The sequence below is a fragment of the Bradyrhizobium viridifuturi genome (assembly GCF_001238275.1).
Classification (GTDB): domain Bacteria; phylum Pseudomonadota; class Alphaproteobacteria; order Rhizobiales; family Xanthobacteraceae; genus Bradyrhizobium; species Bradyrhizobium viridifuturi.
The window spans coordinates 1-112,681 of sequence record NZ_LGTB01000008.1 but is presented as its reverse complement, the minus strand read 5'-3'; the positions used below and the strand labels follow the sequence as shown (position 1 = coordinate 112,681).

102 protein-coding genes, 1 tRNA gene and 7 pseudogenes (1 of these 110 cut by a window edge) are annotated in these 112,681 nt (G+C 65.3%); 59 read left to right on the top strand and 51 right to left on the bottom strand.

Annotation, left to right across the window (positions count from 1 at the left end; all coding sequences use genetic code 11):
• The 7 genes from ALC15_RS09450 to ALC15_RS09420 all read left to right on the top strand — a co-directional run.
• A protein-coding gene (locus ALC15_RS09450) for a class I adenylate-forming enzyme family protein (protein WP_050627003.1) crosses the window boundary here: on the top strand, positions 1-723 show its 3' portion. 816 nt of this gene lie to the left of the window's left edge; 723 of the gene's 1,539 nt are visible here — the last part of the coding sequence; the start codon falls outside the window, past its left edge; its stop codon occupies positions 721-723.
• 144 nt (positions 724-867) lie between these two features.
• Positions 868-1,071: a hypothetical protein gene (locus ALC15_RS09445; RefSeq protein WP_050627002.1), complete on the top strand. Its 204-nt coding sequence runs from the start codon at positions 868-870 to the stop codon at positions 1,069-1,071.
• Between the two features lie 184 nt (positions 1,072-1,255).
• Positions 1,256-2,455, top strand: a complete 1,200-nt coding sequence (locus tag ALC15_RS09440) for a CaiB/BaiF CoA transferase family protein (protein ID WP_050627001.1) — start codon at positions 1,256-1,258, stop codon at positions 2,453-2,455.
• An 11-nt stretch (positions 2,456-2,466) separates the two neighbouring features.
• Positions 2,467-3,633, top strand: coding sequence for an acyl-CoA dehydrogenase family protein (locus ALC15_RS09435; RefSeq protein ID WP_050627000.1), 1,167 nt, complete (start codon positions 2,467-2,469; stop codon positions 3,631-3,633).
• A gap of 87 nt (positions 3,634-3,720) precedes the next feature.
• Positions 3,721-4,857 (top strand): thiolase family protein, encoded by a 1,137-nt coding sequence (locus tag ALC15_RS09430; protein WP_050626999.1) that lies wholly within the window; start codon positions 3,721-3,723, stop codon positions 4,855-4,857.
• Entirely contained in the window at positions 4,854-5,213 is a 360-nt protein-coding gene (locus ALC15_RS09425; RefSeq protein WP_050626998.1) for a Zn-ribbon domain-containing OB-fold protein, read from the top strand. The genes ALC15_RS09430 and ALC15_RS09425 overlap by 4 nt, the downstream gene beginning before the upstream one ends.
• Before the next feature lie 472 nt (positions 5,214-5,685).
• On the top strand, positions 5,686-6,213 hold the full coding sequence (locus tag ALC15_RS09420; RefSeq protein ID WP_050626997.1) for a carboxymuconolactone decarboxylase family protein: 528 nt from the start codon (positions 5,686-5,688) through the stop codon (positions 6,211-6,213).
• Positions 6,214-6,262: 49 nt separating this feature from the next.
• On the opposite strand, the pseudogene glsA reads toward ALC15_RS09420, so the two are convergent.
• The 4 genes and pseudogenes from glsA to ALC15_RS09400 form a co-directional block, all read right to left on the bottom strand.
• Positions 6,263-8,121 (bottom strand): annotated as a pseudogene (gene glsA / locus ALC15_RS09415) (glutaminase A).
• 22 nt (positions 8,122-8,143) lie between these two features.
• Positions 8,144-10,207, bottom strand: a complete 2,064-nt coding sequence (locus ALC15_RS09410) for a TRAP transporter permease (protein ID WP_050626996.1) — start codon at positions 10,205-10,207, stop codon at positions 8,144-8,146.
• A gap of 47 nt (positions 10,208-10,254) precedes the next feature.
• A pseudogene (locus ALC15_RS09405) lies at positions 10,255-11,417 on the bottom strand (TAXI family TRAP transporter solute-binding subunit).
• Between the two features lie 154 nt (positions 11,418-11,571).
• A complete protein-coding gene (locus ALC15_RS09400) occupies positions 11,572-11,793 on the bottom strand; it encodes an acyl-CoA carboxylase biotin carboxyl carrier protein subunit (protein WP_050626995.1) in 222 nt (73 codons plus the stop codon).
• A gap of 130 nt (positions 11,794-11,923) precedes the next feature.
• On the opposite strand from ALC15_RS09400, the gene ALC15_RS09395 reads away from it, so the two are divergent.
• Complete coding sequence (locus ALC15_RS09395; protein WP_050627082.1) at positions 11,924-12,898, top strand: IclR family transcriptional regulator; 975 nt, start codon at positions 11,924-11,926, stop codon at positions 12,896-12,898.
• Positions 12,828-14,387 (top strand): acyl-CoA carboxylase subunit beta, encoded by a 1,560-nt coding sequence (locus ALC15_RS09390; protein ID WP_050626994.1) that lies wholly within the window; start codon positions 12,828-12,830, stop codon positions 14,385-14,387. The genes ALC15_RS09395 and ALC15_RS09390 overlap by 71 nt, the downstream gene beginning before the upstream one ends.
• Before the next feature lie 113 nt (positions 14,388-14,500).
• Here the strand turns inward: ALC15_RS09390 and ALC15_RS09385 are convergent.
• Positions 14,501-15,663 (bottom strand): annotated as a pseudogene (locus ALC15_RS09385) (patatin-like phospholipase family protein).
• A gap of 220 nt (positions 15,664-15,883) precedes the next feature.
• Between ALC15_RS09385 and ALC15_RS09380 the strand changes: the two are divergent.
• Positions 15,884-16,669 carry an acetoacetate decarboxylase gene (locus ALC15_RS09380; RefSeq protein ID WP_050626993.1) on the top strand — a complete coding sequence of 262 codons (786 nt, stop codon included), beginning with the start codon at positions 15,884-15,886 and terminating at the stop codon, positions 16,667-16,669.
• Between the two features lie 43 nt (positions 16,670-16,712).
• Here ALC15_RS09380 and ALC15_RS09375 read toward each other — a convergent pair whose 3' ends face one another.
• The 4 genes from ALC15_RS09375 to ALC15_RS44770 all read right to left on the bottom strand — a co-directional run bounded on the left by ALC15_RS09375 (position 16,713) and on the right by ALC15_RS44770 (position 20,858).
• Positions 16,713-18,017 carry an MFS transporter gene (locus ALC15_RS09375; protein ID WP_050626992.1) on the bottom strand — a complete coding sequence of 435 codons (1,305 nt, stop codon included), beginning with the start codon at positions 18,015-18,017 and terminating at the stop codon, positions 16,713-16,715.
• A gap of 221 nt (positions 18,018-18,238) precedes the next feature.
• Complete coding sequence (locus ALC15_RS09370) at positions 18,239-19,435, bottom strand: acetyl-CoA C-acyltransferase (protein WP_050626991.1); 1,197 nt, start codon at positions 19,433-19,435, stop codon at positions 18,239-18,241.
• A gap of 632 nt (positions 19,436-20,067) precedes the next feature.
• Positions 20,068-20,580 (bottom strand): ParB N-terminal domain-containing protein, encoded by a 513-nt coding sequence (locus ALC15_RS09365; protein WP_050626990.1) that lies wholly within the window; start codon positions 20,578-20,580, stop codon positions 20,068-20,070.
• 110 nt (positions 20,581-20,690) lie between these two features.
• Positions 20,691-20,858 carry a hypothetical protein gene (locus ALC15_RS44770; RefSeq protein WP_167350138.1) on the bottom strand — a complete coding sequence of 56 codons (168 nt, stop codon included), beginning with the start codon at positions 20,856-20,858 and terminating at the stop codon, positions 20,691-20,693.
• A gap of 265 nt (positions 20,859-21,123) precedes the next feature.
• Here ALC15_RS44770 and ALC15_RS09360 point away from each other — a divergent pair, with 265 nt between their 5' ends.
• Together ALC15_RS09360 and ALC15_RS09355 are read left to right on the top strand one after the other, a co-directional pair.
• Positions 21,124-22,383: an MFS transporter gene (locus ALC15_RS09360; RefSeq protein WP_050626989.1), complete on the top strand. Its 1,260-nt coding sequence runs from the start codon at positions 21,124-21,126 to the stop codon at positions 22,381-22,383.
• Between the two features lie 84 nt (positions 22,384-22,467).
• Positions 22,468-22,872 (top strand): hypothetical protein, encoded by a 405-nt coding sequence (locus tag ALC15_RS09355; RefSeq protein ID WP_050626988.1) that lies wholly within the window; start codon positions 22,468-22,470, stop codon positions 22,870-22,872.
• A 274-nt stretch (positions 22,873-23,146) separates the two neighbouring features.
• Here the strand turns inward: ALC15_RS09355 and ALC15_RS09350 are convergent, their stop codons facing one another.
• The 3 genes and pseudogenes from ALC15_RS09350 to ALC15_RS09340 all read right to left on the bottom strand — a co-directional run bounded on the left by ALC15_RS09350 (position 23,147) and on the right by ALC15_RS09340 (position 26,809).
• Positions 23,147-23,428: a hypothetical protein gene (locus ALC15_RS09350; RefSeq protein WP_128089482.1), complete on the bottom strand. Its 282-nt coding sequence runs from the start codon at positions 23,426-23,428 to the stop codon at positions 23,147-23,149.
• 142 nt (positions 23,429-23,570) lie between these two features.
• A pseudogene (locus tag ALC15_RS09345) lies at positions 23,571-25,847 on the bottom strand (FdhF/YdeP family oxidoreductase).
• 191 nt (positions 25,848-26,038) lie between these two features.
• Entirely contained in the window at positions 26,039-26,809 is a 771-nt protein-coding gene (locus ALC15_RS09340) for an enoyl-CoA hydratase (RefSeq protein WP_050626986.1), read from the bottom strand.
• A gap of 133 nt (positions 26,810-26,942) precedes the next feature.
• Here ALC15_RS09340 and ALC15_RS09335 point away from each other — a divergent pair, with 133 nt between their 5' ends.
• Together ALC15_RS09335 and ALC15_RS09330 are read left to right on the top strand one after the other, a co-directional pair.
• Positions 26,943-27,494 carry a PaaI family thioesterase gene (locus ALC15_RS09335; protein WP_050626985.1) on the top strand — a complete coding sequence of 184 codons (552 nt, stop codon included), beginning with the start codon at positions 26,943-26,945 and terminating at the stop codon, positions 27,492-27,494.
• Between the two features lie 60 nt (positions 27,495-27,554).
• A complete protein-coding gene (locus tag ALC15_RS09330; protein ID WP_050626984.1) occupies positions 27,555-28,169 on the top strand; it encodes a TetR/AcrR family transcriptional regulator in 615 nt (204 codons plus the stop codon).
• Between the two features lie 167 nt (positions 28,170-28,336).
• Here ALC15_RS09330 and ALC15_RS09325 read toward each other — a convergent pair whose 3' ends face one another.
• On the bottom strand, positions 28,337-29,908 hold the full coding sequence (locus ALC15_RS09325) for a winged helix-turn-helix domain-containing tetratricopeptide repeat protein (RefSeq protein ID WP_050626983.1): 1,572 nt from the start codon (positions 29,906-29,908) through the stop codon (positions 28,337-28,339).
• A gap of 166 nt (positions 29,909-30,074) precedes the next feature.
• On the opposite strand from ALC15_RS09325, the gene ALC15_RS09320 reads away from it, so the two are divergent.
• Positions 30,075-30,317: a DUF1127 domain-containing protein gene (locus ALC15_RS09320; RefSeq protein WP_063781800.1), complete on the top strand. Its 243-nt coding sequence runs from the start codon at positions 30,075-30,077 to the stop codon at positions 30,315-30,317.
• A 12-nt stretch (positions 30,318-30,329) separates the two neighbouring features.
• On the opposite strand, the gene ALC15_RS09315 is transcribed toward ALC15_RS09320, so the two are convergent.
• Positions 30,330-31,244, bottom strand: coding sequence for a LysR family transcriptional regulator (locus ALC15_RS09315; protein ID WP_050626982.1), 915 nt, complete (start codon positions 31,242-31,244; stop codon positions 30,330-30,332).
• Between the two features lie 120 nt (positions 31,245-31,364).
• On the opposite strand from ALC15_RS09315, the gene ALC15_RS09310 reads away from it, so the two are divergent.
• The 9 genes from ALC15_RS09310 (at position 31,365) to ALC15_RS09270 (ending at position 41,055) form a co-directional block, all read left to right on the top strand.
• Positions 31,365-32,861, top strand: coding sequence for a CoA-acylating methylmalonate-semialdehyde dehydrogenase (locus ALC15_RS09310; protein WP_050626981.1), 1,497 nt, complete (start codon positions 31,365-31,367; stop codon positions 32,859-32,861).
• A gap of 22 nt (positions 32,862-32,883) precedes the next feature.
• The gene (locus ALC15_RS09305) at positions 32,884-34,029 is read left to right on the top strand and encodes an isobutyryl-CoA dehydrogenase (protein WP_050627080.1); all 1,146 of its coding nucleotides are present in this window, start codon (positions 32,884-32,886) and stop codon (positions 34,027-34,029) included.
• A complete protein-coding gene (locus ALC15_RS09300; RefSeq protein WP_050626980.1) occupies positions 34,026-35,105 on the top strand; it encodes an enoyl-CoA hydratase/isomerase family protein in 1,080 nt (359 codons plus the stop codon). The genes ALC15_RS09305 and ALC15_RS09300 overlap by 4 nt, the downstream gene beginning before the upstream one ends.
• The gene (mmsB, locus tag ALC15_RS09295; RefSeq protein ID WP_283806262.1) at positions 35,102-36,019 is read left to right on the top strand and encodes a 3-hydroxyisobutyrate dehydrogenase; all 918 of its coding nucleotides are present in this window, start codon (positions 35,102-35,104) and stop codon (positions 36,017-36,019) included. Before ALC15_RS09300 ends, mmsB begins: the two co-directional genes overlap by 4 nt.
• 100 nt (positions 36,020-36,119) lie before the next feature.
• Positions 36,120-37,844, top strand: a complete 1,725-nt coding sequence (locus ALC15_RS09290; RefSeq protein ID WP_050626978.1) for an AMP-binding protein — start codon at positions 36,120-36,122, stop codon at positions 37,842-37,844.
• An 11-nt stretch (positions 37,845-37,855) separates the two neighbouring features.
• Positions 37,856-38,335 carry a MaoC family dehydratase gene (locus tag ALC15_RS09285; RefSeq protein WP_024582135.1) on the top strand — a complete coding sequence of 160 codons (480 nt, stop codon included), beginning with the start codon at positions 37,856-37,858 and terminating at the stop codon, positions 38,333-38,335.
• Between the two features lie 235 nt (positions 38,336-38,570).
• Positions 38,571-38,717 (top strand): hypothetical protein, encoded by a 147-nt coding sequence (locus ALC15_RS09280; RefSeq protein WP_244486004.1) that lies wholly within the window; start codon positions 38,571-38,573, stop codon positions 38,715-38,717.
• A 194-nt stretch (positions 38,718-38,911) separates the two neighbouring features.
• The gene (locus tag ALC15_RS09275; RefSeq protein WP_050626977.1) at positions 38,912-39,829 is read left to right on the top strand and encodes an SDR family NAD(P)-dependent oxidoreductase; all 918 of its coding nucleotides are present in this window, start codon (positions 38,912-38,914) and stop codon (positions 39,827-39,829) included.
• A 2-nt stretch (positions 39,830-39,831) separates the two neighbouring features.
• Positions 39,832-41,055, top strand: coding sequence for a BaiN/RdsA family NAD(P)/FAD-dependent oxidoreductase (locus ALC15_RS09270; protein WP_094193783.1), 1,224 nt, complete (start codon positions 39,832-39,834; stop codon positions 41,053-41,055).
• A gap of 6 nt (positions 41,056-41,061) precedes the next feature.
• Here ALC15_RS09270 and ALC15_RS09265 read toward each other — a convergent pair whose 3' ends face one another.
• Entirely contained in the window at positions 41,062-42,279 is a 1,218-nt protein-coding gene (locus tag ALC15_RS09265) for an MFS transporter (protein WP_050626976.1), read from the bottom strand.
• 93 nt (positions 42,280-42,372) lie between these two features.
• Between ALC15_RS09265 and ALC15_RS09260 the strand changes: the two genes are divergently transcribed.
• A complete protein-coding gene (locus tag ALC15_RS09260) occupies positions 42,373-43,275 on the top strand; it encodes a LysR family transcriptional regulator (protein WP_050626975.1) in 903 nt (300 codons plus the stop codon).
• Here ALC15_RS09260 and ALC15_RS09255 read toward each other — a convergent pair.
• From ALC15_RS09255 to ALC15_RS09245, 3 genes are all read right to left on the bottom strand, one after another.
• A complete protein-coding gene (locus ALC15_RS09255) occupies positions 43,272-44,351 on the bottom strand; it encodes a D-TA family PLP-dependent enzyme (RefSeq protein ID WP_050627077.1) in 1,080 nt (359 codons plus the stop codon). The two genes, ALC15_RS09260 and ALC15_RS09255, sit on opposite strands and share 4 nt — an antisense overlap.
• 117 nt (positions 44,352-44,468) lie before the next feature.
• Positions 44,469-46,286, bottom strand: coding sequence for an ABC-F family ATP-binding cassette domain-containing protein (locus ALC15_RS09250; protein WP_050626974.1), 1,818 nt, complete (start codon positions 46,284-46,286; stop codon positions 44,469-44,471).
• 4 nt (positions 46,287-46,290) lie between these two features.
• Positions 46,291-46,788, bottom strand: a complete 498-nt coding sequence (locus ALC15_RS09245; protein ID WP_050627076.1) for a YaiI/YqxD family protein — start codon at positions 46,786-46,788, stop codon at positions 46,291-46,293.
• 134 nt (positions 46,789-46,922) lie between these two features.
• Here ALC15_RS09245 and ALC15_RS09240 point away from each other — a divergent pair, with 134 nt between their 5' ends.
• Together ALC15_RS09240 and ALC15_RS09235 are read left to right on the top strand one after the other, a co-directional pair.
• Complete coding sequence (locus ALC15_RS09240; protein WP_050626973.1) at positions 46,923-47,726, top strand: hotdog family protein; 804 nt, start codon at positions 46,923-46,925, stop codon at positions 47,724-47,726.
• Complete coding sequence (locus tag ALC15_RS09235; RefSeq protein ID WP_050626972.1) at positions 47,727-48,335, top strand: 2-hydroxychromene-2-carboxylate isomerase; 609 nt, start codon at positions 47,727-47,729, stop codon at positions 48,333-48,335.
• Positions 48,336-48,522: 187 nt separating this feature from the next.
• Here the strand turns inward: ALC15_RS09235 and ALC15_RS09230 are convergent, their stop codons facing one another.
• Positions 48,523-50,895, bottom strand: a complete 2,373-nt coding sequence (locus tag ALC15_RS09230; protein WP_050626971.1) for a xanthine dehydrogenase family protein molybdopterin-binding subunit — start codon at positions 50,893-50,895, stop codon at positions 48,523-48,525.
• 209 nt (positions 50,896-51,104) lie between these two features.
• Between ALC15_RS09230 and ALC15_RS09225 the strand changes: the two genes are divergently transcribed.
• From ALC15_RS09225 to ALC15_RS09205, 5 genes are all read left to right on the top strand, one after another.
• Positions 51,105-52,148 carry a Ppx/GppA phosphatase family protein gene (locus ALC15_RS09225; RefSeq protein WP_094193782.1) on the top strand — a complete coding sequence of 348 codons (1,044 nt, stop codon included), beginning with the start codon at positions 51,105-51,107 and terminating at the stop codon, positions 52,146-52,148.
• A gap of 33 nt (positions 52,149-52,181) precedes the next feature.
• On the top strand, positions 52,182-52,874 hold the full coding sequence (locus ALC15_RS09220) for an RlmE family RNA methyltransferase (RefSeq protein WP_050626969.1): 693 nt from the start codon (positions 52,182-52,184) through the stop codon (positions 52,872-52,874).
• 67 nt (positions 52,875-52,941) lie between these two features.
• A complete protein-coding gene (locus ALC15_RS09215; protein WP_050626968.1) occupies positions 52,942-53,568 on the top strand; it encodes a LysR family transcriptional regulator in 627 nt (208 codons plus the stop codon).
• Entirely contained in the window at positions 53,565-53,840 is a 276-nt protein-coding gene (locus ALC15_RS09210; protein ID WP_050626967.1) for a hypothetical protein, read from the top strand. The genes ALC15_RS09215 and ALC15_RS09210 overlap by 4 nt, the downstream gene beginning before the upstream one ends.
• Before the next feature lie 123 nt (positions 53,841-53,963).
• Positions 53,964-54,287, top strand: a complete 324-nt coding sequence (locus ALC15_RS09205) for an antibiotic biosynthesis monooxygenase family protein (RefSeq protein ID WP_050626966.1) — start codon at positions 53,964-53,966, stop codon at positions 54,285-54,287.
• Here ALC15_RS09205 and ALC15_RS09200 read toward each other — a convergent pair.
• Positions 54,288-55,773 (bottom strand): annotated as a pseudogene (locus ALC15_RS09200) (DHA2 family efflux MFS transporter permease subunit).
• Positions 55,774-55,914: 141 nt separating this feature from the next.
• On the opposite strand from ALC15_RS09200, the gene ALC15_RS09195 reads away from it, so the two are divergent.
• The 4 genes from ALC15_RS09195 to ALC15_RS09180 all read left to right on the top strand — a co-directional run bounded on the left by ALC15_RS09195 (position 55,915) and on the right by ALC15_RS09180 (position 59,463).
• Positions 55,915-56,166: a hypothetical protein gene (locus ALC15_RS09195; RefSeq protein WP_021081377.1), complete on the top strand. Its 252-nt coding sequence runs from the start codon at positions 55,915-55,917 to the stop codon at positions 56,164-56,166.
• Between the two features lie 182 nt (positions 56,167-56,348).
• A complete protein-coding gene (guaB, locus tag ALC15_RS09190) occupies positions 56,349-57,839 on the top strand; it encodes an IMP dehydrogenase (RefSeq protein ID WP_050626965.1) in 1,491 nt (496 codons plus the stop codon).
• Between the two features lie 213 nt (positions 57,840-58,052).
• Positions 58,053-59,075, top strand: coding sequence for an NADP-dependent oxidoreductase (locus ALC15_RS09185; RefSeq protein ID WP_050626964.1), 1,023 nt, complete (start codon positions 58,053-58,055; stop codon positions 59,073-59,075).
• 109 nt (positions 59,076-59,184) lie between these two features.
• Complete coding sequence (locus tag ALC15_RS09180) at positions 59,185-59,463, top strand: hypothetical protein (RefSeq protein WP_430649149.1); 279 nt, start codon at positions 59,185-59,187, stop codon at positions 59,461-59,463.
• Positions 59,464-59,473: 10 nt separating this feature from the next.
• Here ALC15_RS09180 and ALC15_RS09175 read toward each other — a convergent pair whose 3' ends face one another.
• Positions 59,474-60,313, bottom strand: coding sequence for a metallophosphoesterase family protein (locus tag ALC15_RS09175; protein ID WP_050626962.1), 840 nt, complete (start codon positions 60,311-60,313; stop codon positions 59,474-59,476).
• A gap of 138 nt (positions 60,314-60,451) precedes the next feature.
• Positions 60,452-60,886, bottom strand: a complete 435-nt coding sequence (locus ALC15_RS09170; RefSeq protein ID WP_050626961.1) for a hypothetical protein — start codon at positions 60,884-60,886, stop codon at positions 60,452-60,454.
• Positions 60,887-61,044: 158 nt separating this feature from the next.
• On the opposite strand from ALC15_RS09170, the gene ALC15_RS09165 reads away from it, so the two are divergent.
• Positions 61,045-61,467, top strand: coding sequence for an MAPEG family protein (locus ALC15_RS09165; RefSeq protein WP_050626960.1), 423 nt, complete (start codon positions 61,045-61,047; stop codon positions 61,465-61,467).
• 33 nt (positions 61,468-61,500) lie between these two features.
• Positions 61,501-62,798 (top strand): annotated as a pseudogene (locus tag ALC15_RS09160) (RsmB/NOP family class I SAM-dependent RNA methyltransferase).
• A gap of 101 nt (positions 62,799-62,899) precedes the next feature.
• Here the strand turns inward: ALC15_RS09160 and ALC15_RS09155 are convergent.
• Complete coding sequence (locus tag ALC15_RS09155) at positions 62,900-64,171, bottom strand: MFS transporter (protein ID WP_063781802.1); 1,272 nt, start codon at positions 64,169-64,171, stop codon at positions 62,900-62,902.
• A gap of 109 nt (positions 64,172-64,280) precedes the next feature.
• Here ALC15_RS09155 and ALC15_RS09150 point away from each other — a divergent pair, with 109 nt between their 5' ends.
• On the top strand, positions 64,281-64,733 hold the full coding sequence (locus ALC15_RS09150; protein ID WP_050626959.1) for a winged helix-turn-helix transcriptional regulator: 453 nt from the start codon (positions 64,281-64,283) through the stop codon (positions 64,731-64,733).
• Between the two features lie 24 nt (positions 64,734-64,757).
• On the opposite strand, the gene ALC15_RS09145 is transcribed toward ALC15_RS09150, so the two are convergent.
• Both ALC15_RS09145 and ALC15_RS09140 read right to left on the bottom strand, forming a co-directional pair.
• Positions 64,758-65,090 carry a DHCW motif cupin fold protein gene (locus ALC15_RS09145; protein ID WP_050627074.1) on the bottom strand — a complete coding sequence of 111 codons (333 nt, stop codon included), beginning with the start codon at positions 65,088-65,090 and terminating at the stop codon, positions 64,758-64,760.
• Positions 65,091-65,204: 114 nt separating this feature from the next.
• A complete protein-coding gene (locus ALC15_RS09140) occupies positions 65,205-65,576 on the bottom strand; it encodes a nuclear transport factor 2 family protein (protein WP_050626958.1) in 372 nt (123 codons plus the stop codon).
• 137 nt (positions 65,577-65,713) lie between these two features.
• Between ALC15_RS09140 and guaA the strand changes: the two are divergent.
• The 4 genes and pseudogenes from guaA to ALC15_RS09125 all read left to right on the top strand — a co-directional run bounded on the left by guaA (position 65,714) and on the right by ALC15_RS09125 (position 71,620).
• Positions 65,714-67,311, top strand: a pseudogene (gene guaA / locus ALC15_RS09135) (glutamine-hydrolyzing GMP synthase).
• 328 nt (positions 67,312-67,639) lie between these two features.
• Positions 67,640-68,638: an AAA family ATPase gene (locus ALC15_RS46025; RefSeq protein ID WP_244486003.1), complete on the top strand. Its 999-nt coding sequence runs from the start codon at positions 67,640-67,642 to the stop codon at positions 68,636-68,638.
• Positions 68,620-70,485 carry a helix-turn-helix transcriptional regulator gene (locus tag ALC15_RS09130; protein WP_244486002.1) on the top strand — a complete coding sequence of 622 codons (1,866 nt, stop codon included), beginning with the start codon at positions 68,620-68,622 and terminating at the stop codon, positions 70,483-70,485. The genes ALC15_RS46025 and ALC15_RS09130 overlap by 19 nt, the downstream gene beginning before the upstream one ends.
• A 148-nt stretch (positions 70,486-70,633) precedes the next feature.
• Entirely contained in the window at positions 70,634-71,620 is a 987-nt protein-coding gene (locus tag ALC15_RS09125) for an alpha/beta hydrolase (protein WP_244486001.1), read from the top strand.
• Between the two features lie 713 nt (positions 71,621-72,333).
• On the opposite strand, the gene ALC15_RS09120 is transcribed toward ALC15_RS09125, so the two are convergent.
• Positions 72,334-72,897 carry a TetR/AcrR family transcriptional regulator gene (locus ALC15_RS09120; RefSeq protein ID WP_050626956.1) on the bottom strand — a complete coding sequence of 188 codons (564 nt, stop codon included), beginning with the start codon at positions 72,895-72,897 and terminating at the stop codon, positions 72,334-72,336.
• A gap of 114 nt (positions 72,898-73,011) precedes the next feature.
• Here ALC15_RS09120 and ALC15_RS09115 point away from each other — a divergent pair, with 114 nt between their 5' ends.
• Positions 73,012-73,668 carry a glutathione S-transferase gene (locus ALC15_RS09115; RefSeq protein WP_050627073.1) on the top strand — a complete coding sequence of 219 codons (657 nt, stop codon included), beginning with the start codon at positions 73,012-73,014 and terminating at the stop codon, positions 73,666-73,668.
• A 160-nt stretch (positions 73,669-73,828) separates the two neighbouring features.
• On the opposite strand, the gene ALC15_RS09110 is transcribed toward ALC15_RS09115, so the two are convergent.
• The 5 genes from ALC15_RS09110 to ALC15_RS09090 form a co-directional block, all read right to left on the bottom strand.
• Entirely contained in the window at positions 73,829-74,608 is a 780-nt protein-coding gene (locus tag ALC15_RS09110) for an SDR family oxidoreductase (RefSeq protein ID WP_050626955.1), read from the bottom strand.
• 48 nt (positions 74,609-74,656) lie between these two features.
• The gene (locus tag ALC15_RS09105) at positions 74,657-75,724 is read right to left on the bottom strand and encodes an MBL fold metallo-hydrolase (RefSeq protein ID WP_200914654.1); all 1,068 of its coding nucleotides are present in this window, start codon (positions 75,722-75,724) and stop codon (positions 74,657-74,659) included.
• 611 nt (positions 75,725-76,335) lie between these two features.
• Positions 76,336-76,572 (bottom strand): hypothetical protein, encoded by a 237-nt coding sequence (locus ALC15_RS09100; RefSeq protein ID WP_050626954.1) that lies wholly within the window; start codon positions 76,570-76,572, stop codon positions 76,336-76,338.
• 238 nt (positions 76,573-76,810) lie between these two features.
• Positions 76,811-77,410, bottom strand: coding sequence for an NADPH-dependent F420 reductase (locus ALC15_RS09095; RefSeq protein ID WP_050626953.1), 600 nt, complete (start codon positions 77,408-77,410; stop codon positions 76,811-76,813).
• A gap of 39 nt (positions 77,411-77,449) precedes the next feature.
• Positions 77,450-78,184, bottom strand: coding sequence for an SDR family NAD(P)-dependent oxidoreductase (locus tag ALC15_RS09090; protein WP_050626952.1), 735 nt, complete (start codon positions 78,182-78,184; stop codon positions 77,450-77,452).
• Positions 78,185-78,455: 271 nt separating this feature from the next.
• On the opposite strand from ALC15_RS09090, the gene ALC15_RS09085 reads away from it, so the two are divergent.
• From ALC15_RS09085 to ALC15_RS09075, 3 genes are all read left to right on the top strand, one after another.
• A complete protein-coding gene (locus ALC15_RS09085; RefSeq protein WP_050626951.1) occupies positions 78,456-79,352 on the top strand; it encodes a LysR family transcriptional regulator in 897 nt (298 codons plus the stop codon).
• Between the two features lie 286 nt (positions 79,353-79,638).
• Positions 79,639-80,112, top strand: a complete 474-nt coding sequence (locus ALC15_RS09080; protein ID WP_050626950.1) for a VOC family protein — start codon at positions 79,639-79,641, stop codon at positions 80,110-80,112.
• A 126-nt stretch (positions 80,113-80,238) separates the two neighbouring features.
• A complete protein-coding gene (locus ALC15_RS09075; protein ID WP_050626949.1) occupies positions 80,239-81,498 on the top strand; it encodes a serine hydrolase domain-containing protein in 1,260 nt (419 codons plus the stop codon).
• A 7-nt stretch (positions 81,499-81,505) separates the two neighbouring features.
• Here ALC15_RS09075 and ALC15_RS09070 read toward each other — a convergent pair whose 3' ends face one another.
• The 3 genes from ALC15_RS09070 to ALC15_RS41730 form a co-directional block, all read right to left on the bottom strand.
• The gene (locus tag ALC15_RS09070; protein ID WP_050626948.1) at positions 81,506-82,003 is read right to left on the bottom strand and encodes a peptide deformylase; all 498 of its coding nucleotides are present in this window, start codon (positions 82,001-82,003) and stop codon (positions 81,506-81,508) included.
• A 69-nt stretch (positions 82,004-82,072) separates the two neighbouring features.
• Complete coding sequence (locus tag ALC15_RS09065) at positions 82,073-82,945, bottom strand: bifunctional helix-turn-helix transcriptional regulator/GNAT family N-acetyltransferase (RefSeq protein WP_050626947.1); 873 nt, start codon at positions 82,943-82,945, stop codon at positions 82,073-82,075.
• A 73-nt stretch (positions 82,946-83,018) separates the two neighbouring features.
• Positions 83,019-83,186 carry a hypothetical protein gene (locus ALC15_RS41730; protein WP_198961019.1) on the bottom strand — a complete coding sequence of 56 codons (168 nt, stop codon included), beginning with the start codon at positions 83,184-83,186 and terminating at the stop codon, positions 83,019-83,021.
• A gap of 139 nt (positions 83,187-83,325) precedes the next feature.
• Here ALC15_RS41730 and ALC15_RS09060 point away from each other — a divergent pair, with 139 nt between their 5' ends.
• Entirely contained in the window at positions 83,326-84,123 is a 798-nt protein-coding gene (locus ALC15_RS09060) for a DUF899 domain-containing protein (protein ID WP_050627071.1), read from the top strand.
• 32 nt (positions 84,124-84,155) lie between these two features.
• Here the strand turns inward: ALC15_RS09060 and ALC15_RS09055 are convergent, their stop codons facing one another.
• Positions 84,156-85,058 carry a LysR family transcriptional regulator gene (locus ALC15_RS09055; RefSeq protein ID WP_050626946.1) on the bottom strand — a complete coding sequence of 301 codons (903 nt, stop codon included), beginning with the start codon at positions 85,056-85,058 and terminating at the stop codon, positions 84,156-84,158.
• Between ALC15_RS09055 and ALC15_RS47540 the strand changes: the two genes are divergently transcribed.
• Genes ALC15_RS47540 through ALC15_RS09040 form a run of 3 tightly spaced genes read left to right on the top strand, consistent with a single transcriptional unit; the run spans position 85,045 to position 88,633 of the window.
• Complete coding sequence (locus ALC15_RS47540) at positions 85,045-85,947, top strand: GNAT family N-acetyltransferase (RefSeq protein ID WP_347336280.1); 903 nt, start codon at positions 85,045-85,047, stop codon at positions 85,945-85,947. The two genes, ALC15_RS09055 and ALC15_RS47540, sit on opposite strands and share 14 nt — an antisense overlap.
• A complete protein-coding gene (locus ALC15_RS09045) occupies positions 85,944-87,122 on the top strand; it encodes an MFS transporter (protein WP_050626945.1) in 1,179 nt (392 codons plus the stop codon). The genes ALC15_RS47540 and ALC15_RS09045 overlap by 4 nt, the downstream gene beginning before the upstream one ends.
• Positions 87,123-87,169: 47 nt before the next feature.
• Positions 87,170-88,633 carry a M20/M25/M40 family metallo-hydrolase gene (locus tag ALC15_RS09040; protein WP_050626944.1) on the top strand — a complete coding sequence of 488 codons (1,464 nt, stop codon included), beginning with the start codon at positions 87,170-87,172 and terminating at the stop codon, positions 88,631-88,633.
• 3 nt (positions 88,634-88,636) lie between these two features.
• Here ALC15_RS09040 and ALC15_RS09035 read toward each other — a convergent pair whose 3' ends face one another.
• From ALC15_RS09035 to ALC15_RS09025, 3 genes are all read right to left on the bottom strand, one after another.
• Positions 88,637-89,146 (bottom strand): DUF1993 domain-containing protein, encoded by a 510-nt coding sequence (locus tag ALC15_RS09035; RefSeq protein WP_050626943.1) that lies wholly within the window; start codon positions 89,144-89,146, stop codon positions 88,637-88,639.
• A 169-nt stretch (positions 89,147-89,315) separates the two neighbouring features.
• On the bottom strand, positions 89,316-90,128 hold the full coding sequence (locus ALC15_RS09030) for a glutathione S-transferase C-terminal domain-containing protein (RefSeq protein ID WP_157860892.1): 813 nt from the start codon (positions 90,126-90,128) through the stop codon (positions 89,316-89,318).
• Positions 90,129-90,154: 26 nt separating this feature from the next.
• Positions 90,155-91,594, bottom strand: coding sequence for an MFS transporter (locus ALC15_RS09025; RefSeq protein WP_244486000.1), 1,440 nt, complete (start codon positions 91,592-91,594; stop codon positions 90,155-90,157).
• A 105-nt stretch (positions 91,595-91,699) separates the two neighbouring features.
• Between ALC15_RS09025 and ALC15_RS09020 the strand changes: the two genes are divergently transcribed.
• Complete coding sequence (locus ALC15_RS09020; RefSeq protein WP_050626940.1) at positions 91,700-92,611, top strand: LysR family transcriptional regulator; 912 nt, start codon at positions 91,700-91,702, stop codon at positions 92,609-92,611.
• A 30-nt stretch (positions 92,612-92,641) separates the two neighbouring features.
• Here the strand turns inward: ALC15_RS09020 and ALC15_RS09015 are convergent, their stop codons facing one another.
• Complete coding sequence (locus tag ALC15_RS09015; protein WP_050626939.1) at positions 92,642-93,553, bottom strand: LysR family transcriptional regulator; 912 nt, start codon at positions 93,551-93,553, stop codon at positions 92,642-92,644.
• 214 nt (positions 93,554-93,767) lie between these two features.
• On the opposite strand from ALC15_RS09015, the gene ALC15_RS09010 reads away from it, so the two are divergent.
• The gene (locus tag ALC15_RS09010; protein ID WP_050626938.1) at positions 93,768-95,285 is read left to right on the top strand and encodes an MFS transporter; all 1,518 of its coding nucleotides are present in this window, start codon (positions 93,768-93,770) and stop codon (positions 95,283-95,285) included.
• A 61-nt stretch (positions 95,286-95,346) separates the two neighbouring features.
• Here the strand turns inward: ALC15_RS09010 and ALC15_RS09005 are convergent, their stop codons facing one another.
• Together ALC15_RS09005 and ALC15_RS09000 are read right to left on the bottom strand one after the other, a co-directional pair.
• Positions 95,347-95,766, bottom strand: a complete 420-nt coding sequence (locus ALC15_RS09005; protein WP_050626937.1) for a cupin domain-containing protein — start codon at positions 95,764-95,766, stop codon at positions 95,347-95,349.
• A gap of 86 nt (positions 95,767-95,852) precedes the next feature.
• Positions 95,853-96,254, bottom strand: a complete 402-nt coding sequence (locus ALC15_RS09000) for an Ohr family peroxiredoxin (RefSeq protein ID WP_050626936.1) — start codon at positions 96,252-96,254, stop codon at positions 95,853-95,855.
• Positions 96,255-96,402: 148 nt separating this feature from the next.
• Here ALC15_RS09000 and ALC15_RS08995 point away from each other — a divergent pair, with 148 nt between their 5' ends.
• On the top strand, positions 96,403-96,870 hold the full coding sequence (locus tag ALC15_RS08995) for a MarR family winged helix-turn-helix transcriptional regulator (protein ID WP_050626935.1): 468 nt from the start codon (positions 96,403-96,405) through the stop codon (positions 96,868-96,870).
• Between the two features lie 57 nt (positions 96,871-96,927).
• On the opposite strand, the gene ALC15_RS08990 is transcribed toward ALC15_RS08995, so the two are convergent.
• The gene (locus ALC15_RS08990) at positions 96,928-98,232 is read right to left on the bottom strand and encodes an ATP-binding protein (protein WP_050626934.1); all 1,305 of its coding nucleotides are present in this window, start codon (positions 98,230-98,232) and stop codon (positions 96,928-96,930) included.
• Positions 98,229-98,951, bottom strand: coding sequence for a response regulator (locus ALC15_RS08985; protein WP_050627069.1), 723 nt, complete (start codon positions 98,949-98,951; stop codon positions 98,229-98,231). The genes ALC15_RS08990 and ALC15_RS08985 overlap by 4 nt, the downstream gene beginning before the upstream one ends.
• A 326-nt stretch (positions 98,952-99,277) precedes the next feature.
• On the opposite strand from ALC15_RS08985, the gene bamA reads away from it, so the two are divergent.
• A complete protein-coding gene (gene bamA / locus ALC15_RS08980; RefSeq protein ID WP_430649150.1) occupies positions 99,278-101,749 on the top strand; it encodes an outer membrane protein assembly factor BamA in 2,472 nt (823 codons plus the stop codon).
• A gap of 21 nt (positions 101,750-101,770) precedes the next feature.
• Here the strand turns inward: bamA and ALC15_RS08975 are convergent, their stop codons facing one another.
• The 3 genes from ALC15_RS08975 to ALC15_RS08965 all read right to left on the bottom strand — a co-directional run bounded on the left by ALC15_RS08975 (position 101,771) and on the right by ALC15_RS08965 (position 103,965).
• Positions 101,771-102,322 (bottom strand): AAA family ATPase, encoded by a 552-nt coding sequence (locus ALC15_RS08975; protein WP_050626932.1) that lies wholly within the window; start codon positions 102,320-102,322, stop codon positions 101,771-101,773.
• Positions 102,323-102,525: 203 nt separating this feature from the next.
• A tRNA-Cys gene (locus ALC15_RS08970) sits at positions 102,526-102,600 on the bottom strand.
• 24 nt (positions 102,601-102,624) lie between these two features.
• Positions 102,625-103,965, bottom strand: a complete 1,341-nt coding sequence (locus tag ALC15_RS08965) for an RtcB family protein (protein WP_050626931.1) — start codon at positions 103,963-103,965, stop codon at positions 102,625-102,627.
• 467 nt (positions 103,966-104,432) lie between these two features.
• Between ALC15_RS08965 and ALC15_RS08960 the strand changes: the two genes are divergently transcribed.
• A complete protein-coding gene (locus ALC15_RS08960; protein WP_157860890.1) occupies positions 104,433-105,590 on the top strand; it encodes a substrate-binding protein in 1,158 nt (385 codons plus the stop codon).
• A gap of 118 nt (positions 105,591-105,708) precedes the next feature.
• Here ALC15_RS08960 and ALC15_RS08955 read toward each other — a convergent pair whose 3' ends face one another.
• Entirely contained in the window at positions 105,709-106,683 is a 975-nt protein-coding gene (locus ALC15_RS08955) for an aminoglycoside phosphotransferase family protein (RefSeq protein WP_244485999.1), read from the bottom strand.
• 12 nt (positions 106,684-106,695) lie between these two features.
• On the opposite strand from ALC15_RS08955, the gene ALC15_RS08950 reads away from it, so the two are divergent.
• Positions 106,696-107,913 (top strand): MFS transporter, encoded by a 1,218-nt coding sequence (locus ALC15_RS08950; RefSeq protein ID WP_050626928.1) that lies wholly within the window; start codon positions 106,696-106,698, stop codon positions 107,911-107,913.
• 31 nt (positions 107,914-107,944) lie between these two features.
• Here ALC15_RS08950 and ALC15_RS08945 read toward each other — a convergent pair whose 3' ends face one another.
• Entirely contained in the window at positions 107,945-108,589 is a 645-nt protein-coding gene (locus ALC15_RS08945) for a Vgb family protein (RefSeq protein ID WP_050626927.1), read from the bottom strand.
• A gap of 33 nt (positions 108,590-108,622) precedes the next feature.
• The gene (locus tag ALC15_RS08940; RefSeq protein ID WP_050626926.1) at positions 108,623-109,843 is read right to left on the bottom strand and encodes a helix-turn-helix domain-containing protein; all 1,221 of its coding nucleotides are present in this window, start codon (positions 109,841-109,843) and stop codon (positions 108,623-108,625) included.
• A gap of 92 nt (positions 109,844-109,935) precedes the next feature.
• Here ALC15_RS08940 and ALC15_RS08935 point away from each other — a divergent pair, with 92 nt between their 5' ends.
• Positions 109,936-110,184, top strand: coding sequence for a hypothetical protein (locus ALC15_RS08935; RefSeq protein ID WP_244485998.1), 249 nt, complete (start codon positions 109,936-109,938; stop codon positions 110,182-110,184).
• A 5-nt stretch (positions 110,185-110,189) separates the two neighbouring features.
• On the opposite strand, the gene ALC15_RS08930 is transcribed toward ALC15_RS08935, so the two are convergent.
• Positions 110,190-111,281, bottom strand: a complete 1,092-nt coding sequence (locus tag ALC15_RS08930) for an adenylate/guanylate cyclase domain-containing protein (RefSeq protein ID WP_050626925.1) — start codon at positions 111,279-111,281, stop codon at positions 110,190-110,192.
• 73 nt (positions 111,282-111,354) lie between these two features.
• Here ALC15_RS08930 and ALC15_RS08925 point away from each other — a divergent pair, with 73 nt between their 5' ends.
• Positions 111,355-111,804: an SRPBCC family protein gene (locus tag ALC15_RS08925; protein ID WP_050627067.1), complete on the top strand. Its 450-nt coding sequence runs from the start codon at positions 111,355-111,357 to the stop codon at positions 111,802-111,804.
• A gap of 7 nt (positions 111,805-111,811) precedes the next feature.
• Here the strand turns inward: ALC15_RS08925 and ALC15_RS08920 are convergent, their stop codons facing one another.
• The gene (locus ALC15_RS08920) at positions 111,812-112,453 is read right to left on the bottom strand and encodes an HD domain-containing protein (RefSeq protein WP_050626924.1); all 642 of its coding nucleotides are present in this window, start codon (positions 112,451-112,453) and stop codon (positions 111,812-111,814) included.
• Between the last annotated feature and the right edge of the window lie 228 nt (positions 112,454-112,681).

Sequence of the window (112,681 nt, the reverse complement as noted above, 5' to 3'; positions counted from 1 at the left end):
ACCATTATCTATGGCGGCGGGCCGATGTACACGGTCGACATCAGAGATGCGATGGCGACGATGGGCCTGCGCTTCGTGCAGATCTACGGCCAGGGCGAGTCGCCGATGACCATCACGGCGCTGTCGCGCGAATGGCATGGGCAGAGCGATCACCCGCGCTATCTCGAACGGCTGGCCTCGGTCGGCACCGCGCAGAGCGTCGTCACCGTGCGCATCACCGGCAAGGACGGCAAGCCGCTGCCCGCCGGCGAGACCGGCGAGATCGAGGTCAAGGGCTTAACCGTGATGCTCGGCTACTGGAACAATCCGAAGGCCAATGCGGAGACGCTGAAGGACGGCTGGCTACGCACCGGCGATGTCGGCCGGCTCGACGCCGACGGCTTCCTGACGCTGTCAGACCGCTCCAAGGATGTGATCATCTCCGGCGGCACCAATATCTATCCGCGCGAGGTCGAGGAAGCCCTGCTGACGCATCCAGACGTCCGCGAGGTCTCGGCGATCGGTGTGCCGGATCCGGAATGGGGCGAGATCGTGGTCGCCTGCGTCGTGCTGGAGGATGGCGCCATCGCCGACAACGGCAGGCTCGATGCGCATTGCCTTGCCTCGATTGCCCGCTTCAAGCGGCCGAAACGCTACGTCTATCTCGATGCCTTGCCGAAGAACAATTACGGCAAGGTGCTGAAGACCGCGCTGCGGGAGATGATGGCCAAAGGCATGGGCTAGGGCGCGGTGAGGCCGGGTTGAATCGAAAATATCGAAAACAACCCCATGCACAGTAGGGATTGGGGTCGCTGGAGCCGTTAAGGGATAGGCCGCCGCCTCCCGTCGCGCTAAGCTGCCTGCGCCCAGTCACCGGGAGAACGGACCATGGGAATCGAGACGTCTCTGTCGCTGTCGGAAGTGAACGATCGCATCGCGATCCTCCGGGACAATATCAGGCAGCTGATCGAGCAGGCCGCAGGCGCTGCCGGCGCCGAAGTCGAGGAGCGCATCGCCGAGCGGCTCGAGCAGCAGAACGCGGAACTGGAGAAGCTCCTGAAGGCGCGCGAGGTGATGACTGGTGGCCGGTAGGATGGGCAAGGGCGCGTGCGCCGTGCCCACCCTCCGCCGGCTCTGATGGAATGCACGCGTTCCGTTTCGCGGAAACCGCCGGCCGCCACCGCGCATACGCCCATACGCCCGGCGCAGCTTGATCTCCGAGAAAACCTCCCGTTACTAGGCTTCAATCCAGAACAGCCGGGGAGCGAGCAGCACGATGGGACCATTGCAGGGTATCAAGGTCGTCGACATGACGACCGTGCTGATGGGACCCTACGCCACGCAGATGCTCGGCGATTACGGCGCCGACGTCATCAAGGTGGAATCGCCCGACGGCGACGTGACGCGGCAGATCGGTCCGACCCGGCATCCCGGCATGGGCCCGGTGTTCCTCAACACCAACCGCAGCAAGCGTTCGATCTGCCTCGACCTGAAGAAGCCGGCGGGGCGCGAGGCCGTGCTGCGGCTGATCGCGAAGGCCGACGTGCTGGTCTACAATGTGCGGCCGCAGGCGATGGCGCGGCTGCAGCTCGGCTACGACGTCGTCGCCAAGGTAAATCCGCGGCTGATCTATGCCGGCGTGTTCGGCTTCGGCCAGGACGGGCCCTATGCGGCGAAGCCCGCCTATGACGATCTGATCCAGGGCGCCACCGCGCTGCCGGCGCTGATGGCGCAGACCTCGGACGGCGTGCCGCGCTACGTGCCGAACGCGCTGGTCGATCGCATCGTCGGCCTCACCGCGGTCGGCGCGATCTGCGCGAGCCTCGTGCATCGCGACCGCACCGGGCAGGGCCAGCGCGTCGACATCCCGATGTTCGAGACCATGGCCGGCTTCGTCATGGGCGATCACATGGGCGGGCTCACTTACGATCCTCCGCTCGACAAGGGCGGCTATGCGCGCCACCTCTCGCCGGACCGGCGGCCGTACAAGACGCTGGACGGCTATATCTGCGTGATCGTCTACAACGACAAGCAGTGGGAGAATTTCTTCAAGGCGACCGGGCGCGACGATCTGCGCAGCGATCCGAAATTCGCCACCTTCGCCGGCCGCGCCACCAACATCGATGTCGTCTATGCCGAGCTCGCGCGCATTCTTGAGACCAAGACCACGGCCGAATGGAACGCAATCCTCGAGAAGGCCGACGTGCCCGTGATGCCGATGCACGATCTCGAGAGCCTGCTCGAGGACCCGCATATGGTTGCGACCGGTGTCTTCCCCGTGATCGATCATCCGACCGAGGGCCGCATCCGCAGCATGACGCCGTCGGCGCGCTGGTCGGAGACCAAGGTCGAGCCGAGCCGGCTGGCACCGCGGCTCGGCGAACACAGCGTGGAAATTCTGCGGGAAGCGGGTTTCTCCGCCGAGGAGATCGCGGCGATGCTGCGCGACGGCGTGGCCAAAGCAGTGCAGGCATAGGAGCACGACAGATGGATTTCACACTCTCCGCCAACCAGGAATCGATCCGCGACGCGGTGGCAAAAATCTGCTCGCGCTTTGACGAAGCCTACTGGCTGAAGAAGGACAAGGAGGGCGGCTATCCGGCCGACTTCCACCGCGCGCTCGCGGATGCCGGCTGGCTCGGCATCTGTATCCCCGAGGAATATGGCGGCTCCGGGCTCGGCATCACCGATGCCGCGATCATGATGCGAACGATCTCGGAATCCGGCGCCGGCATGTCCGGCGCCTCGGCCGTGCACATGAACGTGTTCGGACTCAATCCGGTGGTGGTGTTCGGCACCAAGGAACAGTGCCAGCGCATGCTGCCGCCGATCATCGACGGCCGCGACAAGTCCTGTTTCGCTGTGACCGAACCCAACACGGGCCTCAACACCACGCAGCTCAAGACGCGCGCCGTGCGGCAGGGCGACAAGTACATCGTCAACGGCCAGAAGGTGTGGATCTCGACCGCGCAGGTCGCCAACAAGATCCTGCTGCTCGCCCGCACCACGCCGCTGGAGGAGGTGCGCAGCCCGACCCATGGGCTGAGCCTGTTCTATACCGATTTCGACCGCAAGCGCGTCACCGTGCATGAGATCGAGAAGATGGGCCGCAAGCCGGTCGACTCCAACGAGCTGTTCTTCGAGAATTTCGAGATCCCGGTCGAAGACCGCATCGGCGAAGAGGGCCGCGGCTTCGAATACATCCTGCACGGCATGAACCCCGAGCGCATCCTGATCGCGGCCGAAGCGGTCGGCCTCGGCCAGATCGCGCTGAAGCGGGCGTCGGAATATGCAAAGGGCCGCATCGTGTTCAATCGCCCGATCGGCATGAACCAGGCGATCCAGCATCCGTTGGCGAAGTGCTGGATGGAGCTCGAGGCGGCCTGGCTGATGGTGCTGCGCGCCGGTTGGCAGTATGACCAGAACCTGCCGTGCGGCCCCGCGGCGAACTCGGCGAAATATCTCGCGGCGGAAGCCGGCTTCCACGCCTGCGAGCAGGCGGTGATGACCCATGGTGGCTTCGGCTATGCCAAGGAGTACCACGTCGAGCGCTACCTGCGGGAGTCGCTGATCCCGCGCATCGCGCCAATCAGCCCGCAACTCATCCTCAGCTTCATCGGTGAGAAGGTGCTCGGCCTTCCGAAGTCGTATTGATGATCAGCGCGAGATATCTCCGCTCGTCATTCCGGGATGCGCCGCAAGGCGCAGGCCCGGAATGACGGGGGAGAGGGTAGGGACACCATGAGCTTCGTCACCGGCGTTGGCCTCACATCCTACGGCAAGCATGAGGGCTCATCCTCGCTCGACCTGATGAGCAAGGCGGCCGAGCTTGCGATCACGGATGCCGGGCTGAAGCGATCCGACATCGACGGCATTCTGTGCGGCTACTCTACGGTGTCGCCGCACATCATGCTGGCCACCGTGTTCGCCGAGCATTTCGGCATTCGGCCGTCCTACGCCCATGCCGTGCAGGTCGGCGGCGCCACCGGGCTTGCCATGACCATGCTGGCGCATCAGCTCGTCGATGCCGGCGTGGCCAAGCACGTGCTGGTGGTCGGCGGCGAGAACCGGCTGACCGGACAGAGCCGCGACGCCTCGATCCAGGCGCTGGCCCAGGTCGGGCATCCCGACTATGAGGTGACGCTGGGGCCGACGATCCCGGCCTATTACGGCCTGGTCGCGACCCGCTACATGCATGAATATGGCCTCACGCAGGAGGACCTGGCCGAGTTCGCCGTCTTGATGCGCAAGCATGCGCTGACGCATCCCGGCGCCCAGTTCCACGAGCCGATCACGGTTGCCGACGTGATGGCTTCGAAGCCGGTGGCGATGCCGCTCAAGCTGCTCGACTGCTGTCCGGTGTCGGACGGCGGCGCCGCCTGCGTGGTGAGCCGCGAGCCGACCGGGGACCGGCGGATCCGCGTCCGCGGCTGCGCCCAGGCGCACACCCATCAGCACGTCACGGCCGCGCCCGCATTGAGCGAGCTCGGTGCGGAGATTTCGATCTCGAAAGCGAAGCAGGCGGCTGGCATTGCGATCTCGGACGTGCGTTACGCCGCGGTCTACGACAGCTTCACGATCACGCTGGCGATGCTGCTGGAGGATCTCGGCCTCGCCGGACGCGGCGAGGCGGCGGCGCGGGTGCGCGCCGGCTATTTCAACGGGGATGGCGAGATGCCGCTCAACACCCATGGCGGATTGCTCAGCTATGGCCATTGCGGCGTCGGCGGCGCGATGGCGCATCTGGTCGAAACCCAGCTGCAGATGACCGGCCGCGCGGAAAACCGTCAGGTGCGCGACGCCTCGGTCGCGCTGCTGCACGGCGACGGCGGCGTGCTGTCCTCGCATGTCAGCATGTTCCTGGAGCGCGTGCGATGAGCGGACCGATCGCTGACTGGACCAAGGGCGCGGAAGCCATCGTCTATCAGACCTGCAACGCCTGCGGCGCGCGGCAATATTTCCGCCGCAGCTTCTGCGCCGCCTGCGGCGCGACCGATCTCGCCGAACATCGCGCGAGCGGGGCAGGGAAGGTGTATGCGACCTCGCTGGTCTGCCGTGCCGCAACGCCGGAGACGCGGGCGCATGTGCCTTACAACATCGTGCTGGTCGATGCCGACGAGGGCTTTCGCATGATGGCCCATGGCGACAACGACCTTGCCATCGGCGACAAGGTCTTGGCGCGCTTCACGCAATTTGCCGGACGGCTGGTTCCATACTTTGCAAAGACGAAATGAGGGGCTGAACGATCCAGTCAGAACGCCAAACCAGGCTGAATTGGGTCGCTCTCGCCCCTCCAGTTGCGGATCATTTTGGGCATGATCTTTTCCGAAAACCGCTACACACTTTTCGGGATCATGCTTCAGTGCCAGTAAAAGACAAAGCTGGCGATGACGAGCATCGCCGTCACCGCCAGCATTTGCGCAAGCGCTTCCGAGGCCGCCCTCTTGGTGGCTTCCTTCATGCGTTTCCCCTAGACTTGGGCGTGACTCATCGTTGCGCCGAGAACGCGCAAGACGGCCAGATTTTTGTACTCGGAACACCCCGCGTCGAGCATTCGCTTTGATGAGTCCCCACTCAGCGAATATCGACTTTCGCAGGGTTGTCTTTGAATGCGGCGGCAATTTGACTCGGGCGTGTTGCTCCTGCGACGGCCGGCAGATACTGTTTCGAACCCGACAGAAACGACAGCAAGATCAAGGTTAGGAAATGGCCCGTATCGACTACTCCGATCCCGCGAAGGCAAGCCCGCGCACCCGCGAGATCCTCGACAAGAACCGCAACGCCAACATCTTCCGCATGATGGCGCATTCGCCGAGTTACTTTGAACAGTACTGCCGGCTCGGCGGCGCGATCCGTCACAAGGGTGAGCTCGATCCGGTCGTGCGTGAGCTTGCGATCACGCGCACCGGCATTCTCTGCGAGGCGCCTTACGAAATCGTCGCGCATAAGCGCATCGGCAAGAATGTCGGCGTTACCGATGAGCAGAACGCAGCGCTCGACGACTGGCAGTCCGCGAGCTGCTTCAACGAGGTGCAGCGCGCCGCGCTCACCTTCACCGACGAGATCGTCAAGCTGAAGAAGCCGACGGACGCGACCTTCAAGGCGATCGCGGCGTTGCTGACGCCGGCCGCCTTGATCGAGCTGCAGCTCTCGGTCGGCTTCTACATCATGACGTCGAAGTTTCTCGAGACTTTCGAGATCGACATGCAGCCGGTGACGGAAGTGGTGAGTTGACCCTTTCTTCGCCTCGCCCGGCAAGGGCGGGGCGAGCGAGCAGAAAGACCTACCCCGACGTCAGCAGATCCACCTTCGCGTTCGCCACGATCAGCCGCTCGGCGAGAATCTGGGCGAGGTTGCGCATGATCCGCTCGCCGGCACGCGGATGCTGCTCCCGGAAGCGCTCGAAATCTGCAATCGATACCTCATAGGCGGTGGCCGACATGTCGGCCACCACATCCGCCGAGCGCTTCGGCTCCAGCAGCGCCATCTCGCCGAACGCCATGCCGGCGGTCAGCGTCGCGAGCCGGATGCCGTCGGGCAAGGTGACGTGGACCACGCCGCTGCGCAGGAAGAACAACGAGCTCGCGTCGCTGCCTGCGGTGATGATCTTTTCGTTCGGCTGGTAGGCCCTGACCGCGCAGAGCGAGGCGAGATCGGCGATCTCGTCGGCGCTCAGTCCGGCAAGCAGCGGTTGCTCGGCAAGCTCCGTGGTCTCGAGGAAGTCGATCGAGCCGCCATAGCGGTAGACGATCTGGTCCTCGGCCCATTCGATCGCGGTGTCGAGCAGGTAGAAATCCCTGATATTGCCCAGCCGGTTGGTCCACTCGCTGATCGTGGTCCATTCGCGCGAGGTCCGCTTGATGCCGGACAGGATCACGGTGACGCGAGCTCGGCCAGCTCCTGGAAGGCCTCCGCCACCAGTCGGGCGCCGGCGCGCGTCGTCGCGGTGACGCGGCGCAGGTCGAAGATCACGAATTCCGGTCGCGGGCTGCCGGCGAGGCGGCGCGAGACATAGTCGACATTGGAGAGCGACAGCGTGCCGACCAGTTCGATCACGCGCACCTCCTGGAAGTGCTTGGCCAGGATCTCCTGCTCCTGTGGCCGCCGCACCCGACGCGACGGGTTCTTGCCGATGTTGTAGTCGGCGATGATGCTGTGGCGGGCGTCGTCGCTGCGGTTCAGCATGTGCAGGTCGTAGTGCGCCGACAGCGTCTCGCAGACCTTGATGCCGCGCACGCTGTTGCCGTGCTTGTCGAGCTTCGGCGAGTAGCTGCCGAGCCCGAGCCGCGCCGGCAGCGCCGCCAGGATGCCGCCGCCGACGCCGCTCTTGGCGGGAATGCCGACGCGGTAGATCCATTCGCCGGCGAAGTCGTACATGCCCGACGAGGTCATCACCGACAGCGTGCGCGCGATCGCGTAGGGCGTCACCACCTGCTCGCCGGTCAGCGGGTTGATGCCGCGGTTGGCGAGCGTCGCCGCCATCACGGCGGTGTCGCGCGCGGTGACGAGGATGGCGCATTGCCGGAAATAGACGTCGAGCACCGCCGGCACGTTCTCGGTGATCACGCTGTTGGTGCGCAAGAGATAGCCGATCGCCCGGTTGCGGTCGCCGGTGGCGCTCTCGGAGGCGTAGACCGCCTCGTCGACGTCGAGCTCGCGGCCGGCGAAGCGGCCGAGCGCGTGACGAATATAATCGAACGCACCGTCGCCCTTGTCGACATGGAGCAGGCCCGAGCAGGCGATCGCGCCGGCATTGACCATCGCATTGAACGGATGGTTGTCGGCATTGAGCCGGATCGAATTGAAGGGGTCGCCAGACGGCTCGACGCCGATCACGCTCTCCACCCGCTCGGCGCCCAGGGTGTCGAGCGCAAGCGCGAACACGAACGGCTTGGACATCGACTGGATGGTGAAGGGAACGCGGGTGTCGCCGACCTCGTAGACGTGGCCGTCAAGCGTCGCGAGGCTGATGCCAAAATGGGCAGGATCGGCCTTGCCCAGCTCGGGGATGTAATCGGCCACTGCGCCGGCGGCCTCGGTGACGAAGTTTGCGTAACAAGTGTGCAGAAACCGCAGCAGCGGCGGCTGCGAGCGGGTCCAGTTGACGGTGCTGGCGGTGACGGGAGGAGGCGATCGTTTCATCGCCTCCTGTTGTGCAACGCAATCAGGGCGCGCGCAACTGGTTCGGGACCAGCGCCTGGCGGCGGACCAGCATCAGCGCGATCAGGATCGTCGGGGCGAGGATCGCCAGCCCCAGCAGCGTCACTTGCAACTGCGACAGCGGGTTGATGCCGCCGCCGGGCGTCGCCAGCACGAAGCCGCCGATCACAAGCAGCACCCGCAGCGGCCACTCCAGCGCGCCGGCGCCGCGGAGGTCGCCGACGAACGCCTGATAGCCCTGGATGCCGCCGCAGATGAACAGCGTGCCGCACGCTGCCAGCGCCATCAGGCCGAGGCCGGCGAGATAGGGGCTTGGGCCCTGCATCACCAGCGCCGGGTTGAGTACGAAGAAGAACGGGATGAAATAGATGATGCTGCCGACCCACATCGATTCCCATCCGGTCTTCATCGCGGGCGATCCGGCGATGCCGGCCGCGGCAAAGGAGGCGATCGCGACCGGCGGCGTGATCGACGACAGCATGCCCCAGTAGAAGATGAACATGTGCACTGCCATCCGGTTGAGTCCGAGCTTCTCCAGCGCTGGCGCGACCAGGATGGCGAGGAAGATGTAGCAGGCCGTTGTGGTCAGCCCGAGGCCGAGGATCAGGCTGGTGAAGGCGCACATCACGAGCAGCAGGAACGCGTTGTCGCCGGCGAGCGTCAGCAGGTCGTTGGCGAGGCTCGAAACCACGCCGGTCATCGAGAACGCGCCGATCAAGAGGCCGCAGCCGGCGAGGATACCGACCAGTTCGACGAAGGTGCGGCCGTTGACTTCGAGGAATTTTCCGATCGTCGCGAAGCTCCAGCGAGTGTCCTTGGAGAAGATCTGGTTGAGCACCAGCAACAGCGCGGTCGCGTAGAACGGCGCGTGGCTCTCGCGCTTGAAATACAGCAGCATCACGATCAGCAGCGCGATCACGAAGACGTAGTACCAGCCGTCCTTGATCGTATCCATCACCCGCGGCAGCTCGGCGCGCGGGATGCCCTTCAGCCCATGGCGCGCGGCGTAGGAATCGACCTGCATGAAGAGGCCGATATAGTACAGCGTCGCCGGGACGATCGCGGCGACCGCGACCTCGGCGTAGCTGATGTTGAGGAATTGGGCGATCACGAACGCGGTCGCGCCCATCACCGGCGGCGCCAGCACCGCGCCGGTCGAAGCGCAGGCCTCGATCGCGCCGGCATAGGAGGCGCGGAAGCCGCTCCTTTTCATGACCGGGATCGTCATGGTGCCTGCTGTCAGCACGTTGGAGACGATCGAGCCGGACATCATGCCGAGCAGGCCGGAGGCGAAAATGCACACCTTGGCGGCACCGCCGCGGAACGTGCCGCACAGCGCGAAGGCGAGGTTGATGAAGAACTTTCCGGCGCCGGTCATCATCAGCGCGGTGCCGAACACCAGGAAGCCGATCACGGTGTCGGCGAAGGCCTGGATCGGGATGCCGAGCAGGCTCTCGCCCGACAGCACGTGATAGGCGGTGGTCTGGTCGAGCGTGAGCTGCGAGCCTCGGAAGGGGCCGAGCCAGCCCGCTTCGGCAAACAGCGGATAGACGGTGAAGGGGAGCACGCTGAGCAGCAGGCTCCAGCCGCCGGTCCGGCGCAGCGCCTCCATCAGCATCGCCCACATTACGAGGCCGGCGATGATGACGTTGCGCGGTGCGCCGTCGGATTCCCAGCCATATTGCGCCGCCTTGCGCACGTTCAGCATCAGCCAGATCGAGGCGGCGAAGGTCGCGACCGCGAGCGCGAGGTCATACCAGGGAATGCGCGTCAGCGAAGCGCGCTCCGTTCCCGGAAAGATCAGGAACGTGAACGGCAGCATCAGCGCGATCAGAAGATAGAAATACTCGGTGTTGAGCTGGGTGTAGTCGATGAAGAAGCGCAGCGAGAATTGCTGGTTGATGCAGAGCAGGATGGTCGCGGCGGTCGCAACCACCAGCGCCCAGCGCCACGGCCCGTGCAAGGAGCGCACGCGCGTGACCTCGGCCTCCTGCAGATTGTCGAGGCCGGCGTGCGGATCCTCGAACTCGATTCGCTTCGCAGGCGCGGCCGCGGCGTTATCGGGCATCACGCATCCCCCAATGCTGTTGGTTTTGGCCGCAGGCCCGGCGGGCGTTACTCAAAGCCGTTCGGCATGCTGGCTTTCGCCAGCGCCGTGGCACGCGCCTTCATCCAGCCGTCGAGAAAGGCCTTGTCGTCCGCCGGCGGGTTCGACTTGCCGTAGTCGGTCCAGGCGGCGGCAAGCACCTCCTGCCGCTTGTAAAGCGCGGAGTTGTGCGCCTCCTGCGCGTCGCTCCAGTGGCCGGTCTCCTTGAGCGCCTTGACCGCGCCGGGATGCACGGGAACGACCCAGTTCTTGGTCTGCCGGTCGGCGCCGAGGCCGGCGGCCCCGGGCGCCGAATCCTTGTAGGCGTCGTAGTTGACGATCATCGCCTTGGTGATCGCATAGATCTGGTCGGCCGGCTGCGCGGCATAGGCGACGAAGATCGGGTAGGGATAATTGCCAAGCTGGATCGGCTTGTCGGGCGTGATGCCGGCGCCGCAGGTCGCGGTTTGCGGGAAGAAGAACGAGCCGACCTTCTTCACCCGCGCCCAGCCGTCCTTGTCGTCGGCGGGCAGCGGTGGCCACATCAATCCGCGCGGCGAGGTCTCGGCTTCCTTGGCGGGGCCGGTGATGGTGGTGCCGAAGGCGCGTCAGCGTCGTTGTTGATCAGGCCCTTCCACATCGCGCCGTAGCTTGCGAACTCGACGATCTTGACGTCCTTCTCGGTCAGACCGCCGAAGGCGAGCATGGCAAGCGAGTTCTGGTTCAGCGCCGGCGAGCCGACCACGAAGCCGACGCGCTTGCCGCGCAGATCCTTCATCTCCTTGACGCCGGCATCGGCCGCAACGCCGAGCGCGCCGCAATTGCAGTCGACCGACGACAGCAGCAGCTGCAGCGACTGCGGGCCCCATTCCCTGGCGCCGAACTCGAACACGCCTTCCTGCGCGAAATACGTACCCGACCCCATCGCCGAGGAGATCGCGCGCTTGGCGCGCAGCGGCGCTAGCCGCGCGACGTCGTTGCCGGCCGGCAGCACGCGGACGTCGGTGCCATATTTGTCCTTCATCATCTTGCCGACGCCGACCGCGATGTTGAAGCCGGCGGTGCCGGTGTCATAGGCGGTCACCGCCATGGTCGGCGGCAGCTTGATGTCCTCGGCCGAGGCGGGCAGGGCAGCGACGATCAAAAGGCCGGCAAGAGCGACAGGCGCACGCGCCATCAGCCGAAGAAGCATAATTCCTCCCAGTGTTTCGCCGTGCGAAACTTTTCTGAAGAGAAATGATTGCATCACGAACTTGCGATGGCAACGCCACCACCCGCGCAAGCCGGCGATTAATGCCCGTGCATCACCAGACAGATTGTCGCGGGTGAGATTTGAGCGGTCGCCGTCAGGTCTCGACGATCGCGATCGCCTGGCCTTCGGCGATGACATCGTCAATCCGCACCAGAATCGACTTGATTTTGCCTGCTGCCGTCGATGTGACCGGGATCTCCATCTTCATCGCCTCGACGAACGCAATCTCGTCGCCGCTGCCGATGCTGCTGCCGGTTTCAACAGAAAGCGCGCAAACGCGCCCGGCAACCTCGGTCACAACCTTGATCTCTGGCATTCCACTCTCCGATACCGTCTTGCGGAAATTTCATCCGGCGAACGGCTTTTTGTTGTGGCGGCAGATTGCCTGAGGTAGCTTCATCTGCAAGTGGAATTTTATTCCGCAAGACGGAATGGAGCCAAACAAGATGGGACGGCGCTCGGAACGGCTTAGCCGGCAGGGAATGCTCGCCAGCGAGACTGGCGATGGCGATGTCATCCAGGTGGTGTCGCGCGCGTTTGATGTATTGCGGTGCTTCGAGGGACATGAAGCGCGGCTCGGCAATCTCGAGATCTCGAACCGCTGCGGCCTGCCGCGATCGACAGTGTCGCGCTTGACGCACACGCTGACGCGGATGGGACAGCTCGTCTATCTGCCGCGCGATCAGAAATATCGCATCGGCCCGAGCGCGGTTGCGATGAGCACCTCGATGATGAAGGGGCTGCAGCTCCGCAATCTGATCCGGCTGCGTTTGCAGGATGTCGCCGATCAATTGCCCGGCACGGTGGGCTTCGTCATCCCGGACCGCTTTCATCTGGTCTATCTGGAGTTCGCCCGCGCGGCGAATGCGCTCGGCCTGCATGAGGCCACCGGCAGCCGCATCTCGATGGCGACCACCGCCGCCGGCCACGCCTATACCGCGGCGCTCGATCCTGCGATCGGCGATGCGCTGATCGCGGAGATGGAAGGCGAACTGCCCGAGAGCGCCAAGATGCTGACGCCGCGCATCGCGGCCAATCGCCGGCATCTGCAGGAGCACGGCTACGTCGTTGCCTGCGGCCTGTGGAGCCCGCACATCAACGGCGTCGCGGTGCCGCTGTGGTCGCCGCAATATCAGACCTATGTGGTCACCACGATCGGCCTGCTGTCGGCGATGTATGACGAGCAGCGGCTGCACCGCGAGGTCGCACCGCAGATGGTCGACCTCGCCGCCGCACTCGGCAGCTTGCTCGAAGGCGCCGACGGCGACATCTTCAGCAATCGGATCGAGCGCAAGTCGCTTCCCGTGACCACCCATAACAACAACAAAATCATCAAGACGGAGGCAATGAATGAACTGGAAGCCGGAACTCGACGACCTCGCCCGGCGCGAAGCGTTCGCGCGGGAGATGGGAGGCGTTGACAAGGTCAAGCGGCAACGCGACCAGGGCCGGCTCACGGTTCGTGAGCGCATCGACAAGCTCGTCGACCAGAACAGCTTTCACGAGGTCGGCGCCATCTCCGGCATCGCCGAATACGACGAGAGCAACGAACTCAAGCATCTGACGCCGGCGAACTGCGTGTTCGGCCGTGCCAGGGTCGACGGCCGCACCGTGGTGGTGGTCGGCGACGATTTCACCGTGCGCGGCGGCTCGGCCGATGCATCGATCTCCGCCAAGCCGTTGATGGCCGAGGAGATGGCCCACGACTTCCGCCTGCCGATCGTCCGCGTGATCGAAGGCTCCGGCGGCGGCGGCTCGGTGAAGACGATCGAGACCAGGGGCGCCGCCAATCTGCCCGGCGGCGTCGGTGGCACGCGCTGGTACTGGTACACGACCGCCAATCTCGCGCGGGTGCCGGTGGTCGGCCTCGGGCTCGGCTCGGTCGCGGGCCTTGGCGCCGCGCGGCTGGCAGCGACGCACTACTCTGTCATGACCAAGAATTCCGCGATGTTCGTCGCCGGCCCGCCGGTGGTGAAGCGGCTCGGCCAGGATCTGACCAAGCAGGAGCTCGGCGGCGCCGACATCCAGACCCGCGCCGGCGCGATCGACCAGGCCGTCGAGACCGAGGAGGAGGCGTTCGACTATGCGCGGCGCTTCCTGTCCTATCTGCCGGCGTCGGTCTACGATCTGCCGCCGACCATTCCCTGCACCGATGATCCGGAACGTGCCGAGGAATCGCTGCTCAAGGCCGTGCCGCGCAACCGCCGCCAGGTCTACAAGATGCGGCCGATCATCGAGGCGGTGGTCGACAAGGGCTCGTTCTTCGAGGTCGCCGCCAATTTCGGCCGCCCGGTCATCACCGGCCTGGCGCGGATCGAGGGCAGGGCAGTGCTGCTGCTCGCCAGCGACCCGTTCCACTACGGCGGCTCGTGGACCGCGGATGCCTGCGCCAAGGTGGTGCGCTGGGTCGACTTCGCCGAGACCTTCCATCTGCCGGTGGTCTATCTGATGGATTGCCCCGGCTTCATGATCGGGCTCGAGGCGGAGAAGTCGGCGACCATCCGCCACGGCGTGCGGGCGATGGCCGCGGTCAACCAGAGCACGGTGCCGTGGTGCACCATCATCATCCGCAACGCCTTCGGCGTCGCCGGCGTGGTGCATCAGCCGGCCAACCGCTTCTCGATGCGCTATGCCTGGCCATCGGCCTACTGGGGTTCGCTGCCGCTCGAGGGCGGCATCGAGGCGGCCTATCGTGCCGAGATCGACGCGGCCGCCGATCCCGCCGCCAAGCTGCGCGAGATCGAGGACCGCCTCAACAAGCTGCGCTCGCCGTTCCGCTCGGCCGAGAAGTTCTGGGTCGAGGAGGTGATCGATCCGCGCAAGACGCGTTCGCTGCTCTGCGAATTCGCGCGCCTTGCCGAGCCGATCCGCAAGGCCGGCCCGCCGAGCAACATGTCGACGCGGCCGTAACGGCTCCCATCGTCATTGCGAGGAGCGTAGCGACGAAGCAATTCATATGGCCGCAAGTGGTGACATGGATTGCTTCGCTTCGCTCGCAATGACGGCGAAGGTGCTATTGCTTCCTACTCGCTCTCGCGATGCACGTCGTGGATCACGATGCCCATGCCGTTCTCGGGCATCTTGATCCAGTCGCGCCGCTTCAGCGAGCGCTTGGTATCCTCGTGTCCGCTCGCCCAGTGCTCGCGCATCGAGGTGCCGGAGAACTCGTGGTCCTTGGCGTCGCTTCATAGGCTTTCTGCTGATAGATCAGCTGCAGCAGCGTGATGCCCGGCAGCCGGCTGTTGGCCTTCTTGAGCTGGCGCTCCTCGTCCGAGAGCTGGTCGTCCGGAATCTTTCCCAGCGCGTTGTGCAGGGCGGTGCGCAGATTGTAGGTCTTGCGGTAGACGTCGGTGTTGTAGCGGGTGCGCGACGAATACATGATGTCCTTGTGGCGGGCCATCACGTCCTGGATGTCGCGCGGCAGCACGCCGCGGGCCGAGAACAGGTCGACCTGGAACACCAGCGAATTGGCATTGTCCTCCTGGTCGAGCAAATGCTGCAGCGGCGTGTTGGAGACGATGCCGCCGTCCCAGAAATGATCCGTGCCGACCTTCACCATCGGCAGCGCCGGCGGCAACGCGCCGCTCGCCATGATGTGTTCGGGGATGATTTCGTCATGGGCATTGTCGAAATAGATGAAGTTGCCGGACAGCACGTTCACGGCGCCGACCGCAAAGCGCATCTTCTTGGAATTGATGCGGTCGAAATCGACGAGCTCGAGCAGCGATTCACGCAAGGGCGTGGTGTCGTAATAGCTCGTCGCGGTACGCGCGCCGGCCGGGCTGAGCCACGGATTGCTCTGATGCGGGGTGAAGAAGCCGGGCTGCCCCAGCGTCGTCGTCAGCCATGAGCTGGTGAGATTGCGCGCCCTGCGGAAGATGTCGCCGTCCGGCGTGTAGTGCCAGATCTTGCGGCTGGTGATGCGATCCCAGAAAGTGTGCAGCCGCTCCAGCCGCTTGTCGGGCGGATTGCCGGCGATGATCGCCGAGTTGATCGCGCCGATCGAGACGCCGCAGACCCAGTCGGGCTCGATGTTGCACTCATGCAGCGCCTGGTAGACGCCGGCCTGATAGGCGCCGAGCGCGCCGCCGCCCTGCAGCACCAGCGCCACGCGATCACAGCCTTCGGGACGCCAGCCGGGCGTCGCGTGCTCGATATCGTCGACATGAGGGGTACGCGCGTCCATGTCAGGCACTCCAACAATTCGCGGCGAGAATTCAGGGCGCCGATGACGCCGTGATGACAAGTGTGGCCCCGCGCTTGGCGCGTTCGGCATGGCTGCCTGCATGGTTAGCATTGGGCTCATCGGCCGAACCGAGGTCATGGCCCTGACGGAAATCCCTCATATCGCTGTCAATCTCGGCCGATAGCTTCCGCGCTACATTTGCCAACAGGGGGTTATTGCGATGCGCAGGGAAGATCTGCTCAAGCTTCCGTCCATGCCGGCCGCCGGTCCGAGCTATCCCGCCGGTCCTTACCGCTTCATCGATCGCGAATTCCTCGTCATCACCTATGAGACCGATCCGGAATTGATCCGCGCCGGGCTGCCTGAACCGCTGGAGCCGATCGAGCAGGCGATCGTACATTACGAATGGATCAAGATGCCCGACAGCTCCGGGTTCGGCAGCTACACCGAGTCCGGCCTCGTGATCCCCGCGCGGCTGCGTGGCGAAGAGGTCAACTTCGTCTGCCAGATGTATCTCGACGATGATCCGCCGATCGCGGCCGGCCGCGAGATCTGGGGCTTCCCGAAGAAATACGCCCATCCCAAGCTCGAGATCGTCAAGGACACCCTGACCGGCACGCTGGAATATGCCGGCCAGCTCGTTGCGATGGGCACGATGGGCTACAAGCACGAGAGCATGGCGGGCAATGGCGACGCGACCCGCGCCACGCTGTCGAAGACGCAAGTCAATCTGAAGATGATCCCCGGCGTCGACGGCCGTCTCGAGGTCTGCCAGCTGGTCGCGATCAACCTGACCGACATCGTCGTCAAGGGTTCGTGGATCGGGCCGGGCCGGCTGCATCTCGTGCCGCACGTCAACGCACCGGTCGCGGATTTCCCGGTCAAGCGCGTGGTCGGCGCGCATCACTACATCGCCGACCTGACGCTGCCGTTCGGCCGCGTCGTGCACGACTACAACAAGGAAGCCGCCGAGGCCGCAGCGCCGACCGGCCTCGCTGCGGAGTAGGCGCCGGCCGCGGTAGGCATAGGGCCGGAACCGGCGCGGCCGCTCAAGCCGCGGCCGGTTTTGGCTCGGCCACCGGCTTCGGTTGCGGCCGCGCGATCGCCAGTGTCATCAGCGCAGCGCAGACACATAGTGCGCCGGCGATGAAGAACGCCGGCAGATAGCTGGAATAGACCGTGCGCGATACGCCGGCGCCGAACGCGGCCGCGCCGGCGCCGAGCTGGTGGCCGGCGAAGATCCAGCCGAACACCAGATTGGCGCGCTCGGCGCCGAAGCGCTGCGCGGTGAGGCGCACCGTCGGCGGCACGGTTGCGATCCAGTCGAGCCCGTAGAACATCGCGAACAGCGACAGGCCGTAGAAGGTGAAATCGGAGTAGGGCAGGTACAGCAGCGACAGCCCGCGCAGGCCGTAATACCAGAACAGCAGATAGCGGTTGTCGTAGCGGTCGGACAGCCAGCCCGAGATGATGGTGCCGAAGAAATCGAAGATTCCCATCGCGGCGAGCAGGCTCGCGGCCTGCACTTGCGGGATGCCGAAGTCGAGACACATCGGGATCAGATGGACCTGGACCAGGCCGTTGGTCGAGGCGCCGCAGACGAAGAACGTTGCGAACAGGATCCAGAACACCGACGATTTCGAGGAGTCGCGCAGCGTGCCGAGCGCCGCGGCCATGATCGGCGCATTGGACGGCGGCGGCGCGGGGAGGGGTGCGGTGCCCGCATCGCCGAACGGGCGCAGGTCGACGTCGCTCGGCCGGTCGCGCATCAGCATCAGCACTGCAAGGGCGGCGACGCCGAGCATGACGCAGACGAATCCAAGCGCGACGCGCCAGCCGTAGCGCTCCGTGATCGTGGCGAGCAGCGGCAGGAAGGCGAGCTGCCCGGTCGCGACGCTCGCGGTGAGCATGCCGATCACGAGGCCGCGTCGCGCCACGAACCAGCGCGTGGCGATGGTTGCGCCGAGCACCAGCGCGGTCATGCCGGTGCCGATCCCGATCACGACGCCCCACAGCAGGATGAGCTGCCAGACCTGGGTCATCGCCAGCGACGCGACAAGGCCGGAGACCACGATCAGCTGCGCCGCCAGCGTCACGTTGCGCAGGCCGTAGCGGTTCATCAGCGCGGCGGCGAACGGCGCCATCAGCCCGAACAGGATGAAGCGGATCGACAGCGCCGAGGAGATCTCGGCGGTGGACCAGCCGAATTCCTTCTGAAGCGGCACGATGAAGACGCCGGGTGCGCCGACGGTGCCGGCCGAGATCAGCGCGGCGAGGAAGGTCACGGCGACCATCACCCAGCCATAGTGGACGTTGCGGCGGGCGAGGGCTGAAGCAAGCCAATTCGAGATCATTGTGGTCCAGATCAAATGCAATGAGGTTCTATTCGTGATGCGCAATATGGCACGGCGCGTCCATGTCTAAAATGGCGAAGTTCCCTCGTTTTCGGACATCGGGTAATGGTTTTCCGCAGCGGTGTCATTGCAAGGAGCAAAGCGATGAAGCAATCCATGGCTCCGCATATGCGGGACGATGGATTGCTTCGCTTCGCTCGCAATGACGGGAACGCTATCGCTTAATGCGCCACCCGCTCGACCGCGATCGCGGTGGCTTCGCCGCCGCCGATGCACAGCGCAGCAACGCCGCGCTTCAGGTTCTGCGCCTCGAGCGCGTGCAGCAGGGTCACGATCAGCCGCGCGCCGGTAGCGCCGATCGGATGGCCGAGCGCGCAGGCGCCGCCATTGATGTTGAGCCGGTCACGGGGAATGCCGAGATCGCGCTGCGCCGCCATCGCGACCACCGCAAACGCCTCGTTGATCTCGAACAGGTCGACATCGCCGACGCTCCAGCCGACCTTGTCGAGCAGCTTTCTGATCGCAGGGATCGGCGCTGTCGTGAACCACTGCGGCTCCTGGCTGTGGGTGGCGTGGCCCTTGATTTCGGCGAGCACCGGCAGTCCGTCGCGATCGGCGAGCGAGCGCTTCGCCAGGATCAGCGCCGCGGCGCCGTCGGCATTGGCCGAGGAGGCGGCCGGCGTGATGGTGCCGTTGGCGCGGAACGCCGGCTTAAGGCCGGGGATCTTTGCCGGATCCACCTTCAGCGGGTGCTCGTCATTGGCGATGATGCGTGGCCCTGCCTTCTCGGTGAGCGTGATCGGCGCGATCTCGGCCTTGAAGGCGCCGCCCTCGACCGCCCTGCGGGCGCGGCTCAGCGTTTCCATCGCATAAGTGTCCTGGTCGGCGCGGGTGAACTGATAGGCCTCCGCGGTGGCCTCGCCGAAATCGCCCATCGAGCGGCCGGTCTCATAGGCGTCCTCGAGCCCGTCCATCATCATGTGGTCGATGATGCGATCGTGGCCGGCGCGATAGCCGCCGCGTGCCTTCTGCAACAGATACGGTGCATTGCTCATGCTCTCCATGCCGCCGGACAGCACGATCTCGGCCGAGCCCGCCCTGATGATGTCGTGAGCCAGCATGGTCGCCTTCATGCCGGAGCCGCAGACCTTGTTGACGGTGGTGGCGCCGGTCGCATCCGGCAGCCCGGCGCCGCGCGCGGCCTGGCGGGCGGGGGCCTGGCCCTGGCCGGCGGGCAGCACGTTGCCCATGAACACCTCGTCGATGCGCTCGGGCGCGAGTTTGGCGCGTTCGAGCGCCGCGCCGATCACATGCGAGCCGAGCTTGTGGGCGGCGAGCGGTGTGAGCTCGCCCATGAAACGGCCGAGCGGGGTGCGGGCGGCGGAGAGGATGACGACGGGATCGGCGCTGGATGCCATGGCGGAACTCCGTTCCATGCGGGAATCTAATTGGATTATATGCATCATATGATGCGATGCAAAAAATGCAACTGTGGCTCCCATGACAAAATGTCGTGTTCGCATGAGTTGGTGGGGGACATGCTTCACCCCGATCTCCGCTGTCGTCCTGGCTTTCGCCAGGACGACGCTGTGGATGGTTCTCGATTCAGGATATCAAGCACGCGGTGTCATCACCCGCGAAGGCGAAGGCGGTGATCCAGCATTCCAGAGGTAGTCGTTGTTGAACCGATGGGTCGCAGTGTGCTGGATCGCCCGGTCAAGCCGGGCGACGACAGGTGTTGGTGGGGACAAGATTCCCGTCACGTGTCCCTGCGAAAGCAGGGACCCATACTCCGCGGCGGATGAAAGGGACTCGTCGCACCGACATCGTGCACAATAGCCATTCGTGATTATGGGTCCCTGCTTTCGCAGGGACGACACCGAAGGTGTTGCATGCTTTGTGAAAGGCTGACAGCTTTTTACCGCATGTATTGCTTCCAGCCCGAATACATCTTGAAGATGATGAGGGGCGCTGCGGCGGGCTGGGCTGCCTGAATCAGCGCGGGGGCGCTAGACGCAGGAGCACATGGCCGGCACATACGGTCCGACCATTAGTAGCGGCCGCCATCGCGCTTTTGCTGCGTGAGCCATTCCGACAGGGTTTTCGTTTTCGATCCTGCATCGCGGGACGGGCCTCGTCCAATGTTCTTGCCGGAACGCGTTGACCGGAGCTCGGTCGATTCAGGTTTCATGGTTGCAGCCGCGGATGCGGTCGATCTATCCGCAGCTTCCTTTTCGAGGCGCAGCTTTTTCAATCGCGCCATCTTGTCCCGCTCAGCCTCGGTTTCAGCAGTGTCGGATAGCAACGCCTTGTGGTGCGCAGTCTCTGCCGAACCCAGCACTCCGATAATCGTGGTCTCGCCCAGTGCCTTGCAGGCCTCGAGCCGATGCAATCCCTCGAGCAAGACGAGCCGGCCCTCGTCAGGCCGAACGAGAATCGGGAGTTGCTGTCCAACCTCCAGAATGCTCGCGGCGATCTCTTGAACGACCTCGGGCCTGAGGGTCTTCCTCTTCTTCAGGGGAACGTAGATCTGGTCGATTGGAAGGCTTTCCGGGCCAGGCACGGTATTACTCCCTCCTCAGGGCGATCCAAACACGGGTCAAGGACGAAGCGCTACGCCGTGGCCGTAGTCTTGTAAACCAGAGCGGGGCCTCAAGCGCTCGACTTCATGCCCTAATCCGACCGCCAGGCGCCGAGCAGAAATCGCCGCTTCGGTGCGGAGCCCGCCTGCTTCTGCACGTCGGGCAGATCGACGGCGTAACGCTTCATCAGCAACTTGATTGCGATCCCGATGATCACAAAGGGCGTCACGTAGATCGCGAAAACTTCGAAGGCTGTCATGTGGTCCTCCGCGGTTTCGGATCGGCATTGTAGCACATCATCTCACGGGGCGGACCAGACGGATGGCCCGACAACACGCGTTGGTGGGCAGTGCAGCACGCCGCTACCGCCGCGCATGGCCGCATGCGGCGGCTTCGATTGACACGGACACCGTCAGCGCTACGTTCCGGAACAGGGAATTTTCGCAAGAGAATCAACACCCGGATTCAAGACCCAGAAGAACCAAGAAAAGGGCAGGACACGCCGTGACACGCGTCATCGCGTCGTGAGCGGGACCACGCGGACCTCCGCGCTCGCACCGTTTCGCATCCGCAGCTATCGCTTCCAATGGCCGTCCGACCTGCTCACCTCCTGGGCGTTCGAGGTCGAGACGCTGGTGCTCGGCTGGTACATCATGGTCGAGACTGGCTCGGTGCTGCTGCTGACCGTGCTCGCCTCACTACAATATGTCGGCACCCTGGTCGCGCCCGTGGTCGGCATGATCGGCGACCGCATGGGGCACCGGGATCTCCTCGCCGTGATGCGCTTTGCCTATACGGCGCTGGCCGGCACCATCATGACGCTGGCGCTGACGGGACATCTCGCACCGCTCAACGTCATGATCATCGTCGCGATCATGGGGCTGATCCGCCCATCGGATCTCGGCGTGCGTGGCGCGCTGCTCGCCGACATCATGCCGCCGGAGCAGCTGGTCGGCGCCATCAGCCTGGCGCGCACCACGCAGGACTCCGCGCGCATCGCCGGTGCGCTGACCGGGGCGGGATTGTTCGCGGCGCTCGGCATCGGTTATGTCTATGTCGGGATCGCCAGCTTCTATTTCGTCGCCGCCATCCTGATGCTCTGCATGGGCCGGCCGAAGTCCCACGGCGCAGCCGCTCAGTCTGACGTCGACCTGCCGGGCTCAAAATTGCTGCGCGATCTCAAGGAGGGCATCGTCTATGCCTGGAGCGGCCCGGGCATGCGCGCCGCGCTGTGTGTCGCCTTCCTCGCCAACCTCACCGCGTTTCCGCTCACCAACGGGCTGTTGCCCTATGTCGCACGCGACATCTTCCACACCGACCAGACCGGCCTCGGCTATCTCTCCGCAAGCTTTGCGGTCGGCTCGTTGATCGGCTCGATCACGCTCAGCATGGCCGGCGGCGTGCGCATCGCGCGGCTTCTGATCGGCGCGACGCTCGCCTGGTATGCGATGCTCTTGGTGTTCGTCGAGCTCCGCACCATGCCGGTGGCGATGGCCTGCCTGGTGCTGGCAGGCATCGCGCAGAGCATGTCGATGATCTCGGCGGCCGTGATGCTGATGCGCAACGCCAGCGCGCATCTGCGCGGCCGCGTGATGGGCGTGCGCATGATGGTGATCTACGGCCTGCCGCTCGGCCTGCTCGCGGCCGGCAGCCTGATCGACCTGATCGGCTACACCGCAACCGGCACGCTGCTCGCGGCGGCGGGCTTCATGGCGATGCTGGCGATCGCCGTGCACTGGCGGGCTGATCTCTGGCCGGTGCACGCGCCGGCCAATGCAAGGTGAGTGGCGCGCGTAGCCCGGATTCCGCTGCGCCTCATCCGGGCTACAAGACTGGCCATAGAGCTGAACTACAGATCGAGATGTGGAATGGATGAGCAGCACAGAATTCGGCTGATCGGCGGTCACGACGAGGAAACGGCTCTCTTCACATTATTCGATGACGGGGATGTCTGTAGGCTTCGGTGCGAATACCGACACAAGACCGTTGAGCGCACTGCGAGCGACTTCTTCCAGGCTCTCTGCGATATTCGCAGTCTCTTAGCCGAGGATGGTGTCATTCCATTCTGTTATGGAGCAAGCCTGAACGTATACCCTTCGGGGATGGCAAGAGATATGGGCCAAGGTCTCAAGGCTTACAAGATGACCGTCGGCCAACACGCGAAGATGAGCGATCTCGTCGAGACATTTGCCAGCGGCCCCGACGTGATTCCCGCCTCAGTTGCCGCGCAGGAGCGGTTTTTCCGTGATTGGCTCGCGTCACCGCGCTCGTAAACGCTGGTTCCGCAAGGGTCCAGCGCAACCGTAGTCAAGATGAATCGATGATCACGGGCAAGGACTTCATCAAGTACATCATCTGGGTGTGTTTTGTTCTGACCGTTCTCGCGCTTTGCGCGACATTCCTTCGGCCGCGTGCGGGTCACTCCCAAATGGGAACGCTCCAGCCATTGTCCGGATGAGCGAAGCGATGTCCGGGACGATCGGTCCCGCATGTCGCTGCGCTCATGCGGGCCACAGGGGTCGACCAAGACCGCTTGCTGCGTGATGCCTACGTTGAACTCGCAGTCGGGTAGAACTGTCTCATGAATTCGTCAATCTGGCGGTCTGTCGCCTGCCAGTGTGGACCTTGCTCACTCCGCAACAAACAGAGGCCCAGTAATTCCAGTGGGCAATCGGCGACAAGATGGAGCGTCTCCTTCTTCGCGATCCAGTGCTCCTGATCGCCCTTGCCAGCACGATCAACTGTGTATCCGAGCTTGAGTAGCGTGAGGTATGCTGGGACAGCCGTGTTGCCCGCCGCCGCAATTACTTCATTCACCATTGCAGCCACCGTCTCAATGCGCCGTGGTCAACTAGATCGTCAACAGCTAGCGTAGCCTAGATGGAACGTAGCGCAATCCGGGCATGCGCAGATGCCGCGTCCCCGGATTTCGCTGCGCTTCACCCGGGCTACGAGCCGGGCTTTGTGTCGGTCACGCCGCCTTCGTAGCCCGGCGGATGTGCACCGGCACCGATTTGTACGACGGCGTGCCGCTTTCCTTGTCCTGATAGTCGAGCGGCACCAGGCCGTTGGCTTCGGGATAATAGGCGGCGACCGAGCCGCGGGCGATGTCGTAGGCGATCGCGGTGAGGGTGAGGCGGCGCGGCGTGCCCCCGGGCAGCGCGGTCTCGATCTCGACGAGGTCGCCATGGGCAAGTCCGCGTTCGGCGAGATCGGCTGCACTGGTGAACAGCACATCGCGCCGTCCGAACACGCCGCGATAGCGGTCATTCAACCCATAGATCGTGGTGTTGTACTGGTCGTGGCTGCGGATGGTGGCGAGCTTGAGGACTGACTTGTCCGACAGCACCGGGTCCTCTTCCAGGCCCTTGAAGATCAGGAATTCGGCCTTCCTGACGGCGTGGTCCATTTGCGCTCGGTCGGCGGCAGCGGCAGGCGGAAGCCGCCGGGAGTCCGGATGCGGGCGTGTAATCCTTGAAGTCGGGGAAGACGCCCTCGATGGCGTCGCGGATGCGGTCGTAGTCGGCTATCAGCTCGATCCACGGCACCTTGCTCGCCGGCAGGGTCGCCATCGCCATACCGGCGACGATGGCCGATTCCGAGAGCAGATTTTCCGAGGCCGGGGTGAGCTTGCCGCGCGAGGCGTGCACCATCGACATCGAATCCTCGACGGTGACGACCTGCGGCCCCGAGGCCTGGATATCGCGTTCGGTGCGGCCCAGCACCGGCAGGATGATCGACTGCTTGCCGACCAGAAGATGCGAGCGGTTCAGCTTGGTGCCGAGATGCACGGCAAGCTCGAGCTTGCGCATGGCGGCGGTGCAACGTTCAGGGTCGGGCAGTGCGATGGCAAAGTTGCCGCCGAGGCAGATCAGCACCTTCGATCGGCCGTCGTCGATTGCCTCCATCGCCGCGACCGCGTCATGGCCGTGATGGCGCGGCGGCTTGAAGCCGAAGGTGCGCTCGATGCCCTCGAACATCGGGATATTGGGTTTCTCGGTGATGCCGACGGTGCGATTGCCCTGCACGTTGGAGTGACCGCGCAGCGGGCAGATGCCGGCGCCGGGCTTGCCGTAATTGCCCTTCAAGAGCAGCAGGTTTGCGATCTGCTGCACATTGTCGGTGCCGCGCATGTGCTGGGTGATGCCCATGCCGTAGGTGACGATGGTGGCGTTGGACTTGGCGTAGGCGGCGGCGACCTCGCCGAGCTGGGCGCGGCTGAAGCCGGAGACGGTCTCGATCGATTCCCATGGCGTCGCGCGCAGATCGGCCGCGAAAGCTCGAAGCCGTTGGTGTGCTCGGCGATGAAGGCATGATCGAGCACGTCGTGGCTCGCGTCATCCTTCTCGATCAGCGCCTTCATGACGCCCTTCAGCACCGCGGCGTCGGCGCCGACCTTGGGCTGATAATAGGTCGAGGCGATCCGGGTCGAGCCGAGCGTTGCCATCTCGATCGGGTCCTGCGGATCGGCAAAACGCTCCAGCGCGCGCTCGCGCAGCGGATTGAACACGATGATCGGCACGCCGCGGCGCGAGACCTCCCACAGCGTGCCCATCATGCGCGGATGGTTGGTGCCGGGGTTGTGGCCCATCGCGATGATCAGCTCGCAATGGTCGAAATCATCCAGCGACACCGTACCCTTGCCGATGCCGATCGATTGCGGCAGCCCGACGCTGGTCGCCTCGTGGCACATGTTCGAGCAGTCGGGGAAATTGTTGCTGCCGTATTCGCGCGCGAAGATCTGGAACAGGAAGGCGGCCTCGTTCGAGGCGCGGCCGGAGGTGTAGAACTCGGCCATGTTGGGATCCGGCAGCGCGCGCAGGCTCTCGCCGATCCGCGCAAAGGCGGCATCCCACGCGATCGGCTGGTAGGTGTCGCTTGCGGAATCATAGGCGAGCGGCTCGGTCAGCCGGCCCTCGTTCTCCAGATGGAAATCGGTCCAGCCGAGCAGTTCGGTCACGGTGTGCGCGGCGAAGAATTCCGGTGTGACGCGCTTGCTGGTCGCCTCCCAGGTCACGGCCTTGGCGCCGTTCTCGCAGAACTGGAAGGTGGAGGTGTGCTCCTTGTCGGGCCAGGCGCAGCCCGGACAATCGAAGCCGTCGGGCTTGTTGGTCCGCAGCAGCGTGATCGGCGCCTCGACCAGATCCATCTGGGTGCGAACCGCCTCGGCGGTGGCCTTGAGGGCGCCCCAGCCGCCGGCCGGAGCATCATAGGGGCGGATACCGGGAACGTCGCGCTTTTGGACCATATGTCCTCCTGCTGCCTTTGAGTGGTGCCCCCGTGCGTTTGTCCCGAAAATGATTGTCTTCTTGGCCCGCGGGCGTCGGCGAGACGGCCGTTGCGATCGACGTTCTCGATCGGACGCGCCTGTCTCGTCGTTCAGGTTAGCCTAGTCGGCTGTCGTCGGCGGTCAACAGTCCGTCAAATGCGTTGTTGCTATTACCGTTTGCGATCCAAAAACCCCTGCAGCAGCCGCTGCGGCTCGCCGGTCTGGAACGATTTTCCGAACACGCCGACGCTGAGGTTGACCGACTCGGTCAGCGGCAGCTCCTCCCATTGCCGCAGCAGGTCCTTCTGGATGCGCAGCGCCTCGGGGCCGCATTCCAGCAGCGCTTTGACGGTGTGCTCGACGACCTCATCGAGACCGCCGGGTTTTGCCACTGTGTCGACCAGGCCCCAGGACAGCGCGGTCGGGGCGTCGATGTTCTCGGCGGTCATCATCAGCCAGCGGGCGCGGCCCCAGCCGATCAGGCGCGGCAACAGCGCGGCGTGGATCACCGAGGGGATGCCGACCCGGACCTCGGGCATGCCGAACATTGCGTCATGCGCGGCGATGCGGACGTCGCAGGCGGCCGCGACCTCGAGGCCGCCGCCGAGGCACCAGCCGGGCAGGCGGGCGATGACGGGCGCGGGGAATTTGCGCACGGCCTCGCAGAGGTCGCGCAGGCGGCTGATGAAGGCCTCGGCCGATGTCTGGTCGAGCGTCGCCATCTCCTTGATGTCGGCGCCGCCGATCATGCTGCGTTCGCTTTCGCCGGCCAGGATCACCGCGCGGATGGTCGGATCGGCGGCCAGATGCTCAAAGCCTTCGCGCACGCCGTTGGTCACGGCCGAGCTGACGATGTTCAGCTTGCCGGCGTTGCAGATGGTGAGGCGGACGACGCCTCTGTGGTCGCGGTCGATGCCGCAATGGGGATTGAGCATGTCCATGGAAAAAGTCCCGGCGCAGGAATTGATCGCGCCATGTCCCGGACAAACCCGGTCCCTGTCAAGCATCGGCGCCGCGGTTGCGCCGGCGAACGCGGATATATAGAATTATGCTCATCATATAAATGGAGCGATCATGACCGCCGCTGAGACAGCAGATCTTCATTCGCCCGAGCTGACGCGCACGCGCGTGGTGGAATGGCAGGCGCCCGGGCCGGTGGCGAAGGCGGCGCTGCCGATGTCCGGCATCGAGGCGATGCGCGGGATCCGCGACGGCCGCTTGCCGCCGCCGCCGATGGCCAGGTTGATCGGCTTCCGCGTCGCCGTGGTCGACGAGGGGCGGATCGTGATGGAACTCGAGCCGCATGAAAGCCTGGAAAACACCATCGGCCTGCTGCACGGCGCGACCGCCGCGGCGCTGCTCGACACCGCGATGGGTTGCGCGATCTCGACCATGCTGCCGGCGGGGCAGACCTCGGTCACGCTCGACCTCAAAGTGACCTATCTGCGCCCGCTTTCGGCGCGCTCGGGAACCATCTCGGCCGAGGGCAAGGTGATCAAGCTCGGCCGCCAGACCAGCTACACCGAGGGCTTCGTCCGCGACGGCAGGGGCAATCTTGCGGTGCACGCGACTGCGACATTCTCGATGCTCGGCGGGGAACCTAAAGCGGCAGGTAGCGCGAAATAACTGCAGCATTCCCGGCGCAACTCTGCTATTATATGATTAGAAACATTCCATGAGATCGGCATGCGCTATTCGAAAGAACACAAGCAGGAGACCCACGCGCGAATCGTGAAGAAGGCCGCGACGCGGCTGCGCGAGAAGGGCGCCCATGGCATCGGCGTCGCCGACCTGATGAAGGACGCCGGGCTGACCCATGGCGGCTTCTACGCGCATTTCGACTCGCGCGAGGCGCTGGTGATCGAGGCGTTCAACTATGCGATGGACCGCGCCACCGAGCGCTGGCGCAAGGTCACCGCGGAGGTGGCGCCGGAGAAGCGGCTTTCGACCATCGTCGACGGCTACCTGTCGGCGACCCATCGCGACGACCCCGGCCAGGGTTGCGCGGTGCCGGCGCTCGGCGCCGAGATCGCCCGCGAAAGCCTCAAGACCCGCAAGGCCTTTGCGCTCAAGCTGGACCAGATGATCGACATGATCACCGACCAGATCCAGGACGTGCCGCGCAAGACCGCGCGCAAGCAGGCCATGGGTGTGCTCGCGACCATGCTGGGCACCATCGTGATGTCGCGGATCGCCGGCAATGGCGAGATGTCCGACGAAATCCTGAGCGCGGGCCGCGAGGCGGCGCTGGGACGTGCGACGACAGTGAAGGCGTCGGCGAAGAAAGCCAAGGTAAACTAGCCGATTTGCGTCCCCGCGTCGTCCCGGCGAAAGCTCGGACGACGACATCATGGCCCGCTAAGCGGCGTGCGCCCGGTTTCCATCGTCTTGTAGTGTAGGATGTAGTCGGCCACCGACGCGGTTCGCCGGTTCGATTCTGCTGCTGAGGGTGCGCCGCGAACCCACATTCATTCAGGGAGCCCGGCTGCGCGAAGGGCCTTGGTAAAGACCGCAAGATCCTCCGCTCGCCGAAATGGTGCGAGCTCTCCCAGATTGGAGATGCGCAAATCGGGATCGCGCTCGCGGATGCGTGCGATGCCCTTTTGTGCCGCCTCGAGGCGTCCGGTGAGTGCGTTGCTGGCTGCGGACATGCAGATGGCCAGCAGGAAATCCGGATTGTCGCGCAATGCTCTTTCGGCCCATGACGACGCCATTTCGTAGCGGCCCGAGAGAAAATGCGCATACGACATCGCTCCGTGTATGCCGTACATGGATGGATCGAGAGGGCTGAGGCGCATGGCGTGCATCGCGTAGTCAAGCGCGAGATCGGGTTCGCCCCTGAAGGCTCTCACCCAGGCACCGAGATGCCACGCTTGCGCCAGGTTCGGATTGACCGCCAGCCCGCGATCCACGAATGCGGCGGCATCATCGAATTCATGGGCGATGAAGGCGAGGACATAGGCACCCATGCAGATCGCTGCAGGGTCGTCTGCTCCGAGATGCACCGCCTTCCAGCCTAGCCGCGTAGCTTCGGCACTTTCCTGCACACGATCCATCATCCAGTGGCGCGCTTTGCGTTGGATGTAGCACCACCCGGCCATGCCATAGGCGCAGGCGAGACCGGGGTCGAGCTGGATCGCCTTGCTGAAGAGCTGGAGCGCTTCGCCGTTGGCTTCCCTGGTCCACTGGCGAACGATCGCCAATCCACGCAGGTAATAGTCGTATGCATCCAGATTCTCGGTTGGCTTGCGCCTGGCTCGCTTGATTTCCTCGCGCTGCAGCATGGGTGCGATGGCGCCCACGACGGTGGAGGTCACCTGGTCCTGCAGATCGAAGATATCTTCGAGCGCCCCGTCAAAGCGGTCCGCCCAGAGATGTGCGCCGGTTTCGGTATCGATCAGCTGACCGGCGATGCGAATGCGGTTTCCGGCCTTGCGCACGCTGCCTTCGAGCACATAGCGCACCGCAAGCTCGCGGCCGACCTGCTTGATGTCCACGGGCCGGCCCTTGTAGGTGAAACTCGAATTGCGCGCGATCACGAGCAGCCAGCGAAACCGCGACAGCGCCATCGTGATCTCTTCCACGACGCCATCGGCGAAATACTCTTGTTCAGGGTCGGCGCTGAGGTTCTGAAACGGCAGCACGGCGATCGAAGGCTTGTCGGTGAGCTTGCGGGGTGGCTGCTGCGGTTCGACCGGAGGGTCGGCTGTTGCCGCGCTCGCCGGCACCGGCTCTTCCCGGACCATGCCGACGAACCGGAAGCCCTTGCGCGGCAGGGTCTTGATGAGGCGCTGCGCCTGGCCGGAATCGCCGATCGCACTCCGCGCAGCGTTGAAGCGTGTGGTCAGGGCCGCATCGGACACGCAACGCCCGTTCCAGATCGCCTCGATGAGATCGTCCTTGCTGACGACGCGCTCCCTGTTGCGGATCAGAAAGTCGAGCAGGTCGAATACCTGTGGCGCGACAGAGACCACGTCCGTCCCGCGATGCAGCTCGCGCCGGTCCGTGTCGAGTGCGTACTCCTCGAAGAGATAGCGCAAGCCGCGAATCCCTTGGGTGTGCGTCCGATGGTCGCGATGAGGCACTGTGGCCGGGCCTCACGGGCGAAGAATAAGCCGCCGGTGAGGAAAATGTAAGCCGGCTGTCAAGTGCGTTCGAGCACGCCCCGGTACCTTGCCCTGTCGGAACGAACCTGGAGGTGCTGCAATGAGCACGACCTACGGTCCATTGAATTCGGCCCAAGCGACCGCATCGACGCCGCGGATCTCCGGCGCCTTCAGGAGCTTTTGGGACGCAATTCAGGAATGGCGCAAATGGGAGCGGCTGCGCGCCGACCTCGGCAGCCTGAGCGATCGGGAGCTCATGGATATCGGGATATCGCGCGGCGAGGTCGACTACGTCGCATCGAACCGGGATGTCGACCCGCGCGGCATCCGATCCGCCGGATGACGTCGCCGAGCCCTACGGCCCACTAAATAGCGCGCGCTCGGCTTCCACGGTCTCGTAGATATAATCCGCCACCGCCCGGATGCGCGCGAGGTCCTTGCTGTCGGCGTGCATCAGGAGCCAGAAGGTGCGCGAGATGCGCACCTCGTCGCGCAGCACCGGCTGCAACTCGGGATGGGCTGATGCCATGAAGTGCGGCAGCACGGCGATGCCGAAGCCGGCAATGGTGGCATTGAGCTGCGCGATCAGATTGGCGCTGCGGAATTTCGCGGAGATCTTCGGAGAGACCTGCGGGAGATAGTCCAGTTCCGGTGTGAACAGCAGCTCCTCGATGTAACCGACGAAGCGGTGCCGCGGCAGGTCGGTACGCGCGGCGATGGCAGGCGCCTGCGCCAGATAGGCGGGCGCGGCATAAAGCCCGAGCGTGTAGTCCAGGAGCTTGCGGCCAACGATGCGGCCTTCCTTCGGCATGGTCAGGCTGATCGCAATGTCGGCCTCGCGCTTGGAGAGCGAGAACAGCCGCGCGGTGGCGACGAGCTGCAGATCGAGATCGGGATACCGCTCGGTGAACTTGACCAGCCGCGAGGCCAAAAAGTGGCTGCCGAAGCCGTCGGGCGCGCCGATCCGCACCGTGCCGGTCAAGTGGGCGCGCGAGCCGCCGACCGCCTCCTGGTTGGCGACGATGGTGGATTCCATCGCCTCGGCGCTGTCGGCGACGCGCTGGCCGGCCTCGGTGAGCAGGTAGCCGGTCTTGCGGCGATCAAACAGTTTTGCGGAGAGGTGGCCTTCCAGCCGGTCGACACGCCGGATCACTGTGGCATGATCGACGCCAAGCTGCTTGGCGGCAGCCGAAACCGACCCGCCGCGCACGATGGCAAGCACGAAACGGAAGTCGTCCCAGTCGATCGTGTCGCCGCCTTGATCCTGCATTTCCGCACATCTATGGTGCAATTTATCGGACTTGAATCCCATAAAATGCAGGGTCATTAGGGTTTGTAAAGTGATCCCGCCGGCCGGCTGGCGATTCAGGTCCTTCAGGGAGGTTTATCCATGCGTTCAATCGGACATTTCATCGGTGGCAAGGAGGTCAAGGGCACCTCGGGCCGTACGGCAGACGTTTTCGAGCCGATGACCGGCGAGGTCCAGGCCAAGGTCGCGCTGGCCTCCAAGGCCGAAGTCCGCGCCGCGGTCGAGAACGCCAGGGCGGCACAGGGCGAATGGGCGGCGACCAACCCGCAGCGCCGCGCCCGCGTCATGATGAAGTTCGTCGAACTGGTGCAGCGCGACTACGACAAGCTCGCCGAATTGCTCGCGCGCGAGCACGGCAAGACCGTTCCCGACGCCAAGGGCGACATCCAGCGCGGCCTCGAGGTCGCCGAGTTCGCCTGCGGCATCCCGCATCTGATGAAGGGCGAGTACACCGAAGGCGCCGGTCCCGGCATCGACATCTATTCGATGCGCCAGCCGCTCGGCGTCGTCGCCGGCATCACGCCGTTCAACTTCCCGGCGATGATCCCGATGTGGAAGTTCGCCCCTGCGATCGCCTGCGGCAACGCGTTCATCCTGAAGCCCTCGGAGCGCGATCCCGGCGTGCCGATGAAGCTCGCCGAACTGATGATCGAAGCCGGGCTGCCGGCCGGCATCCTCAATGTCGTCAACGGCGACAAGGAAGCGGTCGACGCCATCCTGGACGATCCCGACGTCAAGGCGATCGGCTTCGTCGGCTCCACGCCCATTGCCCAGTATATTTATGAGCGCGCCGCGCAGACCGGCAAGCGCTGCCAGTGCTTCGGCGGCGCCAAGAACCACGCCATCATCATGCCCGACGCCGACATGGACCAGGCGGTCGACGCGCTGATCGGCGCCGGCTACGGCTCGGCCGGCGAGCGCTGCATGGCGGTGTCGGTTGCGGTGCCCGTCGGCAAGACCACCGCTGACCGGCTGATGGAAAAGCTGATCCCGCGTGTCGAGTCGCTCAAGATCGGCACCTCGGTCGATCCGTCGGCCGACTATGGCCCGCTGGTGACCCGCGAGGCGGTCGAGAAGGTCAAGAGCTACATCGACATCGGCGTCAAGGAAGGCGCCACGCTCGCGGTCGACGGCCGCGGCTTCAAGATGCAGGGCTACGAGAACGGCTTCTATCTCGGCGGTTCGCTGTTCGACAACGTCACCAAGGACATGCGGATCTACAAGGAAGAGATTTTTGGCCCGGTGCTGTCGGTGGTGCGCGCCAAGGACTATCACGAGGCGCTGGCGCTGCCGTCCGACCATGACTACGGCAACGGCGTCGCGATCTTCACCCGCGACGGCGACGCCGCGCGCGACTTCGCGGCCAAAGTCAATGTCGGCATGGTCGGCGTCAACGTGCCGATCCCGGTGCCGATCGCCTATTACACTTTCGGCGGCTGGAAGAAGTCCGGCTTCGGCGATCTCAACCAGCACGGCCCGGACTCGGTCCGCTTCTACACCAAGACCAAGACGGTGACCTCGCGCTGGCCGTCCGGCGTCAAGGACGGTGCGGAGTTCTCGATCCCGACGATGAAGTAAGTCCGTTCAGGGCGAGGCAATGATGCAGTTCGCTCTCAACGAGGACCAGATCGCGGTTCGCGACATGGCGCGGGCGTTTGCGGCGGAAAAGATCGCGCCGCACGCGCTCGAATGGGACGAGAAGAAGCACTTTCCGGTCGACGTGATGCGCGAGGCCGCAGGCCTCGGCATCGGCGGCATCTATATCAAGGACGAAGTCGGCGGCTCGGCGATGACGCGGTTCGATGCCGCGCTGATCTTCGAGGCGCTGGCGACGGGCTGTCCGACCACGTCCGCCTTCATCTCGATCCACAACATGGCGTCCTGGATGATCGATGCTTACGGCAACGACACCCAGCGCCACCAATGGCTGCCGAAGCTGTGCACCATGGAGCTGATCGCCAGCTACTGCCTGACGGAGCCGGGTGCCGGCTCCGACGCCGCCGCCTTGCGGACCCGCGCGGTGCGCGACGGCGATCATTACGTGCTCAACGGCCAGAAGCAGTTCATCTCGGGCGCCGGCAGCACCGACCTCTTGGTGGCGATGGTACGCACCGGCGGCGATGGCCCCGGCGGCGTTTCGACCATCGTGATCGACGGCAAGACGCCGGGTGTGTCGTTCGGTAACAACGAGCGCAAGATGGGCTGGAACGCGCAGCCGACCCGCGCGGTCGTTTTCGAGAATGCCCGCGTGCCGGTCGCGAACCGGCTCGGCGAGGAGGGCATCGGCTTCAAGATCGCGATGGCCGGCCTCGACGGCGGCCGTCTCAACATCGCGGCGTGCTCGCTCGGCGGCGCGCAGGCGGCGCTCGACAAGGCGCTGGCCTACATGAAGGACCGCAAGGCCTTTGGAAAGCGCCTCGACGAATTCCAGGCCCTGCAATTCAAGATCGCCGACATGGCGACCGAGCTGGAAGCCGCGCGCACCTTCCTGTGGCGCGCCGCGGCGGCGCTCGATCGCAAGGACCCCGACGCCTCGATGCTGTGCGCGATGGCGAAGCGCTTCGGCACCGATGTCGGCTTCGAGGTTGCCAACCAGGCGCTGCAACTGCACGGCGGCTACGGTTATCTCAGCGAGTACGGCGTCGAGAAGATCGTGCGCGATTTGCGCGTGCACCAGATCCTCGAAGGCACCAATGAAATCATGCGGCTGATCGTGTCGCGCAAATTGATCGAGGGCGCGCGATGAACGATGTTGCCGCGGAAGGCGATCTGATCGCACGCAAGGAAGGGGCGGCCGGCATCATCCGGCTCAACCGGCCGAAGGCGATCAATGCCGTCACGCTGGAGATGTTCCACGACATCGACAGGGCGCTCGATGCGTTCGAGGCCGATCCCGAGGTCGCCGTGATCGTGCTGGAAGGTGCCGGCGAGCGCGGCCTGTGTGCCGGCGGCGATATCCGCGCGCTCTGGGAAAGCTCCAAGGTCAAGGGTGATCTCGGCAAGATCCTGTGGCGTGACGAGTACATCCTCAACGCGCGGATCAAGCAGTTCCCAAAGCCCTATGTCGCGTTCATGGACGGCATCGTGATGGGCGGCGGAGTTGGCCTGTCGGCGCACAGCCGCCACCGCGTGGTGACCGAACGGACGAAACTCGCGATGCCTGAAGTCGGGCTTGGTTTCTTCCCCGACGTCGGCGGCACCTATCTGCTGTCGCGCTCGCCGGGCGAGATCGGCACCTATTTTGGTCTCACCGGCACCACCATGAATGGTCCGGATGCGATCTACGCCAAATTCGCCGACGCCGTGGTGCCGAGCGCAAAGCTCCCCGCGCTTCGCGAGGCGCTGACCAAGGTCGCACCACGCACCAGTTCGGCGGAGATAGACCGGCTGATCGCGGGCTTTGCGACCGGCGAAAAATCCGGCCCTGTTGCCGCGATGCAGGCCAAGATCGACGGCTGGTTCGCGCGCGGCCGGATGGAAGACATCGTCGCCGCACTGACGGCCGACGGATCGGACCTGGCGCTGGCCACGCTGAAGACGCTCAATGAGAAGTCGCCGCGCGGCATGGCGGTGACGCTGAAACTGCTGCGGCTGGCGCGGGCGACCGAGACGCTGGAAGAGTGCCTGGTGCGCGAATATCGCGCCGCACTTGAAGTGTTCGCCAGCGACGATTTCCGCGAGGGCGTGCGCGCCGCCGTGATCGACAAGGACCGCAGTCCGAAATGGTCGCCGCCTGGGATCGAGGACGTGACGGCGGAGATGCTGGCGCCTTACTTCGCCGAGATCGGCGCCGATGAACTGAGATTCCCTGACAGCAAATAGAAACGTCGCAAGCGGAGGAACTTCCCATGGCAAACGTCGCATTCATCGGGCTCGGCAATATGGGCGGGCCGATGGCGGCCAATCTGGTCAAGGCCGGCCACAAGGTGACCGCGTTCGATCTGGTCGCCGCGTCCCGCGATCAGGCGAAGAGCGACGGTGCCGCGATCGCCGAGAGCGGCGTCGGCGCGGTGAAGGGCGCCGATGTTGTCATCACCATGCTGCCGGCCGGCAAGCATGTGCTCGGCGTCTGGAACGAAGTGCTTCCTGCGATGGCCAAGGGCGCGCTGATCATCGACTGCTCGACCATCGACGTCGAGAGCGCCAAGCAGGCGCATGCGCTGGCCGCCAAGCACGGCATGGCCTCGGTCGATGCGCCGGTCTCCGGCGGCACCGGCGGCGCCAAGGGTGCGACGCTGACCTTCATGTGCGGCGGCGAGGCCAAGGCCTTCGCGGCGGCCCAGCCGATGCTGGCCAACATGGGCAAGAAGATCGTGCATTGCGGCGCCGGCGGCGCGGGGCAGGCGGCGAAGATCTGCAACAACATGATCCTCGGCATCTCCATGATCGCGGTCGGCGAGGCTTTCGTGTTGGCTGAAAAGCTCGGCCTGTCGCACCAGGCGCTGTTCGACGTCGCCTCGACCTCGTCGGGGCAGTGCTGGTCGCTGACGACCTACTGCCCGGTTCCCGGTCCGGTGCCGACCTCGCCGGCCAACAACGACTACAAGCCGGGCTTCGCTTCGAACCTGATGGTGAAGGACCTGACGTTGGCACAGGACGCCGCCAATGCCGCCGGCGCGGTGACGCCGCTCGGCAAGCATGCGCAGGAGCTCTATAAGACCTTCGACGCGTCGGGCCACGGCGGGGTCGACTTTTCCGGAATTATCCAGCACGTTCGCAGCCTCGCTGGGAAGTAATTCTATTGCGTCATCCTTTGGACGCCGCACATAGCGCGGCTCCTCGAGCGACAACGCAAAGCGTTGCGCGGGGATGAGACAGCGGATGTGGAGAAGCCGGATGACCACATTTCAGAACGCACGCGCCTTTCTGCTCAAGCACCGAACCGACTACGACGCGGCGGTGAAGGGCTTCCGCTGGCCGGATGCCGTGCCGTTCAACTGGGCGCTCGACTGGTTCGACGCCGAGCTCGCGCGCAATGCCGACAGCCGCGACCGTGCGGCGCTGTGGATCGTCGATGCCGCCAGCGGTAATGAAACCAAGCTCAGCTTCGCCGAGCTGTCGCACCGCTCAAATCAGGTCGCCAATTTCCTGCGGGCGCAGGGGTTGAAGCGCGGCGATCATCTGTTGCTGCTGCTCGGCAATGTCGTGCCGCTGTGGGAGACCATGCTGGCCGCCATGAAGCTCGGCGTGGTCGTGATCCCCGCGACCACGCTGCTCACCGCCGACGAATTGCGCGACCGGCTCGATCGCGGCAAGGCGAGGGCGGTGGTCGCAACTCAGGATCAGGTCGCAAAGTTCGCAGGCCTCGGCAGCGACAAGCTCGTGCGCATCGTCGTCGGCGCGACGCAGGCGCAGGACGGCTGGCTGCCGTTCGAGGAGGCGACCAAGGCGTCAGACGGCTTCACGGCCGACGGCCCGACCCAAGCCGACGATCCGATGCTGCTCTATTTCACCTCGGGCACCACGGCAAAGCCGAAGCTGGTGCGGCACAGCCAGCGTAGCTATCCGGTCGGCCATCTCTCGACCATGTACTGGATCGGCCTGCAGCCCGGCGACATCCATCTCAACATCTCGTCGCCCGGCTGGGCCAAGCATGCCTGGAGCTGCTTCTTCGCGCCGTGGAACGCCGGCGCAACGATCTTCATCGCCAACCAGCCGCGCTTCGAGGCGAAAGGACTGCTCGCGATCATCGGCCGCTGCGGCGTCACCACGCTGTGCGCGCCGCCGACGGTGTGGCGGATGTTCATCCAGGAAGATCTCGCAAGCTTCAAGGTCTCGCTGCGCGAGGTCTGCGGCGCCGGCGAGCCGCTCAATCCTGAGATCATCGACCAGGTCAAATCGGCCTGGGGCCTGACCATCCGCGACGGCTACGGCCAGACCGAGACCACCGCGCTGGCGGGCAATTCGCCGGGGCAAAAGGTGAAGGTCGGCTCGATGGGCCGGCCGCTGCCGGGCTATCGCGTCCAGGTGACCGACAATGACGGCCACGCCGCCAAGGAAGGCGAGGTGACCTTGCTGCTCGGCGCCGACAGGCCGGCCGGTCTGATGCAGGGCTATCAGGGCGACGACGGCAAGCTCATTGGTACGGACGGCGAGATCTATCGCAGCGGCGACGTCGTGTTCACCGACGACGAGGGCTATCTCACTTTCGTCGGCCGCACTGACGACGTGTTCAAATCCTCCGACTACCGCATCTCGCCGTTCGAATTGGAGAGCGTGCTGCTGGAGCATGACGCGGTGGCGGAGGCCGCCGTGGTGCCGAGCCCGGACCCGATCCGGCTCGCGATCCCCAAGGCCTATGTGTTGCTGGTCTCCGGTGTCGAGCGCAGCCCCGAGACGGCGCTGTCGATCTTCCAGCACCTGCACACGAGGCTCGCGCCGTTCAAGCGCATCCGCAAGATCGAGCTCGTGACCGAACTGCCGAAGACGATCTCCGGAAAAATCCGCCGGGTGCAGTTGCGCCGGCTCGAACATGACGATAATCGCACAGATGCGTTGCGCGGAGCCGAGTTCCGCGAGGAAGAATTTCCGGAGCTGCAGAAGGTGCGGACCTCCGGTTAGGAGGTCAGCCAATGAATGAAGTCTGGAAGAAGCCGCCGGTGTCGCTGGAAACCTACCAGGGCATGGTCGGCAAAGAGATCGGCGTGTCCTCGTGGCACGTGCTCGATCAGGGCCGCATTAATACCTACGCTGACGTGATCGAGGATCACCAGTTCATCCATGTCGATCCCGAGCGGGCCAAGAAGGAGACCGCGTTCGGCACCACGATCGCCCACGGCTTCCTCACGATGTCGCTGCTCAGCATCATGTCCTACGAGGTGATGCCGGTGCTCGAAGGCACCGCGATGGGCGTCAATTACGGCTTTGACAAGCTGCGCTTCATCTCGCCGGTGCGCTCGGGCAAGCGCGTTCGTGGCCGTTTCGTGCTGGCGGAGGCAACGCTGCGCAAGCCGAAGGAATTGCTGTCGCGCACCAACGTCACCGTCGAGATCGAGGGCGAGGAGAAGCCCGCGCTGGTCGCCGACTGGCTCGGCCTGATCTATTTCAGCTAGAGCGTTTTCCAGCGACGCCGGTTCGCGCGAAGAAAACGCGTCCGGGCAAGAATCCAGAGCTCCGCCCGATTCAATCGGGACGGAAACGGCTCTGGCAGATGGTTGAGTAGCTCCACCTTTCCTGCAAGCAGGAGAGGTGGAGCGAGCCCGCCTCGTCCAAGTAGTGCATTGACGGCCTTGAATCCTGGTGTCCATCATGTCGCCTCTAGGCGGTGCGGTCCCGGGAGTGGCAGCCATGGTGCAGAACATCGTCGCCGGACTTGTCGTGGTCGGTTTGCTTCTGATCGGCTCGATGAGCTACGCCCAGGAGCATCACGAGTGCTGGAGCGGGCACCTGCTCAAAAGCCTGAAGCCCTGCGGATCGATGACCCCTTCGGTCTAACGCGCCCCCCTTGGCCCGGTCAGTGCCGCACTTGACCCGGCCATCCATCGCTGCTCAAAAGCTGCCAATCGCGGGTGGGTGAGGGGTCTGTCTCCACGCAAAGACTCTCACATGCGCTCGCGGAGACCCCTCATCCGGCGCGCTGCGCGCCATCTTCTCCCGCAAGGGGGAAGGGAAGAACAGGAATCAACGGCATGGCAATCAGGTTTGACGGACGCGTCGCTATCGTCACCGGCGCGGGCAATGGTCTTGGGCGGGCGCATGCGCTGGGGCTCGCCAGCCGCGGCGCCAAGGTCGTGGTCAATGATTTCGGCGGCGCGCGCGACGGCACCGGCGGTTCGCTGTCGCCGGCCGAGACTGTGGTCGAGGAGATCCGCAAAGCCGGCGGCACCGCGATGGCCGACGGCGCCGACGTCTCGAACTTCGAGCAGGTCACCGCAATGGTCGAGCGCGCCACCAAGGAGTGGGGCAGCGTCGATCTGCTCTGTGCCAATGCCGGCATCCTGCGCGACAAGTCGTTCGCCAAGATGGAGGTTGCCGACTGGGCCAAGGTGCTCGACGTGCATCTGACCGGCACGTTCTACTGCTGCAAGGCGGTGTGGGCCGGCATGCGTGAGCGCAATTACGGCCGCATCGTGCTGACGACCTCGTCGTCCGGCCTGTTCGGCAATTTCGGCCAGGCCAATTACGGTGCGGCGAAGGCCGGCATGGTCGGCCTGATGAATGTGCTCGCCGAAGAGGGCCGCAAGAACAACATCAAGGTCAACACCATCTCGCCGACGGCTGCGACCCGCATGACCGAGGAACTGCTGCCGCCGCAGGCGCTTCAGCTGATGAAGCCGGAGGCGATCACGCCGGCGGTCGAATTCCTGCTCAGCGAGGATGCGCCGACCCGCACCATCATGGGCGCCGGTGCCGGCTCGTTCGCGGTCATCCGCGTGCTGGAGACCGAAGGCGTCAACCTGCCGCAGGCGGAGTGGACGCCGGACGGTGTCGCCGCGCACTTCAACGCGATCAGTGACATGTCGACCGCGAAGGCGCTGCAGGGTGCATTCGAGCAGACGCAGAAATACGTCGCCCAGGCCGCTGCGCGGGCCGGGATTAAGCTCTGAGCATGAAGGTCGCCGTCATCGGAGCCGGACCTGCCGGCCTGATGGCGGCGGAAATTCTTGCGGCTGGCGGCGCACAGGTCACCGTCTACGACGCGATGCCGTCGGCCGGCCGCAAGTTCCTGATGGCCGGCCGCGGCGGGCTCAATCTCACCCACTCCGAGCCGCTGCCGGATTTCCTTGCGCGCTATCGCGAGGCGATGCCGCACCTCAAATCCGCGATCGAGGCATTCCCGCCCGACGCCTTGCGCGCCTGGAGCGAGGCTCTGGGGCAGCCGACGTTTGTCGGTAGCAGCGGCCGGGTATTCCCAAAAGCCTTCAAGGCATCGCCGCTGCTGCGCGCCTGGCTCCGCCGGCTCGATGCCGCGGGCGTCGCGTTCGCATTCCGGCATCGCTGGGTCGGATGGGATGCGCAAGGTGCGTTGCTATTCGAGACACCCGACGGAAAGCGCGCGTTCAGGGCTGACGCGACCGTGCTCGCGCTCGGCGGCGCCAGCTGGCCGCGGCTCGGCTCGGACGCTGCCTGGGCGGAGCTCCTTGGCGCGAAGGGCGTTGCCGTCACGCCGATGCGACCGGCCAATTCCGGCTTCACCGTCGCGTGGTCAAATATCTTCCGCGACCGGTTTGAAGGGCAGCCGCTCAAGGGCGTCGCCCTCACGATAGGGCCGCATACCGTGCGCGGCGAGGCCGTCGTCACCCGCACGGGCATCGAAGGCGGCGCGATCTACGCGCTGTCGGCGGAATTGCGCGAGGCGGTGCTGGGCATCGGGCAGGCGACGCTGACGATCGCGCTGCGGCCGGACCTCGACGCCTCCGCGCTGACCACCCGGCTGTCCGGGACGCGCGGCAAGCAGTCGCTCGCGAATTTCCTGCGCAAGGCGGCGCAACTCTCTCCTGTCGGCATCGGGCTGATGCAGGAGGCGGCGATTGCCTCCGGCCGGCCATTGACATCGTTCTCGCCGGCAGAGCTCGCGCGGTTGATCAACGCTATTCCGGTTCAGCTCACGGGCGTCGCGCCGATCGCACGCGCGATCTCGAGCGCCGGCGGCATCAGGTTCGACGAGCTCGACGCGCATTTCATGCTGCGGCGGCTGCCCGGCGTCTTCGCCGCCGGCGAGATGCTCGACTGGGAGGCGCCGACCGGCGGCTATCTGTTGCAGGCATCGTTCGCGACCGGCGTTGCCGCCGGGAAGGGCGCGTTGAGCTGGCTCGCGCAACGCGCCTTGTGAGGCGGCTTATTCCGTACCCGTCTTCGTTGCAAGATCGGTGATCAGGCCGAGCACGCCGAACGTGGCGGCGACCGCGCAGACCGCCGTCCAGCCGCCATAGCTCCACGCCGTGGATGCTGCTGCCGCGCCGACCGCGCCGCCGATGAAGAACAGCGCCACGAACAGGCCGTTGATCCGGCCGCGCGCCTCGGGTTGCAGCAGGTTGACGGCGCGGCGGCCGAGCGTCTGGTCGGTGGTGATGCCGAAATCGAGCAGCACGGCGCCGACACCAAGCAGTGAAAGGGCAGCGACCTGCGACTCGATCATGCCGGCCCAGGCGCAGAGCGCGAGCGCACCGGCAATGAGAAGGTGCGAGACGATCAGCAGCGGCCGCGCAAGACCGCGATCGCCCCAGCGGCCGGCGAGCGGCGTCGCTGCGGCACCGGCAACGCCGATCAGCGCGAACAGCGCTATTCCCCTGGCATCGAGCTTGAACGGCGCCTCCGGCAGGCGCAGCGCGACAGCGGCCCAGAACGCGGTGAATGATGCCATCACCAGCGCGGCCGTCCAGGAACGCACGCGCAGCACCGGCTCCTCGCGCAAAAGTTTGGGGAACGAACGCAGCAGCGCGCCGTAGCTGACTTTTGCCGCCGGCTGCAAGGTCGGCAGATAGCGCGCCAGCGCGCCGGCGAGCACCGTCATCAGTACGGCCGAGATGACATAGTAGCCGCGCCAGTTCCAGCTGTCCGCGATCAGGCTTGCCAGCGGCCGCGACAGCAGGATGCCGATCATCAAGCCGCTCATGACGTCGCCGATCGCCTGTCCACGACGTTCCGGCGGGACCATCGACGCCACCAGCGGCACCACCATCTGGATCGCGGCGCAGGACGCGCCGAGGATGAAGGTGGCGGCGAGCAGGATCACCGGCGTCGGGGCCATCGCAGTGCCGATCGCGGTGATGATGGCGCAGGCCAGCGTGCGCAGGATCAGCCGTTTGTTCTCGACGAGGTCGACCAGTGGCACCAGCAGCAACAGCCCGAGCGCGTAGCCGAGCAGGGTCAGCGTCGAGATCAAGCCTGATTGGAACGCTGTCATGCCGAGCGAGCGGCCGATCAGGCCAACCAGGATTTGCGGGGCAAACAGATTGGTGACGACGGTGCCGGTCGTGATGGCGCCGATCCAGATCAGCGGACGCACCGAGGCGGTGCGGCCAGGGGAGAGTTTGGTGGCTTCGGAAATGGTCATGGGACCTCGGGAGGAAGTGGCGAGGCCCCCTTTAGGGGATCAGACTAATATGCTACAATTCAAATAAGATGATGAAGAATATGCGAGATTGTTATGAACACGCATGACCTCGTGGCGTTCGTCGCCGTGGTGGAGACCGGATCCATCGTCGCGGCGTCGGCGCGGCTGAACTTGACCCAGCCCGGTGTGACGCGGCGGATCCAGAATCTCGAGGAGATGCTCGGCGCGCAGCTGCTCGACCGCCTGTCGAAGCCGCTGAGGCCGACGGCTGCGGGGATCGAGGCCTATGAGCAGGGACGCCGCGTGCTGCGCATGCTTGACGACCTCAAGTCGGGCGTCGCCAATGACGGCGTGGTGCGCGGCGAGTTCAGGCTCGGCCTGACGCCGTATTTGTCGGAGGCGGGGCTGGCCGGTCCGCTCGATGCGGTGCGCGCGGAGTTTCCCGCCCTCGCAGTGCGCGTCGTTGCGGGTCTCTCGCCGCACCAGGTCGACGCGGTCTCCCGCAACGAACTGGACGCGGCGGCGATCTGCATTCCGGACGGTGCCGTGCCGCCGGCGGACCTAGCCGCCGACGATCTCGGTGCGCAGCCGGTCATCTTCGTCGTCGCGCGCGACATCAAGCTGCCGAAATCCGCCGACCTCGAATGGCTGTCGCGCATGGGATGGGTGATGAACCAGGACGGTTGCGGCTTCCGCCAAACATTGAAGCGCCAGTTCGAAGCCGCGCATCTGCCGTTCAACGTCGCGGTCGAGGCGCTCGACAGTGAGCTGCGGCTGTCGCTGGTCGCGCGCGGGCTCGGCATCGGCGTCGTGACGCCGGTCGCGCTGAAGCGAAGCGCGCTCCGTAACCGGCTTAAGGTGGTCAGGATCGAAGGGTTCAAGGCCGCGGTGCGCGCCTGGATCGTGCACCGTCCGCCCGCCGGCCGCCTGGCGCGGCCGATCGAGGTGTTTCGTTCGGCGCTGGATCAGGAGCTGCAGGCGCTGATCCGCGCCTAGCGCAGCTTGCCGCGCGCCGTCACCGGCAACGCGCCGATGATCTCGTCGCCGCGCACCATCACGACCTCGTCCATCATGTTGACGACAACGCAGACGTGATTGGGCACGATCCGCACGACGTCGCCGACATTCGGCCGCGTGTTGCTGCGGGATAGGTCGAGGAAGCCGTGCTCCTCGGCAAAGCGCGCGATCTTGGCCTCGGGATGTTCGAGGATCAGGCCATGGCCTTCGAGCCCGCCGGTGTCCGAGGTCAGCGTCTTGGAGCCGGCATCGAGGATGCCGCGCTCGGGGCCGGCGCGGCTGACCACGGTGGAATAGATATGCAGCGCGCAATCGTCCCAGGTCGCGACGCCGGCCGCGACCTGCATGCGGTCGTTGTAGATGTAGGTGCCGAAACGGTGCTCGGTGCCGCCCTTCAATCTGCCGAGATTGACGAGGTTCGGCGTGCCGCCGGTCGAGACGATCGCCGCATCGAGGCCGTGGGCGCGCACGCCGGCCAGCGCCTCGTCGTAGAATTTCTGCGCATCCGCCCAGCCGGTTTCGGTCGGGTACAGCATGAAGCCCGCGAAGCTCAGGCCCTTTGAGCCGGCGATCTCGCGCGCCAGCGCGATCGCCTCGGCCGGGGTCTCGACGCCGGCGCGCTTGCGCCCGGTATCGCATTCGACAACGACCGAGAGCGGACGGCCCGAAGCGGCCGCCGCCTTCGGCAGATCGCCGATAACGACGGAATTATCCGCCGCGACGGTGACGTTAGCCTTGCCTTGCAGCGCGCCGAGCCGCGCCATCTTCTCGTCGCCGAGCAGATTGTAGCTGATCAGGATGTCGTCGATGCCGCTGTCGGCCATGATCTCGGCTTCGCCGAGCTTCTGGCAGGTGATGCCCCTGGCGCCGGCCTTGATCTGAAGCTGCGCCAGCATCGGATTCTTGTGGGTCTTGATGTGCGGCCGGTTGGCGATTCCGGCCTCGTCGCAGGCCTTCTGGATGCGCGCGATGTTGCGCTCGACCCGGTCCATGTCGATCACGGCGCAGGGCGTGCCGTATTCCCTGGCGATCTTGGCGGCGAGGGGCGTGGTCATTGTCTGTCCTTCTTCTCCGGCCTCGTAGGATGGGTAGAGCGAAGCGAAACCCATCGATATTGGTCGTCTTGCCGTGATGGGTTTCGCTTCGCTCTACCCATCCGACGGCTCTACGAACTATGCCTGCTCAATCTCTTCGCGCAGCACTTCGAGTTCGAGCCAACGGTCCTCGGCGGCGGCGAGCTCGTCCTGCGCCTTGGCGATCGCCGCGGAAGCGGCGTCGAATTTCTTGCGATCCTTCGCATAGAGATCGGGATCGTCGAGCAGCTTCTGCTGCTTGGCGATCTCGGCGTGCAGCTTGTCGATCGTCTTCGGCAGCGTCTCCAGCGCGTGCTTCTCGTTGAAGCTCAGCCGTCGCCTCGGTGCGGCTTCGGGCGCCGCGGCCCTGGCTTCCTTCTTCTCTTCAGTTGGGGCTTCTGCCTTCACCGTCTCGCGCTTCACATCGGTGCCGCGCTGCGCCAGCATGTCGGAATAGCCGCCGGCATATTCGATCCAGCGGCCCTGGCCCTCGGGCACGATCACCGACGTCACGACGCGGTCGAGGAAGTCGCGGTCGTGGCTGATCAGGATCACGGTGCCCTCGTAGTCGCCGAGCATGTCCTCGAGCACGTCGAGGGTTTCGAGATCGAGGTCGTTGGTCGGCTCGTCCAGGATCAGGAGGTTCGACGGTTTTGCCAATGCGCGGGCCAGCATCAGCCGGCCGCGTTCGCCGCCAGATAGCGCTTCGAGCGGCGTGCCGCGCTGCTCCTGCGCGAATAGGAAATCCTTCATGTAGCCGATCACGTGCTTCGACTTGTCGCCGACCATGACGTGATCGCCGCGGCCGCCGGTGAGCGCCTCGGCGAGCGTCAGCTTCGGATCGAGGCTCTCGCGGTGCTGATCGAGCGTCGCCATCTCGATATTGGCGCCCAGCCGCACCGAGCCGGAATCGGGCGGATCGTTGCCGATCAGAAGATGCACCAGCGTGGTCTTGCCGGCGCCGTTGGGGCCGACGATGCCGAGCCGGTCGCCGCGCTGGATCCTAGTCGAAAAGCCGTCGACGATCTTGCGCTCGCCAAAGGCCTTGGCGATGTTCTTGGCCTCGATCACCAGGCGGCCGGATTTCTCGGCCTCGGCGGCGGCGAGCGTGGCATTGCCGGTGGCGCCGCGATAGTTGCGGCGCTGGTCGCGCAGCGCATGCAGATTGCCGAGCCGCTTGACGTTGCGCTTGCGGCGGCCGGAGACGCCGTAGCGCAGCCAGTGTTCCTCGTTGACGATCTTGCGGTCGAGCTTGTGCTGCTCGCGCTCTTCTTCGGCCAGCACCTCGTCGCGCCATTCCTCGAAGGCGCCGAAGCCGCGCTCGATCTGCCGGATCTGGCCGCGGTCAAGCCAGGCGGTGGTGCGCGACAAATTGGTGAGGAAGCGGCGGTCATGGCTGATCAGCACCAGCGCGCAGCGCCGGCGTTCCAGTTCGCCTTCGAGCCATTCGATGGTCGGTAGGTCGAGATGGTTGGTCGGCTCGTCCAGCAGCAGGATGTCGGGCAAGGGCGCCAGCACGCGGGCGAGCGCCGCGCGGCGCGCCTCGCCGCCGGAGACGTGCGCCGGGTCTTCCTCGCCTGTCAGGCCGAGTTGCTCGAGCAGGTAGCGCGCCTGGTAGTGATCGTCGCCGGGGCCAAGGCCGGCCTCGACGTAGGCGAGCGTCGTCTTGTGCTCGCCGAAATCAGGCTCCTGTGGCAGATAGCGAATGGTGGCGCCGGGCTGCACGAAACGGCTGCCGGCGTCCGGCTCGACCAGGCCGGCCGCGATCCGCAGCAAGGTCGACTTGCCGGAGCCATTGCGGCCGATCAGGCAGACACGTTCGCCGGCGGAGACCGACAGCTCGACGCCTGACAGCAGCGGCGTGCCGCCAAAGGTCAGGCTGATGTCCTTGAGCTGGATCAGAGGAGGCGGAGCCATCGCGCTAACTCCCGTTCGCCGGTGCCTGCTCGGCGCGGCGGCGCTGGATGCGGCGGATGGTCTGGTCGAGCGTCGACAGGAAGGTCGAGCGGTCGCGCGGCGAGTATGATTTCGGCCCGCCGGTGATCTCGCCGGACGAACGCAGGTCAGTCATCAGGTTGCGCACCGCGAGCGTCATGCCGATCGATTGCTCGGTGAAGGGCTTGCCGTTCGGCGCGATTACGTCGGCGCCGGCCTTCACGCAGCGGCTCGCCAGCGGAATGTCGGCGGTGATCACGACGTCGCCCGCATGGGCGCGTTCGGCGATCCAGTCGTCGGCGGCATCCATGCCGGAACCGGCGGCGATGCGCTCGATCAGCGGATCCTGCGGTACACGGATGAAATTGCCCGCGACCACGCTGACCGGCACGCCGAGCCGGATCGCGACGCGATAGATTTCGTCCTTCACCGGACAGGCGTCGGCGTCGACATAGATGCGGGTCAGGGCGGGGGTTTCAGTCATCGATTCAGGGTTCGCAGGCACGGCCTGCGTGTACTCCATGGTGCGGAAAATTGCGAGCAAAACGAGAGGCTTGTCACGCTGCCCGGTTCGACTACGATTGCCTGCGAAAAACAACCGAAATAAGGGGAAACCCGATGTCTTCGACGACCGCCGCGCAGACCTATCGCGTCTCGGCTTACAACACCTCCAAGCTCTCGGAAAACAAGATCCACGACGACACGGTGGCGCGGAAGTTCGGCTTTTCCGGCGGTCTGGTACCCGGCGTCGACGTGATGGCCTACATGATGCACCTGCCGGTCGAGAAATGGGGCCGCGATTTCCTCGAACGCGGCCTGATCGAGGCGCGGTTCGTCAAGCCGGTCTATGACGGCGAGATCGCGGAACTGACCGGCCGGGAGACCGGCAATGGACTGTCGATCGAACTCCATAGCCGCGGCGAGCTCTGTGCCACCGGCACTGCGTCGCTGCCGGCGTCTGCGCCGGCATTCACGCTCGACGATTACAAGCAGGTCGCCGCGGTTGCCGAACGCAAGCCGGTCAGCGCGTCGTCCTATGAGGAGGGCAAGTGGCTCGGCGTCATCCCGCGCGACTGGTCGGGCGATGCGGCGAAGGAGTATCTCGCCGATATCAGGGAGACCGACCCGATCTATCTGCGTGAAGGTCTCGGCCATCCCGGCCTGCTACCACGGGTGATGAACAAGGTCTTGGTCGACAATGCGATCCTCGGGCCCTGGATCCATGTCGGCACCCGCATGCAGCTGCTGTCGGCGGGCAAGATCGGTGACGAGCTGACGGCACGAGCCAAGGTGACCGGCAATTACGACAAGAAGGGCCACCGCTTCGTCGAACTCGATGCGCTGGTGCTCGGCAACGGCAAGCCACTCGCGCATTGCTGGCACATCGCGATCACCCAGCCGCGCGAACAGGCGGCGGCGTAGATGTCGGTCATCATCGACTATTACCTGTCGCTCAACTCGCCCTGGACGTTTATGGGCAGCGCGCCGTTTGCCGAGATCGCGCGGCGCCATGGCGCGACCGTCAACGCCAAGCCCTGCAAGTTCGGTCCGATCTTCGAGCAGACCGGTGGCTTGCCGCTGCCAAAGCGCTCGCCGCAACGGCAGGCCTACCGCCTGGTCGAGCTGAAGCGCTGGCGTGAGGTGAGGGGCATTCCGCTCAACATCGAGCCCAAGCATTTTCCGAGCGACGACCTCGCGGCGGTGCGTCTCGTCATTGCTGCCGCCCTGCAGGGCAAGGATGCCCACCGGCTGTCGCTGGAATTCGGCCGCGCCATCTGGGAGCGCGAGGAGGCGCTCTCCGACGCGGATGTCATGTCGGCCGCCGCGCAACGTGCCGGCCTCGACGCTGCGGCCGTGCGCGCAGGCGCTCCGTCGGATGCCGAGCTTGACCGGCTCTACGAGGCGAACACGCAGGACGCGCTGAAGGCCGGCGTTTTCGGCGCGCCGAGCTACGTGCTGCCGTCCGGCGAGATTTTCTGGGGGCAGGACCGCCTGGAGTTTCTGGAACGCGCGCTGAAGAAATCGGCTTGATCGGACCCGAGCGGGCGCCGGCGTAGGGAAGAGGCAAAAACCATCCACACGCACAAACTGTCATACCCCGCGCATGCGGGGTATCCAGTACGCTGCGGCTTCTCGGTTCTATCGCTGACGTCTCTGGAATACTGGATCACCCGCTTTCGCGGGTGATGACAGCGATGGGTGAGGCGAAGCGGCGCCCTTATGCCGCGTTCGCCTTGGCGTCCTGGATCGCGCGCCAGACACGTTCGGGCGTCAGCGGCATGTTGATATGCTTGACGCCGTATTCCGACAGTGCGTCCACCACGGCGTTGACGATGCAGACGAGGCTGCCGGCGCAGCCGGCTTCGCCGCAGCCCTTGGTACCGAGCGGGTTGGACTTCGCCGGCGAGGGGTGATCGCCGACCTGCATCGCGGGCACGTCGCCGGCGCGCGGCAGGGCGTAGTCCATGAACGAGCCGGTGATCGGCTGGCCGGAGGCGTCGTAGCTGACTTCCTCCATCAGCGCCTGGCCGATGCCCTGCGCCACGCCGCCATGCAACTGGCCCGCGACGATCATCGGATTGACCACGACGCCGAAATCGTTGACCGCCGAGTAGCGCACGATCCGTGTCACGCCGGTGTCGGGATCGATCTCGACCTCGGCGACGTGGCAGCCGTTCGGGAAGGTCGACGCGGTTTCCTTGGTGGCGTGGTCGACGTCGAGCGTCTCAGGTGTGCCCTCCGGCATCTTGCCGGCGCGCATCCGCTCGGCGAGCTCCATGATGCCGATCGAGCGGTCGGTGCCGGCAATGGTGAAGCGGCCCTGGCCGAACTCGATATCGGCCTCGGAGGCCTCCAGCATGTGTGCGGCGGCCTTCTTGCCCTTCTCGACGACGAGCGCGGAAGCCTCGACGATCGCCTGTCCCGTCGCAGTGATCGAGCGCGAGCCGCCGGTGCCGTTGCCGAACCGCACGAGATCGCTGTCGCCCTGTTCGAGCGTGATCTTCTCGAAGGGCACCCCGAGTTGCTCGGACAGCACTTGGGCGAACGGCGTGGCGTGGCCCTGGCCGTAATCCAGCGTGCCGGTGGTGAGCTTCACCGAGCCGTCGGGCTCGAAGGTGATCTTGCCGAGCTCGCCAGAGGGCGGCGCGGTGACCTCGAGATAGGAGCCGACGGCGATGCCACGCAGCTTGCCGCTCTTCCTGCTCTCCTTCTTGCGCTTGGCGAAATTGTCGTAGTCGGAAATTTCCAGCGCCTTCTGGAACACGCCGGCGAAATCGCCGCTGTCGTAGGTGACGCCGGAAGCCGCCGGGAATGGCAGCTGCGACGGCTTGATGAAGTTGCGCTTGCGCAAGGTGAAGCGGTTGATGCCCATCTCGTCGGCGGCGGCGTCGATCAGCCGCTCCATGTAGTAATTGGCCTCGGGCCGGCCGGCGCCGCGATAGGCGCCCATCAGCGTGGTGTTGGTCAGGACCGTCTTGATGTCGACGCCAAGCAGCGGCGTGCGATAGACGCTGGCGAGGTTCTTGCCAGTGTTGAGCGACAGCGGGCCCGGCGCAACGCCGGTGATGTAGGCGCCGAGATTGCCATAACCGGAGAGGCGCACCGCGAGGAACTTGCCGTCGGCGTCGAGCGCGAGCTCGGCATGGATCAGTTGTGCGCGGCCCTGGCTGTCGGACAGGAAGCTGGTCGAGCGTTCGTCGAGCCACTTCACGGGACGGCCGAGCTCGCGCGCCGCATGCGCGATGCAGGTGTATTCGGGATAGTTGAGGTTCTTCATCCCGAACGAGCCGCCGACATTGCCGGTGAGGATGCGGACCTTGTCGGCGGGCACGTTGAGCAGGCGCGCCAGGATTGCCTTGTTGCCGGAGACGCCCTGGGTCGGCACCTGCAGCGTGAAGCGCTCGGTTGCCTTGTCGTAGTGGGCGAGCGCGACGCGCGGCTCCATCGAGACCACGGCGACGCGGGTGTTGACGATGTCGAGCTTGGTGACGTGTGCGGCGGCGGCGAACGCCGCCTCGATCTTCGCGGTGTCGCCATAGTGATAATCGAGCGCGACGTTGTTGGGGATGTTGTCGTAGAGCTGCGGCGCGCCGGGCTTGGCCGCTTCCGCCGCATCCGTCACCGCCGGCAGCGGCTCGATGTCGACCCCGACCGCCTCGGCGGCATCGCGCGCTTGAGCTGCGGTCTCCGCGACCACGAAAGCGACGGGATCGCCGACGAAGCGCACCTTGTCGGTGACGAGCGCCGGGCGGTTGGTCTGCAGCAGCGGCGAGCCGTCGCGATTCTTCAGCGGCAGGCCGCAGGTGAACGGCTTGTAGCCGGCGGCCGCGAGGTCGGCGCCGGTCCATACCCCGAGCACGCCCGGCATCGCCTTGGCGGCTTCGGTGTCGATCCCCTTGATCAGCCCGTGGGCATGGGAGGAGCGCACCATCCAGCAGATGGCCTGGCCGGGCAGGGAGAAATCGTCGGTGTATCGGCCCTTGCCGCGCACCAGGGTGTCGTCCTCCTTTCGTCGAACGGGCTGTCCGACACCGTATTTTTGCAGTGCGATAGCGTTATCGAGGGAGGCGGACGGCGTATGATCTTGCATCGAAAATGACCTGAAATGCCCGGATTTGCTGGAGTTTGGGGGCGTTGAGGAGATAACGCACGCCCCCCTTAACGACAACGCCCGATTGGGCATGGACCCAATGTGAACGGAGTTTGCGCAGGGCTTTGACGCTGCTAAAGTTTCCGTGAACGACAATTATTCGGCGGGCCCAGGGATCGCCCTTGGGGGCCTGCGGAAAGACAGTTTTGATGAACGACCATGTGCGGCTTTGCGACGGCCCTCCGGCCGGCGAAGCCCCGTCGGGGTTGGTTGCGGCGGCCGCGGAAAGCGGCGTCTACGCCGCGCTCGACCTTGGCACCAACAATTGCCGGCTCTTGATTGCCTGTCCCACTGGCGACGGGTTCCGCGTGGTCGACTCCTTCTCGCGGATCATCCGGCTCGGCGAGGGCATCGCAGCCACCGGCTCGATCAGCGAGGCGGCAATCGAGCGCGCGATCGCCGCGCTCGCCATTTGCAGCGACAAGATCCGCTATCGCAAGGCCCGCCGGCTGCGGCTGATCGCCACCGAGGCCTGCCGCGCTGCCGGCAACGCCGAGAGCTTTCGCGCGCGCGTCGCGGCCGAGACCGGCATCGAGCTCGAGGTGATCGATCGCGAGACCGAGGCGACGCTTGCCGTGATCGGCTGCTCGCCGCTGCTCGATCCGAAGGGGCGTGGCGCCATCCTGTTCGACATCGGCGGCGGCTCGACCGAGCTGGTGCGGATCGAGCGTGATCCGGCTGCGCCCGATCTGCCGCCGCGCATCAAGGCGTGGATGTCGATCCCGCTTGGCGTCGTGACCCTCGCCGAACATTTCGGCGGCAGGAACGTGACCCGCGATTTGTACGCGCAGATGATCGAGGAGGTCGCGCGCCACGTCGCGCCGTTCGCGGCCGAGCATGGCCGGGACCTGCGCGACATGCACATGCTCGGCACCTCGGGCACCGTGACCACGCTCGCCGGCGTCTTCCTCAATCTGTCGCGCTACGACCGCCGCCGCATCGACGGCATCTGGATGAACGATGGCGACGTGTCAGCGACGATCCAGAGGCTGCTTGGCATGAGCTATGAGGCGCGCGTCAACAACAGCTGCATCAGCGTCGAGCGAGCCGATTTGGTGCTCGCCGGCTGCGCGATCCTCGATGCGATCCGCAACGCGTTCCCGATGCCGCGGCTCCGCGTCGCCGATCGCGGCCTGCGCGAGGGCATGCTGGTCGAGATGATGCGCGAGGACGGCGCGCTGCGGGCGTGCTAGAACACGCCCAATCACACCAATCCAAGAAAGATCATGGCGAAAGACACCACCGGGCGGCTGCACGTCACGGTCAAGAGCGGCGGCAAGCGTAAACTGTCGTCAAAGCTCTGGCTCGAGCGCCAGCTCAACGATCCCTATGTCGCCAAGGCCAAGGCGATGGGCTACCGCTCACGCGCGGCCTTCAAGCTGCTCGAGATCGATGACAAATACCGCCTGCTCAAACCGGGCGTGACGGTCGTCGATCTTGGCGCCGCGCCCGGCGGCTGGAGCCAGATCGCGGCCAAGCGCACCGGCGCTGCCGACGGCAAGGGCAAGGTGGTCGCGATCGATCTGCTGGAGATGGGCGAGATCCCCGGCGTCACCTTCGCGCAGCTCGATTTCCTCGATCATGACGCGCCGGAAAAACTGATCGCGATGATGGGCGGCCGCGCCGATTTCGTGATGTCCGACATGGCCGCCAACACGACCGGCCATCGCAAGACCGACCAACTGCGCATCATCGGCCTGGTCGAGACCGCCGCGCATTTCGCCGGCGAGGTGCTCAATCCCGGCGGCACGTTCCTGGCAAAGGTGTTCCAGAGCGGCGCCGACGCCGAGCTGGTGGCGCAGCTGAAGCGCGATTTCGCCACCGTCCGTCACGTCAAGCCGTCCGCGAGCCGGCAGGACTCGTCCGAGCGCTACGTGCTGGCGACTGGGTTTCGTGCTGCCCAAAAGCCCGCGTCGTGAGCAATCCGCCGCGGCTCCCAGACTTTCTACTTCCTGCATAATAAAAATCTGATTATGCTTCCTGCTTATGAATTTGCAGGATATCCAAGCCTTTGTCGCAGTCGCGGAAACAGGGTCGGTGAACCGCGCGGCCGCACGCCTCAACCTGACGCAGCCGGCCGCGACGCGGCGGATCCAGAACTTTGAGGCCGCGATCGGCGATGCGCCGCTATTCAATCGTGCGGTAAAGCCGGCGGTTCTCACTGCGCTCGGGAACCATGTCCTGGAGCATTGCAGGAGAGTATTGACCGCGGTCGCGGAGCTGGAGGCCTGCACGACGGGCGCAGCCGATCCGGCCGGCGATCTCAAGGCCGGGATTGCCCACGGCCTCGGCGAGATGGTCCTGACCACGCCACTCGATGCCCTGCACCGCACGTTCCCTCGGATCAAGCTGCAGATCAGCTCAAACTGGAGCGCCGGTCTCATCGAGGATGTGCGCAACGGATCGCTCGATTGCGCGGTGGGCCTCCTGACCGAGGCCCACACCCTTCCGCCCGGGCTGACTAGCATTGCGCTCGGCGCCGAACGGGTCGTCATCGTCGGCCCGGCCAAATTACCAGCGAAGCGCGGCGCTCATCGTTATCGGCTGCGCGACCTTTCCGGGCAGGGTTGGTTCCTGAACCCGCGGGGTGCGGATGCCGTGCGGCACTCATGAAAACGTTTGACCGGCTGCAACTGCCGATCCGCATCGCTGCGGAGGTGTTTGGTGAGGACCTCCAGCTATCGCTGCTCGCCCATAGTGGCGGGTTGGGTCTGGTGCCGCATCGTCAGTTCGAGCAAAGCCCACACCGGAATGCGCTGCGCGTGTTGGACGTTCTGGACTTCACCTTGCCCGCCGTGGTGACCTTGATCCGCAATGCCGCTCCAGGCCGTTTTGATCCGGCGATCGCGTTGCTGGCCGGCGAAATGAAGGCTAAGCTCGCTTAGATTCTCTGCATAATCATAATCTGATGTATGCATTTGATTTATGTCATTCCTGGTCGCAAGGTCACCGGGCACTGGGGGCGACGCCTCCGATGACCTCAAACGATCCTGCACAGGAAGGCGCCCATGATCGTCACCATATTTCGCTCGCGATTGAACCCCGGCGTTCAGGATGAATACGGCCCAATGGCAAAGCAGATGAGCGAACTGGCGCGGACTGTGCCGGGCTATGTCGGCCACAAGGGCTTCGTTGCCGAAGACGGTGAGCGCGTGACGATCGTCGAGTTCGAGACCGAACAGGCCCTGGAGCAATGGCGCCGTCACCCCGAGCACGCGAAGGCCAAGAGGCGCGGCGTTGCGGACTTCTTCAGCGACTACAAATTCCAAATCTGTAGCGTGATCCGGGACCGGGCATGGACAGCCCAATCCAAGCACGCAGGCCCGACTTGATTACCCCAGCCGCTGATCCCGCGCGTCTGGGTGTCCTCGGTCGCGACCTTGACGGCTTCGGTGGCGCGGCGCTTCTCGGCGCCCTTGCGGCTGGAAATATCGATCGCCTTGCGGCCGGAGATTTCGTTGCCGGCGTCGGCCGGCATCTGCCAGAAGAACCAGGCCGAGGCCGCCGAGATCAGTGACACCACGATGAAAGCCGGCCCGAACACGTCGGCGGAAAGCTCGGTCTGGTGATGCATTGCCAGCACGGTTTCGACCGAGAACGCGCCGACCGCGACGCCGGCAGACACCGCGAGCTGCTGGTTGACGCTGACGAGGGTGGTGGCGCGGCTCATCTGCGGCGCCTCGACCTCTGCGTAAGCCACCGTGTTGATCGCGGTGAATTGCAACGAGCGGAAGAAGCCGCCGACCACCAGGATGGTGAAGATCAGCATCAGTGGCGTCGAGATCGTGAACAGCGCGCAGGCGGCGAGGAAGGCCGAGCTGACCACGGCGTTGACCGTCATCATGTTGCGGAATCCGAACGCCTTGATGATGCGCGCGGCCAGGGTCTTCATGCCCATGGCGCCGACCGCGGAGGCAAACGTCACGAGGCCGGACTGGAACGGCGACAGGCCGAAGCCGACCTGCATCAACAGCGGCAGCAGGAACGGCAGCGCGCCGATGCCGAGCCGGAACATGAAGCCGCCGACGATCGAGGCGCGCATGGTCGGCAGCCGCAGCAGCGAAAAATCCAGCACCGGCGATCCGGTCCGCCGCGCATGCAGCACGTAGAGCGTCATCGAGATGGAGCCGACCCCGACGAGGGCCGCGACGATCGGCCAGGGCAGGAGATTGAGGCCTGCGACCGACAGCCCGAAGGCGATGCCGGCGAGGCCGATGCGGCCAGCACGAGTCCCATCAGATCGAAACGCTCGGGGTCTTCGCTCTTGATCGGGTCGATATATTTCAGCGCCAGGAAGATGCCGAGCAGCCCGATCGGGATGTTGATCAGGAAGATCCAGTGCCAGGAGAAATAGGTGGTGATGAAGCCGCCGAGCGGCGGCCCGATCACCGGGCCTATCAGCGCCGGCACCGTCACCCAGGCCATCGCGTTGACCAGCGCGCTCTTGTCGACCGAGCGCAGCAGCACCAGCCGCCCGACCGGCGTCATCATCGCCCCGCCGAGGCCTTGCAGGATGCGCGCGAACACGAAATCGGTCACCGAGGACGACAGCGCGCAGCCGATCGAGCCCAGCATGAACACGGCAACGGCGCCGGCAAACACGATGCGGGCGCCGAAGCGGTCCGCGGTCCAGCCGCTCGCCGGGATGAACACCGCCAACGACAGCAGATAGGACGTGATCGCGAGCTTGAGCGTCAGGGGGCTTGTGCCGATATCGGCGGCGATTGCCGGCAGCGAGGTCGCAATCACCGTGGAGTCCATGTTTTCCATGAACAAGGCGGTGGCCACGATGAGCGGGATCAGGCGTTGTTTGTTCATCAAAATAGGACAGCTATGCTGAAAAAGGCGGGCGAGGGGGCCATATCATCCTGCCTTCGGCCACGCTATTGCGGAACCGGCCAAACGCCCTAAATCCTGCGTGACGCTGCTATGCATCCGCCAGCGTTCGAGGTGTGCGCCGTGATCTACGTCCTTGCCGCTCTCTTGCCGCCGATCGGGCTGCTCCTGAACGGACAGCCGTTTTCGGCCATCTTCAATCTGGTCCTGATCGTGTTTTGCGCGATTTTCGGGCTGTTTTTCCATGTCTTGCTGCTGGTGCCGTCGGCCCATGCGGTGATCGCGGTCCACATGAAGCGGGAGGACCGGCGCCACCGCGAGATGGTCGAGGCGATCCGCCGGCACGGCCCGCCACCCGGCTACAGGGTGCCCTGACCAGGCCCGTAAAAAGCCTGTGCATGGCTGGCAAACACTTTGATTCGTCATGCCGCCATGCTATCGACCAGCGTCAACCCCACCGATGGGCACCGATTCGACGGTGACGCAGCGAGCGTCGCCGCAGGCGGCGTTCATCCGTAAGACCCATCGCGGCTGCGTCCGCAGATAAGGAGTTGGCAATGGCCACGGGATTTCCGGCTATCCGAGAAGCCTTCACGTTCGACGATGTGCTTCTGAAGCCCGGTCTGTCCGACGTCCTTCCCTCGGAAGTCGATATCCGCTCGCGCGTCACCCGCGCGATCTCGCTCAACATCCCAATCATGGCGTCCGCGATGGATACCGTCACCGAAGCGCGGATGGCGATTGCGATGGCGCAGGCCGGCGGCCTCGGCGTCATCCACCGCAACTTCGATCCGGACGGCCAGGCCGCCCAGGTGCGGCAGGTGAAGAAGTTCGAATCCGGCATGGTGGTCAATCCGCTGACCATCGGTCCCGATGCCACGCTGGCCGACGCGCTGGCGCTGATGAAGGAGAACGGCATTTCCGGCATTCCGGTGGTCACCGGTAGCGCCAAGAACGTGCCGGGCAAGCTGGTCGGTATCCTGACCAACCGCGACGTGCGCTTCGCCAGCGATCCCCGCCAGAAGGTCTCGGAACTGATGACGCACGAGAACCTCGTTACGGTGCGCGAGGGTGTCGGCCAGGACGAGGCGAAGCGGATGCTGCACAAGCATCGCATCGAGAAACTGCTGGTCGTCGACGACCAATATCGCTGCGTCGGCCTGATTACCGTGAAGGACATCGAAAAGGCGGTCGCCCATCCGCTCGCCTGCAAGGATGCGCAGGGCCGTCTTCGCGTTGCCGCCGCCACCACGGTCGGCGAGACCGGCTATGAGCGCACCGAGCGCCTGATCGACGCCGGCGTCGACGTCGTCGTGGTCGACACTGCGCATGGTCATTCGCGTCATGTGCTCAACGCCGTCAATCGCATCAAGCGGCTTTCCAACGCGGTGCAGGTCGTGGCCGGCAACGTCGCCACCGAAGGCGGCGCGCAGGCCCTGATCGATGCCGGCGCCGATTGCATCAAGGTCGGCATCGGCCCGGGCTCGATCTGCACCACCCGGATCGTCGCCGGCGTCGGCGTGCCGCAGCTCACCGCGATCATGGATGCGGTCGCGGCGGCGAAGAAGGCCGACGTGCCTGTCATCGCCGACGGCGGCATCAAATATTCCGGCGACCTCGCCAAGGCGCTTGCCGCCGGCGCCGACATCGCGATGGTCGGCTCGCTGCTCGCCGGCACCGACGAGACGCCCGGCGAAGTCTTCCTGTGGCAGGGCCGCTCCTACAAGGCCTATCGCGGCATGGGCTCGGTCGGCGCGATGGCGCGCGGCTCGGCCGACCGTTACTTCCAGCAGGACATCAAGGACACGCTGAAGCTCGTGCCGGAAGGCATCGAGGGCCAGGTGCCCTACAAGGGCCCGGTCGGCAACGTGATGCACCAGCTCGCCGGCGGCCTCCGCGCGGCGATGGGCTATGTCGGTGCCAAGGACATCAAGGATTTCCACGAGAAAGCCGAGTTCGTCCGCATCACCGGCGCCGGTCTGCGCGAGAGCCACGTCCACGACGTCACCATCACGCGCGAAGCCCCGAACTATCCGGGCGGGGTGTAAGCCACTTCGCCCACGTCATTCCCCGATGCGCAATTGCGCATCGGGGAATGACGACCTTGAGAGTCGGCGCCACTGCCTGTCCGAAATGACGGTCGTCATTTCAAACAACGTTTCAAACAGCTCGACGCGAAAGAACAAAATCCATCTCCCTTGCGGGGAGACGGATTGCATGACTACGTGTGCGCCACGAACCAATCATCCAAGAGGAAAATCATGTCCCAAGGAAAGCGCATCGTTCTGGCTTCGCGCCCGCATGGCGAGCCCACGCCGGCCAATTTCAGGCTCGAGGACTACACGCCGCCGACGCCGGGTGCGGGCGAGGTGCTGCTCCGCACCATCTGGCTGTCGCTCGATCCCTATATGCGCGGGCGCATGAACGACGGCCCATCCTACGCCGCGCCGGTGCCGGTCGACGGCGTGATGGAAGGCGGCACGGTGAGCGAGGTGATCGCGTCCAACAATCCCGGCTTTGCCAAGGGCGATATCGTGCTGTCGCGCGCGGGCTGGCAGACCCATGCGCTGTCCGACGGCAAGGGCCTCGCCAAGATCGATCCGAAGATCGCGCCGATCTCGACCGCCGTCGGCGTGCTCGGCATGCCCGGCATGACCGCCTATACCGGCCTGCTCGAGATCGGCAAGCCGAAGCCGGGCGAGACGGTGGTGGTTGCCGGCGCCTCCGGCGCGGTCGGGTCGGCTGTCGGCCAGATCGCAAAGATCAAGGGGGCGCGCGCTGTCGGCATCGCCGGCGGCAAGGACAAGTGCGACTACGTGACCAAAGAGCTCGGCTTCGATGCCTGCCTCGACCATCGCGACCCGGACTTGGCCGCCAAGCTGAAGGAGGCCTGCCCGAAGGGCATCGATGTCTATTTCGAGAATGTCGGCGGGCCCGTATTCGAGGCGGTCTACCCGCAGCTCAACGCGTTTGCGCGCGTCCCGGTGTGCGGCCTGATCGCGCACTATAACGATCGCGAAGCGCGGGCGCCGAAATGGGCTTCGTCGATCATGTTCGCGATCCTGACCAAGCGGCTGACGTTCCGCGGCTTCATCGTCAGCGACTTCGCCGCCATGCATGGCGACTTCCTGCGCGACATGTCGCAGTGGGTGCGCGAGGGCAAGGTCAAGTACAAGGAGTTCGTGACCGAGGGGCTGGACAGCGCGCCGGAGGCGTTCATGGGCCTGCTCAAGGGCGCCAATTTCGGCAAGCAGCTAGTCCGGGTCGGGCCGGACAAGGCCTGACGCAGGGGCTCCTCAGCTCCCATTCCGGGCAACAAAGTATCAAAAACGCCACATTGGCGGGCTTTTGGGGGCTTTCGGCCCCCATTTGCTTGACGGGGACCGGGAGCAGTTGATTCAATATGGCTATATTTCAGGTGTAGCCATGGTTTTTGAAGCTATTGTTTTTGGGGTCATTCTCCTCGCCGTCGGCTATTGGGCGACGATGTTCATCATGGGGCGCCGCGACGACGTCTTGCATGGAAAATTCGTCGAGGAGGAGCCGGCGGCCGAGCCGCCGCGCCTGATGCGGCACGTGCCTCGCGTGCGGACCGCGCCGCGACCGAACAAGGATTCGCTGCAGGCGCTGCTCACCGTCATCAAGCGGGACCTGCACGACGCCGCGCGATAGCCGCGGCAGCTCAGGCTGCCGGCTGCTTGCCTAACAGGCTGTCGAGGTCGACATCGACCTGACCCTTGGCCCTGACATGGCGCACCTCGAAGCTGTCGGACTGGAAGCGGTACTCGACGAGCCCAACCTCCTTGATGCCGATCACTTCCTGCCGCGCATCGGAAATGATGAAGCCGGCCGAGGGCGCCCAGACGTGCCTGACATGCTCGAACGTGTAGTCGCGGCGCTGGTGCACATGGCCGCTGCCGACCAGACGCCAATCGACCTTGCCGAACATCTCGATCAGGCGGCGGCGCGCCGGCTGCGGCACGTAACGGATCGCGGTCTCGACGCGCTCGGCATCGTAGGGCACGTCGAGATAGAGCGGCTTGTGCACGAACAGCGCGACCGGCCGGCCGACGGCCTTGTCGAGCGTGGCCGCGAGCCAGTCGAACTGCTCGGCCTCGCTGTCGAGGCCGGTGTTCATGATCAGCGAATTCAGCCCGATGAAGCACCAGCCGGCGGCGTCGAAATGCCAGCGGTCCTCGCCGAGCACCGAGGTGAAGGCGCCGCGCGTTTGTTCGGTCGGCAGTTGCGCCGGCACCGGGCCGACCGCGGTCGGATTGTCGCCGATGTCGTGATTGCCCGGCAGATAGAGGCAGTCGACCGGCAGCGCATTGTGCAACTGCTTGGCGAACATCATGTCGTCGCGGCTGGTCGGCCCGTCGAACGAGACGTCGCCGGAGTTGAGCAGGAGATCGGGACGCGTCGCATCGATGTGCTCGCTGACGCGGTGAAAGTTGTCGACGAGCGGCTTGAAGCGGCGCGCGAGGTGGGTGTCGGAGATCTGGGTCAGGCGAAACTGGGGCATGCATCGCTCCTTTCGGCCGGAGCATAGGTCGGCGCGAAGTCGGAACGATGACGATTTCGTCGTGTTATTCGCTGCCCTGTTTGATGCGCTGTTTGATGTCTTGTTTGAAGAGTTTTGTTCGAAGCGTTGGTGTCGAGCCTAGATCGCGAGCTGCATGATCGAGGGCGTCGGGAGGGCAGGCGGCCGGGCGCGGTTTCCGAGCAGTCCGGTGTTGGAATTTGTTCCCGTCACGGCCGGCTGTCCGTCGAGCCCAAGATAGGCCAGCGCATCGTGGCCCATGTCGTAGGCCGCAAAGCCGAGCAGGGCGAGCAGCAGCGCCGCGGCAAGGCTGTGCCTGACGATGTCGCGCGTCGAGCGATAGCCGCTGCGGAAATAGACCGAGAACAGGATCGCGACCAGGAGCGCCGCGGCGACGCCGGCGAGCCCCGACATCACCATGCCGAGCCCGCCATCCGCCGAATCATCGAACCAGCCGATGCCGAGGTCGATCGCCTTCAAGAGGGAGGTGAGGAGATCGCCGAGGGTCGCCGCCGCCTGGGCCGCGCCGTCGAGGATCGGGGTGATGAAGCGCATCGCGTCATCCCTGAGGAACTGAAACCGCCATTGGTCCCGGGAGTTGGTCACCCGGGCTCGGATCATGGTTCAACGGGTTACCGCTTACGCTTCATTGTCAGGGGCGCGTGCGGCGGCTAAGAGGGCGGCCGGGTGCCCGCGGCTGAGGGAGGTTTTTCGTGTCGGTTCAAATGGTTCTATTGCCGGTCTTCATCCAGATTGGGCTCACCTTCGCGCTCCTGTTCGGGATGGCGACGCTGCGCACGCGGACGCTGGCGAGCGGCGAGACCAAGATGGCGGACATCGCGCTGCGCGAGCCGAACTGGCCGGCCCGCGCCACCCAGTTCGCCAACAGCTTTGCCAATCAGTTCGAGCTGCCGGTGCTGTTCTATGTCCTGATCGCCATTGCGCTGCCGCTGCGCCGTGCCGATCTGTTCATCGTGCTGATGTCCTGGGTGTTCGTGGTGACGCGGTTTGCCCATGCCGGGGTGTTCGTCACCTCCAACGACGTGCGGCCGCGCTCGCTCGCCTGGTTCGCCGGCGTGCTGGTGCTGGCGGCGATGTGGCTGTATTTCGCGCTCAGACTGCTGCTGCTGATTTGACGCGCCCAACCAAAAGAGACCCGAAAGAAACCCATGACTCCCGCTGCCCGGCTTTCCGCCGCGATCGAACTAATCGCCACCATCGACGCACAGCGCATTCCGGCGGCGAAGGCGCTGAAGGAATGGGGCACCGCGCACCGTTATGCCGGCTCCGGCGATCGCGCCGCGATCTCCGGCCTGATCTGGGACGTGCTGCGCCGGCAATCCTCCGCGGCCTGGCTGATGCAGGACGACAGCGCCCGCGCGCGCGTGCTCGGCATGCTCAAGCTCGAGCGCGGCATGGATGTCCCGACGATCTCGGCGCTGTGCGACGGCGGCCGCTTCGCGCCGGATCCGCTGACCGCGACCGAAGAGGCCGCACTGGCCTCGCGCACGCTCAAGGACGCGCCGGCCCATGTCGCAGGCGATTATCCGGACTGGCTCGATCCGCATCTGGCAAAGGTGTTCGGCGACGACCGCGCGGCGGAAGCCACCGCGATGGCGAGCCGCGCGCCGCTCGATCTGCGCGTCAACACCCTCAAGGCCAAGCGCGAGAAGGTGCTGCCGCGGCTGTCGCATCTCGGCGCCAGGGAAACGCCGTGGTCGCCGCTCGGCCTGCGCATCGAGCTCGGCGCCGACGCGCGCAATCCCGGCATCCATGCTGAGGAGGATTTCATCAAGGGCGCCATCGAGGTGCAGGACGAGGGTTCGCAGCTTGCTGCGCTGTTCTCGGCGGCCAAGCCCGGCGAGCAGGTGATCGATCTCTGTGCCGCGCCGGCGGCAAGACGCTGGCGATCGCAGCGATGATGCAAGGCAAGGGCCGGCTGATCGCGACCGACAGCGACAAGCGCCAGCTCGCGCCGATCCATGAGCGGCTATCGCGCGCCGGCGTGCACAATTGCGACGTGCGCACGCCGCGCGGCGAGGAGGAGGTGCTGGCCGACATCAAGGCCTCCGCCGACCTTGTCTTGATCGACGCTCCCTGCACCGGCACCGGCACCTGGCGCCGCAATCCCGACGCCAAATGGCGGATGCGTCCCGGCGCGCTCGAGGTGTGGCTGAAGGACCAGGCCGAGGTGCTGGAGCGCGCGGTGCCGCTGGTGAAGGCCGGCGGCCGCATCGCCTACATCACCTGCTCGGTGCTGGCGGAGGAGAACGGCGAGCAGGTTAGGACGTTCATCGCGCGGCATCCTGAGTTCTCGGTGCAGCCGCCGGAGCAGACCGCATCGGTGCTGTGGGACAAGGCCGAGGCGTTTGCCGAGGCTGCGCTGGTATCGGCCGAGGGCCTGCTGATGACGCCGCGCCGCACCGGCACGGACGGATTTTATGTCGCGGTGTTGAAGAAGGCGTGAGCCGCTAGCGTCATTGCGAGGACCGTAGCGACGAAGCATCCATCGTCCCGCGCATGCGGACAGGTGGATTGCTTCGCTTCACGCGCAATGACGGATGACCCCTACGCTTCGGAGCATGCGCCCACCGGCGTCGGCGTCCGGCTCACCACGATCACCCAGAACAGCAGCGCGGCGGCGCTGATCGCAGCACCCAGCACGCAAACGCCGAGCCAGCCGGCCGCCGCATAGGCCATCGTCGAAGAGATCGCGCCGAACCCGGTGCCGATCGAATAGAACACCATGTAGCCGCCGACGAGGCGGCTCGCGGCGTCGGGGCGCGCGGCGACGATCAGGCTTTGATTGGTGACGTGGATCGCCTGCACCGCGAAGTCGATCATCAGCACGCCGGCCAACACCAGCCACAGCGACGTGTGCAGGCAGGCGATCGGCACCCAGCCGGCGAGCATCAACAGCAGCGACAATCCGGTGGTGCGCTGACCCCGGCCGCGATCGGCGAGCTGGCCGGAATTGCGCGCGGCGAGCGCGCCGGCAAGGCCCGCGATCCCCAGCATGCCGATCGTGGTGTGCGACAGCGACAGCGGAGGCGCTGCGAGCGGCAGCACGACCGAGCTCCAGAACACGCTGAAGCTTGCGAAGATCAGCAGCGCGAACACCGCGCGCTCGCGCAGCACCGGCTCCTCGACGAACAGCGCGACCGTCGAGCGCAGCAGCCTTGCATAGGACGATCCGGCCATCGGCTGCGGCGCGTGCCGCGGCAGCGCGCGCGCCAAGAGCGCCGCAAGCACCAGTGTCAGCGCAGCGGAGGTGAGGTAGACCACGCGCCAGCCGCCGAGATCGGCCAGCGCGCCGGCGGCAAAACGTGCCAGCAGGATGCCCGACACCACGCCGCTGGTGACGGTGCCGATGGTGCGGCCGCGGTCGGCGGGGGCGGCCATTGTCGCGGCGTAGGCAACCAGCACCTGGATCACGACCGCGAGGAGCCCGACCAGCACCATGCCGGCGAGCAGCACGGCGGCGTTCGGTGCGGTGCCGACGATGGCAAGCGCAAGCGCCGACAATACGGTCTGGCCGACGATCAACCTGCGGCGGTCCCAGAGATCGCCGAGCGGCACGATCAGCATCAGCCCGAACGCGTAGCCGATCTGCGTCAGGGTCACGACGCCGCCGATGGCGGCCGGCGTGATGGCGAGATCCTGCGCCATGGTGTCGAGCAGCGGCTGCGCGAAATAGATGTTGGCGACGCTGAGCCCGCAGGCGACCGCGAACAGCAGCACCACGGCGGGTGACAGCGCGGCCGCCGTCGCACCGGCGGGCTTTTTGGCCGCCTCATGATCCCGCCCGGCCGGCCTGTCTGCCACAGTCTGGTTTGTCATCATCGGTCTCCACTGCAATCTAGTCTTATAATGAGACCAGTTGCGTTGAATGCTGTCTAGTCCTATTTTAATACCAGTTCGGAATCGTGATCGACGGAGGTGGTGCGGGATGAAGCGGACCGGATTCGCCAAGGCGGACTGCCCGGTGGCGCGCGCGCTGGATGCGATCGGCGACTGGTGGTCGCTCTTGATCGTGCGCGACGCGTTCGACGGCCTGCGCCGGTTCGGCGACTTCCAGAAGAACCTCGGCATCGCCAAGGGCATGCTGACGACGCGGCTGCGCACGCTGGTTGCAACAGGCGTGCTCGAGCAGGTCGCAGCGTCAGACGGCAGCGCCTATCAGGAATACGCGCTGACCAAGCGCGGCCACGACCTGTTCCCGGTCGTGGTGGGCCTGCGGCAATGGGGCGAGGCGCATCTCTACGCGCGCGGCGAGCCGCATTCGGTGCTGCTGGACCAGGCGGGGCAGGCGGTCGGACAACTGGTGCTGCCGTCGAAGAGCGGCAAGCCGCTGGGCTGGGCGGACACCAAGGTGAGGAAGGTTGCGGCGCGGAAGCGGTGAGCCGTGGGCTCGTACGACCTCAGCTCAATCCACAATAAACAGCGTTGCGCCGGTCGCCGTCGACGAACGGTGCGCGGCGTCGCCGAAATCGGAGACCTGGTAGCTCATGCCGGGCTTCAGCGTGAATTTGCGGCCGTCGCGCAGCTCGGTGTCGAGCTCGCCCGCGACGACATAGAGCACGTGGCCGCGGTCGCACCAGTGATCGGCGAGATAATCAGGCGAATATTCCACCATCCGCACCCGCAAATCGCCGATGTTGAGCGTGCGCCACAGCGCCTGCCCGGTCTCGCCGGGATGCACTGAAGGTTCGACGTTGCTCCAGTCCGTGACGGTGAAGGGCAGGGTCGGGATTTTCATGATGCGTAGGTCCTGGTCTTTACTTGCCTTCGGGTTTGCATCCTCAAACGTCGGCGTCATCCCCGCGCAACGGCGAAGCCTTTGCGCGGGGGTGACGGTAACTACGCAGCAACCTCAATGCACCGGATGGTTCGCCGAACCCTGCCTGATCTTGCCCTGATCATCGAGCCGCAGATACTCGCAGATCTTCTTGCCGCGTTCGTTCTGGTAGAACACCACGACGCTGTCGGGCGAGACATAGAGATCGATCAGCTCGAAATGCAGCTCGGGCAGTTTGGCGAGCGCAGCGCTCCAATAGGCCCGCAGCTGCGCCTTGCCGCGCACCGTGCCTGACGGGCCGAAGCCGAACGCCGGAATCCGGTCCGAGGTCATCTCGGTATCATCGGAATACATCGCCAGCACGCGCTCGAGGTCGCGCGCGTTCCAGGCGGCGATCCAGTCGCGGCCGAGGGCTAAGAGGCGGGACGGGTCGTGAAAATCCGGCATTGGTTTCCTCCTTGTTGCGTATGGCCAAATTAGGTCAATAATACTGACCTATATCGATTTGTCCATGCCCAAAGAAGAATGTGGGCGCAACGCTGGCCGCGGTTGCGGGGGCGGGCGCTGTCGCGTATCTGCTTGCCATGACAGCCCAGCACACAGACCGTGAATCGTCGGCGCCCTCGGTGGCCTCGGCGCATGACAAGATTCTGATTGTCGATTTCGGCAGCCAGGTGACGCAACTGATCGCCCGCCGCGTTCGCGAGATGGGCGTCTATTCCGAGATCGTCCCGTTCCAGAAGGCGGAGGCCGCCTTCAAGGAGATGAAGCCGAAGGCGGTGATCCTCTCCGGCGGTCCGGAATCGGTGCACGAGACCGGCTCGCCGCGCGCCCCGCAGCTGATCTTCGAGTCAGGCGTTCCCGTGCTCGGCATCTGCTACGGCCAGATGACCCTGGCGGCCCAGCTCGGCGGCGAGGTCGAGGGCGGGCATCACCGCGAATTCGGCCGCGCCGACGTGGAGGTCAAGACCGATAGCTGCCTGTTCGACGGCCTCTGGAACCACGGCGAGAAGCACCAGGTGTGGATGAGCCATGGCGACCGCATCACCAAAATGCCGCCCGGCTTCTCCGTCGCCGGCACCTCGCCGAACGCGCCGTTCGCGATCATCCAGGACGAGAAGCGGAAGTATTACGGCCTGATGTTCCACCCCGAGGTGGTGCACACGCCCGACGGCGCAAAACTGCTGCGCAATTTCGTGCGCAAGGTGGCGGGGCTGACCGGCGACTGGACCATGCGCGCCTTCCGCGAGGAAGCGATCGAGAAGATCCGCGCCCAGGTGGGCACCGGCAAGGTGATCTGCGGCCTCTCCGGCGGCGTCGATTCCGCCGTCGCGGCAGTGCTGATCCACGAGGCGATCGGCGACCAGCTCACCTGCGTGTTCGTCGATCACGGCCTGCTGCGGCTCGACGAGGCCAGGACCGTCGTCGACCTGTTCCGCAACCACTACAACATCCCGCTGGTCCATGTGGATGCGTCGAAAGAATTTCTCGGCGAGCTCGCGGGGGTCACCGACCCCGAGGTGAAGCGCAAGACCATCGGGCGCCTGTTCATCGACGTGTTCGAGGCGGAAGCAAGAAGATCGGCGGCGCGGCGTTCTTGGCGCAGGGCACGCTCTATCCCGACGTGATCGAGAGCGTCTCCTTCACCGGCGGACCTTCCGTCACCATCAAGTCGCACCACAATGTCGGCGGCCTTCCGGCACGCATGAACATGAAGCTGGTCGAGCCCTTGCGCGAGCTGTTCAAGGACGAGGTGCGCGTGCTCGGCCGCGAGCTCGGCCTGCCCGAAGTGTTCGTCGGCCGCCACCCGTTCCCGGGCCCGGGCCTTGCGATCCGCTGCCCCGGCGACATCACCAGGGAAAAGCTCGACATCCTGCGCAACGCGGATGCGGTTTATATCGACCAGATCCGCAAGCACGGCCTCTATGACGCGATCTGGCAGGCCTTCGCCGTGCTGCTGCCGGTCAAGACCGTCGGCGTGATGGGCGACGGCCGCACCTACGAATACGTCGTCGGCCTGCGCGCCGTCACCTCGACCGACGGCATGACCGCCGACTTCTACCAGTTCGACATGAAGTTTTTGGCCGAGACCGCGACACGCATCATCAACGAGGTGAAGGGCGTTAACCGGGTGGTGTACGACGTGACGTCGAAGCCGCCGGGGACGATTGAGTGGGAGTAGGGGCCGGCTAGCGTCGCGCAGCTTAGCGAAGTTTTCTCGAGTTGCTCTCGCTTCCTTCGCGTTGAGCATTCTGACTGAATAGTGAGCTTGGCTTATCCCAGTAGACGTCCGAGATCTATAGCGCCTCCACCGATGAAGTATCGCAGCGTGCTCGATCGTGCAGAAGGGGTGAGCGCTCAAAGCCTGGTTTGCAGCACCGGTAGCTCTAGGCGCTAAGCAGAATTGCTTGCCTTGTATCGATTGTCCTATGGCGGTACCAGTCGGGGCCGGGTTAATGGCGATTGAGCCGAATGCGCTCCTGCCCTTGGTTTCCAGTCCATGGTAACGTGTGGCTTCGGTCGATCTCAAGGGGTGCCGTCTCACCGACGACTATGTCATGGCCACGCCGGCGAAAAAGGCAAATTTGCTGCGAAAAGGCCACGCGGGTGCTATCCCTGCGTCCCTCGTCTTGCGCGGCCGAAAGCAAGACATTGCCCTGATCAATCGATTGATCGAACGGATCGACCAAGGTGGATCCACACTCGTGATCAGCGGCGAGCCCGGGATCGGGAAATCTACGCTCCTCGATGTGGCCAAGCATAGAGCCAGTGAACTCGGTTTCTCCGTCCTGAGCATGACCGGCGTGCTGGCAGAAGTCCACCTGCCATTTGCAGCACTCGAGCAAGCCCTGCGTCCACTCATGAAACGGGCCGTGCGCTTGGTCCCTCGCCAGCGATCGGCCTTGCTGGCCGCCTTTGGCATGCACGATGACACGGCGGCGCCCGATATCTTCCTGGTAGCACTAGCGACGCTGTCTCTCCTGACCGAGAGGACGACGCGCGGGCCTCTGCTTCTTGTTGCCGATGACGCCCAATGGCTCGATCAAGCGACCTTTGACGTGCTGGCCTTCATCTCGCGCAGATTGAGTTCAGACCCCGTTGTTCTCCTGGTGGCTATGCGCGATGATTTCAACAATTCGCTCGGCGACACCTCCACGCTAAGGCTGCGACTTTCAGGACTTGACCACGTTGATGCCGAGAACCTGCTCGATGCCAATGCGCCCGGTCTTCCGGCAGAGCTGCGCAGCCGCTTCCTCAAAGAGGCTTCGGGCAATCCTCTGGCCCTCGAGGAGCTGCCCCGCGGAGAGCGAGCCACGGAGGCCGGCGATGGACCTTGGCTTCCTTTGACAGGCCGCCTGGAGCGTGCCTTCTCAAGTCGCCTGTCCGACCTTCCGCACAGCGCGCAACTGCTGTTATTCGTGGCAGCGGAGAACGACGGGACATCGCTTCACGAAATCCTCTCCGCCGGCGAAGCGTGTTGGGCGAGCGAGTGGGAATCGATATCCTGATGCCGGCAGTCGCCGCCAAGCTGATTGAGATTAACGGAACGGAGGTGCGGTTTCGGCACCCGCTCGTTCGCTCCGCCATGCATCAGGCGGCTGATCTGGCGACGCGCCAGAGGATCCACGCTGCGCTCGCGGCCACCATTCAGGATCAACTCGATCGCCGATTATGGCATCGTGCCGCCGCCACCATCGGGCCCGACGACGAGCTCGCGCGCGAATATGACCGAATGGCGGCGCGGGCGCTGCGGCGAGGGGCCGTGGCCATGGCGATCGAGATTCTGGAAAATGCGGCGCGGCTGAGTAGCACAGCAAGAGCCAAGAGCGACCGGCTCCTGCGTGCGGCCGAGCTCGCCGCTGATCTGGGCCAGCCGGAGCTCATGGAGCGGCTGCTGCGTCAGGCCGACACCGACGAATCCGATCGGCTCGCGCCAGCCCGGATCGCCTGGTGTCGCGAGATCAGCCAGCCTCCGGCGGTCCATGATCCCGCGAAGATACTCGCCTTGATCGGGTTCGCAATCGATGCTCATGCCGCCGGCGCGACCGATTTGGCTGCCAATCTCCTCTGGCGCGCCGCGCAGCGCTTTTGGTGGGGCGACGCAAGCGATGAACTCTGCGCAAAGCTTCTTGCCGCGGCAGATCGGCTGGAGCTGCCTGAGGCTGATCCTCGCCTGATCGCGATATTCGCTTACCTCGAACCGCTGCGGCGGGGGGGCGATTTATACTTCAAGCTCCAGACGCTTGCCGGAACGGGGCATGCTGACCCCAGCGTCGCGAGGATCCTCGGCAGCACCTCCAACGTCATCGGGACTTTCGACATCAGCGCCAACTTTCTCGCTGAGTCGAGCGCCGCATTGCGTGCGCAGGGACGCCTCAGCGATCTGGCGCGTGTGCTCTTCGCGCAAGGCTGGGCAGAGACGGAAGTCGGCGACTGGACGGCAGCCTTGAGGGAAGCGGAGGAATCCGCTCGCCTTGCCGAAGAAACGGGCGGGCTTCCCTGGGTTGCCGCAGCCACGATCCTCAAAGCCAAGCTTGCAGGAATGCGGGGCGAGCCAGAGCAGTCCGAAGCGTATGCGGCGCAGGCGGAAGCCCTGGCCCTGTCCGTTGGCGCCAGTTTCTTGCTCGCGATGTTGCAACTCGCGCGAGGCATTTCGGCAATCGGCGCGGGTCGACATTGGGAGGCTTTCGAGCATCTACGGCGGCTTTTTGCTCCCGCCGATCCAGCCTTCAATGCCGGTCTTCAGTTCTTCGGCGTCGCCGATTTCGTGGAAGCGGCGGTTTTCTCCGGGCACCCGGAGGCGGCCGCCGGCGTCATCGACGAGATGGAGCGTGTCTCGGCTCCGATGCCGGTGCCATGGGTCGGGACGATGCTCCAATATGGCAAGGCGCTGCTCGCGGCGCCAGACAAAGCCGAACAGTACTTCCTGCAAGGTCTTGGGCCGGCCGCGAAGAAGTGGCCGTTCCTGCGTGGTCGTCTTCTCCTGGCTTATGGCGGGTGGCTGCGCCGCCAGCGCAGATCGGCGAACGCAAGGGCCCCTTTGCGTGAGGCACGTGACATCTTCGATGCGCTCGGCGCTTCCCCGTGGGGCGACCGTGCCCGGGAGGAATTGCGGGCTTCGGGCGAAACCAGCCGTCGGCGAACCGAGCAGGCGTGGGAAAAGCTGACCCCGCAGGAGCTGCACATCGCGCAACTCGCCGTCGAAGGCCTTTCGAACAAGGAAATTGGCGCCAAGCTCTATTTGTCGCACCGAACCGTCGGCTACCACCTGCACCGGATCTTCTCGAAAGCCGGAATCACGTCGCGAGCCGGACTACGTCCGCTTCTCACCAGCATCAGCCCTCCCGCAAGCTGACCGCGGATCTGTCATCGGACTGGTCATTTGACAGAAGCGGCAGCCCGTCCTCACGGGCTACCTGTGCGGCTGTGTGCAACACCCCCAAGCAAAGCTGACCATGAAACTCATCCTCTCACTCGCAACTCTCAGTCTTGGAGCAATTATCATGACCCAAGCCGCCCATGCGGCGCCGGACGCCGGCACCGACCCTCGGATTGATCCGCAGGTGCGCGCCTTCCTGCGCGAGATCAACAAAGATACGAGCCCGTTCTGGGAGCTCCCCCAGCCGAAGCCGCAGGAGATCCTGACAGGGCTTCAGAGCAAGACCTCGGTCGACATGTCGGGCGTGACCACGAGCGAGCAAACCATCACCCAGGATGGTCAGGCCGTGAAGATTTACATCATGAAGCCCGCGCAGGTTGCCGGTAAGCCGGGCGTCCTGCTATTCATTCACGGCGGCGTCTGGATTGTCGGGAATTTCCAGAACCATCAGCGTCTGCTGCGGGACCTGGTGGTCAATTCCGGCCAGATCGGCGTATTCGTCGAGTACACCTCCTTGCCAGAGGCGCGCTTCCCCACGCAGCTCGATCAATCCTATGCCGTTCTGAAATGGGCGGCGAGCCACGCCGAAGAGTTCGGAGCGGACGGTAGCCGGATCGCAGTGGCTGGCAACTCGGTTGGCGGCAACATGAGCGCGGCGCTGACGCTGATGGCCAAAGATCGCGGCGGCCCGAGGATCAGCTACCAGGTCTTGATGATCCCGGCCACAGACGCCAGCGTGGACACCGCGTCCTATCATGAGTATGGCACGGGACGATTCCTGGCGCGCGCGTTCATGAAGTACGGCTGGGATCTGTACGCACCGAATGCCGCGGCACGCAACAACCCCTATGTCTCGCCGCTGCGCGCCAGCCTTCAGCAATTGCAAGGACTTCCGCCGGCGCTGGTCATTACCGCCGAGAACGACCCGTTGCGCGACGAAGGCGAGGCCTACGCCCGCAAGCTCAAGGAGGCCGGAGTTTCCGTGATCGCGACCCGCTACAACGGGATGATCCACGACTTCGTCCTGCTCAACGGCATCCAGAACGATCCCGAGCCCCCGGCCGCGATTCGTCAGATGGCGGCGGAGATCAAGGCGCACCTTGCGCCTTGATCCAGAGTTCTTGAACAGAAGGTGGCGACACGATCGCCGCCTTCGACCATTCGCGGGAGTGCTCGAGGTGAAGGCATCGTGATCGGTCGTGCCTCGACGCAAATCAATTCCACCTCCACCACCTGCGACAAATCACCCCGACGGGCAACTCACCAAAACCCGTCAATCCGCAATTAAGAAAATATCCCGCTTGGCGTTTGACCCAACTCAGCTGTTCAATATGCGCGTCTCACCCGACACGAGGGGCGCTTCGCGATCGTCACGAACGCGGGTCGAGATGCGGTGGACGCTGAATGCGCGACTGACGAGTGCGCGTGAGGCGGACGGCGAAGTCGTGTGGTCCTGACGCCCTCATGGCAGGTGTCTCTTCACATTGCGCGGTGCGCGTGGCGAAGACGGTGACAAGCGAGCCTGGTCTCGCCGGGGAGAGCACGAAGTAAGCCGTAGCCCATCGTGCAGGGAAAGCCGGGTTGTTTCCGGTTACACCTGTGGTCCTACCCCCCGAGCTTCCTACCCATTGCTCGGGGCCCATGGGTGCGATCGGCACCCGGCTTTCCCTGCGCCCTCTGTTCTCAACGAGGGTGAAAACCAAGTGCAAAGCTCGGACGGTTCAGTCGCGAGAATGCGGTTTCATGCCCGCGCCGCTGAAGCGGGCAGGGCGGATCGGCCGGGGAGGCGTGATGCACCACATCGATCATCGAGCCATGGATGAGCTACGCCGGCAGCAGACCGGCGGCGCGATAGCTGTCGATCAAGGCGTCGTAGAGCGAAATATTCGAGCGGCTTCGGGCCATCAGCTGCGCGCCGGCGACGGCGGCGAAGATGGCGCGCGCACGCTGTTCGCTCTTTCTTGCACTGGCAAGGCGCGCCGCCACCAGCAGCTTGCTCAGCCACGCCACGTTGACGTCGGCAAAGGTCTGCACCTCCTGCTTCACCGCGTCCGGCAGGTCGTCGACCTCAGCGGACATGAAGCTGCACAGGCACATGCGATTGTCGTTCTCGAGCGCCTTGCGAAACACCTCGGGATATCGACGCAGGCAGCGGACCGGATCCGCGGTTTCCGCCAGCATCGCCTCGAGCTGGGCGGCGGTGTCCTCCCAGTAGCGCCGCGCGACGGCTGCGCCGAGTTCGGCCTTGCTCGGGAAATGGTGGTAGATGCTGGCGGCCTTGATCCCGACCTCGGCGGCGAGATCGCGGAAATTCAAGCCGCCATAACCGCGCGCCTGCGCGGTCCGCTTTCCTGCCGCCAAGATGGCCTCCCGAGCGCTTGAACTCACGTCGTCCTCTCACTGCTTCGTTATCTACCAAGTGACAGGTAGGGCTTGACCCGCCGGATGTGAAGTATTCATATCGGACCTACCAAGTGACAGGTAGGTAATATTGGAGTTATGATGAAGATCTACGATTGGCCCACCGGCCCATATCCGGCCCGCGTTCGCATCGCCCTGGCCGAGAAGAACTTGCGATCGCAGGTGCAGTTCGTCCTGGTCGATCTCTACAAGGGCGAGCACAAGAAGCCCGAATTCCTGGCCAAGAACTACTCGGGCACGCTGCCGGTGCTCGAACTCGACGACGGCACCTTCATTGGCGAATGCACTGCCATTACCGAGTACCTTGATGCGCTCGATGGCGCGCCGACGCTGACCGGCAGGACGCCGCGCGAAAAGGGCGTGATCCACATGATGAGCAAGCGCGCCGAACTGGAGCTGCTCGATCCCATCAGTGTCTATTTCCACCACGCCACGCCGGGTCTTGGGCCGCATGTCGAGATCTATCAGAACCCCGAGTGGGGCTTCCGTCAGCGGGACAAGGCCCTCAGGGGGATGCACTACTTCGACGGCATTCTGAAAAGCCAGCCGTTCGTCACCGGCGAGGCGTTCACGATGGCTGATATCACCGTCATCGGCGGCCTGATCTTCGCGGGACTCCTGAAGGTGCCGGTGCCTGAGGAGTGCGAGGCACTTTCGGCGTGGTACGCGAGGATGCAGGAGCGTCCCAGCGTCAAGAACCGGATCACGATGTCTGAACCGGCCAAGGCTTCTGGTTGAGCGGCGACTGGGCACGTCCGCTCTCGCGAGTCCCGAGCGAGGGCGGATCGGCACCTGTCGCAAGCGTAAGCCCGGATGCGTGCAGCGACATCCGGGGCTGTTTCATTCGTGTCGTGGTCTCGCGCACATCGCTGCGCTCATGCGGGCCGCGCGGCTCGCTCTACAAAATCCCGTGGTAGGCGCCGCCATCGATCAAGAGGCTCTGCCCGGTGATGTAGCCTGCCTGGGCCGAGCACAGGAAGGCGCAGGCGGCACCGAATTCGGAGGCGTCACCGTAGCGCCCGGCGGGAATCTCGGCCTGGCTCTCCTGCCGCACGGTCTCGATCGCAACGCCGCGGCGTTCGGCTGTAGTCCGCTCGTTGGTGCGGCGCCGGCGGGTTTCGAACGCGCCGGGCAGCAGGAAGTTGATGGTGACGTTGGCATGCGCCACCGACCGCGCCACGCCGGCAAGGAAGCCGGTCAGCCCGGCCCGCGCGCCGCTCGACAAATCGAGCCTCGCGATCGGCATCTTCACCGTGGCCGAGGTGATGTTGACGATGCGGCCGAAGCGCCGCTCGACCATGCCGTCGATCACCCGCTGCACCAACTCGATCGGAGCTGCCATGTTGCCGACCACGCCGGTCAGCAGTGCCTCGCGATCGATCTCGCGGAAGTCACGCAGCGGCGGGCCGCCATTGTTGTTGACCAGGATGTCGACCCGGGGCACGGCCTGCATCAGCGCGTCCTGGCAAGCGCGGGTGGTGACGTCGCCGGCGATGGCGATCACCTCCGCGCCGGTCTCGGTCCGGATCTCGTCGGCGGTTAGCTCCAGTGTCGCCTGGTCGCGGCCGTTGACCACCACACTGCAACCGGCCCGCGCCAGTTCCAGCGCACAGGCCCGCCCGAGCCCCTGGCTCGATGCGCAGACCACTGCCTGCCGTCCCTTCAACCCGATGTCCATGTCATCCTCCTTTTCCAACGCCCGGTCGGCGGGCGATATAACGAGCGTTCAGTCGATCCGAAGGCTCTGCTGCATGGCGAAGCACTGAGACCAGATGAAAACGTCGTACGCCGCCAGGCGCGACTGCCATTTCGGCGTCACCGCGTTGACGCAACTGACCACCACGCGGTCGATGTAGTTGTCAGCCACTGCCCAGGCGTTGACCTTGTCTGCAGCAGCCATCCCGACGAACGGGGCGGTGGCCGCAAGCGCCGTCCTCGTGGCCGACTTCACGTCGTTCATGAATTCGAGCTGTTCGCGCACGTCGGCATGGGTCCCGACGCGGTCCACGTGCCCTCCGACCAAGGTCTCGAACGGAAGCTTGTCGATCTCGGCGACCTGCGCGAAATAGCCCGGGATATCCTGCGCGTCGGCGAAGCCCGACCAGGCCATCCAACCCGGGAAGACGATATCGACCACCATCAGCACCTTCTGTGCCGGCGCCCAGATGAAGATGTTGCCGGGCTCGTGGGCGACACCGTGGTAGCTGAGCTCAAGGACCTGACCGCCGACCTTCAGCGTGTATCGGTCCTTGAACGTGATCGTGGGCAGGTGCCGCTTCGGATCGTTTGCTCGTTCGAGCAGACGTCGTGTTTCCTCCTGGGCGATGATGATGGGGTGCCCGCCCAGATCTGCCGCGCCGCCGATATGGTCGATATGGGCATGGCTGTAGATCAAATAGGTGATCGGCCGATCCGTCACTTCCGCGATCGCCTGCTTCAGATGTGCTGAATAGCTTGGCGGCGCATCCATCACCACGACACCCTTGTCGTAGACCAGGAACATCGACTGGTATGCATTGTCGGTCACCATGTAGAGACCATCGCCCAGCTGCTGGAGGCGGTAGCCTTTGGCGGGATCCACCGGCGGCACTGCAGTGGCGTTCGGGAGCGGCAGATACCGGTCCACGCGGACGCCGATCGGGGCGATCGCCGGCATATTCTGGTAGGCTGCACCGGCTTCTCCGGGCGCCGCCGCTGATTGCGCCCACGCACTATTCGCGGACGCCAGCCCGAGACCAAGCACAATCGCCAGCACGCTTGAAATCGAGCAATTCATTGGAACCTGCCAGGCCATTGTTTCTCCTGTGTTGGCATGGGCACGTTGACCATCTAGCCAGCCTGGTGCCACGGTGCCCCAGCGCTGTTGCGGATATTGCAGAGCGATTGCTGCTAACGGGTGCGGCGGCGCCGATCGGTCGGAAGCAGTCTGGAGACGTGGCCAAGCGCAGCGGCGATCGTCACGGCCGACGTTTCCGTCGCGCAGCATCTGGACGCGGAATGCGCAGTCGACGAATGCGCATGAAACGGACGGTGAAGTCGTGTGGTCTGACGCCCTAGCGGTAGGTGTGTCTTCTCACATTGCGTGATGCGCGTTGCGAAGGCGGTGACAAAAAACCTGGTCTCGCCGGGGAGAGCAAGAAGTAAGTCGCACAACCATCGCGCAGGGAAGGCCGGGTTGTTTCCGGTTACACCTGTGGTCCTACCCCCGAGCTTTCTACCTATTTCTAGGGGCCCATGAGTGCGATCGGCACTCGGCCTTCCCTGCGCCCTCTGTTCAAGAGAGGGCGGAACGATGGACAAAGCTCGGACAGATCATGTCGCGAGATGGCGGACGTTCACGCCATTTGAATCGTAAATGCTGCAGTCTGGTGGCGGGGGATCGCGTCAGCTCAGCTGCAAGCGCGATCAATACGCACCTGGTTCGCACGGAACATTGTCGCCGGTCCAAGGCGCGGTGGCGAACGAACCGACGCGCGGTGCTGGAATGCACGCGCGCCCGTCGACGTAGACGGGCTCGGCCGGCGCGGCGGCGGTGGCCTCCGCGACATGGCGGGACGCGGCGTGGGTCTCACGCGCCATTGCCGGCGACGCGATCATGGCAACCGCGATCAAGGCAGCCGACAGAAGTTTGACGTTCGTCATCGAGTTTCTCCGTTTTTATGGAGCCAAGGAGTCTGGCCTCGCCAAATAGATGTGCGCGGCAATGGCGGATTTGAATGCAATCCTCGCTCACGCCGGCTCAACGTCGCGTGAGCAGGCGTGACCCGCAATCAAGCACAGCGGTGGCGCACTTCTGTCATCGTGTCGCGCGGTGTCCCGCATGTGGCTGTGCTCATGCGGGCTACTCGCTTCTCGGATCGATCACGCGATCGTGGATCGATCACTGCTCCTTCTTGAACAAATCCTGGAAGATGAGCGGGCCCCAGACGCGGCCGCGTGCGTGCACCAGCGCGCCACCCTCGTTGAACTTTCCGAGCTTGACGGGTGCGAACCCGAGTTGCTTCGCCAGGGCCGTCACGGGTGCGATCGCGTCCTCGTCGTCACCAGACAGAAAGACCACCCGGTGGCCGCCTTCGACGATCGGATCGGCAGCCAGTTTGGCAGCGATCAGGTGATTGAAGCCTTTCACGTACCTGGCGCCGGCGAACGCCTTCGCGGCGAAGGCGGAGGACGGAAGACCGTCCAGCTCCTCGGGGGGAAGCAACGCGTTCATTGCGTCGATCACCGTCTTGCCGTTCCAGCTCGGCGCGGCCTTCGCGACCTCGCGATGCTCCTCGAACGGGACCGCCAGGATGATCGTCTCGGCTGCCAGCGCGTCCCGCAGCGACCTGGCGACGACCGTGGGCCCGATCGCCCGGGCCTGCGGCGCCAACGCCTCGGCCGGCCGGCGGCTTGCGACGGTCACCTCGATGTTCTTGCGGGCGAAGGCGTGGGCGAGGGCCTGGCCCACCTTGCCGAATCCGATAATTGCGTAACTCATGATGCTTCTCCGATCCGTATTGATCTTGATTGCCCGCCTTCAGATGGCCGAGAAGCCGCCATCGACAGACAGCTCCACCCCATTCACGAAGCTGGACTCGTCGGAAGCGAGAAAGACTGCGGCCGCTGCAATTTCCTCGGGACGACCCATCTTTCCTCGCGGGATCAGCGATTCGAACATCCGCTTCGCCTCCTCGGTGAGGACCTGGTCCTGCATCGGTGTGGCGATCGGCCCTGGGCTCAGCACGTTCACCCGGATATTCCTGCCCTTCAGTTCGTTGAGCCAGGTGCGCGCGAATGAGCGCAACGCCGCCTTGCTCGCCGCATAGACGCCGTAACCGGGAAAACCCTTCACCGAGGCAACTGACCCGGTCATGAAGATCGATCCGCCGTCGTTGAACAGCGGCAACGCCTTCTGGACCGCAAACAGCGTGCCGCGCGTATTCAGGCCGAAGGCCGCATCGAAATGCTGCTCGGTAATCTCGCCCAGCGGGACGGCTTCCCCGATGCCGGCGCTCGCGTACAGGACGTCGATCTTGCCCTTTTCCCGCTTCACCGTATCGAACAAGTGGTCGAGGTCGTCGAGATTGGCCGCGTCGCCGCGCACGCCGGTCACGTTCCGGCCAACCAGCCTGACGGCTGCGTCGAGCGCCTCCTGCCTCCGGCCCGTGATGAAAACATAGGCGCCTTCTTCAACGAACCGCTTGGCGCTCGCCAGCGCCATGCCGCTCGATCCACCTGTGACGACTGCAACCTTACCTTCAAGCTTTCCCATGACTTCTCCTTCGGGCTTCGCCTTTGTTCGGGGATGCCCCCGAGAACGCCAACATGGGTCCGTCGGAGTCAGGCGTTGAGTACGCAAGCGCGCACATCGGTGGTGCGAAATCGATCCGGCTGAACGACTGACGCCAGCGGCGACGATTGGTATCCGCTCGTGCGGAACCCGGCCGCGCTCGTCGGCATAGACTATGATGGCTGCCCGTATTGCTGTTCGATGTGTTAGATGCGGGCCCTGGAAGGCGCACCACGCGGTGCCGGATTGCACCATGATCGACTGGGATGACGTTCGCTATTTTCTTGCCGTTGCGCGCGGCGGCTCGGTGCGGGCTGCCGCCGAGCACCTCGGGGTCAATCACTCGACCGTGCTGCGACGCATCGCTCAGCTCGAGGAACGCCTCGGGGCGCAGATGTTCGAAAAGCTGCCTTCGGGCTACCGTCTGACGGCCGCCGGCGAAGAGGTCCTCGAGTTCGCGAACCAGATGGATGCGTCGTCGCACCAGTTGCAGACGCGCGTCTTCGGTCGCGACCAAGGCGTGCGCGGGCTTCTGCGGGTCACGCTGGCACCGACCCTCGCGACACATCTGCTGATGCCGGACTTCGCCGATTTTGCGCGTTTGCACCCGGACATCGAGATGGAAATCCTGTCGTCAGGCGAGCTGGCAAATCTGACCAATCGAGAGGCCGACGTCGCGATCCGTGTCGTCTACGATCGCAAGACCCTGCCGCTCAATCTTCACGGCCTGAAGGGGCCGGAACTGTTCGGCGGCGTCTACATGTCGCGCGATCGACTGGCCGCGTGGCGTGCGGGCGCGCCTGACCCCATCAGGTGGATCGTCATCAGCATGCATGGCATCCCGGACTGGGCCCGCGAGGGTGAGGTTCGTACCACGGGGGTTCCATTCAGGACCACGGACGGCGAGGCGCAGGTTGCTGCCGTCCGCCAAGGGCTCGGGATGACGACACTGCCGTGCTTTGTCGGGGACGCCGACCCCCTGCTGGTCAGGGTGCCGGGCACCGACCTGCACATGCATGGCACGCTCTGGCTCCTCACCCAGGGGGAGACACGCAAGACCAAGCGCGTGCGGCTGTTCACGGAGTTCGTATCGCGCAGGCTCGCCGCTTACGCGCCGCTTCTCGCGGGATTGTCCGCGTCGCGCGACTGAGGGAGCGGGATGACACCGGGTGTTTGACGTCCGGATCGAAATTGATCCACCGCCGTCGTCCTGGCGGAGGCCAGGACCCATTACCCCAAATGGCAATTGGCTATTCGACGTGGGGGCCAGAGTCCCGTTTATCGTCAAATTCGGTGGTTATGGGTCCTGGCTTTCGCCAGGACGACGTTGGCGTGCGTAAAGGGTTGCGGCAAACGGAGTTCCCGCAAATTATTTTCGTCAGCCTGTCGGCTGGTGTCTTCGCCAACCGTCCTCCGCGCAAACAAAGGAGACTGCGATGACGGATCTCGTTACATGCCTGTGGTTCGATCAGGGCCGGGCGCGCGAAGCGGCGGAGTTCTACGCCGCGACCTTTCCCGACAGCCACGTCGATGCGGGGCATGTCTCGCCGATCGCGGGCATCGGGCAGGGCGACGAATTGACGGTCGAGTTCACCGTGCTTGGCCGCCGCTTCGTCGGGCTGAACGGCGGCGACAACTTCACGCCGAACGAGGCGGTGAGTTTCATGGTGCTGACCAACAGCCAGGAGGAGACCGACCGCTACTGGAACGCAGTGGTTGGCAATGGCGGCAAGGAATTGCCGTGCGGCTGGTGTCGGGATCGCTGGGGCTTCACCTGGCAGATCACGCCGCGGCGGCTGCTCGAACTGGTCAACGGATCCGATCGCGCTGCCGGGCGGCGCGCGATGGAGGCGATGATGACGATGAAGAACATCGACATCGCCGCGATCGAGCGGGCGGCCGCAGGGTAATCCGTGTGCCGGAAATCCTGGCGCCGGCATGCGCTCGGGGCGACGACCACCTCGGCGCAAACGCGGGGTGTGCCTCATGCCGTTGCGTGATACGAAATTCGTATCGCAGCTCTGGAGCCAGCCTTGATGTCCGTCGCAGCCGCCAATCAACAACAGCCCGCCACCGCCGCCGAGACTGATCCGCAAGCGCTCGGCTGGATGCAGGGCTTTCCGCCGCCGCAGGACAAGGCCGTCACGTTCCAGGACGGCTCGTTCCGCAGCTTCCCCGAATTGCGCTGGGCCTGGAGCAACATTCGCCAGCTGGTGCCGACCGTGAATGTCTGGCGCGGGGCGGGTGGAGCGTCGGTGTTGCCGCGCGAGGATCACGACATCGGCGCGTCCGCGTCGGTGACGATGGATGGCCGTCCGCAGACCTTCGCGCGCATGCTCGAGGACAGCTACGCCGATGGGATCGCCGTGCTGCAACGGGGCAAATTGATCTACGAGCGTTATTTCGGCGCCTTGAAGCCGCACAAGCCGCACATCGCGATGTCGGTGACGAAGTCGTTCACCGGCACGCTCGCCGGCATCCTGATCGCCGAGGGCAAGATCGATCCGCAGGCTCCGGTCACCGACTATGTGCCGGAATTGAAGACCAGCGCGTTCGGCGATGCCCGCGTGCAGGAGGCCATGGATATGACAACCGGCCTCAAATACACCGAGGTCTACACCGACAAGAATTCCGACGTCTGGGGGCTGCGCCGCGCCAACGGCATGGCGCCGATCCCGCCAGGCTATGACGGCGCGACCACCATCTTCGATTTCCTCTGCGCGCAGCAGAAGCAGGGAGAGCACGGCAAGGCGTTCGCCTACAAGACCGTCAATTCCGATGTGCTGGCCTGGATCATCAGGCGCGCCAGCGGCATGACATTGTCGGACCTGCTCTCCGACAAGATCTGGGCGCCGATGGGCGCGGAGGAGGACGCGCATTATCACGTCGACCGCATCGGCACCGAAAGCGGTGGTGGCGGGCTGTCGACCACGCTACGCGATCTCGCCCGCTTCGGCGAGACCATCCGCAATCACGGCCGCTTCAACGGCCGCCAGATCGTGCCGTCATCGGTCGTGGAAGACATCGCACGCGGCGGCGATCCCGAAAAATTCAAGCCGGCCGGCTACACCACGCTGCCGGGCGCGTCCTACCGCAATCAATGGTGGGTGACGCACAATGCGCACGGCGCCTTCATGGCGCGCGGCGTGCACGGCCAGGGCATCTATATCGATCCGAAAGCCGAGCTGGTGATCGCGCGTTACGCCTCGCACCCGATGGCCGGGAACGCCGCCAACGACCCTGTGACGCTGCCGGCCTACATGGCGCTGGCGAAGGATTTGATGGCGGGAGGGTGAAGTCGGCTCACGCGCGCGACATCTTCTCGAACCGTTTGATCAGGCGCTCCCGCTTCAGGCGCGACAGCCGCCTGATCCAGAACACGCCGTCGAGCTGGTCGATCTCGTGCTGATGGCAGACGGCGCGCAGGCCGTCGGACTCCTCGGTCTGCACGTTGCCGTCTAGATCCTGGTAGCGGATGCGGACCCGCGCATGGCGCTCGACCTCGTCGGTGACCCCGGGCATCGAGACGCTGCCTTCCTTGTGCAGGATCATCTCGTCCGAGGCGTAGATGATTTCCGGATTGACATAGGTCCGCGGACCCTCGCGCGCGTCGAGCTCGAGCACCACCACGCGCTGCGCCACGCCGATATGCGGCGCGGTGATACCGATGCCGGGCGCGGCGCGCATGGTCTCAAGCAGATCCTGCGCCAGCTCGCGCAGTGCGTCGTCGAACATGGTCACAGGCTCGGCGGGCAGCGCCAGCCGCGGATCGGGATAGCGGACGATGGGTCGAATGGTCATCCCATTGTCTTAGGTCAGCACATCGCGCCGGACAACACGCGGATAAGGAGTCCGCACGCGGCGCGCCGCTCAGAGACGCTTTTCGAAGAACAGATCGGGGTAGGGGTCGTCGTTGAAGCGCGGGATCTCGGTCCAGCCGCTTCGGCGGTAGAGCTGGCCGGCTTCCGCCAGCGCGCTGTTGGTGTCGAGCCGCAATAGTGCGATGCCGAGCTCGCGCGCGGAACTTTCAGCCGCGTCCATCAGGCGGCGGCCGAGGCCGAGGCCGCGCGCGGCAGGCGCGACCCACAGCCGCTTGATCTCGGCGTATTCGCGGCCGCCACCCTTCAGCCCGACGCAGCCGAGCGGCAGGCCGTCCGACATCGCCACGATGAAGCTGCCGCGCGGCCGCACCATGTCCTTGGCGTCGGGATCGCGCGACAGCTTGACGTCAAAGCCCTGTTTGAACCGCCGCGCCAGCTCGGCGTAGTATTCGCCGAGGCAGTAGCGCGCTTCCTCGCTCCGCGGATCCGTCTCGTGCAGCGCGGTGCCATCGCGCCCGAGCGCCGAGGCGATCAGATCCATCGCCGCCAACAGCGCCTCGCGTTGGGTGTGGTGGGCGAGGAAGTCCGTCGCCTGGCGGTTGGAGATCGCCTCATAGGCGTTGAACTCGCGCTTGCCCGCCGCCGTCAGCTTGGCGATGCGGCGGCGCGCATCGTCGTCATGCGCCGTGGTCTCGATCAGCCCTTCGTCCTCGAGGCTGCGCAGCAGCCGGCTCATGAGGCCGGAATCGAGCCCGAGATAGTCCCTGATCTCGCCGACGTCAGTGCGGCCGTGCCCGATCGCATTCAATACACGCGCCGCGCCGAGCGGCCGGCCGCGGCCGAGGAACGAGGTGTCGAGCGCGCCGACGGCGGAGGTGACGGCACGGTTGAAGCGGCGGACGCGGGAAACTGGGTCGAGCATATATCTGACGTTAGTCAGATATCGTCGTCGCGTCAATTGGTGCGCGGCGGGCAGGCGCACCAGGCGTGCGCCATCACGAGCACGTTGCCGGCCAGGATCGCGGGGCGCCGGCGAGCACCGGCCAGCCGAGCGCGAGTTGCGCGAACAGCGCCGACAGCACGAGCGCGACGAGCGGGACCAATGCGAGCGTGTAGGCGGCGCGGCCGGGGCCGAGCCGGCGCACCAACTCGAAATAGAGCATGAAAATCCCGACACACTTGTCACTCCCACCGTCCGCCGCCGCCGCGCCAGATTACGGCATGGCCAATGACGAACGGCCGCCAGCAATGGAACTGCGCAGTGGTGCCGGAGTTCGTCCAATTCGAGAGATGGAGATCATCATGAGCAAATCGGCTGAAAACGATCGCGGCGGGCTGGCGGGAATGCAGACGCCGCCCGTGGTGTCACGCGAGGCGTGGGAGGCGGCGCGCCTGGAGCTGCTGGTTAAGGAAAAGGCGCAGGTGCGCGCGCGCGACGCCCTCGCGGCCGAGCGGCGGCGGATGCCCTGGATGGCGGTCGAGAAGCCGTATGTGTTCGAGGGACCGAATGGTAAGGCGAGCCTGCTCGACCTGTTCGAGGGCCGCCGGCAGTTGATCGTCTACCGCGCGTTCTTCGAGCCCGGCGTGTTCGGCTGGCCGGATCACGGCTGCCGCGGCTGCTCGCTCGGCGCCGATCAGGTCAGCCATCTCTCGCATCTCAACCAGCGCGACACCACGCTGGCCTACGCCTCGCGCGCGCCGCAGGCCGACATCGCGCGGCTGAAGGCACGGATGGAATGGGAGATGCCGTGGTACACGATCACCGACAGTTTCGACGCCGATTTCGGCGTCGCCGAGTGGCACGGCCACAACGTGTTCATCCGCGACGGCGATCGGATCTTCCGCACCTATCTCGTCAACAGCCGCGGCGACGAATCGATGGGCACGGTGTGGAGCTATCTCGACATCACCCCGTTCGGCCGCCAGGAACTCTGGGAGGATTCGCCGAAGGGCTATCCGCAGGGCCCGACCTACAAATGGTGGAACTGGCACGACAATTACGAGGTCGAGACTGCGCCGAACGCGAAATGGGCGGCCGTGACCGACGCCGGCGAGGCTGCGTTCCGCAAGATCGCCGAGCAGGAACGCAAGGCGACTTGAGGGTGGAGCAGGGAGGACGCGCTGCGTCCTCCCTAGCGGCCATCGTTCTTTGCGGCCGTGAGCGCCTTCAGCGCTGCCAACGTCTGCCGGAGGCCACGGTCGAGGCGCTTGTCGCGGCGGATCACGACCGCGAGCCGGCGGTAGAGTTTCGGCGATAGCGACCGGACGATCAGGTCATGCTGCCTGGGCTTGGCCGGGACGGCCATGCCGGGCAGGATCGCGCAGCCGAGGCCGGCGCGCACCATCTCCTTGATCGCTTCGACGCTGCCGAGCGACATCAACGGCTTCAGCGACACGCCGCCGCGCGCCAGCCACTCGTCGGCGGTGCGCCTGGTGTTGCCGCCGGGCTCGAACAGCAGAACCGGCCTGGTCGCCAGCACCTCCGGCGTGATCCGCGCCGGCAGCTTCATTTCGCGCGGCGCGATCAGCACGAACTCGTCGTTCATGACCGGCGTGATCTCGAAGCTTCGTCCCGACACCGGCAACGTGACCAGCGCGATGTCGATCGTGTTGTCCTCGACCGCCCGCGCGATCTCGGCGGTGTTGCCGGTCGTGACCGTGATCTCGAGCGAAGGCATTGCTGCCCGCAACTCCCTGAGGATCGGCGGCAGCAGGAAGATGCAGGCGGTTGCGCCGGTGCCGAGCCGCACGCGGCCCGCGGTACCCGTGGTCTGCTGCGCGACGGCGTCGACCGCCGACGTCACCGCCGCGTTGATCTGATGCGCGTGCGACAGCAGCGCGACGCCGGCAGCCGTCGGCCTGGCCCGTCGTCCGACCCGCTCGATCAAGGTCGCATTCAGGCTGCGTTCGAGTTGGCGCACCTGCAGGCTCACCGCAGGCTGGGTCAGCTGAAGCCGCTCGGCCGCGGCGGAGAAGCTGCCGCTATCGATCACGACAGCGAAGCTTTCGAGATAGTCGAGATTGAGGTTCTTCATCAAAGTACCTCTTATACATCGCATAAGATATCAAAGCTTCACTTATATACGACCGGAGCGCATAGTCCGGCAAGCGACGGCTTCGGCAGATCGGGAGCAGGCATTGTCTGGCCTCAAGCGCATTGGCGGCGTTATCGTCGAGCTGGGGCGCTACCTTGCGGTCTCACCGCATTCGCGCATCCGCCGCTGGCAGGCGCTCCGCGAGCTCGACGATCGTCTGCTGGCGGATGTCGGACTGTCGCGCAGCGATGTCGAGTTGAGCCCATGGTGCGTGCAGAAAGCGCCGACGCGCCGCCGAAGCACAGGCATGATGCCGCAGGACGAGAGTGCAAGGATGAGAGACAGCGAAGCCACCGTGATCCGCGACGCCACAGAGGTCGACATGGCTGAGGTGCAGCGCATTTACGCGCACCACGTGCTCAACGGGCTCGCGACCTTCGAGGAAGAACCGCCAATGCTCGACGAGATGCTCCGGCGCCGCGCCGCCGTGCTGGCCGCGGGGCTGCCGTATCTTGTGGCCGATGTCGATGGACGCGTGGCCGGCTACTCCTACGCGACGGCGTACCGGCCGCGGCCCGCCTATCGCAACACAATCGAAGACTCGGTGTACGTGTCGGAAGCCTTGCGCGGCCGCCGCGTCGGGGCTGCGCTGCTGCAGGCGCTGATCGAGCGATCGGAGGCGGGGCCGTGGCGACAGATGATCGCCGTGATCGGCAACAGCGGCAACGCCGGATCGATCGCGCTGCACCGGCGCATGGGCTTCGAGATGGTCGGCACGCTGAGATCGGTCGGCTTCAAGCTCGGGCAATGGGTCGACACCGTGCTGATGCAGCGGCAGCTTGGGCCGGGCGCATCGGCGCTTCCCGCGGAGCGGGAACTGCCGCGGTGATCGCCCGCCGCGTCGTGGCCGCCCTTGGGCTGGCTCAACTGATCTCGTGGGGCGCGACCTACTATCTGATCGGCGGCTTCGGCGAGCAGATATCAGCGGAGCTTGGCTGGGGGCGCGACATCGTCTACGGCGGATTCGCCGCGGCGCTGCTGGTGATGGGGGTGACGTCGCCCCTTGCGGGGAGGTGGGTGGACAGAAGCGGTGGCCGTCAGGTCATGGTCGCAGGCGCGGTGATCAACGCGCTCGGCTGCGCGGGTCTCGCGGTCTCGCATCAGATCGGCACCTACTACGCATCGTGGATCGTTCTCGGGCTCGGCATGCGGTTGACGCTGTACGATGCGGCATTCGCGGCGCTGGCCCGAATCGGCGGACCGGAGGCGCGCCGCGCGATGTCCGGGATCACCCTGCTCGGCGGCCTGGCGGCCACCGTGTTCTGGCCGCTCGGCCACATGCTCTCGGAACAGTTCGGTTGGCGCATCGCGGTGCTGGTCTATGCCGGTCTCGCGCTGCTGACGATCCCGCTGCACTTGCTGATTCCGAACGAGCGGTTCGCCGGCGTGTCGCGTTCGGACACGGTGGCATCCAGGAAGCCACGGGCCGTTGGCCGGGAGCGGCTTGCGGCGGCGGGCGCGCTCTACGCCGTGATCATGACCGGCGCGAATTTCCTGAATGCTGGCATGTCGGCGCACATGATCGCGGTGCTCTCAGGCCTCGGGCTCACCGTCACCGTGGCCGTCTGGATCGCAACGCTGCGCGGCATCGGGCAATCCGCCGCGCGTCTCTGCGAGGTGCTGTTCGGTGCACGGCTCGATCCGCTGGCGCTCAATCTGATGGCCTGCCTGATCATGCCGCTCTCCTTCATCGCGGGATTGTTCAGCGGGTCGTCGAAGCAGATGGCGATCGCCTTCGCGCTGCTCTACGGCGCCTGCAATGGCATTCTGACCATCACCAGGGGAACGCTGCCGCTGATCCTGTTCGATCATCGCAGCTACGGCACGCTGGTTGGCCGGCTCATCGTGCCGAGCTTCATCCTGCCGGCGGCAGCGCCGTTGGCCTATGCGATCGTGATCGACCGGTTCGGCGATGCGAGCGCACTCTATCTCTCGACCGGCCTCGCCCTGACGACACTTGTCGCGGCAGCCATGCTGAAACTGCTGTTCGGAAGGGCTCACTGACGCCGGCCGTGCGAGATACGCTTGATCAAAACGGGAGGAAGAAAAACGTGACGTCGCAGACCAGAAACAATCTCGCCGCCTTGATGCTTGCCACTGGTGTCTTTCTCTTTGGAACCGGACTTGCCGCCGCCGACCCGAATGGGGACCGCACGGTTGCCTTGCTCAAGAAGCTGATCTCGTTCGACACCTCGAATGGCCCGGGCGATACGCGGGCGCTCGCCGAGTATCTGAAGTCGCAGTTCGCACCGCTCGGCGCCGAGGTGGACATCTTCGTCGCCCCGAACGGCAAGGCCGCGCATTTCATCGCGCGGCTGCGCGGCGACGGCTCGAAGAAGCCTGTGTTGCTCGCCGCGCATGCCGACGTCGTTCCGGTCGAGCGCGAGAAGTGGACCGTGGAGCCGTTCGCCGGCGTTGAAAAGGACGGTTTCGTCTACGGGCGCGGCGCGATGGACTTCAAGGGCGGCCTCGCCGTCTTTGCCAGCGCGGTGATGCGGCTGGCGGAGGAGAAGACGCCGCTGGCGCGCGATGTGATTTTCCTGGCCGAGGCCGACGAGGAGCAGGGGCAGTACAGCACGGTGTGGCTGGCGAAGAACCATTGGGACAAGATCGACGCGGAATTCGCGCTGAACGAGGGTGGTTACGTCCTGCAGGAGCGCGACGGCACGGTGCGGCAGATCAATGTCACGACGGCGGAAAAACTCTCGGCGACGTTTGCCCTGAGGGCGACCGGTCCCTCCGGCCATTCGTCGCGGCCGTTTCCAGCCGGCACGATGGCCAACGACCGCCTGATCGCGGCGCTGGCCAAGCTCGCGGTGCACGATCCGGCCGTCAAGCTGGTGCCGGCGACGGAAGCCTATTTCAAGGCGCTGCTTCCGATCAGTTCGGAACAGACGGCAGCCGATATCAAGCAGCTGTTGGCCGCAAAGGACCAGAGCGAGCTCGAAGCGGCCGGCAAGAAACTGGTCGCCGACAATCCCAAGGACAGCCTGCTGCTGCACGCCCTTCTGCGCGACACCATGGTGATCACGATGATCGACGCCGGCATCAAGCCAAACGTCATCCCAGGCGACGCCAAGGCGGTCGTGAACACGCGGCTGCTGCCGGGAACGACGACCGACCAGATGATCGCGGAGATCAAGCGCGTGGTCGGCGATCCCGGCATCGAGGTCAGCATTGTGACCTCGCTGACGCAGCAGGAGGCGCGGGACGCTTATCTGATGCGGAGCAAGATGCCGGGCTCGCCGGTCGATACCGAACTCTATGCCGCGCTGGAGCGCAACGCCAAGCGGGTCTGGAAGGACGCCGTCCTGGTGCCGACCATGTTCGAGGCCGGGACTGACGCCACCGTCTGGCGCGAGCGCAACGTACCCGTCTACGGCATCTATCCGTATCCGCTCGACGACGACATCCTGAGCCGGATGCACGGCAACGACGAACGGATCGGCGTCGAGGCCGTCAAGCAGGGCGCCGAGTGGGTCTACACCATGCTTCGTGAGGTGGCGAAGAAGTAGCGATCAGTTCGGGAGGTAACTGCCAAGGAAATCCCGCTTGCCGAGCGGCACGCCGCGATGGCGCAAGATGGCGTAGGCGGTGGTGACGTGGAAGAACAGGCTCGGCAGTGCGAAGCCGTAGAGGTAGCGCGCCGCCGGCATTGGCGGGACGCCGAAGGGCAACGTGATGATGCGTTCTGCCGCCTGGTCGAATGCCTGCAGCGGAACGGTGTCGATATAGTCGAGCGTCCGCGAGATGCGGTCGTGAGCCTCGGCGAGGCTCTGTTCGTCGTCGGCAAACGGCGGTGGCTCGAGACCGGCGAGCCGCCCGGCGGCACCCTTGGCGTGATCACTGGCCCGTTGCACCTGACCGACCAGCGTCAGCATGTCGGGCGCCAACCGCGCCGCGAGCATGGCGTCGGGATCGAGACCACGCTCGCGGGCGTGAGCCTCGCCCTTGCGCAGCAGGTCGGCGAGCGCGTCGAGCATCTGGCGGAATACCGGAACCGAGGCGTCGTACAATGGTGTGGTCATGGGAGCTCTCCAGTTTGTTTTGTCCGATCCGGAGCAAGCCAGTTCGTCATCGGAAGCTCCGGCACGATGCCGCGGCGGGCGGCAACCGCCCAATCGCCATCGTAGTAGTGCGTGAGGATATGGTCGTAACGAAGCGTCGCGCCGACGCCGGGAAGGGCGTGGAAACGCTTCAGCAGCCTCGGCAGGTGCGGATAGTCGACAAGCCGCCTGCGGCTCGCGCGGAACAGCGGATTGTACACGGCGTCGAAGCGCACCAGCGTCGCGTAGACAGGACATCGGCCAGCGTTGGACGTTCGCCGAGGCAAAATCGGCGGCCGTCGCTCAGCCGGCCGTCGAGTTCATCCAGAAAACCGAACAACTGATCCATCGCTGCGGCGTATGCGCCCTGATGCGTCGCGCCGGCCACCGCGTAGACGCCGACCGACAGCCGGCGGGCAATCCCGTCGTTCAGGTCGTCCATATCGGACTTGAGATCGGCAGGGCAGAGATCGGGACCGCGATCGCCGGCGATCGCATCGAAGGCGTCGTTCAGCATTGCTGCGATCTCGAGCGATTCATTGTTGACGATGCGGCATGAGCGCCGATCCCAAAGCACCGGAACGGTGACTTTGCCGGTATAGTCCGGCGCCGAGGCGCGATAGGCCTCGTGCAGACGCCGGAAGCCATTGCCGGCACCGTCGATGGTCGACAGCGCGGTATCCGCGAAGCCCCAGCCATTCGGCGTATCCCAATGGGGATGCAGGATCGAGACGCCGACGATGTCCTCCAGTTGCTTGAGTGCGCGCACGATCAGGACGCGGTGCGAGAACGGACAGGCCGGCGACGCATAGAGGTGATAGCGCCCCGGCTCCGCGCGGAAACCCGACGCGCCGTCTGCGCTGATGCGGTCGCGAAAGCGACCGGCATGGATCATCTGCTGTGCCCGCAGTTCGGGCGTCGGCTCGACATCGCCGCGCCAGATGCCGTTGATCATGAGCTTCATGGCATTCACCATCGGTTGCGACGATGTCAACTTGCCGCCGGCTCGCGCGGCAGCCACAGCGATAGCCAGCCGCCGAGCGCCAGCAGCGCAACGTTGCAGCCGAGCGCGATGGTGAAGGCGTGTGCATAGTCGTCGGCCTGCGGGTGCGGCCCGAGCAGGCTGTAGAAGACGCCGCCGATCACGGCGACGCCGAGTGCGGCGCCGATCTGGAAGGTCGAGATCATCATGCCTGACGCGAGTCCCGCGTGGCGCGGATCGATGCTGCCGATCACGACCTTGATGACCGACGGCATCACGGTGCCGAAGCCTAGCCCGCCGCAGATCAGGCCGAATTCGGCACTCTGCGGAAGCACGCCGCTCACCGACAGCATCACGATGCCGAAGCCAATGACCTGGAGCGCGAACCCAAGCGTCAGCGTGCGCGCGCCGAGCCACTGCATCACCAGCGACGATACCAGCGAGCTCACGAAGAAGCCGGTCGCAAAGGGCAGGGTGGCAAGGCCGGCCGCCAGCGGTGAAAAATGCAGCCCGCTTTGCAGGTAGACCGCAAAGGTCAAATAGAACGACGACAGCATATAGAAGGCGAGCGCCATCACCAGCCCGATCACGAAGTCGCTGTTGCGCAGCAGTTGCAGGGCAACCAGCGGATCGCCGCCACGTGCGGACAGCCGCGCCTCGAAGCGGACGAAAGCCGCAAGCATCAGCGGAGACGCTAGCAGCATCGCGATGATCCAGACGGGCCAGCCGGATCCGCGTCCCTCGATCAGTGGATACACCAGAAGGCCGAGCGTGAGCGACAGCAGGACGACGCCGCCGATGTCGAGCCGCTGTGCATGATCGGCGCGCGAGTCGGCGAGGTACAGCAGGCCACCGATGAACGCGACGAGGCCGATCGGCAGGTTGATCAGGAAGATCGCCTGCCAGGCGAGGCCGAACGGATGCGTCGACACCAGCACGCCGCCGAGCACCTGGCCGCAGATATTGGCAAGGCCGAACGTCGCGCCGTAGAAGCCGAGCGCGCGGCCCTGTTCTGCCGCGGGAAACAGCACGCGGATCGACGCGAGCACCTGCGGCGCCATCACGGTGGCGGTGAGGCCCTGCAGGATCCGTCCGCCGATCAGCACGGTGGGCGACCAAGCAATGCCGCACAGCACGGAAGCGACCGTGAATCCGGCGACACCGGTGAGGAACATGCACCGCCGGCCGAGCAGGTCGCCGAGCCGACCGCCCGTGATCAGGAACACCGCGTAGGTCGCGGCATAGGCCGAGATCACGAACTGCGCCTCGCTCGCCGTCGCGCCGAGATTGGCGCGAATGGCCGGTAGCGCGAGGTTGACGACGTTGAAGTCGAGGATCGGCAGGAAGGCGCCCGTCAGCAGCACAGGCAGCGCCAGCCATCGCCGCGGGTCGACCGTTACCGGCAGCGTGTCGTGCAATTGCAACGTCTCGGTGGTTTCGCTCGTCACTTGCCAGCTCCTCTGCATCGTCGGCGCGCCGCTCCAACGTTCCGGAAGATGGCCTGTTCGTCTGTGATAAGGTATTATCCAAAGCTGCCAAATGAGTTTGCAAAAATGCACAGCCCTCTCGACTGGAATGACCTTCGCCTTGTCCTCGCGGTCGCGCGCGAGGGCAGCCTCTCAGGCGCGGCGCGCAGACTGGGCGTGACTCATTCCACGGTGTTTCGCCGGCTCGGCGCGATCGAAACGGCGATCGGGACGCGGCTGTTCGAGCGCTTCCGCGACGGTTATGCGCCGACGCCCGCCGGTGAGACCGCAGCGGTGTCGGCGGCCCGGCTCGAGGACGAGGTGCTCGCGCTCGAGCGCCAGCTGGCGGGACAGGACCTCAGACCGTCCGGCCCGGTCCGTATCACAACGACAGACACGCTCGGGGCGGTGCTGATGCGGCATCTGCCCGGGATGCGCCGCGCGCATCCGGAGATCCAGCCCGAGATCATCGTCTCGAATGCGATGGCCAACCTGACGCGCCGCGAGGCCGACATCGCGATCCGGCCGACGCCTGCGCCATCCGAACTGCTGGTCGGGCGGCGCATCGCCGACATTGCCCATGCGGTCTACGGATCGCGCGCCTATCTCGCCCGGCGCGACGACAAGGATCTGTCTGCGCATGACTGGATCGGGCTCGACGACGCGCTGGCGGGAACCGTGATCGCCGGCTGGATGCGCGAGCACCTGCGTGCGGCGCGCGTCGCCTGCCGCGTCGATGCGCTTCCGGCGCTGCGCGACGCCGCGGCGGCGGGAATGGGGCTGGCTCTGTTGCCGTGCTATGTCGGCGATCTCGCGCCGGCGCTGCGCCGCCTCGCGCCGAAGCCGCTCGCCGAGCCGCGATCGGCGCTATGGCTGTTGACGCATGACGATCTCAGGCGCACCGCGCGCATCCGCGCCACGCTGGATTTTCTTGCCAAGGCGCTCGCGTCCGACCGTGCACTGTTCGAGGGAAGACGCGCCGAGCGGGCGCGGTGTTAGCCGGCAGGCGATCTGCGCGTCGCTGATTGTTCAGGACCCGACAGCGACGGCCACGGCTCGCGGGTTTCCCGCTGCGCTGCCTGCGCTCGCGGGCGGACGATGGTGCTCGCGAAAGGCACTTGCCAGCGTCTTCAACGCCGCGCGCGACCTGGCGTCTGACAGTGTCGACAGCAGCATGATCTCGGATGGGGGCAGGGCGGGAAGGCCGAACTTCTGCGTCACCTCGATTGTGCCGGGCGGCGCCACCCGGCGTGAGAACACCGAGATCGCCAGGCCCGCCGAGACCGCCTCGGCGACGGCAAAAGCTCCGCAACCGAGGAAGGTTTCCGTCCATGGCAATCCCGCCGCGTCGAGCGCGCGCGTCGCGGTGTTGAGGATGCCGCAGGCGGGTGACGATGCGGCCAATCGAAACGGCTCTCCGGCGCGATGGAGAAACTCCGGCGTGGCGAACCAGCCGAAATGATCGGGGCCGAGAACGACGCCGTCGCGGCGATCGTCGTCCCGGAAGATGATCACGGCGTCGATCATTCCGCGATCGAAGGTGCCGAGCAGGTCACGGGCATCGTCGAGGCGCACCTCGATCGTGAGCATGGGATCATGTGCACTCAACCGGGCGAGCAGGGTGGGAAGTTCGGGGGCGCCGACGTGCGTGGCGATCCCCAGCGAAAAGCGGCGGCGGGCTGACGACAGCCCGGCGACGGCGCGATCATGCGCGGCGAGCAGCTCGCGCGCGGGCGCAAGGAACTCGGCACCCTGGGCCGACAGGCGCACCAGCCGCGGCGTCCGCTCGATCAGCCTGTGGCCGACCTGGCGCTCCAGCCGCTTCAGCTTGACGCTGATCGCGCCTTGCGTCGTGCCGAGCGCTTCGGCGGCACGGGTGAAGCTCTTGAGCTCGGCGATGGTCACGAAGGTCTTCACGGCGTCGATGTCGAGCGTGGTCATGTCAGTCATCCGGAATTGTTGTCTCTGAAATATCTAGTCATCCAATTCACCAATGCTCAAGGCGTCACTAGCTTTGTGCCGTGAAGCGCCGTGGCCACCCGATTCCTGCCGCTGCTGCCTCAATACATCGTGAGTCGATCGACCGACGCTGCTGCCAGCACCCTGGCAACAGCGTGCGGTATGCCGTTGGCTTGCCACAACAAAAGGCCTGATCATGTCTACTGAACTGAGCCGCCGCGGCGCTGTCGTTCTCTCCGCCGTATGCCTTGCCTGCCTGATGTTCGGATTGGAGATTTCCAGCATCCCCGCGATCCTACCGACGCTGGAGCGGGTGCTGCATGCCGACTTCAAGGCGCTGCAATGGATCATGAACGCCTACACCATCGCGGTGACGACGGTGCTGATGGCGATCGGGACGGTGGCGGACCGCTACGGACGCAAGCGCATCTTCCTGGTCGCGATCGCGGCTTTCGGCATTACCTCGCTGATCTGCGGCGTCGCCTCGAGCGTCGAGATGCTGATCGTTGCCCGCTTCCTGCAGGGCCTGAGCGGTGGCGCGCTCCTGATCTGCCAGATCGCCGTGCTGTCGCACGAATTCCAGGGTGGCCGCCTGCGCGCGGTCGCCTGGGGCTGGTGGGGCGTGATCTTCGGCATCGGTCTCGGCTTCGGGCCGATCGTCGGCGGTGCCGTGGTCGCGGTGCTGAGCTGGGAGTGGGTGTTTCTCGTCCACGTGCTGTTCGCAGCCGTCGCGTTCGTGCTCACGATCGGCGGCGTGCACGAATCGAAGGACCCGAAGGCCAGTAGCCTCGACGTCGCCGGCATCGTGACGATGTCTCTCGCGGTGTTCTGTCTCGCCTTCTACATCACGCAGGGGCCGGATCTCGGCTTTGCCAGCCCGAAGGGGCTTGCGATCCTCGGCGTCTCTGCGGTGAGCTTCATTGCATTCCTCGTCGCCGAGAGAATCAGCCGGCGGCCGATGTTCGATTTTTCCGTGTTCCGGATCCCCGCGTTCTCGGGTTCGATTGTCGGTTCGGCAGCGATGAACCTCAGCTACTGGCCGTTCATGATCTATCTGCCGATCTGGTTTCACGCCGGCCTCGGCTATGACAGCGTGTCCGCGGGACTCGCCTTGCTCGCCTACACGCTGCCGACATTGGTGATGCCGCCGTTCGCCGAGCGCCTGTCGCTGCGCTATCAGCCGGGCCTGATCATTCCGGCGGGACTGTTCACCATCGGCACCGGATTCATGCTGATGAAGTTCGGCAGCGCCGCCGCGCAGCCCGATTGGCTGACGATGCTGCCGGGCTGCCTGCTTGCCGGCATCGGCCTTGGGATCACCAATACGCCGGTCACCAACACGACGACCGGCTCGGTCTCGAGCGATCGCGCCGGCATGGCCTCCGGCATCGACATGAGCGCGCGGATGGTCTCGCTGTCGGTCAACATCGCGCTGATGGGGTTCATCCTGGCGAGCGGCGTGCTCGCGCATCTGAGGGCGGTGCTGCCGGCGCTCGATGGCGCGCAACTCCGTGTCCTTGCCGAGCGGATCGCGTCCGGCGATGCCGCATCCGCGCCGGAACTGACCGGTCCGATCGTACATCAGGCGCTGGCGAGCGGTTTTGGCTGGGTGATGCTTTATGGCGGTATCGGCGTCTGGATCATGGCCGCGATCAGCTTCCTGATCTTCAATGGGCGGACGGTGCGTCAGCCGGAGGTTCAGTGCACCAAGTGATGTGATGTCGCCGCGCTCGCTCCAAGATGAGAATTGCGTAGGGGCGAGCAGGCGGCATCGGTCACTTCACGAGGGTCAGCAGCGGCTTGTCCTTCTCGACGATATAGGTCGCAAGCTCGCTGGCCGTCACGTCGCCGACGTTCTTCGCCGCGTGGATGGTGCCGGCCGGGATGAACAGCACGTCGCCGGCCTTCAGCGTTGCCGGCGGCTTGCCCTCGACATCGTATTCGAGTGTGCCTGCCAGCACATAGATGATCTCTTCGCCGGGATGGGTGTGCTGGCCGAATGCCTTGCCCGGCGCGATGTCGACGCGCACCTGGACGGCTTCACGTCCGGACGCGCTGAGATCGTGGCGCTGCAGATCGGTTCGGGCGATGCCAGCCGGCTGCTGCGCCTGCGCGCTCGGGATCGTCAGGAGACTTACAGCGAACAAGGCCGTCCTTGCGAGGAGGCGCGTCGCCTTCAACAGCTTCCTGGTCATCTTGAACTCCGGGTTTGTCTTTTGGGTCTGTCCGACCGCGAACCGGCAAGAGCCCGGTTCGCGTCGGAGCTCGTCATCCCTGTGCTTCAGACGAGGGTGGTCGTGACATTGATGTTGCCGTGAACCGCCTTGGAGTAGGGGCAGATGCCGTGCGCGGCTTCGATCAACTCCTGCGCGACCTCGCGCTCGACGCCTGGGACGTGGACGTTGAGGCGGGCGCTCAGGAAGAAGGCGCCGCCGGCCTGGTTCAGGTCGATCTCGGCGTCGACCTCGGGCTCGCTCGCGAGCTTGACCTTGCGCTGTCCGGCGGCGAGCTGGATTGCGCCGATGTAGCAAGCCGACCAGGCGGCGGCGAACAGGTTCTCTGCGGCCGGGTGCGGCTGCGGCAGCTTGACGTCGAGGAAGCCGTCGCGCGAGCGGGCGGCGCCGTTCGGGCCGGCGGTGACGTGGGTCTTTCCGGTGACGAGAACCTTTGCATTGGCGGTCATGGCGAACTCCTTTTGGATGAATATACATCGTAGCCGATCTAATCGGATGCGAGTTGAAATAGATCCCGGGTCAGGCGGTGTCAAGCTCTTCCGATTTAATCGGATACGATTTATATTGGTCTGGACTTCACAAACTCCGGAGACGCCCGTGACCCGTTCGTCCAAGGCCGACACAAAGGGCCGAAAACTATCGAGTTTTCTGTGCTTTGCGGTCTATTCGGCCAATCTGGCCTTCGGCCGCGCCTACAAGCCGATTCTCGACGCGTTCGGCCTGACCTACACCCAGTACATTGCCCTGATCGCGCTGTCGGAGGCGGACGAGCAGACCGTCAGCGCGCTCGGCGAAAAGTTGTTCCTGGAATCCAACACGCTGACGCCGATCCTCAAGAAGCTGGAGCAGAGCGGCTACATCAGCCGTACCCGCGATCCCGCCGACGAGCGGCAGGTGCGGGTGAGCCTGACGCCGGCCGGCCGGCGCCTGCTCGACAAGGAGATCAACGCGTCGCTGGTCGAAGCCACCGGGCTCGGCGACGAATTTCCGATCGTGCAGAAGAGTGTGGTCAGGCTGCGCGACAATCTGCTGCATCACACGCGCGGCGATCCGAAGAAGGGCTGATCGGCGGCTGCATAGCGTGCCGGCCGAGCCGCGGACGAACGCGACCCGAAGTTCGGTCTACGCGAGCTCGCGAAGCTCTGATCGAGACGGGCTCGCCCCGCTTCGATCCGATCCGAGATGCGTGGCTCCCGGCAATCTGATGCGGACGAGCAGGCCGTGCGGTGCGTTGTCGTGCAGGGACAGCTCGCCACCATGACCACTCACCATGGCCTGAGCGATTGAAAGACCGAGTCCAAACCCGCTCTTCTCGTCCATGGTGCGGGCCTCGTCGCCGCGGACGAAGGGCTTCAGCATTTCGGCGCGGCGATGCTCCGGAATCCCCGGGCCGTCGTCCGAGACGTCGATGATGGTCTGATGCGTGGATGCCGTCAGCCGGATGTTGACCTCGCTGCCGAACCGCAGGGCGTTTTCGACGAGGTTGGTCACGGTGCGGCTGATGTCGCCGGGGCGGATCAGCAGCGAGGCCCTGACCGGGCCCTGGTAACGCACGACATGACCGCAATCGGAGAATTGCTCGCCAATCGTCTGCAGAAGCGCGGCCACGTTCACAAGGGTCGGCTTCGCCGCGCTGCCGCCGCTCAGAAACGACAGCACGGATTCCAGCATGGCCTGCATCTGGTCGAGGTCGTGCAGGGTCTCCGCACGCTGGGCGTCGTTCTCGATATATTCGGACCGCAGCCGCAGCCGGGTGATCGGCGTTCGCAGATCGTGACTGATGGCGGCCAGCATCCGCGTGCGGTCATTCATCAGCGTGGTGATGCGTTCGCGCATGCGATTGAGCGCGACCGCCGCGGCGCGGATTTCCTCCGGGCCGCTTTCCGGCAGCGGAGCGGCCGCCTGGCTGATGCTGAAATTCTCGGCGGCGCGGGCAAAGGCGGACAGCGGCGCGCTGAGCGCACGACCGGCCCACACGCCGAGCAGCGTAACGCTGACGAACAGGAACAGGATGGTGCTGACCCAGAAGCCGCCGAAGAAGGGCGGCAGTTTTGTCGAGCCGATCGTCGCTTCGACCATCGCTCCGTCGGGCAACCGGATCGTGGCCGGCACCGCCTTCGCGGAGGACAGCGGATCGCTGGTTGTACTTGGGCCTGCCTCATGCAGCACAATGTGCAACTGAGGGAAGGCTCGCCTGGCAGCTTGCAGCACCGTTGCGCGATCGGCCGCGGGGCTCTCGGCCAGCAGCTTTGCGATCATTTCGAACTGGTGGACGGGCCGGTCCGGAAATGACCTCGGTTTCTGGCCGATGACATAGAGCCCGATCAGCGCGTGGATCAACACCAGCGAAAGCAGGATCAGCGCGGCGATCTGGCCGCTGATCCGCCGGAAGCTGAACAGTGCGGCAATCCTGCGGGTCCAGCTCATGCGTCCTCAACATGCGGCGTGAAGATGTAGCCGCCGGTGCGCACCGTCCTGATGATCGACGGCCCTTCGCCCGCGTCGAGCTTGCGGCGGAGCCGGCTGACCAGCACGTCGATGCTGCGTCCGAATGGACTGGCCGGGCGGCTGCGCGTCATGGTCAGCAGGCCATCGCGCGTCAGGATCCGGCCGGGCCGTTCGCAGAACGCCTGCAGCAGGTCGAACTCGGCGCTGGTCAGCGGGACCTGGGCGCCGTCGGGATCGCGCAGCTCGCGCAGGCGAAGGTCGATGGTCCAGTCCTGGAAGCGCAGGCGCGCCGCGCTCTGGCCGGAGCGTCCGGCGAGGCCGGCCTGGGCCTGGCGGCGCAGAACGGCGTTGATCCGCGCCAGCAGCTCGCGCGGATTGAACGGTTTGGCGAGATAATCGTCCGCTCCCATCTCGAGGCCGAGGATCCGGTCGAGGTCCTCGCCCTTCGCTGTGAGCATGATGATCGGGATCGTCGAGTCGCCGCGCAGGCGGCGGCACAGGGTCAGTCCATCCTCTCCCGGCAGCATCAGATCGAGCACGACGAGATCGAGCGAGTGGCCGGCAAGGTAACGATCCATTTCCCTGCCGTTCGAGGCCGTGGCCACCAGGCAGGATTGGTCGCGGAGATAGCGGGCAATCAGGTCTCTGGTTGGCAGGTCGTCCTCGACGACCAGGATCTTTGGCGTGTGTGCAAGCATGGTCCGCGACTGGGCCTCGTCATAAGGGCATTTGCGCGCATTCCGGCGCGTTGGCTTGGCCACCAATCGACCAGCATGCGCGTCGCTTGTGGGCGGCATTGCGCCTTTTCGTAAGCATAATGTTTCTGAACTGTAAGCAGCGCCGGCAGGCGGAAACAAACCGGGCCGATGGCCGCGTCGTTCGGCGCTCACAGTCCCCAATCACTGGAAATAATCCCGCAATCCGGCAGCCACACCGCAGCCATCAGCATCCCGTCACAACGGGCGGCTTGTTTGCGAGGTGTGGAATGAAGACGTGGCGGAGCTTGGTCGCAGCGATCGTGCTCATGGGGTGTTCGATCCCGGCGACATCGGTGACATGGCTGGTGTTGGCACCCGCAGCAGCCCAATCGGTTGATGCGATCACGATCGAAGGCAACCGCAGGGTCGAGGCGGAGACCATTCGCTCCTATTTCAGGCCGGGGCCCGGCGGCCGTCTCGATCAGGCCGCCATCGACGACGGCCTCAAGGAGCTGGTCGCGACTGGCCTGTTCCAGGACGTCAAGATCAGTCATACCGGCGGCCGGGTCATCGTTTCGGTAATCGAGAATCCGGTGATCGACCGGGTCGCGTTCGAGGGCAACAAGAAGGTCAAGGATGAGCAGCTCACGGCGGAGGTGCAGTCCAAGCCGCGCGGCACGCTGTCGCGGCCGATGGTGCAGTCGGACGCGCTGCGCATCGCCGAGATCTACCGCCACTCGGGCCGCTACGATGTACGCGTCAAGCCGGAGATCATCGAACGCTCGAACAACCGCGTCGATCTCGTCTTCACCATCGACGAGGGAGCGAAGACCGGAATCAAGACAATCGAGTTCATGGGCAACGACAGCTATTCGGCGGCGCGCCTGAAGGACGTGATCAAGACCCATGAGACGAACTTCCTGAGCTTCCTCGGCACCGCCAACATCTACGACCCCGACCGTGTCGAGGCCGATCGCGACCTGATCCGCCGCTTCTATCTGAAGCACGGCTATGCCGACGTGCAGGTCGTGGCCGCGCTCGCCGAGTATGACCCGGAACACAAGGGTTTTCAGGTCACGTTCAAGATCGACGAGGGACAGCAGTACCGCGTTGCCGCCGTGAGCTTGCGATCGACGATCGCGGGCTTCGACCCGAATAGTCTGCGCTCGCTCTCGCGCGTCAGCGAGGGCTCGCTCTACAATGCCGAGGCGGTCGAGAAGTCGGTCGAGGACATGCAGATCGAGGCGTCGCGCCGCGGTTACGCCTTCGCCGTGGTTCGTCCGGATGGCGATCGCAATTTCGAGGCCCACACCGTGGGGATCGTGTTTCGCATAGAGGAGGGGCCGCGGACCTATATCGAGCGGATCGACATCCGCGGCAACGGCCGCACGCGCGACTACGTGATCCGGCGCGAGTTCGATCTCTCCGAGGGCGATGCATATAACCGCGCGCTGGTCGATCGCGCCGAACGGCGGCTGAAGAATCTGGACTACTTCAAGACGGTCAAGATCACCACCGAGCCGGGCTCATCGAGCGATCGCGTGATCCTGGTTGTCGATCTGGAGGAAAAGTCGACCGGCGACTTCTCCGTCTCGGGCGGCTATTCCACGACCGACGGCGCGCTTGCCGAAGTCAGCGTCTCCGAACGCAATCTGCTCGGCCGTGGCCTGTTCGCGAAGGCATCGGTCAGCTACGGCCAGTACTCGCGCGGCCTGTCGCTGTCCTTTGTCGAGCCGTATCTGCTCGACTACCGCGTCGCGCTCGGGCTCGATGCCTATTACAAGGAGCAGCTGCCGACGACCTACACGACCTACGGCGTGAAGACGATCGGGTTCTCGCCGCGGCTGGGTCTTGCCTTGCGCGAGGACCTGACGCTGCAGTTGCGCTATTCGCTGTACCAGCAGGAAGTCTCGCTCGATAGCGCCTACGACAATTGCAACAACAATGCGTCCAACACATCGCTCGCATTCAATCCGACGCCAGCCTACATCAAGAGCGTGCTCGGCGGCGTCGATCCGACGAACTCGGTCTCGTCGGGGCTTTATGGTTATGGCTGCTACGGCGACGGCGAGTCCACCTTGCCAGTGCGCAAGGAGCTGGCCGCAGGTGCGACCTGGACCTCGATGATCGGCTACACCCTGACCTACAACACCCTCGACAACAACAAGAACCCGACCGACGGCCTGCTGATCGACTTCAAGCAGGATTTTGCCGGCGTCGGCGGCGATGTGACGTATCTGAAGAGCGCGGTCGACGCGAAATACTACACCCCGCTGGTGTCCGATCTCGTCGGACTGATTCACCTGCAGGGCGGCGTGCTCACCAAGGTCGGGGACAACGACCTGCGCATGCTGGATCATTTCCAGATGGGGCCGAACCTCGTGCGTGGCTTTGCCACCAACGGCATCGGGCCGCGCGATATTACCTATGCGAGTTTCGGGGCGGTCGGGGATGCGCTCGGCGGCACCAAATATTGGGGCGCGTCGATGGAGCTGCAGATGCCGTTCTGGTTCCTGCCCTCGGAGGTTGGGCTGAAGGGGGCGGTCTACGCCGATGCCGGCTCGCTGTGGGGATATGAAGGCCCGACGTCGTGGGCCGCGACCGGTGAAGTGAACACCGCCGCCTGCAAATGCGGCCTGCAGTATGACGATGAGAACGTGGTGAGGACCTCGGTCGGCGTCGGCCTGATCTGGGCGTCGCCGTTCGGGCCGCTGCGCTTCGACTACGCTGTGCCGATCACGAAGGGCAAGTACGACATCGTGCAGGAGTTCCGGTTCGGTGGCGGGACGTCGTTCTAGGAGCGCTGTTGGTTCGTTTGATCAAGCCGTCGATGCGCCGCCGCTGCCGAGCGTCGTCAGCACGAAATCGGCGCGCTCGGATGGCGAGATCTTCGGCAGGTCGATGACGTCGTAGCCGAGCATCGGAAACGTCTGCACCAGCCGGTGATACTCAGCTGCCGCCGCCTCGAAGCCGTGGCGGCGTTCGGTGTCGGTGACGTAAATCTCGGGCCATGGCGGCGTAACGAACACGCGCCGGTGGTAGCGACGGGCGGCGCAGATCGGGCGCAGCACCGTCTCGCCCGTCAATGCCTCCAGCGCCGAGGCCGCATCGACGAGGCCGCGATCGAAGAACACCCATCCGGCTTGGGCCTTGGCGGTCGCCATATCCTTCAGCGCGACGTCGATGGCGCGGCGCAGGAACGCCGGCGCATCGACCCAGGGCAGGGCCGTGCCGCCGGACGCTAGCTCATCGGCGATGATGCGGCGGCCGGGCTCTTCGACAACCGGATAACCGCGTGCGTGCAACTCGGCCAGCAGCGTCGACTTGCCGCCGCCCGAGCAGCCGGAGATCAGGACAAAGCGATCGTTCAAGAGAAGGTCCTTTGCTTGCGATCGTGAGAGCAGGCGGTCCGCGATCGCGGAACGCCTGACGGCACTTGCAGGTCTGGGGGATCGCCCGGAGACGCTCTCGACGGGCAGCACCAGGATAGCTTCCTGGTCCGGGACAGGCAACAAGCCTTGAAGGTGAAGCCTCGGACGTGAAGCCTGGACGTGAAGCTTTGGACGTGAAGCCTTGGAGGTGTGGGCCGGAGTCGAACCGGCTCATGGCGGTTTTGCAGACCGCAGCGTTCCCATTTCGCCACCACACCTGAGCGAGGCGCGTACGCCTCGCTTTAGTCCTTGAACGGATCGAACTCGCCTTCACCGGCCATGGCCACGGCAAACGGCCGCAGCGTGTGCAGCACCTTCACCGTTCCGGCGTGGTGGGCAAGCACCTCCGGCAGGCGCCGATAGGTCATCGGGCTCTCGTCGAGATCGGCGCCGACAAGCGTGACGCCGCGCTCATTGAGCCAGCGGTCCATCTCCTCGCGCGTGAAGCGGCGCTTCGCTTCGTTGCGGCCGAACAGCCGGCCGGCGCCGTGCACCGTCGAGTAGAGCGAGGCCTTGGCCTCCGGACTATCGATGCCCTCGAGAATGACGGCATCATCGCCCATCGACCCGCCGACAAAGCCCCGCTGTCCGGGGAAGGCCGGCGTCGCGCCCTTGCGCACCACCCACAAATCCTTGCCGTCATGCCTTTCCCGCCAGGCATAGTTGTGGTGGTTGTGCACGGACTCGGTGATCTGGCCGCCGATGATCTGACGGACACGATCCACGACCCACTCGCGGCCCGCATAGGAATAGCGGCCCGCAAGCTGCATCGCGGCGATGTAGCGGCGCCCAAGTTCGGAATCCTCGTCGACGATGGCGGGCGGAACATTCATCCCGTCCTTGCCGCCGGCGGCCTTGAGGTAGCGGGTCGCGCTGGTGTGCCCGAGCCCGCGGCTTCCGAAGTGAACGCCGATCCAGACGAAGCCTGCCTCGTCGCGCATCAGGTCGACATAGTGGTTGCCGGAGCCGACCGTGCCGAGCTGGCCGACGGCCTTCTGCCGGTATGCCTCCATGTCGCTCTCGCGCCAGGCGTCGCTATCGTCGAACAGCGCGTGCTCGACCTTCTCGACGTTCTTCCGGCCGATGCCGAAGGAGATCACCTTGGCAACGTCGCGGATGATGGTCGGGACGGTCTCGCGGATGTCGTCGAAGCGCACGTCGAGCCGCGCGGCCATGTTGCCGCAGCCGATGTCGAAGCCGACGCCGGAGATGCTGATCTGCTTCTCGTAGGCGATCACGCCGCCGACCGGCTGGGCATAGCCGAGATGGCCGTCGGCACAGATCACGCCGGACACGACGTTGCCGACCGCCATGCAGTTTCGCATCTGCTTGATGGTCGCCGCGTCATGCTCGCCGAATACCTTCAGCGGCGCGTTCTGGAAACGCTCCTCCTGCGGGCGCAGCATCGCGATCTCCGCCGAGGCCGCATCGGCCTCGCGCGCAAGCTTCTCCTTGCGGGCGGCATCGCGATACAGGCACCAGGCCGGCTGGCCGCGGCCTTCGCCGACGCGGGAATCCGGATCGATGCCCGCAGCGAGGCAGAGTTCGCGGGCGCGTTCCTGGTAGGGATCAGGTCGTCGCATTGTCTTGGTTCCTGCTGAATCTGGACAAAACCGCGCGCACGCCGCGCGGTCATTCGGGATTGTCCTTGCCGGAGCTTGACCAGACCGCTTGTGGGCAACAAAAAACCCTCCGAAGCGGCTGGCTCGGGAGGGTCCGTGACTTACGGATTGTCGATCGCGCTCAAGCGAGACCGCTCCCATGAACCGGGCATGCACAGACGATCGGCTGTAGATCGGCCGACGGTTTGCGGATCTGTTCGTATCCTGGCTGCGGTTTCGGTTGCATCGGTTTCGCTCGCTTGGTTCGCGAACATGGTGCTCGCGAGGGCCGTCGAAATACGCCTGCAACCTCTGAATGTCAAGCGCCGCAGGGCCGCCGGCCTCTGTGCGCATGTGACGCAATGAGGTGTGTGCTTGACGAAATCTTCAGTGCCGCGCCGATAGTATCGATCAAGCACGGTTGCATCCTGCGCGAAGGGAAGACGCACATGGCATCACGCTCGATCACTTGCATGACGCTCGCGCTGTTGGCCTACGGCGTGCTGCTTCATCCATCGCGCGCAGCTGAACCGGTCCGCGTCGGCGCCGTCCTGCCGTTTTCCGGCGGCGTCGAACTCTATGGCCAACAGGCGAAGCTCGGCCTCGACCTCGCCGCGAAGGATATCAACGCGGCGGGCGGCATTCTCGGTCGGCCCGTCGAGATCATCTATGCCGACGACAAGACACGGCCGGAGCCGGCCGCTGATGCGATGCGTTCGCTGGTCGAGAAGCCCGGTGTGATTGCGGTGGTCGGCCCGATCACCTCGCGCAATCTGAATGCGCTGGTGCCGCTCGCCGAGAGCTCGAAGACGCCGTTGCTCTACGCCACCAACTACGAGGGCGGCAAATGCAGCCGCTATCTGTTTTCGTTCGGCGCGGTGCCGAACCAGGAGCTTGGCCAGCTGCTGCCCTACATGACGCAGACCTACGGCAACACCTATTTCCTGCTCGGCGCCGACCGGGTCTGGCCGCATCAGATGTTCGGCATCGCGCAGCCCTTGATCGAGAAGCTCGGCGGCAAGGTGGTCGGGACCAAATACACGCTGGGGACGGAGACCGACTTCTCACCGCTGATCAAGGAGGTCGCGGCGAGCAAGGCCAGGGTATTGCTGTTCGCGCTGAAGGGTGACGGGATGGATTTCATCCGCCAGGCCGACGAGGCCGGGTTGCTGAGGGACATCACGGTTGCCTTCCTTGGATTGTCGGAGGTCGATCTCGGCATCTTCCGCGGCAAGGGCCAGAACATGGTGACGGTGGCGCCGGCGCTCGCGGCGAGCGAGGATCCCGCCGTCAAGGCGTTCGTAGCAAAGGCCCGCACCGCCGCTGAGCCGGGCGTCGCGGTGTCGAACTATGTGATGACGCATTACAACACGCTGATCGCGCTCAAGGCGGCGGCCGAGAAGGCCGGCAAGCTCGACAAGGAGGCCATCATTGATGCGATGGCCGGCCTAACCATTCTGTCGCCGACCGGCCCGGTGACGCTCGGCCAGGACCATCACACGGCGATGAACATGTTCATCGCCAGGACGCAGGGTACGGAACTCGTCCAGGTCCGTGCGCTCGGCCAGATCACGCCGCAGCCCGGATGCAGTCTGGCAGGACGTTGACGGGAAACCAGGGTGCGTACCGCACGACCTGACGTCAGGGATATCGCCTTGTCACCCAGAGGCGACACTGACGGCTCGCTTCGACAGGCCACTCCGGCTCGCGCGCGACCAAAACCACTCAGCCTTCGGAGCGCAGGGCCGCCTCGACGCGCTGGATCAGCCGCTCCCGCATGTCAGGCTTGGCCCCGCCGAGCAGTAGGAATACGCGGACGATCGGCAAATAGGGCTGCATCGCCGTCGTCAGCGCCGCAGGCGTTGTGCCGGCCAGCCGCGCATACTCCGACTGCAGAACCGAATTGACCGTGGCCCGCCCCGGATCGTCGGCGTGTTCCGGGTCAAGCTCGGCAATCAGGACATGGCACTGCGCAATCTCGTAGGCGGCGGGCGCACGAGCCGCGCCGATCCAGTCGATCAGCCTCGGGCCCTGCGCCGTCATGATCACGTTGCCGGGGTGAAGATCGGAATGGCACAGCACGTCATCGGATGCGAGGTGCTCGATCAGCGCGAGGACGCCGGTGATGATGCGCTCCGGAAGCACGCTGCCGCCGAACCGCAATCTGGCGTCCATCGCCTCGCGCAGCGAGAATGCGTCCGGCGGCGGTCGCGTCTTGTGAACGGCATGGCAGAGCGTCGCAAGAATTGCGCCCGCTTGTTCATGCGTGATGGCGCCGGTGCGCGTAGCCTGCAGCAGGGTCGGTCCATCGAACCGCGGCAGCACGATGCCGAAGCGCCCGTCCAGGGTGACTTCGCCGAGCACATCCGGCGCCGGGCCGCCGGCGGCGAAGACCGCGCGGGTCATTTGCATCTCGTGCTGGACGACCCATTGCGGGATAGTTGGCTTGGCCAGCTTGACGACCTGACCGGGCGCCCAGGCGTGGACGTCAGCAAAGAGCCCATCGCCGATCTTCTCTCCCAGCATACCCTGCATGCCTGTTCTCCCGCGATAGAGGAAACACCGGCGGCGAGCGAATAGGAACCCCTCCCGTCGCGCGGGCCGCCGGACGCTGCCAGACTCAAAAAAGGTGAGCTGGAACGATCCTTCGGTGTCGGTTCCAGTTCGATCCGTTCGTCTTCCATCCAGAACGAGCGGCATGGGAGTTCCGGAATGAGCAATTCGACCTATCGCTGGGTGATCGTCGCGGCCGGCGGCCTGCTTGGCTGCGTCGCGATCGGCGGCATGTTCTCGCTGCCGGTGTTCCTGCAGCCGATGGCGCGGGAGACCGGCTGGTCGGTGACGGGGATCTCCAGCGCGATGACGATCGGCTTCCTCGCGATGGCCTTCACCAGCATGATCTGGGGCACGCTGTCCGACCGCTTCGGGCCGCTCCCGGTGGTGCTGACCGGATCGATTGTGCTCGCGGCAAGCCTTGCACTGGCGAGCCAGGCACCTTCGCTGCTGGCGTTTCAATTCATGTTCGGCGTGCTGGTCGGCGCCGCCACGGCCGCGATCTTCGCACCGATGATGGCTTGCGTCACCGGCTGGTTCGACACCCATCGCAGCATCGCCGTCTCGCTGGTGTCGGCCGGCATGGGCATGGCGCCGATGACGATGTCGCCGCTGGCGGCCTGGCTGATCTCCCATCACGACTGGCGCACTGCGATGCTGATCGTCTCAGGCGTCGTCGGCGCGATCATGATCCCGGTCTCGTTCCTGGTGCGCCGCCCGCCGGCGCTGCAAGGCGACCACGCCGCCGTGACTTCCGACAATGGGGAGCCGCCGCTGACGCTGGCGCAGGCGCTGCGCTCGCCGCAATTCATCATCCTGATCACGACCAATTTCTTCTGCTGCGCCACGCATTCCGGGCCGATCATCCACACCGTGAGCTACGCGGTCACCTGCGGCATTCCGCTGGTCGCCGCGGTGACGATCTACAGCGTGGAAGGGCTCGCCGGCATGGGCGGCCGGATCGCCTTCGGGCTGCTCGGCGACCGCTTCGGCGCCAAGCGCGTGCTGGTGCTCGGGCTGCTGGCGCAGGCATTCGGCGCGCTCGGTTATGTCTTCGTGCGCGAGCTGGCCGCGTTCTACGCGGTCGCGGCGATCTTCGGCTTCATCTATGCCGGCACCATGCCGCTGTATTCGGTGTTGATCCGCGAGAACTTTCCGCTGCGCATGATGGGCACCGTGATCGGCGGCACCGCGATGGCCGGCAGTCTCGGCATGGCGACCGGACCGCTTGCCGGTGGGCTGATCTACGACACCTTTGCGAGCTATACGTGGCTCTATGTCGGCTCCTGGGCCACGGGCCTCGGTGCGTTCCTGATCATGATGACCTTCCGCCCGATGGTATCGGCGCGGCCCACCGCGGTGCCTGCGCCGGCTTGAGCCGGCTCAGCGCGTGGAGCGATTGGTCGCTTCACGCGCCGCTGCGCTTCGGTCGCCGGATCGCGCGCACCTTGTTGTTGGTCGAGCCGCTGCCGCAGAAGAAGCGGTCCTTGCCGTCGGATTCGAGCCCGGAGACGAACGTGCCCTTCGGCATCTCCAGCCTTTCCATGACTTCACCGGTCTGTGGATCGATGCGCCTGAGGTCGCTCTGGTCCTCTTCCCAGGTGCCGTGCCAGAGTTCGCCATCGACCCAGGAGACGCCGGTGACGAAGCGGTTGCTTTCGATGGTGCGAATGACCTTGCCGGTTTCCGGATCGACCTGAACGATGGTGCGGTCGCGATACTGGCCGACCCACAGCGAGCCCTCCGCCCAAGCGAGGCCGGAGTCGCGGCCGCCGCCGGGCGAGGGGATCGTCGACACCACGCGTCCGCTGTTCGGCTCGATCTTCAGGATGCGGTCCTCGGCGATCTGATAGAGATGCGTGCCGTCGAAGGCGGTGCCGGCATGGGCCGCAATGTCGAGGGTGCGGGTTCTCTCGCCGCTGTCCGGGTCGAAGGCGACCAGCTGGCCGCCGGCGGCGAACCAGACCTGCTCGCCGTCGAAGCTGACGCCGCCGACACTCTCGACGCCTTCGAAGGCATATTCCCGGATGATCTCGGCTTCGGACTTCTTCATGCGGCGCTCCAGTTGTCTGATTTCAACCCGATGCTAGCCGTTCGGCAGCGGGGCAGGGAGTAACAACGTCGTCGTGAATCCCGGCACCGGGGGCGTCATCCAGCGCCGCGCCCGGGCGCGGCCGACGGCCTGCACCTTGCCGGTCGCGGCGAGCGCATCGAGCGCGCGCTGCACGGTGCGCTGGCTGGCGCCGAGCGCGACCGACAGCGCCGAGCTCGACCAGGCCTCGCCATCGGCGAGGAAGGCCAGCACCGCCGCATGCTCCTCCTCGACCGGCAGCGCCAGCACGGTGACCTCGCGGCGGCCATGCGGCTTCAGCACGAAGCCGTCGGGTGTCGCGTTGAGTTCTGCAAGCGGATGCAACGCCCGGCGCAGCCGTCCGATCTCGACCCGCAGCCGCGCGCGATGCGATTCATCGGCATGTTTGCCGCGAAACGCGCGCGCGATCAGCGCACCGCGCGACACGTCCTGCGGCCAGGCCTCACCCAGCGCGCGGGCGAGCGCGAACAGTACCGGCCGCCGTGTCAGCGAAACGGTCGTGCCGGCATCGCGCACGACGTAGCGGCAGGCGTCGATCACGAGCGCCTTCGACGCCATCAGGGCTTCGACCTCTTCGAGCAGCAGCGGCCGTTCGCTGCCGCGTGCGATCAGGCGAGCCGCGGGTGTCGCGAGCAGGCGTGCGGTGCTCTCCACTTCGGCCGCTAGCTCGGCGATGCCGGCGCGCGCTGCGGCGCCCTTTGCTCGTGCCAGCGCCTCGCGCGCCGGCTTGGTCCGCAGCCGCCGCATCGCGATGCCGGCGACGACCAGCTCATGGCCGACACGCAGCGCCGGCGGAAAGGGCGCTGGATCGAGACCGCCCAGCATGCGCTCGGCCGCATCGAGGCTCCCGATCAGCAGCAGGCGGCGGATTTCCAGGTAGCCGGCGTGCGCGGCGTTGAGCGCATCGCCGCGCGCTGCGAGCGTTGCGCGCGCCGCGGCGAGGCTCTTGCCGGGAAAGGACAGGTCGCGCGACACCAGCGCGATCTCGGCCTCCGCCACCACGCAGCGTGCCCGCGCGATGGCTTCACGCGGACCGAAGGCGCGGCCGGCACGCCGCAACAGCTCCTTGGCGCGGGTGAAATCGCCGAGCCGGGCCATCGCGATGCCGCGCAGCGCCAGCGCCGGCGCATCGTCGCGCAGGGCCACCCGTTTCAGTGCGCCGAGGGGATCACCCGCCGCGAGCGCGCGCGCCGCAGCCGTAATCAGCGAGTCCATTCGAATCCCGACACACTTGTCACTCTCGCCCTCCGAGGCCCGGTCCTAACCTAGCACATGACGACATGGATCATCTCCAGAGAGATCGAATGATGACCGGAATCGAAACACATGAGGATTGGTTGAAGGGCCGGTTTGGCGGCCGTGGTGCCATCGCAGCGCGGTGGCTGTCGCTCGCGGCGGCGCCGACCTTCGCGGTGATGGCGCTGACTGCCGCGCTGGCGCCGGCCGACATGATCTGCGGCGCCATGCAGGGGCCGCTGTCATTGCAGGGGATGGTCCCGATGTACGCGCTGATGAGCGCATTTCATTTGGCGCCGTGGTTGCGCCTGTTCCGATGACCGGCTCATGCCTCCGGCAGGGTGAATACGGCGCAGGGCCGCGCGATGCCGCGCAGCTCATGGGTGCCGAGCGCGACCAGCGGCGTCTCGGTCTCGGCGGCGACGGCGCCCGAGACCAGCACGGTCTGCTCCAGCGGCTTGCACAGACCTTCGAGCCGGCTGACCAGATTGACCGCGGCGCCGATCGCGGTGAAGTCGAGGCGATCGGCGGCGCCGATATTGCCCCAATGCACTTCGCCGAGATGCAACGCCGCGCCGAACGGCAGTGGCGGCAAGCCCTGCTTGCGCCGCTCCGTATCGAGATGCGCCATGCCGACGCGCGCCGCCGATACCGCGCGCAATGCCGCATCGCATGCGCTGCGGGCGCTGGTCGTGACCGGAAAGATCGCGAGCAGGCCGTCGCCAATGAACTTCAGCACCTCGCCGCCGAAAGCGTGGATCGCACCGGCGATGCGGTCGAACCAGGCGTCGAGTGCCGCGATCACCTCGGCGGGCGGATGGCTTTCGGAGAGCGCGGTGAAGCCGCGCAGGTCGGCAAACAGAAGTGCCGCCCGGATGGTCTCGCCGGTGTTGCGCCGCAATGGTGCTGCCAGGACGCGCGCGGCGCTGCGCCGGCCGAGATAGGCCTCCAGCGCCGCCGTCAATGTCGCGCGCGCGGCGAGTGCCGCGAGCGGCGCGGCCATGAAACGCGCCGCCTCGCGCAGTCGATCCGCTTCGGCAGGCGTGAAGGCACGTGTTCCGATCCAGCCGAGCGTCGGGCCGTCCGGCCGCGTTCCGATCGTGTCCTCGTGGATCGGGCCGGGCGCGAGGCTATTGAGCCAGCGCCGGCCGGCATCGCCGGATCCGACCATCTCAGGCATTGCAAAAGGTTGTTCCGGCGCGAAGCCGAGCGCCTCGATCACCTCGCCATTTTCGGCGCGCCAAAGCCAGGTGCGCCGTGCGATCAGCGGGTGCGGAACTTCGAGCGTCAGGGTGCCACCGGCAAGCGGCAGGCCATCTGTGATAAGGTGGCTTCCGAGATCCGCCAGCAACCGGTTGGCGCTCGCGGTCTCGGCGGCGGCGTCGACCAGCCAGCTCAGTGTCGAGGACAATCGCATCGCCCCATCATGGAGGTGACGCACCGCCCTTGTCACGAATTATCCCTGACGACCACCCATGGAGGATGGATCGATGACTGAAGCCTTCATCGTTCAACGCGAGATGCAGATCGCAGCCCCGCCCGCAACCGTGTTTGCCTTCCTGACCGATCCGCAGAAGATCGTAAGCTGGATGGGGCTCGAGGCCGAGACCGAGCTGCATCCCGGCGGGCTCTATCTGCTCAAGGGTGTCTCCGGAGATATGTCGCGGGCTGCGCGCGGCGCGTTCCGCGAGGTTGTGCCGGTGCACCGTCTTGCCTACAGCTTCGGCTGGGAAGGCGGCGCGGAAGTGCCGCCCGGATCGAGCCTGATCGAGATCGACCTGACGGAGCAGAATAACGGCACGCTGTTGCGGATGACCCATAGCGGCCTGCCGAATGAGGCGCAGTGCGCGAGCCATGCCAAGGGGTGGGCGCATTATCTTGGCAGGCTCGCACGCGTGGCGGGAGGCCAAGCTGTTGGCCCTGACGGTCCGCACGCCTGACAGCACGTCAGGTCGGCCATTTCGACCCGAGGATGATCGAGCAGAAATTCATCCTGGTGTAGTTCATGTCCTTGAGCGCCAGCACGTCGGCCTTGACGTTGCCGAATGTCGTGAGGGGCTTCTTGATGGTGCCAGCGGCGAAGTGATCGATGATGTTCTCCTTGAAGTTCGCCTCGCGCGGATGGTGCGCACAGACGTGGTCGCGGTGCTCGTGCGAGAAATCGTCATAGGCGATGCCGAGCACGTCCATCTCGACTCCGGCGGTGACCAGCGCGATGGTTGGACGCATATGCTCGGGCACGCCGGGCGTGGTGTGCAGCGCGATCGAGGTCCAGACGTCCTCGATGTCGCGCTCCGGCACGCCATAACCCCTGAGGAAGTCGCGGGCGGCGTTGGCGCCGTCGACCTCGAAGCGCAGGTCGGGGCTCGCGTGTCGAGCGGTGAGGCCCATGTCGTGGAACATGGCGCCGATATAGAGCAGTTCGGGATCGAATTGCAGCTTGCGGCGGTTGCCGGTCAACGCGCCCCAGAAGAACACGCGGCGGCTGTGATTGTAGAGCAGATCGTCCTCGGTATCGCGCACCAGCTGGGTCGCGGCGCGGGCCATGGCGCTGTCGGGTACGCGGATGCCGGCGATGATCTCGGTCATTTCAAGACGCTCCTCGATGTGGCAAGACGATGCCGTGGCATGCGGACACGCGGACGCCGGCGCTCGTCTCTGCGATGTGTGTTCGGATCGCCTGGTGGTGTGATCCGTCGCGTCGTTGTCGCCCGGTTAGGCCCGATCCCGCAACGATCGCGCGCCGCCGGATCGGGCCAACGAGGCGTCGTTTCGCGCCAGCGGGGCGGGGAGAAAGTATGGCGGTTCAGAAGGTCG

What these genes read in the sequence shown, in the direction of transcription:
- ALC15_RS09445 (WP_050627002.1), top strand. Translation starts at nt 868, where the DNA reads ATGGGAATCGAGACGTCTCTGTCGCTGTCGGAAGTGAACGATCGCATC.
- ALC15_RS09440 (WP_050627001.1), top strand. Translation starts at nt 1,256, where the DNA reads ATGGGACCATTGCAGGGTATCAAGGTCGTCGACATGACGACCGTGCTG.
- ALC15_RS09435 (WP_050627000.1), top strand. Translation starts at nt 2,467, where the DNA reads ATGGATTTCACACTCTCCGCCAACCAGGAATCGATCCGCGACGCGGTG.
- ALC15_RS09430 (WP_050626999.1), top strand. Translation starts at nt 3,721, where the DNA reads ATGAGCTTCGTCACCGGCGTTGGCCTCACATCCTACGGCAAGCATGAG.
- ALC15_RS09425 (WP_050626998.1), top strand. Translation starts at nt 4,854, where the DNA reads ATGAGCGGACCGATCGCTGACTGGACCAAGGGCGCGGAAGCCATCGTC.
- ALC15_RS09420 (WP_050626997.1), top strand. Translation starts at nt 5,686, where the DNA reads ATGGCCCGTATCGACTACTCCGATCCCGCGAAGGCAAGCCCGCGCACC.
- ALC15_RS09410 (WP_050626996.1), bottom strand. Translation starts at nt 10,207, where the DNA reads ATGCCCGATAACGCCGCGGCCGCGCCTGCGAAGCGAATCGAGTTCGAG.
- ALC15_RS09400 (WP_050626995.1), bottom strand. Translation starts at nt 11,793, where the DNA reads ATGCCAGAGATCAAGGTTGTGACCGAGGTTGCCGGGCGCGTTTGCGCG.
- ALC15_RS09395 (WP_050627082.1), top strand. Translation starts at nt 11,924, where the DNA reads ATGGGACGGCGCTCGGAACGGCTTAGCCGGCAGGGAATGCTCGCCAGC.
- ALC15_RS09390 (WP_050626994.1), top strand. Translation starts at nt 12,828, where the DNA reads ATGAACTGGAAGCCGGAACTCGACGACCTCGCCCGGCGCGAAGCGTTC.
- ALC15_RS09380 (WP_050626993.1), top strand. Translation starts at nt 15,884, where the DNA reads ATGCGCAGGGAAGATCTGCTCAAGCTTCCGTCCATGCCGGCCGCCGGT.
- ALC15_RS09375 (WP_050626992.1), bottom strand. Translation starts at nt 18,017, where the DNA reads ATGATCTCGAATTGGCTTGCTTCAGCCCTCGCCCGCCGCAACGTCCAC.
- ALC15_RS09370 (WP_050626991.1), bottom strand. Translation starts at nt 19,435, where the DNA reads ATGGCATCCAGCGCCGATCCCGTCGTCATCCTCTCCGCCGCCCGCACC.
- ALC15_RS44770 (WP_167350138.1), bottom strand. Translation starts at nt 20,858, where the DNA reads ATGACAGCCTTCGAAGTTTTCGCGATCTACGTGACGCCCTTTGTGATC.
- ALC15_RS09355 (WP_050626988.1), top strand. Translation starts at nt 22,468, where the DNA reads ATGGATGAGCAGCACAGAATTCGGCTGATCGGCGGTCACGACGAGGAA.
- ALC15_RS09340 (WP_050626986.1), bottom strand. Translation starts at nt 26,809, where the DNA reads ATGGACATGCTCAATCCCCATTGCGGCATCGACCGCGACCACAGAGGC.
- ALC15_RS09335 (WP_050626985.1), top strand. Translation starts at nt 26,943, where the DNA reads ATGACCGCCGCTGAGACAGCAGATCTTCATTCGCCCGAGCTGACGCGC.
- ALC15_RS09330 (WP_050626984.1), top strand. Translation starts at nt 27,555, where the DNA reads ATGCGCTATTCGAAAGAACACAAGCAGGAGACCCACGCGCGAATCGTG.
- ALC15_RS09320 (WP_063781800.1), top strand. Translation starts at nt 30,075, where the DNA reads ATGAGCACGACCTACGGTCCATTGAATTCGGCCCAAGCGACCGCATCG.
- ALC15_RS09315 (WP_050626982.1), bottom strand. Translation starts at nt 31,244, where the DNA reads ATGCAGGATCAAGGCGGCGACACGATCGACTGGGACGACTTCCGTTTC.
- ALC15_RS09310 (WP_050626981.1), top strand. Translation starts at nt 31,365, where the DNA reads ATGCGTTCAATCGGACATTTCATCGGTGGCAAGGAGGTCAAGGGCACC.
- ALC15_RS09305 (WP_050627080.1), top strand. Translation starts at nt 32,884, where the DNA reads ATGCAGTTCGCTCTCAACGAGGACCAGATCGCGGTTCGCGACATGGCG.
- ALC15_RS09300 (WP_050626980.1), top strand. Translation starts at nt 34,026, where the DNA reads ATGAACGATGTTGCCGCGGAAGGCGATCTGATCGCACGCAAGGAAGGG.
- ALC15_RS09290 (WP_050626978.1), top strand. Translation starts at nt 36,120, where the DNA reads ATGACCACATTTCAGAACGCACGCGCCTTTCTGCTCAAGCACCGAACC.
- ALC15_RS09285 (WP_024582135.1), top strand. Translation starts at nt 37,856, where the DNA reads ATGAATGAAGTCTGGAAGAAGCCGCCGGTGTCGCTGGAAACCTACCAG.
- ALC15_RS09280 (WP_244486004.1), top strand. Translation starts at nt 38,571, where the DNA reads ATGGTGCAGAACATCGTCGCCGGACTTGTCGTGGTCGGTTTGCTTCTG.
- ALC15_RS09275 (WP_050626977.1), top strand. Translation starts at nt 38,912, where the DNA reads ATGGCAATCAGGTTTGACGGACGCGTCGCTATCGTCACCGGCGCGGGC.
- ALC15_RS09270 (WP_094193783.1), top strand. Translation starts at nt 39,832, where the DNA reads ATGAAGGTCGCCGTCATCGGAGCCGGACCTGCCGGCCTGATGGCGGCG.
- ALC15_RS09265 (WP_050626976.1), bottom strand. Translation starts at nt 42,279, where the DNA reads ATGACCATTTCCGAAGCCACCAAACTCTCCCCTGGCCGCACCGCCTCG.
- ALC15_RS09260 (WP_050626975.1), top strand. Translation starts at nt 42,373, where the DNA reads ATGAACACGCATGACCTCGTGGCGTTCGTCGCCGTGGTGGAGACCGGA.
- ALC15_RS09255 (WP_050627077.1), bottom strand. Translation starts at nt 44,351, where the DNA reads ATGACCACGCCCCTCGCCGCCAAGATCGCCAGGGAATACGGCACGCCC.
- ALC15_RS09250 (WP_050626974.1), bottom strand. Translation starts at nt 46,286, where the DNA reads ATGGCTCCGCCTCCTCTGATCCAGCTCAAGGACATCAGCCTGACCTTT.
- ALC15_RS09245 (WP_050627076.1), bottom strand. Translation starts at nt 46,788, where the DNA reads ATGACTGAAACCCCCGCCCTGACCCGCATCTATGTCGACGCCGACGCC.
- ALC15_RS09240 (WP_050626973.1), top strand. Translation starts at nt 46,923, where the DNA reads ATGTCTTCGACGACCGCCGCGCAGACCTATCGCGTCTCGGCTTACAAC.
- ALC15_RS09235 (WP_050626972.1), top strand. Translation starts at nt 47,727, where the DNA reads ATGTCGGTCATCATCGACTATTACCTGTCGCTCAACTCGCCCTGGACG.
- ALC15_RS09230 (WP_050626971.1), bottom strand. Translation starts at nt 50,895, where the DNA reads ATGCAAGATCATACGCCGTCCGCCTCCCTCGATAACGCTATCGCACTG.
- ALC15_RS09225 (WP_094193782.1), top strand. Translation starts at nt 51,105, where the DNA reads ATGAACGACCATGTGCGGCTTTGCGACGGCCCTCCGGCCGGCGAAGCC.
- ALC15_RS09220 (WP_050626969.1), top strand. Translation starts at nt 52,182, where the DNA reads ATGGCGAAAGACACCACCGGGCGGCTGCACGTCACGGTCAAGAGCGGC.
- ALC15_RS09215 (WP_050626968.1), top strand. Translation starts at nt 52,942, where the DNA reads ATGAATTTGCAGGATATCCAAGCCTTTGTCGCAGTCGCGGAAACAGGG.
- ALC15_RS09210 (WP_050626967.1), top strand. Translation starts at nt 53,565, where the DNA reads ATGAAAACGTTTGACCGGCTGCAACTGCCGATCCGCATCGCTGCGGAG.
- ALC15_RS09205 (WP_050626966.1), top strand. Translation starts at nt 53,964, where the DNA reads ATGATCGTCACCATATTTCGCTCGCGATTGAACCCCGGCGTTCAGGAT.
- guaB (WP_050626965.1), top strand. Translation starts at nt 56,349, where the DNA reads ATGGCCACGGGATTTCCGGCTATCCGAGAAGCCTTCACGTTCGACGAT.
- ALC15_RS09185 (WP_050626964.1), top strand. Translation starts at nt 58,053, where the DNA reads ATGTCCCAAGGAAAGCGCATCGTTCTGGCTTCGCGCCCGCATGGCGAG.
- ALC15_RS09175 (WP_050626962.1), bottom strand. Translation starts at nt 60,313, where the DNA reads ATGCCCCAGTTTCGCCTGACCCAGATCTCCGACACCCACCTCGCGCGC.
- ALC15_RS09170 (WP_050626961.1), bottom strand. Translation starts at nt 60,886, where the DNA reads ATGCGCTTCATCACCCCGATCCTCGACGGCGCGGCCCAGGCGGCGGCG.
- ALC15_RS09155 (WP_063781802.1), bottom strand. Translation starts at nt 64,171, where the DNA reads ATGACAAACCAGACTGTGGCAGACAGGCCGGCCGGGCGGGATCATGAG.
- ALC15_RS09150 (WP_050626959.1), top strand. Translation starts at nt 64,281, where the DNA reads ATGAAGCGGACCGGATTCGCCAAGGCGGACTGCCCGGTGGCGCGCGCG.
- ALC15_RS09145 (WP_050627074.1), bottom strand. Translation starts at nt 65,090, where the DNA reads ATGAAAATCCCGACCCTGCCCTTCACCGTCACGGACTGGAGCAACGTC.
- ALC15_RS09140 (WP_050626958.1), bottom strand. Translation starts at nt 65,576, where the DNA reads ATGCCGGATTTTCACGACCCGTCCCGCCTCTTAGCCCTCGGCCGCGAC.
- ALC15_RS09125 (WP_244486001.1), top strand. Translation starts at nt 70,634, where the DNA reads ATGACCCAAGCCGCCCATGCGGCGCCGGACGCCGGCACCGACCCTCGG.
- ALC15_RS09115 (WP_050627073.1), top strand. Translation starts at nt 73,012, where the DNA reads ATGAAGATCTACGATTGGCCCACCGGCCCATATCCGGCCCGCGTTCGC.
- ALC15_RS09110 (WP_050626955.1), bottom strand. Translation starts at nt 74,608, where the DNA reads ATGGACATCGGGTTGAAGGGACGGCAGGCAGTGGTCTGCGCATCGAGC.
- ALC15_RS09105 (WP_200914654.1), bottom strand. Translation starts at nt 75,724, where the DNA reads ATGGCCTGGCAGGTTCCAATGAATTGCTCGATTTCAAGCGTGCTGGCG.
- ALC15_RS09100 (WP_050626954.1), bottom strand. Translation starts at nt 76,572, where the DNA reads ATGACGAACGTCAAACTTCTGTCGGCTGCCTTGATCGCGGTTGCCATG.
- ALC15_RS09095 (WP_050626953.1), bottom strand. Translation starts at nt 77,410, where the DNA reads ATGAGTTACGCAATTATCGGATTCGGCAAGGTGGGCCAGGCCCTCGCC.
- ALC15_RS09090 (WP_050626952.1), bottom strand. Translation starts at nt 78,184, where the DNA reads ATGGGAAAGCTTGAAGGTAAGGTTGCAGTCGTCACAGGTGGATCGAGC.
- ALC15_RS09085 (WP_050626951.1), top strand. Translation starts at nt 78,456, where the DNA reads ATGATCGACTGGGATGACGTTCGCTATTTTCTTGCCGTTGCGCGCGGC.
- ALC15_RS09080 (WP_050626950.1), top strand. Translation starts at nt 79,639, where the DNA reads ATGACGGATCTCGTTACATGCCTGTGGTTCGATCAGGGCCGGGCGCGC.
- ALC15_RS09075 (WP_050626949.1), top strand. Translation starts at nt 80,239, where the DNA reads ATGTCCGTCGCAGCCGCCAATCAACAACAGCCCGCCACCGCCGCCGAG.
- ALC15_RS09070 (WP_050626948.1), bottom strand. Translation starts at nt 82,003, where the DNA reads ATGACCATTCGACCCATCGTCCGCTATCCCGATCCGCGGCTGGCGCTG.
- ALC15_RS09065 (WP_050626947.1), bottom strand. Translation starts at nt 82,945, where the DNA reads ATGCTCGACCCAGTTTCCCGCGTCCGCCGCTTCAACCGTGCCGTCACC.
- ALC15_RS41730 (WP_198961019.1), bottom strand. Translation starts at nt 83,186, where the DNA reads ATGCTCTATTTCGAGTTGGTGCGCCGGCTCGGCCCCGGCCGCGCCGCC.
- ALC15_RS09060 (WP_050627071.1), top strand. Translation starts at nt 83,326, where the DNA reads ATGAGCAAATCGGCTGAAAACGATCGCGGCGGGCTGGCGGGAATGCAG.
- ALC15_RS09055 (WP_050626946.1), bottom strand. Translation starts at nt 85,058, where the DNA reads ATGAAGAACCTCAATCTCGACTATCTCGAAAGCTTCGCTGTCGTGATC.
- ALC15_RS09035 (WP_050626943.1), bottom strand. Translation starts at nt 89,146, where the DNA reads ATGACCACACCATTGTACGACGCCTCGGTTCCGGTATTCCGCCAGATG.
- ALC15_RS09030 (WP_157860892.1), bottom strand. Translation starts at nt 90,128, where the DNA reads ATGAAGCTCATGATCAACGGCATCTGGCGCGGCGATGTCGAGCCGACG.
- ALC15_RS09020 (WP_050626940.1), top strand. Translation starts at nt 91,700, where the DNA reads ATGCACAGCCCTCTCGACTGGAATGACCTTCGCCTTGTCCTCGCGGTC.
- ALC15_RS09015 (WP_050626939.1), bottom strand. Translation starts at nt 93,553, where the DNA reads ATGACCACGCTCGACATCGACGCCGTGAAGACCTTCGTGACCATCGCC.
- ALC15_RS09010 (WP_050626938.1), top strand. Translation starts at nt 93,768, where the DNA reads ATGTCTACTGAACTGAGCCGCCGCGGCGCTGTCGTTCTCTCCGCCGTA.
- ALC15_RS09005 (WP_050626937.1), bottom strand. Translation starts at nt 95,766, where the DNA reads ATGACCAGGAAGCTGTTGAAGGCGACGCGCCTCCTCGCAAGGACGGCC.
- ALC15_RS09000 (WP_050626936.1), bottom strand. Translation starts at nt 96,254, where the DNA reads ATGACCGCCAATGCAAAGGTTCTCGTCACCGGAAAGACCCACGTCACC.
- ALC15_RS08990 (WP_050626934.1), bottom strand. Translation starts at nt 98,232, where the DNA reads ATGAGCTGGACCCGCAGGATTGCCGCACTGTTCAGCTTCCGGCGGATC.
- ALC15_RS08985 (WP_050627069.1), bottom strand. Translation starts at nt 98,951, where the DNA reads ATGCTTGCACACACGCCAAAGATCCTGGTCGTCGAGGACGACCTGCCA.
- bamA (WP_430649150.1), top strand. Translation starts at nt 99,278, where the DNA reads ATGGGGTGTTCGATCCCGGCGACATCGGTGACATGGCTGGTGTTGGCA.
- ALC15_RS08965 (WP_050626931.1), bottom strand. Translation starts at nt 103,965, where the DNA reads ATGCGACGACCTGATCCCTACCAGGAACGCGCCCGCGAACTCTGCCTC.
- ALC15_RS08960 (WP_157860890.1), top strand. Translation starts at nt 104,433, where the DNA reads ATGGCATCACGCTCGATCACTTGCATGACGCTCGCGCTGTTGGCCTAC.
- ALC15_RS08955 (WP_244485999.1), bottom strand. Translation starts at nt 106,683, where the DNA reads ATGCCGCTCGTTCTGGATGGAAGACGAACGGATCGAACTGGAACCGAC.
- ALC15_RS08950 (WP_050626928.1), top strand. Translation starts at nt 106,696, where the DNA reads ATGAGCAATTCGACCTATCGCTGGGTGATCGTCGCGGCCGGCGGCCTG.
- ALC15_RS08945 (WP_050626927.1), bottom strand. Translation starts at nt 108,589, where the DNA reads ATGAAGAAGTCCGAAGCCGAGATCATCCGGGAATATGCCTTCGAAGGC.
- ALC15_RS08940 (WP_050626926.1), bottom strand. Translation starts at nt 109,843, where the DNA reads ATGGACTCGCTGATTACGGCTGCGGCGCGCGCGCTCGCGGCGGGTGAT.
- ALC15_RS08935 (WP_244485998.1), top strand. Translation starts at nt 109,936, where the DNA reads ATGACCGGAATCGAAACACATGAGGATTGGTTGAAGGGCCGGTTTGGC.
- ALC15_RS08930 (WP_050626925.1), bottom strand. Translation starts at nt 111,281, where the DNA reads ATGCGATTGTCCTCGACACTGAGCTGGCTGGTCGACGCCGCCGCCGAG.
- ALC15_RS08925 (WP_050627067.1), top strand. Translation starts at nt 111,355, where the DNA reads ATGACTGAAGCCTTCATCGTTCAACGCGAGATGCAGATCGCAGCCCCG.
- ALC15_RS08920 (WP_050626924.1), bottom strand. Translation starts at nt 112,453, where the DNA reads ATGACCGAGATCATCGCCGGCATCCGCGTACCCGACAGCGCCATGGCC.